This window comes from Paraburkholderia sp. MM5477-R1, from assembly GCF_050436385.1.
GTDB classification, from domain to species: domain Bacteria; phylum Pseudomonadota; class Gammaproteobacteria; order Burkholderiales; family Burkholderiaceae; genus Paraburkholderia; species Paraburkholderia tuberum.
Map to the genome: position 1 here is coordinate 230,687 of NZ_JBNDMC010000004.1, position 115,343 is coordinate 346,029.

The window sequence follows — 115,343 nt, forward strand, 5'->3', positions numbered from 1 at the left end:
ACTCAACTGTGAGAGGTGCATTATGAAATCACCGTCGGCACGCCCAGCTTTCTGGTACCACCCTTGGCTTTCGGTATCTCAACCTGCTTCACCGGTGGCGGGAAATACGAGCCCGACGACATCCGGTTCCACAACTTGTACAGATTGCCCGACAGGTGCTGCTCGAACATGGCGATCGTTTCATCGTCCACGCCTGCAGCACCCCGGTTGGCCCTCACCAGCTGATACGCTTCCCACACCGTGCGCTTCGCAATGCAATACGGTTTCGTTGAGGTCATGTCACTCATCCCCACCATGCAGGTTGGTGACCTTCGTCAACCGGATAACGCCACCCCTTCGCTCCACCCTCATTACAAGGGCTTCAGCACTACTACGGGCAGCTCCGCCCCTCGTTGCGGCATCGGTATTCTTCCTTATGGTGTCTGCCATTTCCGAGTAGACGAGGAGGTTACCCCCCCTCGTCCCTCACAGACCCGGACGAGCCCAATTAAGGCATCCGGTTCTTCATTGCACAGGTTCGCTCACGGCGTAGCAGGCCGATGCCTGATGCGAGGTTTCGGCAGCGGGAAGATCACAAGAATCTGATTGAAGGCAGCCCAGGTGAGGGAGCGTTCTCGCGAACGCCGCTTCAGCCACTTGTGCCACCGTCGCCTGGCCTCGAAGACCATACAGCCAAGACGACGGCTATTGCCAGCGATACCAAAGTACGCGAAGTGCCCCCTGAGCATCCGGCTCAGCCGTTGGTGCTGGTCTCGCACGCACCAGTGCCGCATACGGCGGCACTGCTCATTGATTGCCTGGAGCGCCCGCGCAAATCGGTCTTTCGCCGTCAGTTGTTGCACAACGGTCTTGCCCCATCGCGAGCGCGCCCAGATATGGGTGAACCCAAGAAAGTTGAAGACTGTTGCGAGCGGTTTGCCACCTTCTTCTGTCTGCTGACGTGTGGGCCGGTGACGGAAATCCACCATACGGGTTTTATCCGGGTGCAGTTGCAGCCCGTACTTGCCCAGTCGTTTCCCGAGCACCGTCAGCACACGGTCTGCGTCGTCCTTGTAGGCGAACAGCATGACAAAGTCATCGCAATAGCGAACCAGCGTGCTCGGACCGCGCAAGCGCGGTTGCACCTGCTCGGCGAACCACACATCCAGCACATGGTGAAGGTAAACATTACTGAGGATCGGCGAAAGCACCCCACCCTGGGGTGTACCGGCGTCGGGGTAAAGCAGATTCCCCTCTTCCAGTACGCCAGCTTTCAGCCACTTGTCGATCATCCTTCTGACGACGCCATCCGTGACTCGTTTGGCGAGGATTGACCGCAGTTCGGCGAACGGAATGCTGTCGAAGTATTTACGAATATCAACGTCCCGCACCCATCGCCCCCCATGTTTCATGATCCCGTTACGCACCGCCTGTATCGCCTGATGCGCATTGCGTCCAGGCCGAAATCCGTATGAGCAGTCCATGAAGTCCCGCTCGTAGATCGGCTCTAGCAGCATCGAAATGGCTCTTTGCGCTACCTTGTCCTCGAAGCAGGGTATGCCGAGACCGCGTTGCCCGCCATCGCTTTTGGCGATGTAGTGCCTTCGGACTGGCGGCGCCTGGTAGCGACCAGACTTGATGCGGTCGATCAGGCCCAGCAGATTCTGCTCCAGGTTAGTCGCATAATCTTCCGCGGTCTGACCGTCCACACCGACTGCACCGTCTTTACGCGTACATGCATACGCGTAATACAGCCAATCATAATCGAGATGCTGATTCAGGGAGGTGAATGCCATGGCCGGGTTCATCCTTGCCAATTCGGCTATTCGCTCCTGTTTCGTTGACACGCTTTCAGGTTTCAAGGCACCTCCGTGTTTCTCACGAGCGATTCTGTTGCAACGACACCTCGCTTCCCTCGACTGGGTCCACCCGAGCGGTGTTCCCCAGCGTCGACAGTACTATCAAGGCGCTAAGACTTCCTGCGCCGAACACGAAGTTGCTTATGGATTCGCTTCTTCGCCCCAGTCCTTCTCTCCTCGTTCGCTCCCATGCGGTGGAGACTTCCGCTTGGGCCTGGCCCGTTTATCGCCTGTTGCCTTCGGCATCTTGAACTGGTCGTACGCAGGATCTCCCAGGTTCCTGGGGAATCCATCCTATGCCTTTGCCCCGCTCTCAGATCCCGGCCGGCCCGACTGACCTCACCGTAACGGTCAGCACAGTAATGCCCCCGCTATAACAAAGGCGGAGACACCAGCAACAAAGGTATTTCGAGACTCAATCACGCGGCTTCAGCATCTGCTATCTACGCTTCACGAAGTACGTTACCGTACCCCATGCAAGATTTGCTTCCGGCTGGTGGCTAGCCTTTGCCGGGAGGGAGTCGAACCCTCTGGATTCCAATGAAAGGTTTCCGTTTTCACTTTCCCCTTTCCCAGGCTTCTCCTGGCGCAATGTCATTTCCCTTCACATTCAGGACAAGGTTCTCACGTTCCGTACCAAAGCCTGTGTTGAGCTCATGCCACCTTTACGCCGACTGCCATCAGGTCCGTAAGCAGGTCTCGTCCTGACTGATCCTGGAGCGACGAAGCGACTCCAGTTTTGACAGCGCTTTAACACCTTAACGACGCGTCATCGAACGGTTTGCTTTCGCTCATCTTCTCAACACGTACCTGCCACCCTGATGGATGACTTTTCCGCGGTCGCTCACCACCGCGCCTTTTGAACGCAGCAGCACCGGGCGGTTTGGAGCCTGCTCCTGCAAGCCGACTCCGGGAGGCCAACTCCCATCTTCAGTACAGCACCACAAGCTTTCGCTTGTGTTCGTGACACACCCTCATCCAGGTGCCACTTGTCGCCGCGACCCGGCGCTGTCGAACGGATACGCTTCGCGACCGCCAGACCGAACTTCGTCGCCCAGCACCGCACCGTTTCGTACGTAAGCTCGATTCCCCGTGCCGCCAGCAGCTCCTCAACCATGCGCAGGCGAGCGGGAACCGGTAGACCGCCACACCGCGTAGCTGATGATGTCCGGCGGAAATCGATAGCCCTTTGAACGAAATCGGCGCCTCGGCCGACGGCAAAACGGAGGCGGAAGCTTTCTTCATGCCCCATTATATTCGTCGACCCCCGCGCCAACTTGACAATACCATCGAGGCTGCTACGGCGGTGCCGATGTACGGCCGGAAATCGAGAGCACGGCTATGGTCTTCCCTATGCCGAGCAAGTTGCCTAGGTTCGTAGAGCGCCTTTCCCTAGTCGGTGAACGTTCAGTCGGCGCTGAGTAGAAAGCCACCCGCGCTTGGCGCTGCCCCCCGGAGGGTGATGCCCAATATTGGTGATTCCGTTATCTCGCAGATGACCAACACGCCAATTCATCAATATCGCTCGAGTATCTTCCATTGACTGGAGTTTCAAACATGTTGCCATTTCTTTCCCTTCACGCTCTTGCAGCCAAACGTGGTGACGGGCTGCGCCTCGAACTTCTCGCTTTGGTCCAAAAACATGCAGAGAACAGTCCGCCTTGTCTGCCGCCATCGAATTTGACCTAGCCGAGGAGCCAGTAACGAGCTCAAATGTGTCGCTTGTCAAAGGTGTCTATGATGCCTCTCAGCGTGGCGACATCGCCTCGATACTTGATGTCCTCGCCGACGCGGTCGAGTGGCGCACTGTAGCGCCCGCGTCGCTGCCGTACCCGAGGGAATGTCGCACGAAACAACAGGTAGCAGATTGCTTCAAAGCAATGGCAGAGAGCGACGATGTCACCGCGTTCGAGCCGCGTGAAATCATCGACGCGGGCGACCACGTCATCGCCCTTGGCTTTATGAGAGCAACGAGCGCAGTCTCTGATTTCTGAGCCGCTGAGGGGCCCAAATTCGTTTGCGTTTTAGTTCGAACCTTCTACTCTTCGATTGAAGCCCCGCCAATATCGAGGGAGGCTTCGCATTCCGCTGAATTGGTATGTCTTGCGTTTCGAGTCGGTGGGCCTGGCGCGTGTGGTCAGTGGTTCCGGCGCCGCGATGCACGTTTGCCTTACTGAACCGGTCGAAGAATAAAGGAGGAGCAAATGAAGGCAACAAGGAACACTGTCGTCGGACTGTTATCAGCTTTTGCGCTGGTATTCGGCAGCGGTACAGTCCGGGCGCAGGAGACTGGAGCGCCGAAAATGGAACAGAAAGTGTTTGTCGATAATGAAAGAGTGAAAGTAGCCGAGAACTCTTTCAAGCCCGGAGCGGAAAGTCCGAGCATTGCTCGCCCGTTTCGGGTCGTGCGCGCTATCAAGGGGGGCAAATTCCAGCGTATTTACGCCAACGGCAGAAAAGAGGATGGCCAGTACCAGACTGGCGATGTAAGGGCCCTTGATGCCAGCCCGGCATACACATTCAAGAATGTGGGAGACGGCGAGCTCGTGCTGTATGTCGTGTACATCAAAAAATGAGAATCCCGCTTTGGTCAGCCCGAGATGGGACGGCAGTTCAGTTGCCCCCGGTACGCTCCACGACTCCTTATGGCAGCACGTTCAGTACTCCAAATGGTGTGCTGGGCCACAATGCGGTGACTGTCCCGAAGGATGTGATAGGAAATAATTGAGTCTGTCGAGCGACAATTAAGTCTGTCGCGTTATGGGCCTGCTTACATTACTGGTTCCGATTTACGAGCGACTGGTCTTGCCGAAGTCATGTTTCGTCCGTCAGCGTGGGCACGCGGCTTGCGCGTTCCAGGAGCACCATTTTCGATGGAGGTGAATCATGGGCTCAATCAACCCGCAAGGTGCTGCCCGAGGCGGAGCGAATATCGTGGGCGATGGTGTTGGCGAAGGACCGGGACCAGACGTCATGGCTGCCGCGACGCTCGACGGGACCAAGGTGATGTCTTCAGACGGCGAACACGTGGGAAAGATTTCAGACATCATGCTTGATGTCCGCAACGGACGCATCGCCTATGCGGTGCTGTCTGAAGGCGGTTTTCTTGGGATGGGGTCCAACCTGCATGCCATCCCATGGAGTGCGCTGACCCTCGATACGGACCAGAAGTGTTTCTTCGTCGACATCACGGCACAGCGCCTCAAGGACGACCCGGGCTTCGACAAGGACCACTGGCCCGCCATGGCAGATGCGAAATGGGGAGAGTCAACGTACAGCTACTACAACCGGCAGCCGTACTGGTCAGCAAGACAGGAAATGATGGAAACTGACCCTAATGTCCGGCCGAGCGAGCATTGAACACTATCGGTAAGCGGTCCCCAGGGCGGAGGGCTTCTCTGCCGCTCCAGCGCCTATGCCACTATGGCTTGCTTCGGTGGTATAGGCGCATTGCTTTCTTTAACCACCAGACGCGCGCGAATAATCGCCACTGCAATCTGTATCGCGTTCGCCGCGAAGACGGCGAAAGCGCCATGGTGGGCGTACTGCCAGAACTCACGTCTAGTAGGTTTTTTCATTTCACTACTGGAGGCCGGCGAGTCCATCGCCCCTTTTTTCTGCATCTGCTTTTTCGACTTGCTGCCAGAGTGACCCATCGTGTTCGAGCCGGACGCGCCAGACATCGTGTCCGTCGCGCCACTCGCGTTCGGCGTGCCCATTCCGGTACCGCCCTGGCCGGCACTGCCCGCACCACCCTCACCGCCACCGCCGGCTCCCATCGCATAGGTAGCGCCCGACAAACCCAAAACCAGCATCGACAACATGACTCCTTTTTTGGCAACTCGCATGACCGTCTCCCTTGAATGCAAAGCGGCTTGTCGCAACCAGGCTGGTGCGACGCCGCCCCATTTCTTTCGCAGTCCCCGTGCCGCCTGAGGTCTCGCCCGTGTGGGCTCGTCAGCCCCGATTTATAACATTTCAATAACGACCCTACTGGGCAGAGGCTGCAGGACGTCAGTTCATCTGGAGCGACTGGCAACCGGCCTGGGCGACACATCTCGAGCGGAGACAGAATTGCGGAATACTCCTTGCTCGCCTCAGTCACCTCCAACGCAACCGGAGACCCCCATAGCCACCAGCCCGGAGGAACAGAAGCCCGCAGACGCGGCGCGATAGTGCCGGAGCCCATTATTGACACCTCGTCCGTGGCCGTATTAAAAGAGCCTTGCTTGATAGCGATTCATAGGGGGTGACTCGCGCACATACAACACTCGCCGGGAACGGGTAAGGTCGCAGCGTCGCCGCTACGGCCTCCCCCCAAGAACCGTAGGTTCAAGTTTCCATGCATACGACTCAAGCGTTCCAAAGCCACACGCCTGGCCGACAGGCATACGTCAACTGACGCCTGCGCATTGCCTTGCCAAGGGGCGCTCACGATGCGCTTGCATCCACTCGCATACCGTTCGACTGAAGCCGCCAACGGGCCCGGGACCCTCACGCCCAAACGCGGTGCCTGCGCCGCTCGTCGCGACGTTCCGATGTAATAGCGAGGTCGAAGGCACGAGAGTCAAACCGTTTGCAGCATTTACATGTCAACCAATACCTATTTTTTTGTGGCAGCTTTGGCTTGTTCAACGGCCTGTCTGGTCGCCCTGTTTGAGGCGGAAGCTGCTGCCGCACCGTTGTTTTCGGCAATTTCGCGTGCTTCTTCGGCGGCCTTCTTGCTGGTTTCAGTCGTTGCGCTCGTCGCCTCACTGGCCGCCGTAACAGCTGATTGCAACGCACTCACAGCGGCTTCGCTTCCCGCCGGTGCATTGTTTGCGACCGTGTCGACAAGCGCTTGGGTATTCCGCTGTTGCCGCTTGAATTGGGCCTCAGCGCTCTTGGCCAGGTCGGCTTGGGCGTTGAACATGATGTTGTACAAATGCCGCCAGTACGACTGTGCTTCTTCCATGACGGCTTGCGCCCGCTTTGCCTGCAATGCGAACAGCTCCTGCGGGTCTTTGGTTGACAACGCCGTGCTGATGATTGCCTGATTTTCGGAGAGCGTCGATTTAGCCGCCCGCAGGTTCAGCTCAGTCAGCTTTTCGATGCAGCCGAATGCCTGGGCCCACGCATCGGACAGGGTTTCGAAGCTGGCTCTCTGCGAAGCAACCGCCTGTTCGCCGGAAAGACTGCTCATTGCAACCTCCATGTGGGTAACGTGGCGCGTGGTCCGTGGAGCCACTTGAAGGAATCTGAACCACACGCCACAGGGCAGGAATCAGAGGTGTAGCAAGGCTTGGTCCCGGCAACGCGTGCAACGTCAGCTTGTGCTTTGCGTTGCATACAGCGGCGCGCCATACAAGGCCTCAGTCATGCACGACGATGCACGGCGAGACAGCTTCCCTGACTATCTGCGCAACAGTCGCGGCGCGAGCACCGTCGCGCCGTTCTCTGTGCGTGCGCCTTCGGGAATGGCCGTATCAATGCCCGTCTCATGGGAGGAACTGAAAAGCGTCGAGCCCGGCGCCCCCTGAACGATGAGAAAGGCGGTCGGCCGGCAGCGCACGCTGAACGCCGACCCGTGGGAAGGCTACTGGCGTACCAGGCAAAGTATCACTGCTGCGATACGCCGTGCCGTGGGCGTGAAGCGTTAGATGAGGCGGGGTTACGCCCGCCAGAGCTGACAGCGGAAGAAGACGAAACAACCTCGAAGCTTCTTCGCTCGCGATGGATAGGCTATCTGATGGCGTCGTCGGCGAAAGGCGGGTCGATGATTAGGCCGGTGGCATTTCCGCACGCAACGCGGCGCTCCGCCGTCGTTACCCATAGGACTTTGTTCACTGCATCTGCACCGCTATCTCCCGGCGCCCGGTCGCACGGGCGACCGTGAGCTTCGTTCCGGCACGCCGGGCATCACCGTAGAGATGGCGTGCTTGAATACAATCTGGCGACCAGTCGGGGGCACAAGGACGACGACTAACCGGTCGGACGTTTCAACCAGGCCGGTTAGCCTGATTCCGTTCACCATGTATATGCTCGAAAGCGTCTTTCCGCTCGCGAGTGCCTGCAGGAAGTCGTCCTGAACAGAGGCGTGATTCGACATACTCTTTCCCAGTGTAGGTGATGCGGATTCGCTATCGTAGCGTGCTCTAACGGCAGGATGGGTTAGCCGCCGAACAGATCTCGCCGGGTTCCCTGCGGGGTCGGCAACAGGCCAGTCAGCGGCCTCCTCGCGGCCACCTTCGCTCCTTCGGTTCGCCGTCAGCATGAACATGTTGCGGAGGCAACGAAAATTGATTGAAGTCTCCATGTGCCGATGCCCCTGGTTGTCGGCCGTCAATCCGCTGTGATAAAACCGGAATGGCTCGAGTCAGCCGTCCAGCTGACCGGCGTCCAACACAACACGTCTCTTTGGAAGATTCAGCAAAATGGCAACAGGTACAGTCAAGTGGTTCAACGACGCGAAGGGCTTCGGATTCATTACGCCAGATGATGGCGGAGAAGACCTGTTCGCACATTTCTCTGAAGTCCAGGGAAGCGGCTTCAAATCGCTGCAAGAGAGCCAGAAGGTGAGCTTCGAAGTGAAACAAGGCCCGAAGGGCAAGCAGGCATCGAACATTCAGCCGCTGTAGGCGCGGGTCCTCGAATGGTTTGAACCGGATGGCCCGCTCATGCGGGCCATCTGCTTTCACCAGCATCGCCGCTTCCGGCATCGATAACAGATACCGCAAGATGTCACCGCCATGACTCCCTGGCGCCTTTGCAACAGTGGTTTACGAGTAGCATGCGCGAAGTCGTGACGACAAGGCTCCAAGCGCTGGCGGCCAATATCCAGACGATATACCCGATTGCTTCTTGGGCCAGGGCCTATACGATTGTTGACACGTCAGCGCCCCCAATGCGTTGCGTGTGTGTTTCGGCCGCAGCGATGTCTGCGGCTTTTTTTGCGCATTGCGGTACATGGATCACCGGGCTCTTCCGGAGTTGTAGCCCGCTGTTGCCGGACTGGCGGCTTCATTTTCGTTAACCCGCACCGCTGGCCGGCCCATTGGCGCCGTCATTGGCGGCTGTCTTGCGGGAAAATACCTACTTAGCGCAAAGCGTGGCCTGTACTGACGACAGGCGTTTAGAACCACACTAGGCCGCCAGTGCAAAGGGCTTCCGGGTTGACAGACGTCCGCCGCCAAGGCTAATTTGTGACACTGCATGGATGAATAGTGCGTTGCAGTACAAGTCAGCGGAGAGTCCGGGTAGCCGCTTTCACCTCGCGCCGTGGAGTGCCGGGACCCTCCAAAGAACAGTTTGTTGCAGCACAGAAAGCACGTGCAGCAGCGCTTTACAGTCTTTTCGAAACCGGTTTCAAAGGTTTTGAAAAGCTGGTCCAACTGAATGTCGAAGCCACCAGGGCCAGTTTGGCCGAGAACCAGGCGGTTGCGACGGAGGCCGTTTCGGTTACGTCACCCGAGGCTTTCTTCACCTTGCAATCGCGTCAGACACAGGCATCGAACGAGAAGCTTCAGGCCTACTGGCGGCATGTGAACGAAATCATGTCCGAGGCGGGCAGCGAAATTCTCGCGACCAGCGAGAAGCAGATTGATGAGTACGTTCGGCAATCCCAGGCATTCTTCGAGAACCTCTTCAGGAACGCGCCGGCGGGCAGTGAAGCATTGGTATCGCTGTGGAAGACGGGCTTCGGCGCTGCGCGTGACGCCGGAAATGCGACCTACGAGAATGCGAAGTCGGCAGCCAGGCAGGCTGTCGAAGTCATCGACAAAGCGGACAAGACCGTCAGCGCGAAGGCGTAACAACCGGGTCCCTGAGTTGCGCGATTGGCGCCGCATAAGCAGTCGCGGACGCTCGTCTCGCGGTTCGTCCCGACACGGCAATCGATGGACCTCGGTGAGCTGGACAGGAGCCCCGGCAGCGCCACGTGCGAGTGGCTGTAGCGCTGCAGCCGGCCAATGTGAATACTCCTGCCGCATCGGCCAGCGGCGGTTTTGACCGTGGCGCGACAGTAGCCGGGCCCGGATGGACTGCGCTATCTGCGATGCGACGAACATGGTCGAATTTACGTGCGTTGGAGGCGAGCGCGTCCCGCCAGCTCGCAGCGACAACGGGCGCAGGACTGACTGAAGCCCGCTGCCACGCAGGTACACCGCCAGACTGAACTGCACGGCCCCGCAGGCGCGCTAGCGCTACATGCGGAGGGCGTCGTGCATCTCGACCACCGGAGCGTAAGTGCTAGCATAAGCATTCTGGGAGTTGCGCCCTCCGCAACCGGCGTACAAGCTCGATGCCGCAAACTTGCAGTATCGGAAGCCTCTTCTCTGCCGTGGTGCGGAGTCGCCGTTTCATGCTTCGTACTTGAACGACAAAGATACCCGCGCCCGGTATTCAACGACCTTGCCGCTATCGACCCTCATGTCGAGCTTGCAGACCTCGGCGAATCGCAAATCACGCAGCGAGTTCGCTGCAATTTCCACAGCATTTTTCGCCGCATCCTCCCAGGAGGTTGGGCTGGTGCCGATGATTTCCGTGACGCTGTAGACGCTGGATTCGGTGTCTTGCTTGGCCATGATTCTCGCTCCTCTGGGTTAGGAGGCATGTCTTCCGCACCTCAATGATTTCATCATAGGCCGTCCTGCGAGCCACGCGTCGCTTGAAGTGGCAACGCGCGCTGCCAGAGTCCCGCCAGGATGCGGGCCAATTTCCAAGGGGGAGCCATGTTCGATTGCACACCAAAACGTCGACACGCCTGGCGGCCGGGCGCTAACGTGCACGGACTTTCTCGAACGGTCGTTGCGGCGTCGTGCCCCTACAGCGGCGCACAAAGGAGGCAGCCACAGGGACCCAGTCGCGTTGCCGGTATCGCGGATACGGCATTGTGGTGCAGATAGCGGAAGTCCAAAGTCCATCGTTTAACGGAACAGAACGCCGTTTCTCACTGTCGTGGTCCATAGAAAAGGAGGGGTCGCCGGCGAGCAGCATCGCAATCTTCCCGGAGCCGGTGAAATCTATGTCTGCCAGTGAAGCGTTGCGCATGCGAGGGAGCGCGCAGACGTTCACCGATTCCACGTTAGCTTGTGCAGAAGCGGAGTAGATTGGGGGCACCACGCCGAGCCGTTGTTGTTCATAGAGCCGCTGCTGCACCGCATCGTTCCGCTATCGGAGCAGGCGGAATTCGGCGGCGTGCGGTGCGGGGCGGAACGCGCGAGTCAAGCGATAACTTTTAGCTGTTGGACAGCACGCGCGTGAACAGCATGGGGAGGCCTCACGCATCTCAACCGCTGCCCGTAGACGCCTGCAGGGTAGCCGCTGTGGTCAAGCTCGCGCTCAGGCAATCGCCTGTTCCTCGTAGAATAGGCTTTGCTGCACTTGAGGCATTATTTTACGAGGCAAGCATGGCCACGACCCGAAAGAGCAGAACAACCGCTCCGTAGCGAGATATTGAGCAGATTATGAATCGCCTTTGTCAACCGGCCTATAGGGGCGGGCTCAGCAACAATACGTCCCATAGCGGCCCGTCACTTCTGCGCCCGCGCGGTTGCGACAAGTACCCGGGCCGACATCAAGATGAGTTGACGCACACGGCTTATGACTGCGCCGATGTCGCGCGATTCAGCAGCGGCGCATTAGCGTTGGCCTGCCTCCCACTGCTGCAAGTCATGTCTGACATCCCGAGTCGAGTTCATTTCCGCAATTCGATGGTGTAAATCATCGTAAACCGGGCTGCCGACGGCACTGACCTGGCAATAGAGGGGCTCGAGCGAGAGTGATATCGCGAACACGGAAGCCTGGCGTCGGCCCTCAGCTCCCCAAAATTCAAGTCCCCCATCCTGTCTGACCACAATCACCTCATTGGCGCCGCCTTCCAGGTACGACGCGACCCTACAGCGCATCTCGCGCTGCCGGTCACTATCGAGCAGCACTTCTACGCAAAGGTCGGGTACAAACGGCACGGGGGTATCACCGTCAAGACCCTCCCATTTTTCGGGCGCCATCCATACCACGTCTGGGACCCTGATACCAAACGATGGCGTCACCACGGGCACTGCCATGGCGGCAAGGTGCCCCATCTGTTCGGCCAGCTGACAGTAAATGTCTGTGAAGGTCAGCTGGCGCCTCCCCGACGGGCAACCATTCGCCACCACCTCGCCGAACCCGTTTAACTCGTACCGGTCGCGCGCGGCATGTTGCGCCGTCGTGACAAGACGATGCCATGCGGCAAGCAATCCGTTGCGGTCCAGCAGGATGGGCGTGTCCATGGTTGTCTCGCAGGGCATTCTGCTAAAGCGTATACCCTCTCCCTGTGGTTTAACAACGTGTAACACTTCATTCGTACTGTGCAGTGCACAATTACAGCTCGGCCAGCAGCCGTTATCGAGTGCCGGCAGCCGACACAGGGGCTGTCAGTTCCCTTGCTCCTAGGGAGCCTTGCAGTCTGGTATTCAAGTAGCTTCTCAGGTTCGCTGTGCACTGCCGCAGGAGGAAACCGATGAGAGCCGGGTGGCGTCAACCGCGCCCGCACCTGCGCAGCGCTGAGGGCGGTCGCGACCCGGAATACAATGCGATTGGCAGCAACGAAGGCACCCCCGAGGCCGCCTTGCCACACGACGTCCAGCACCGCGAGTCATATGAGCCGTCAACGGAGATTCGTGTCCGTCGGAGGCCGAAGCGGGTGCTTAACTGAACTGGTGGGGACGCCCGCAAGTTTGCGGGGCCGGACAGCGCCTTGAGGCAGTCAGCTTAGGGTGAGTTCTGCCCGCTGAGGAGTTCCAATATGAAACTTGACGCCGCCACTTTCCGGCAACTGCGTCGCCTGGCTCCCGTCCTCGACGACATCCTTAACGCAGGCGAGGTCGAGTATGCAGACCAGGCTGTGAATCTCACTGCATTGGCAACCCTGTGCTCACAATTGTTCGACGCATACCGCCATCTGCATCCGAACGATACGGAGCAGGCATGCCTCGACGCCCTCGAGTCGCGGTAACACACTTCCTCTGGACTGGCTCGCGGCTTCAGGTATCGCCGGTACAATCAAAGAACCTATCGCTTTGACCCAGAACATGACCGCACCTCCATGCGTACAGGACGATTTTCTGCAGACGCTCGCAAAGGACAAGACCACCGTAAACGTGTTCCTCGTGAGCGGTATCAGACTGATTGGCCAACTGGCCGGCTTTGACCAGCTTGCAGTGCTGTTGGAGTCTGGCCCAGGCGTGCAACTTGTTTACAAACATGCCATTTCGACCGTGATGCCGGTCAATGGCAGGGGCCCGGCACGCGGTTCCGGCGCGGCGGTGAATCGGGACAAGCCGAACAACTTGTGAGTTCGGATCCGATGAGAACTGTCATGACATGCTGTGGTCTACGCTTGACCTGCGCATAGTCAGGCGACGTCCACGTCGGGAAGGTCAGACAGGCGCGCACAATCCGTACTCTTCGGAACGATAACTCCGGCGCGCCAAAGGGTCACGTAGCGTTCCAGTACGCCGAGCGACCTGGCCACCCGACTGGAAGTAACTTTTGCGCTTGATGGTCATGTCCAGCCGTGCAGCGAAGGCTCGCCTGGAACAATGGCGCCGCTAGCTGCGAAGTCGCATCACCGTTCCGTTGCCGTTATTCACGGACGCTATCCGTCTCCCGCGACCACAGAGGCACGCCAGCGTCATTCACTCGTTGAAGAGGTCGCGGCACGGGCCGCAATATCGAACGTCGAGCGATGACTCGTCCATGAAAACGAGTCGCTTTACAACTCCACAATCCTGGACTTTTTGAACGGCGTCCCGTTTCACGAAGACGCCTGGACGTTCGTCGGGTAGAACCAGCTGCATCAACGGTCCGTATGTTTGCATGGCGTTGAAAAAGCTGGGTTCCGCAGAGGGCTCCGTCACCCCCAGCCAGTAAACCAGGGCTGCGCCAGGATTTCGGGCGTCGCGTGCAAGAAAGCGCAACGTCTTGCGGGTACCCTGGTAGGACGAGGGTTCGATATGCGGCACATCGCACATGCCGGTCTCCGGTTGGTTGTCCGTCTGTTTTGCGAAATGGGCCGCATTACGGGCCCATTCATCGCGACGAGTGTCGGGCTTGTTACAGCGGCTTGATGTTGGCAGCCTGCTTGCCCTTCGGTCCCTGCTTCACTTCGAAGCTTACCTTCTGATTCTCCTGCAATGATTTGAAGCCGCTGCCCTGAACCTCAGAGAAATGGGCGAACAGGTCTTCTCCGCCGTCGTCCGGCGTGATAAAGCCGAAGCCCTTGGCGTCGTTAAACCATTTTACTGCCCCGGTTGCCATATTCATTCCACGAAAGTTTAATGCCGCATTTTCGTTTGCTGGATTTCACAGCGCAGCGAATCAGGAGGAAGAGGCTTACCACGCTGACACCGTTTCTGCGCGTCACATCGGTCGTTAATGTGACGCGACTGGTCCTGTATTGAGCCATCAATGTGCGTGCCGCAAAGCGGCTTGAATCTCGTCGTCACCTTGTCAAAAACGCAGGCCGGGACCTCTAGCGACCTGCGCGGACCACGCGTCCAAAGAGGCCTCAACCCATATGAAGCCCACCGTTGAGCGAAAAATCAGCACCGGTCGCAAAGCCGGATTCATCGCCGGCAAGCCACGAGACAATTGACGCAATTTCCGACGCCTCCCCAATACGGCGCACCGGAATGCCCTGAATGATTGCGTCCAGCACTTCGGGGCGCACCGCCCGAACCATGTCGGTTCCGATATAGCCTGGTGAGACCGTATTCACCGTGATGCCCTTTGTCGCTACCTCCTGCGCGAGCGACATCGTAAAGCCGTGAATGCCAGCCTTCGCTGTGGCGTAGTTCGTTTGGCCGAACTGTCCTTTCTGACCGTTCACGGATGAGATATTGATGATTCGCCCCCACTCCCTGCTGACCATCCCCTCGATGACCTGCTTGGTCACGTTGAAGAGGCTTGTCAAGTTCGTGTCAATGACATCGTTCCAGTTCTCCCTGGACATCTTGCGAAACGTCCCGTCCCGCGTAATGCCGGCGTTATTCACCAGCACGTCAATCTCACCGACCGCTTTCTTCACTTTCGCGAAAGCGGCCTCTGTCGACTCCCAGTCGCTGACATTGCCCTCTGAAGCCGTGAAGGAGAACCCAAGCTCAGCCTGCTCGGCCAACCACCGTTCCCGTCGCGGCGAGTTCGGTCCACATCCGGCCACGACAGTTAGCCCGTCCTTGTAAAGCCGCTGACATATCGCAGTACCAATTCCACCCATACCCCCGGTTACGTAAGCGATTCGCTTTGACATGCTCTGCCCTCAGTTGCTGTTACGGTTAGGGAATAGAATAGTTTTCCTCGTTAAGTCACTCGGGACACCGACGTGGCGGCTTCGGTATGACTGCTTTTCCAGTGCGAAGAGCGACGCTCCCGTGTCCAGCGGCATCGCGCCAGAGATTTTCACTCTTCTGCTCAGTCCGCCCTCTGCGTCCTGGCGTTCCGGGAGTGCAAGCTCTGGCCGCTTTCGGGGCCTGCGAGCAGAGATGGGGCCGCAGGGCGCAGTGGGTGGCGCCTCTGGCAAGCGGCCACGCTCGATGAAGTCGAGAAGCACCTTCACTGCTTCAGGCTTCCCACGCTTTCCCAACCTATCAAGAAGTGCGCGCGCGAACGGCTCCAGGTCGTCGCGTCCGCGAGATGCCTCAAACAGGAGAACGGTTTCCCTTATCGCTGCCGCCATGCTTTCCGCGCACAGCGTGCTCGAAATGAGCGAGGCAGTTCGCGCCAGGTCCCTCTGGTAATGCCCGAGGCACCGCGCCTTAGCGGATGCGAGGTTGTGTTTGCCAGCTTTCAAAGCGCTACCCGACTCAACGGTAAATCCTGGGCGGACTGCACTACCCGCAGGCGGCGTTCGTGCAGACGGGACGCCGAGCAGGAAGGGAGCAGCAAGAGGCATCCAGACCGACGGGAGGACTGCCTGACTTGCTGCGCGCGAGTATGCTCGCTAGACGACGTGAGTCTGCCCGGTGCAGAGCCAGTGAATATCCAGATTAAGAGCAGCGGCGAGACGCGTACAGGCGTTCAGCGGAGGCACTGTGATGCCGCTGCGCCAATACTGCACGTCGTCTTCACTCACGCCTAACCTCTTCGCTGCGTGGGCTGAGCTGATTCGGGCCCGTTTGAATGCCCTGTCAAGCCGTGCGGCCAACGCGCGCCTGAGGCGGTCGTCCTCGACGCTACGCTCGAGGTGGCCAATATTTTGTAGATGCCGATTCATCGCTCAGGTCTCTCAGCTTTATTCTTTTATAGATTTCAGCGCCGGTTTGTCCGCGGCGTCGAGTGACGTTACTGGTTCGTCATGACAACCTCGTGACTCAATGTGGCGCACCTACATCACCTTGTCAGTACTCCGAAATGCTGTCCCGTCTGGTAGCACAATGATTTACCGGAACAAACATCGGCGTCAAGCGAAAAACAGTTCCTGGAAAATCCGAACGCAACATCAAGCGGTGAGCCGGACTTTTCCGCTTACGAAACGTGGCGAACCGCCCTCACGATGGCAATCACCCGTCCGTTGAAGCTCGATGCCAGCACTGTCCCCCCCTTGCCCAAACAGGGCGCCGTTAAGGCGATGGGGCCGATGACGCTTTCACGCCGGGTGCGGACGCTGCGGTCTCGCCCTTTAGCTTCCTCGATGCCTCCACCATTGAAGCATGAAGCCGTGCACCAGCCTTCTGGCGAACCGGGTAGGTACCGCGTCGCGACCAGCAACTGAACGCGCGAGCGGAAACAACTCCGCACAACGTCGGAACGAGCATGACTGTACAAATTTTCTGCGGCGCTGCACAAGTCATCGTAAACACCGATATGTGGGAAGTCTGTACCGTTTGACTGCTGGGGTTTCTACTTAAATTCATCTTCGCCAATGCCAGTAAGGCTTTCGGCGTCGACCTCCTAGGTCGCGCCTGATGCGTGCCGAAAGGTCATTGACATTCGCCCGAGCCGCTCTAGAATGATTTTGCTGCATCGCATCAATTGCTCGACGTTGTGGCTTTTGGTGGCTGATAGCTCGCGATTCCGTGCATCGGAACCTTGGGACGCTGGTCCCGCATCCTCTATGGAGTTAATGATGAGCAGTATTCCCCCGGAACAAATCGTCGCTGCGCAGAAAGCTGGTGTTGACACAACATTTGGCATCCTGACCAAATCATTTGACGCCATCGAAAAGCTGGTCGGGTTGAACGTGCAAGCGGTCAAATCAGGCCTCGCCGAAAATCAGGAAATCCTGGTCAAGGCGTTTTCGGCCGGAGCGCCGCAGGAGTTTTTTGCTCAACAGGCAGGCCAGGCTCAACCCGCCATAGAAAAAGCACAGTCATACTGGCGCCACGTTTACGAAATTATCTCCAGCACTCAAGCCGAATTCGCCGCCGTCGCCGAAGCAAAAATCAAGCAGTTCCAGCACGATGCACAGGCATTTGTCGACAGCATCGCGAAGAACGCGCCGGCAGGAAGCGAAAACGCCGTGGCTGCGTGGAAGACCTTCATCACCACGGCAAGCGAGACGGCGAACACGACGTATGAAGCTGCGAGGAAGGCCGCAAAGCAGGCGGTAGAGACTGCGGAGAGCAATATCAGCGCGGCGGCGTCGACCACGGCAAAGCGGACTCGACAGCTTGCAGCACCGGTCGAAACCAGTGAGAAGTAATAGCGTTTTGTCGTAGCTCACTACTGTCAAATCGTTCAGGCGAGCACCCCGCCCGCCTTGTTTGCGGGGTGGCCGCCTGTGGCGGTGCGAGGCGCCCGGTGCGCCTCGCACGCGGTCGCGGAACTCGTCTCCTGCGCCAGAAATTTTCAAGCGCCGTTGCGCAGGTCGCCTGCCGTAGCTTCGTTTGATTTTGTCCGGCATCCATCACGCGAAGTGACCACTTTCTTCGAGGCCGCAGGCACATCGAGGTGAGTGCCACGGGGCAACGCCGAGCCGACGGTAACGAAACTGAAGGAGGAGCGGATGAACACGGCAGAAAGGTCCCTGCGTTCGCTGGTTGAAAAATGGCTGACGCCAACTGCGGCGACGCCGGTTCGGGTAATCCGATTCAGTCGCACAGGCGCCAGCCGCAGGCGTTACGCACGTGTCGAGGTACAGCGACCGGAAGGTTCGGTTGCGCTTTTTTTCTTCCGGCACGATGACGGCACATGGCACGTCTTCCCCGCCCGAGACCCGCGCGGCAGGCGTATGTGCTGGCGCTAGCGCCGTGTGATTGGGTCATCGCAGCAGTCTGTTTGCTGTATTGCTTGATTTCAAAATCCCGACCTATTTTTCGTATTTTTCATATCAGTAAAGTTGGGCGCGACCGTTTTTTCGGACACACGCGGGAAAGTAAAAGCAGGTAAATCAGAGCGCACGCAATGACCTTCACTGACAGAAACCCGACGGGCGTGAGTCCCTACACATTCCGTAATATCGACCCCGCGACTGACCATCTCGAGCAGGTGCTGGGTGCGGAAGGAGCGGAGTCTCTATTCACCAGAACTTACTGGCGCAGGCGCGTGCTTCAGGCACTTGCGACGCAGGGACTTTCACCGAACCAGCAACAACGACTGCAGAGACTGCTGGAAAGCATCGATGCATTCCCGCCTGAAATATCCGTCTCCAGTCCGGAACAGGCGATGAGTTAGGCAAACCCGCGGAGGGCTCGCACATTTAGGCGGAACTCGCCTCATCGATAGCCACTTCGGAGTTTCTATTGCACCACGCCATCGAAGTCGCGAGTTGGTTGCAGATGCAACTACAAGGGAAAAAAGTCTCGGGCTATCGTTCGGGACAGGCGCCGCTGCGAACCATCCCGACTGCACTGCGCCCGGTTACTCTATGGGCTGCGGTGACGCTTCCGCTTAACGATAGGGCTCGACAGCGGTCAACCCCGGGGGCCATCTGATTTATTATTGACCGGGTAAGCCAGCGGGTGCTTTCGGCGGCAACCCTGCGTTCGGTCAATAAGGAATCTATGCAACTATGGACGACACCTTCACCGCGGAAACGTGCGTTTCTTCAGACGGAAAAGTCGTTGCTTTCGTTGCATCTTTTCGCAACCAGTCGGTGCAATGCTCAATCACCCGCGACGCGCTCGAACGGCATTTCTGGTTACCGGCCGGTGCTAACGAGGCGCGCACATTGAAAGCATTTGCTGACGGACACCAGCGCATAACGGCAGCCGTCGAAAGAAGAATGCTCAAGAAGACCGGCGCCCCGATAGTATTGTCGGCAGCAGACTTTGCGGACCGATGACGCGGCTCCAGCGGCAACCATCTATGACGTCTCGCACCGATTAAATCCGACGCATCTTTTAGAGTCGACGCATTGCGTGCTTCCAATGCAGGCAGCCTCAGGGAAGCCACGCCAAACGCCAACCGAAGCGTCCGGACGGTGGTCGCGCCCGGTCCCCAGGAAACAACGACGATGAAAGAAAAAAAGGTCTCGGCGGAGGCACATGCCCTCGAGCGCGTGGTGACCGCCGCGCGAGAAGTACAAGCCGCGTCACTACGGCTGGAAGCGCACTACGCAGGAGACCCACATGAGCAACCATCGACCTTGGCATTGGCCAGATTCGCGGCGGCCATGCAGGAACTGATGGACGCGCGGGAAGCCTTCGATGCGCTGCTCGAGAAAACAGACCTGACCTCACCCTGACGGCAATCTCGCGAGTCAGCTTTGTGAGGCGGCAGTCGCTAGACATTAGCATTTTCCCGCACTCGCCCTGATGGAATGCCGCAGCCGCATTACCATCGACTGTTCACACCCATTAAGCTGGAGTTCCTGATGGCCCTTCCACCCTCTGTGCAAGACGGGTTTCTTCAGATGTTGTCCAGAGACAAGATGGCTCGCCTGTGCCCATTCGGACACGATGCCGCTGTCGAGATGGCGCGGAAATTATTGTGGTCCGGCCTGGGCGTTTCCGGGCAACAGAAATCCAATTCATTGACGGTCGGGATTGCCCGCGAACGTAACATTCCGAACATAACGAAGCGCTGCGACGTTTTAGACTGACACATCGCATATACCCGAGGCACGGCATGGAGTCCAAGCCAATCCATCACAAAGAACACGTCATCGTGCCTCTCGCCTCGATGTCGGTGCCAGGGTATGCGGCAAGCGCGTTTGTCACCAGCCCGACCGGAAAGCGCAGCGCATTCGGCATACTCGCCTATTTTGCCTCGGAGAAGGCCGCGCTAAAATTCGCCATCGCGTACGCCAAGGCTCGTATTGACGGGGAGGTGGTGCCGAAACCGTCGTTCACTCGGAACGAGCGACTCTAGAGACCGGCGAACGGACCCATAGTGACTATCTATGAATGCGCTAAGGAAACGCTGATTAATTGACCGGGCTGCCGAGCTTGCAGATGGGATGGCGCGGAATTTTTCTGGATGACGAAGTAAATGAGGATCGGTTTCGGTGAATTTGGCTCTGGAGCGAGCCTCACTTATCGCATCTTTCACACACTTGACGGATTGCCCCCATGAACCGGCTGCAATAGATTTCGCGCAATCACCAGGTTCGCCAAGGCGAACAGACTGAACAGTTGCGCCGTGTTCTTGGCCAGCCCCTTGTAGCGCACCTTGCGATGATGGAACAGGTTCTTGACAATATGAAACGGATGCTCGACCCGCGCGCGAATCTGCGCCTTGGTTCGCTCGACCGCAACCACCAGGTCCTTCAGCGGACCGTCCTGCATCGCCTTGATCTTTCCGCGCTTGGCCGCCACGCGCCACTTCACCGGCTTGCCCTTCATTTCGTCGCGTTTGTCCACGCCGATGTAGCCCGCGTCGCCGAACGCTTCTTGCTCATGTCCGTGCAGCAGGGCATGGGCCTGCGACACATCCGACACGTTGGCCGACGTGCCAACCACGGTATGCACCAGCCCCGAATCGGCGTCGACACCGATGTGGGCCTTCATCCCAAAGTGCCATTCGTTTCCCTTCTTCGTCTGATGCATCTCCGGGTCGCGGCTCTTCCCGGCGTTCCTGGTCGACGGTGGCGCTTCGATGATCGTCGCGTCGACCAGCGTACCTTCCTTCATCATCAGCCCGCGCTCGCACAGCGAGATGCCGATCTCGTCGAACAACTTGCGCGTCAGATCATGCTCGACCAGCAGGCGACGGAACTTCAGCAAGGTGGTCGCATCCGGCACATTCTCGACCGCCAGGTCGATACCGGCGAAGGCGCGCAGCGCGATGCTGTCATACAACGCATCTTCCAGACCTTCGTCCGACAGACCGTACCACTGTTGCAGAAAGTAGATGCGCAGCATACGCTCCAGGCCGATCGGCGGCCGACCTCGCCCGCCCTTCGGGTAGTGCGGCTCGATCGCCGCCAGCAAGCGCGGCCAAGGCACGACGCGCTCCATTTCGGCCAGAAAGCGCTGGCCTCTCGTCACACGTTTCTTGCCCGCACTTTCCGCTTCCGCAAAGCTGATCTGCCGCTTCATCGTCGATCGCCCGTCCCGTGAATTTCTTCTACAACGCCCTCGACCACATCTGCGATGACGGTCGCACCAAATAAATCAGTGTTTCCCTAATCGTCACGAGAGGTTGCTATGCGGCGTGCATATGATTATCGGGGCTTCGAGGCGACCATTGAAGTCGGGTCGGTGCCCACCGTTATCGTCGCGGGCTCGGTAGTCGCGTCGGGAGGTCTTGTGGTGAAGGTTGCTGTGCGACACCGGCTGTCCGGACGCGAGTTTCCCCCGGCGCAGCTCTCTGACGAAGGCGAACGGACTTTCGCCACCGAAGCTGAAGGCCTGATGGCGGGGTTTAGTGCCGCCCAACGGCTTATTGATGGCGCGCTTGCAGAACGATGATGCTCGAATGCTTCGCCGTGCGTCGCGAGTTTATAGCCATATGCGTAGCTGGTGATGATGTAGGTACGCGCGGAGCGGTTCAGTAGGCCCTTGTTCCGGTTGCGGTGTATATCGCGCCGCGATGGCAGCGCGATGTGCCACGGCAATCTCGTTGCCTATATCGCAGTCTCCGTGCGCTGAGGCGGGGAAGTCCGGGAAAGCATGTAGCCGCTTCCACGCACCGTTTCGATGATGCTTTCATAGCTGACTGGTTTCAGCGCCGAGCGAAGTCGTTTGATATGGACGTCGACCGTGCGCTCCTCAATAAACACATGGTTGCCCCAGACCTGGTCCAGAAGCAGGGTCCAGCTGTGGACGCGCTCCGGGTGCGCGAGAAAAAAATGCAGAAGATTGAACTACGTCGGGCCAAGACGCACTGGAAGCTGCACACCATCGTCTTCGACGTAGACGCGCCGGGTTGAAGGGTCGAGCGTCAGGCCATTTACCGTCACTGCGTGCTTGGCAAGCTCGGGGCGCACCGTCGCAGGACCGCTCCGATACGAGCCATCAGTTCCTTCGGGGAGAATGGCTTGGACGCAAAGCGCCCCGCGCTAATGCGGCGGGGTATTCCATTGGGACTGGCAGCGCGAGAAGCGTTCTCGTCTGACGCCGGGTCATTATCAATTTCTCTGTGAGATACCCGCTCGACCGCCGGCGTCGCCGCAGCAGACAGCAAAGCAATGCCTAGGCGGCCAGGAGAGCGCTCGCATCGCTGCTGCAGCGAGCATCTTCGATGACTTGCATGAGTGCTTCGAGGGAGAAGGGCTTTTGCAGACACACATCGAAGAGCCGGGCAAACTCTTCGTTGCTATCGCTGTCACCCGTCATGGAGGCAACAAAGGGCCGGGGGAAGACGGGCCTGTCCAGCAGCGACAGCGCGACGGCACTGCCGTTGATGTCGGGGAGGTTTTCGTCCAGGAAAACGAGTTCGAAAGCGCCGGCATGGAGCAGTTCCAGCGCAGTCTCCCCGTCGTGCGCCATCACGGCGCGGTGACCAATGCAGTCCAGCAGGAAGGCCAGACTGTCCGCGACGAACTCATTATCGTCGACGACGAGCACATTCATTCAATATCCTTATTACGCGAAGTTCGCGGCGTCGCCAAGAATCCTTCTTATGTAATAAAATATTATTAAATGGCGTTGCCTGTACGTTTAGTTTTACAGATTAATTCGTAAGTATATAACCACGGACCCGTTCAGCAGGCATTTAAATACATCCCTACGACGCGAAGCACAAGGTCGAGAATGCAACCAGGGACTAATGGAAGCAGCGGAGCCCCAAGTCTTCGCTTCAATCGCGCCGGACGTGCCGCCGCCTGGCCTCACTCTTATCGCGCGGGCCCCCGCCAGAATGCTGGAGTCAAATTTCGACGTCCGCGCTCTTCCGCTGGCAGATAGTTTGCTCATCTTCATACGTCAGTTGAATTGACAGTGGAGGTGTTGAAAAGACTCATCGACATGCAATGGAGGCTAAAACTGGTCACCGCACGGTCCGACGCTGCCGCGCGTTGGCGGGTTGCATCCAGTTCACCGACGGCCTCAGCTGTCGGGGAACTGTTGAACACGACGAGCGCATCCTCTGTTAGCGTTCAATGTGAATGCCCGTGACCGCCGCCACCGCCCCAGTAATGGCCGCCGCCCATACCACCCCCTGGGTATCCCTGCCCCACCCCAGCCGCCATGACCGCCCCAACCGCCGCGATATCCATGGCCCCAATAGCCGTGGTGGCCCCAGTAGCCGTGCCGGCCGCCGCCGTAACAGCATCCGCCCCAATAGCCGAAGCTCAGTGACACCGATGGTCCCCACCACGCGGGCCAGCCGTAGTACGGATACGCGACGGGGTAATACGCAGGCACGACGAAGACGGGCGCGGCTGGTGCAATATAAGTGTTCGTCGATGCAGTTACATCTGACGCGGCCGCACCGGTCGCGGCTGCGTCGGTCATCGAGAAAGGATATTGCTGCTGCGGCGCTGCCGCCGGCACTTCGCCGTACGGAACGTAGCCGTAGGGCACGTAGTAGTAGCAACCGGACAAAACTGCGGACATGACCACCACCGCAACGACGCCGCCCGCGCGCGACGTTGCATCCGGCGTTTTCATAACCAGCTCCGCGGTGCGACGCGACGTAACTTTCCCCGCGCCTTTAATACAGTTAGCTTACTCTGGCAAGCAGGATGCCTAGCGTCGCGGGTTCATGCGCATCTGGTTGCGGCCGCCGGGAATGGTCGCGAAACGTCGGCCATTCATCAGTAATTGTCGGGGCGGGGGCTCGCTTCGGAGAGTTACGACTGTAAAACGCTTTCGCTCACAGCGCGGAGTATGGCGCACGACACGGTCAACATAGTGGTCGCCGACTGGCGCATGCCGGTAATGTCGGGCAGCGAACTCTGTCATCGTCTGCGCACGCTGCCCGGACTAGCTGACGTTGCTTTCATACTGGTTCCCGGAGAGCGTGGCCCACCGGCCTTCGTCAGCTACGATGGGTTTCTTCGCAAGCCTGTAGATGGGCAGATGCTACTGGCCACAATGCAATGGATGCTGGCGGACAACGTCACGCACAGGGAAACGCAGCGCGGCAAAGCAACGTAGTCGAACGACCGCTGCTTGTGCCGACGGGCAACTCGAAACATGCCGACTGACGGCGCCCGGTGAGGGGTACGGACACAATTTTGTCAGCAAAAATTGCTGCTCGCCGTTTGCAAACCGCCCAAGCAGATGCGACATGCCGACAGGTCGCTGGGCCTCGGTCCGAGTCGAGGTCTACGTCCTGATGCATGCAATTCGCGGCGTCTATTTCGAACTCAAGCCGCCCGAGCGCCCAAACTATCGTAGTGACCTCCATTCCGCTCGCTCTTGAAGCCGGCGCGCTTCGCATGTCCAGAGGCTTCCCGAATCAGGCGTCCCCGAACCTTAAAGAATGAAAGGGGACCGGGCCAGCCCGACCAAGGACGTCGGCCCCCATCTCGGCGCGGGCGCCTGGTGCTTCCGTTGTTGGCTCGCGCGCCGTCAGTTTGTTTTTAGCTCCCCCCGAAAAAAACGTTGCATTGTGGGTCCACCCTGCAGGGCCTGCCATGTTTTACGCCGCTTTGTACCCTCGTATCGGGCATACCGCCATATGCCTCCATCCCCGCACTGGAGTCGGTGGCTTGAGTCGCGGCGTTTTCCTGTGGGGCGGGCTGAGGGGCTTGGGGTGCGCCTTGCGAATGCGCAAACCCGGCCATGACAAACAACCCGGCAGCAGAAGCGACCATCAGTGATGATTTCACGTTGGCTCCTTTAATCTACGTTGAGTTTTCCATGCATGAGATTCGCTATTCGCGTGCTCCAAACTCGAAATCGACACGGTATTTTCGGACATGCGAAGCCCGCTTCGGGTCTGCGCTAGCTGCCCTCATAGATATCGCAGGACAGGCCCACCGTGCACGGGGCACCGTTTCTGGCTTTGCCGCTGCCGCTGCTTCCGCCGGGCTGGGGTCCGTATCCGAGGTCAGGGGTGCGGTCCATAGTCGTGGCCGGCTGGGCAGTTGTCATGGGCTGCTGGGCAGACGACGGGTCAGTTGTGCCCGACGGTTGCATTTGCTGCGAGTGGGCGGCGCCGGTCGCAGTGAGCAGGGATACTGCACTGAATACAGCTAAAAGTGGACGGCGGCAACACCGACGACAAATGGCTGGAGCCTGACGTGATAGCCAAGGAGTACCTTCATATTCATCGGCAGCATCGAAGCGCATGGACGTGGGAGGTCGAGTTGCGACCTTGGGTTGAAAAGTTTTAACGCCTATATCGGCTGAAATACGAAGGAAAGCTCGTCTTTATAATATCGCTAATTGACTCGGGTAAGCAGGTCTATACCGCGCTGGTGATAGACGCAAGAATCGAAGAAGACGTTGTTAAGAAGATGGTCTTTGAGAAGCGGCTTTTTCAGCTTGTGGGTAAGCCCACGGAAGCGTCCCCATTCATACGGGACGGCGCCACCATGTGGAAAAGCGAAGTGCAGCGTCGAAAAATCCCGAAACAGGTCCGAAGTCAGGCACTACATCGGTCTCGACGAAACTACCTCAAGGCTCCACAAACGGTTCGCTGATGACAATGTCGTAATGCCATGCGCTTTCGTCAAGTCCGGACAGTTGCATGTCCGTCGCCAAATTGGGCACAAAGACCCGTGGGCTGCCTTGGATGCCCACCTTTACGAGATAACCACCGCCAAAGTTTCGGACAATTTGGACGTGCTCAATGAGGTTCGACAATTCGAAACCACCGTTCACGACGTCAATCTTCTTTTCCACCTGAATGCTTTGAGTCGCATAGCGCGGTGCCAGTCGTATCCAAGGTGGCCCTCGGCGTGCTTGCCGAGAGTGATAAACCATGTTCGCCTGGAGGTAGAAGTAGAACTGCGGTTCGTCCAGTTCATGTCCGAACGTCGCTGTCATTGCTCCTAGCCGCATGCCTACCTGCCGAGGATTGTCGAAGTAATTGTCTAGCCATGGCTCTGTCAGGTTGCTGCGGAAGACGGCGGTACAATGAAGTGATGAAGAAAACCAAATCGCTTTATCACGGTTACCGCTTCCCTGCCGTCGTCATCAGCTGCGCGGTTCGCTGGTATTTCCGGTTCAGCCTGAGCCTGCGCGACATTGAAGAGTTGTTGCTCGAGCGTGGTGTCGTGGTCACGTACGAAACGATCCGTTGCTGGTGCGACAAATTCGGCGCTGGATTCGCCCGTTGCGCCAAAGCGGCGCGGCGCAAGCCGGGCAGCACATGGCATCTGGACGAGATGTTCGTGACGCTGCGCGGCGAGCCGTACCTGTTGTGGCGAGCGGTAGACGAGCATGGTGTCGAACTCGACGTGCTGGTGCAAAAGCGGCGCGACAAGGCCGCGGCCAAGCGCTTCTTTCGGCGGGTGCTGCGATCCAATCCGGTGCCGCGCAAGATCGTTACCGACCAGTTGCGCAGTTATCCGGCGGCGAAGGCCGATATTCCTGAGCTCGCCCAAGTGAAGCACGTCTTCGTCAAATCGGCTGCGCGCGTGAACAACCGCGCCGAGAATAGTCACCAGCCAACCCGCAGGCGCGAACGCCAGATGTGCGGCTTTCGCGATGCCCGTCGCACGCAGGCGTTTCTCTCATGCTTCGGCCCGATCTGGCAGCACTTCGCGTTGCCCAGACATCGAATGAACGCGGCATGTCATCGCGCCATGTTGCAAGAACGGCTCGCTACATGGCATGACTGGACCGCCTCACTCGCAGCCAACCGGGCTATCTGATAAGGATAACTATTCTTGAGGCCGGCACGTAGCCTATGCTCCTCAACTTGACAGTGCCATCGCCCGGCGTGGCGAACCCCATGGCAGCGGTCTGGGTAAAGTCCGCTGGGTCGTCGAGCGAACCAACGCGTGGCTGCATGGATTTCGCCGCCTTCGTACGCGATATGAGCGTCGTGCCGACATCCATGAAGGGCTCCTTCAACTCGCCTGTTGCCTGATCTGCTGGCGAACGCTTCGGCGCTCGGACGACTCTTTTTGAAACACTCTCTTAGGACTTGCATCGGGGATTGGCGACATCGGGCACTCGACGGACGCTTTCGTCAATGGATACTGGCGACATTACGCAGGCGAGACTTTCCGTCCCTCGTGATGCGAACGCGCATTGTCCGAATGCATGTCCTCGCGAAATGCAAGGGGACGGGATCACGGCGTGAGTCGGCGAGCAGACTTTCCTGATCGATACCAGCGATGCGATTCAGCAAACTGGTTGCGTGCGCTTCCGTAGCGCTTCGGAGGTTGACAGGCTTATGCGTCGCCGGCGATGTGAGCGCGTATAATGCCTGGCAACCCGAATCATTTTAACCTGGAGAAATCCGGCCAGACTTTTGCGCGGCTGACTGCGCAAGTGGCCCCGTTTCCTGACCAACGACGGATCAACCGCCGGTGGAGTTTTGACGCTGAACGAGAGAGAGCCAGCGAATCGGTCTTCTATCGCGGGTCTGATAGCTGAAAGTTTTTTCCCGTGGTCTGCGGAAGGGAGACCATGCGCTGCTTCACAGGTGGAATAACCAGATCGCGGTTAAAAAATGCGGACTTGACGCAGTACGGCACTGTGGCCTGCCTCCGTTCATATGTCATCGGCCCATGGAGTCGTCGACGCGTCAGACGAAGCATCGCCTCCTCTATAATCGGAAAGTCAGCACACCAATCGCATGGAGCCCACTTTATGAGTCAACCCCGCGGACGATATGCGGGATCTCGGGACAGCGGCCAGCGCCAACCTCGTCACGTGAAGCAATCTCAGCCCACCCGGCAGAGACCACCGTACGTCAATGCACCTGCCCGGGACTCCGCCCAGACTGCCTCCATTTTCAAGACACGATCGTTCCAGTTTCTGGTCGATACGGTGGGCGCAGAGAATATCGCCCTGGGACTGGGATCGAACATGGCGCGGGTGGCCGAACTGACGAAGGGCGAGAGGTTCACGCCCGAGACCGCCTTTCACATGGAGACCACGCTTGGATTGCCTCACGGTTTCTTTGACCAGCCCAATCCTGCGCTCGCGGCCGAAACCATCACCCGCCTGAAATCACCGCTCGATTTCGTTCAAAACGACGACGAGCCGGAAGCAGTGTCGGAAACAACCATGCCGCCTTCAGCTCTGAACGGCGGCCAGCAACCATCTCCTGAAGATAGTCAGTCTGAGGAAGCGCAAATGCCGAAAAAAGCAGCGGTCGGGCAGCCCAAGGCCATCAGGAATACCCGCAGCCACCCGGCCGAACCGCCTGTCCCTCCAGCGCCGCGAAAGGGTTCGCCTTCGAAACACAGGACATCTGTCGAGACAATCCAACAGCGACCACTGGCATTAGACGACGGTGGCGACGTAGAAAAGATTCGACGCGCAAACCTCCACGTTCTCACGGGTCGCAAGGGATCGAAAGCAAGACTGGGTGTAGTCATGGCGATGAGCGGATCCAATATGGCCCATCGGCTGTATGGCAAGAAACGGCTGGACAGTATCGAAGCAAACCGTTTCACTGACCGACTTGCTTTGCCAGCTGGCTGGCTGGATACGCCGCGCACCGAAGCCGACATTCCGGAGTCGGTGTCGCGCTTGCTCACGCCTGCTTCTCGCGGTCGTGCATCCGTTGAACAGAGCGGGCCGCTCGCGGCCGCAACGAAGGAAGGCGTCCCAGGAAAGGCCGCCGGGGCAAAGGTGAATACGGGGCGCGCCCGGGCGGGCGTCGTCCGGACCGATCCAGAAAGCCCCTCATCTGTTACGGCGGATGTCGCGGGAGAGAAAGAGACCATCGTCGACAGCCAGCAGGATCACGTTGCTGATGCTCCCGACGAGCCTGCCGGTCGCGTATCTGATGAAAGTGACGGGGAATTAGCAGCAGGCACGTCGGCAACCCCTGAGCCGCTCCCAGACGCTGCAACACCGCAGCGATCCCCCGAGTCGCTGCGCCCTTCCGTGACAAGCCTCGACAATCTTCACGGTATCGCGCCGATCGCGGAAGCCTTGCTCAAGACCTTGGCAGGTAAGGCGCGCACGGGTCGACTGGACGAACAGAAGGCGCTGGAGCTTTTGCAGCAGGCAGTCCTCATCTGAGTCGGTGGTAGCGTGTAATGACCCGTTCTGCATTGATGGATGAAGCGCATCGGGGTAGCCTAACCCCGGTGCACGAAGAATCGCTTCGTTCCTGATCGGCGGTGGCCCGTGGGTCAACGGTCGAGAAATTGCCGTAGCTTGTCGGCACGACCCGGGTGCATCAGTTTTCGCATCGCCTTGCTTTCGATCTGTCGGATCCGTTCGCGCGTCAGGTCGAACTGTTGGCCCAGTTCCTCGAGCGTATAGTCCGATGCGGTATCGATCCCGAAACGCATCCGCAGCACCTTCGCCTCACGTGGTGACAGCGCATCGAGCGCCTCATCGATCGCGGCGCGCAGGTTCGCCTGCACGGCCGCGTCCGCGGGCGATGCCGCCATCGGATCTTCGATCATATCGCCCAGCGTCGCGTCGGCGTCCTCGCCCACCGGCGTCTCGAGCGATACGGATTGCCTCGCGACCTTCAACATGCTCCGAACCTTCTCTTCCGGCAGTTCCATGCGCTGCGCGAGCGCCGCAGGATGAGCCTCGCGTCCGGTCTGCTGAAGAATCTCGCGTGAAATCCGGTTGAGCTTGTTGATCGACTCGATCATATGCACTGGCACGCGAATCGTGCGTGCCTGATCTGCGAGCGAACGCGTGACGGCTTGCCGCACCCACCACGTTGCATAGGTCGAAAATTTCCAGCCACGTCGATACTCGAATTTGTCGACGGCTTTCATCAGGCCGATATTGCCTTCCTGGATCAGATCCAGAAAATGCATGCCGCGGTTGACGTACTTCTTCGCAATGGAGATCACAAGGCGCAGGTTGGCCTCGATCATCTCGCGCTTGGCCTGCCGCATTTTCGACTCGGCCGCCATCATCTGCCGGTTGATCTTCTTCAACTGTTGCAGCGGCAGTCCGGCGTTCGCTTCGATATCGACCAGCTTCTGCTGTTCGGCCTGAATCGCGGGCAGACTGCGTTCGAGCGCGGCGCCATACTCGCGCGACCCCGCGGCCGTGCGTTCGGTCCACCCCGGATCGGTTTCGTGCCCCGGAAACGACTCGACGAACCTCTCGCGCGGCATCCCGCACCGGTCGACGGCAATCTGTAAAATACGCCGTTCTGCAGCGCGCACCTGCGCGACCTGTTGCTGCACGTCGGTACACAGCCGGTCAATGGTTCGCGCCGTGAAACGGATGGGCGCCAGTTCGCGCTGCATCGCTTCGCGTGTCTGTGCGAAGGCCGTGCGACCGTTGCCTTGCGCGGCATCGGCACGCGCAAGCTGACCGAACAGTTCACGCACCCGCGCGAATATCGCGAGGCTGTCGGTCGTAAGCTGTTTCAGACGCGCTGCATTCGCCTTCGCGCGATCTTCGTCTCCAGTCTCGCTGTCTTCATCGCCATCATCGCCGTCTTCGTCGTCATCGACGGTGTCCGCGTCGATGTCGGTTGTGTCAGCAGAGTCCGGGACCGGACGTCCGGCGCCTGCGGAATCTTCATTGAGACCGTCGACCAGTTCGTCGATGCGCAGGTCACCGGCCTCGATCTGCTCCACGCTCGCAAGGATCGTGGAGACAGTCGCCGGGCAGGCTGCAATCGCCTGGATCATTTCATGAAGGCTGTCTTCGATGCGCTTCGCAATCTCAATCTCGCCCGCACGAGTCAGCAATCCGGTCGCGCCCATTTCACGCATGTACATTCGCACGGGATCGGTCGTACGTCCAAATTCGGAATCGACCGTCGAAAGCGCGACCTCCGCTTCCTCGTCGGCCTGGTCGTCCGACACCGCTGCCGGCGCGGCGCCATTCAATAACAGCGTCTCCGCGCTGGGCGACTGCTCGTAGACCGCGACGCCCATGTCATTGAACGTGCTGACAATGGTTTCGATGGCCGCGGTGTGCGCGAAATTGTCCGGCAAATGATCGTTGATTTCGGCATGCGTCAGATAGCCGCGCGTCTTCCCCAGCTGGATGAGTGCGCGCATCTGGCGCTGCCGCTCCTCGTCCTGCAACGCCGTGGACACTGCGTCCATCGGGAGCAGGGCTGCGGTAGCCTTGTCCTTCAATGTGCGGCGTCCCGCAGCCTTCGGTGCGGATGCAGCTGTGTCTAGCCTTGATTGTTCCCGATCAAAACGTGCCATACATTCTCCCTGGACAGATTTGCCCGGCGATAGCCTGACCGGCGGCTAGCCGCACCGCGGCGAGCGCGCGACGAGATTCACGGCTGCAGGCGGGCGTGAGTTGCAGATCGCAACGGGTAATGGACGCGGCCTGCTTGCATCAAGCGGACCGGTTGGAATAGCGCGAGAAAACAGCGCGTGGGAATCACACCGCAATTGTAACAGAAATTGCTGCACTGCACCAATGACGGATAGCCGTAACGGTCTTATTCCTCAGCAGGAGGGAGAGCGCTCGACGTGCGCAGCGGCAGGATCGCATATGCAGTGCTGTCAGAAGGTGGTTTTCTCGGCAGGATGGGTACGAACCTGCATGCGATACCCGTGGAACGCACTCACGCGATACGGACGCAAAGTATCTTCGCGTTAGCGTCGCTGCCCAGCGCATCAAGGAACGATCCGGGTTTTGACAGGGACCACTAGCCATCGATGGCAGACGCAACGTGGGGCACCACGGTTCACCAGTACTACGACCGCGACCCGTACTGGTCCGCAATGCGGAATGTAGACGATCGACCGCCGATGGACATCTGAAGATGATGTGTCGGGAACGACAGCCTGCAGGTGGACCAGGGTCCGGCAAGCTCATGCAGCATCGATTGCTATGACCGTACGGGTGGAAGGCTGATGGCGGCGCCACGGGGCATAGATACCCGCCGCCTCCAGGAATCCTGGCCGCCACTCGCGGATTCTGATCCGATGTGAATAACAGCCTGAAGCTCGGCTATCCTTACTCGATCTCTACAGCCCTTCCGTGACCGCCGGCAAAGTCTTCTACGACATTCCATCCGGATCCACGTCCGGAACAGGTGAGCTCGCAGTGCCGGCGAGGAATTGTCTGAGGCGGCGTTCTGCGCTGATTATCTTGTGCAGGGGTACGGTGGCGAGTTGCGCATCATGCAGCGCCAGCAGGCTCTCGAAAACGGGAACAGCATCTTCCGCGAGCACCCACCTGTTTGCAGCATGGGCCATTTTCAGCGCCGCTTCCACAGCATATTCCGCAGTCTTGAACCGTCCAACCGGTTCGCTTCCGTAACCGTCCTGCTGGAGAAACCATGCGAGGTACACGGTTCGCATCAGCTCGTTAAACAGATGCCCGTTGCCATGACCGTCGCGGCAGGCGACCAGGGCAAGATGGGAGGTCAATGATTGCTCCCGCACCGACGCGTGGTCCATCGGCAATAACATCGCTTTTGTGAGGGGCTTTCGTGGCCGGGAAGCACCTGACCCGCCTCGCCTGGAACTCATGTTGTCTGAAAATGTATGTGTGACAGTGCGACTATTTTAACGAGGTCTTCGCCGCGAATGGCGATTCTGGCGTCGCGAGCCCCTCCCCGTCCATCGTCTTTGTGCGACAGTCCGTGTTACTGGAGCAGACCTGATCCGGCGGACGACGCTGGCGTGGCGACGGGACAGAAGCGACGGCGCAGCAGCGCACGCCCGTGTAATCCAGCCGTGAGAAAATACGCGGACACCTCGAACGGGCTTCCCGTGGGCCTGCGTCGGCGGGCACACACGACGTGGCCCATGGCAGCGTCTTTGAATCGGAGAAAGGATGACCACAGTAGTCAGGTACGGCCTGTTGCTTCTGGCGATCGCTTTTCCCGCTTTTCCCACGTTTGCCGGCGCCCGCTACGTGGAAGTGTGGAATCCGCCTGAGGCACGAGTCGATACGCAGCGGGTACAACCGGCGCGCGAGGCACCGAAGCATCGGCGCACGAGTATGCGCACCGGGCGTACCCAGCTGCAGCACCGCATCGTTGCGGCAGCGCCCGGCCCAAAGGCATCGGTCGCCGCGGTCTGGCACCGTACGGGCGAGCCACGCTTTGACGACATTCCCCGTCAGATCACGCCTGAGGGCAATGTACTTCGCGTAGGTGGGCGTCGTGCAGAGGCCGAGGTCGAGGTCGAACGCTGATGCAAAGCGAGCAATATAAAGGCTACATGCTGTGGGGCCATGCCATTCTGCAGCAGAAGGAAATCCTGCACCCCGAACGCTACGCCGCAAGCGGCACCATCACGAAAAGACAACAAGGTCATTGAGGCGTCCGGTGTACTCGACGAATTTGTCACCGGGGAAAAGGCGGAGCTGACGGGTATTCAATGGGCACGGGCATGGGTGGACGGTTCGGATTGGTGCCTTGGTCGTCGTTTTTTCGGAACAGCGTTTACCCGTCGTCAATTTCGTCAATTAGGGCCCTCCGCCACAAACCGTCACATGCCCGGGCAACAGGCTGACGGTTCATTGTTCAGTAGACGGGCCGCTGTCGGGCATTTCGGGATCAGCAGGCGGTTCGGTGTCCTGCCCCCGGGTGGGTGGATCGCCACGGACCGGTAGTTGCGTATTCCGTACCGCGTTGCGTAACTCATCGCGCTCCCATGCGTCGCCCTCGCGCTGTGCCGTCCGGCGTTCGAGTGCTTCGGCATCGAGCTCGGCAAGCCGGACCTGGCGGATGCTCTCCAGCTCAGGCTGCTCGAATACGATACGCATGCGGGTGTCAGCTGCCACGCGCGCCGCGGCGGCCTGGAATGCTTCGGGGCCGGAGAGCGACAATGTCGAACCGAACTTCTGTTGCGCGAAACGCAGCGCCAGCTTGATCGCTTCGGGCTCGCTGTCCCACAACCGCAGCGTGCGGCCTTCATCGACGAGGAATGCCACACCGTCCTTGCGGTAGTCGACCTCGCCGCTGGCTTGTACCTCGTACGTGATCGATGGCCCGCGATAGATGATCTCATTGTGACCAGGCCCGACCGGTTGCTTCGCGCCATCAGATGGCCGATTGATGTTCACAGCGCGCTCGTCGTCGGCGCGCTTCGCACTCAGACGGAGCTCCTGCATGCGTCGCAACTCGCGCAATGCCCGCTCGTCACCACTCTGCGCACGCTCCTGCAGGAAGTCGCGATACTGGTCCGTGATTGGCCGGCGTCCTGCGCCCTTGAGCGCTTCACGCTCCCTCACGATCCGGTCACGCAGCGCGGCCTCGACCTCGAGTCGCGCCGCACGCGCGGCCGACAGTTGCTCGCGCCGCTCCATGGCAGAAAGATCCGTACGATCCGCAACGGTGCCACGTGCGCGGTAGAAGGCGGCCTTGATCGTGCCGCGCCGGTCCTTCTCGTGCCGCGTCTGTTCATCCCACGCGCGGCGCAGCCCGTCGCGATAGGCCGCGCGCCATTGCTGGAACTCGGCCCACAGGTCCCGTTCGGGTGTGTGGCGCGGCGAATGGACAGCGCTAAGTCCGACCTGCGCCCGGTACGTCTCGCGAAGCAGCTGCGCGGCTTCCGTCCACGGCAGATTCATTTCCTTGGTCAGAAAATCGGATACGTTCAGGTTGCGCGAGCCCGCCCTGATCCGGTCACCGCCATCCGCACCCTTGCCGATGCTGTACTTCCCGACAATCAGCCCGTGTGAATACGCGAGTGCGGCAAGCAGGCGGCTGGCATCGAGTGTCGCGCGGATCTCTGCGAACTCCGTCCGCTCCCGTGAGCGACCGACACTGCGTGACTCGGCAAAATCACGCGCGAACTGGTCCCGAACCGTATCCGCTTCCCGGCCGGTTGCCGCCCGCGCGCGCGAATTGAACGGGTCTGTCAGAGTCTCTTCGCCGGCGTCGGACGATGCGAAAGGAAGCGATCGGATCGCATCGAGCGACTGCACGTCTGCCAGGCTGCGGATTTCATCTCGCGGACCGAAATCCGCTGGCAGCCGGCCACCGCGCAATGCCGGATTCAGACCAAATGGTTCGCTCGTTTGTGCCGGGCCGCCAAACGGTCCGCCGGCGCGCGTGAACTTGTCGGCCGCTGTCGCCGCAAGCCGTGCCCGCCCCGGACTGTCCGCTGCGTCCCATGAAGCGTACATGCGTGCCGCAATCGCATCGAGCAGAGGGTTACTGACGGGATCTAGCTGTTCTCTTCCCGCTCGCTCGCGATCGCCAGTCCATCGCAGTTGGTCAATTCGGTCGGCTTGGTCGTTTCCCAGCTCCAGTAGTGCATCAGCCGGCAGAAGCATTTGACGTCGCGCGGCGTCGCCATCCACACCGCGGCCGGGCACACCTCGCACACGGTGTGGGGATCGGGACGACGGGCTGGATCGATCGAAACGAGTGTCAAGGTCGTGATCCGCTCCCTGTCTCCACTTTCGCCACCGGCCCCGGCGTTCGTGTTGCGCGAGCGGCGGCTCGAGCCACCGCTGTCGTTGCCACTCTCGCCAATCTCGCCAGTCTCCTGGTCCACCACTGCTTCGTCGTGTTCGCTCATCAAGTCCTCCTGCTGCGTCATAGAACCGCTGTTCGCGGTGGTCGAGAATGCGTCGCTGCTCAGTCGGCGACGCGGCCTGATAGGTCTTGTAGAAGCTGCTACCGCTATTGAGATACTTGATCTCTCTCGCGCGCATATCGTTCCACTCGAAAAGCGCATCGAGATAATGCCGGGGTGTCGCACGCGGGATGGCCGTCTCGATGTACTCTGCATGGACGTTCCGATCAAGCGATTCACGCTTGCCGTCGGCATCGAGTTCGATGAATTCGCGCGAGAACACGAATTCCTTCAGGTTCACACCCTTCGTCGCGCCTGCTGGCTTGACGTTTTCATATTCGCCGTCACGGCCAGCGTTGCGTGTGCGGGTCTCGCCGAATTCGGCAATCAGCACCCTGAAGTCCTCATAACGGGTGACGTCGCGTGAAATCAGTGCCTCGAGGATCGCGGCCTTCAGCTCGCGGTTCATCGGCTCAAACACGTCACCCTTGTACCGGCTGATCATTTCCGACGCATCGGTGAACTGCACGCGCCGGTTGTCTTTCGGACTCGCCAGCCCGTATTTGGCGTTGATGTGCTCCTGGAACGCTTCGAGGAACCGGTGATGCCGATCGACCTTGCCAAACGGCTCCAGCCTCCGTCCCGTGCGGAGGTTCACCTCGGGGATCACCACGTGAAGATGGACTTTACGCTCGACAAGCTCGCCACTACGCCGGTCAGCATAGCTCTTGAGCCGGGGGACATGCGCCTCAGCATAGAAGTTGTATTCGTCGGGCCGGTAGGCAGCAAACGCGAACGCCTCAAACTCACGCACGATCTCCGCGAGCACCTCGCGCGAGACCTCGTCCTCCTTGAACGACAGCGTGACGTTGATGTAGCGCTCCGCTTGCGTGTCCATCGATTGGATGATGTCGTTGGTCAACGCCAGATCCCCGGCCAGAATCACCCGTTCATCCATCTCGTCGCGCTCGAACTCACGGTCCTGCTTCTGGCCCTGCTCCAGATAGGCCTTGATGCCGTCGTGATAGCCGCGTACCCGGATTAGCATCGATCATCGTCCCTGGTGAACGATCCGCCTGCGGGCCGAACAGGGCGATGGAGCAACACCGAATGCGTGATGGGTGACATATACGCCATCGTCATCCTGCCCGACATTCCGGTTCGGCACCTGCATGACGAGCGTTGCCTGATATGGATGATCGATTCCCATGTGCGTTGTATCCAGTCAGTCCACTTTCCCGAGCGTGCTTTTCAGATAGCGCGAGATCATCTGCAGTTGCGTGAGCAGTTGCTCGTAGGTCGCCTCCGACAGATCACCGTTCAGGTGTTCCGAATTCGCGCGATGGGCAATCTGGTTCAGGTTGTTGCTGGTCTTGTTGAAGATGTACAGGAGCCGCTTGCGGTCCGGGCTGGCGACCGGCCGGGCGATCACCTGGGTCCGGTTCGTCAGCACGGCCTGCCTGAAAAATTCAGACTGCGTCAGCCCGCTTCGGTTCACCTTTTCAAGATAGACCGCGCGATCCGCATCCGACAACCGGAACGCGACCGGTTTTCCAAGCCCTGCCCCATCGTTGCTTTTCTTGCGCGGCATGGTCAAAGCTCCGCGGGATGCGTCCAGTCTGCCGACTGACCTGGCAGATCGAACCGTGTCGCGTCGCCGTCGATCGGATGTGCGCGGAACTCATACGCCGGCCAATGCATCTCGCATTCGCGCAAGGCACACATCGCCTGGTCGCCCGTCATGGGAGACGTATAACCCCCCCATGGGAGATACCGCCACCGCCTGTTGTGCTCAGGCGCGCGTGGCTTCATCACAAGCTGGATCACCCATTCGCTGGTCGGAATCATCACACGCGCCTCCTATTCGTATTGCATACCAGGCAGTGCTTAGTGTCGACGACGGACTCGTCGGCGCGATGGACGCGGCGCAGTGGCCCGCGGCGGGGTTTCAAAGGGGCTCGCCCCTTTGGCACGAGATATTTTACGGAGCGCGTAGCGATGCGTAAACATATCCGACGTGCCTCGCCTCGCAAATCTATAGCAAACACTGTAGCACCCATATAGCAGGTTTCAATCATTAATTTGCATAACTAAAGCTTTATTGAAGCTTTATTCACCACGCATTTTTGACTATTTAGCACTTTTATAGCACTATCAAACGGCGTTGACTCTTCGCAGACCTCGCCATGCCGCTCACTGACCTCACCACCGTCGCCGAAGACCTGCGCGATGCGCCCGCCACCAGCACCACCCGCTCTGAAACCGCGCAGCTTGCCGATCTGATCGAACAGATCGATGCGGCCATGGCGCGCGGAGTGTCCAGGCGCGAACTCCACGCCCGTTTGCAAAAGCGCGGCCTCACCATGAGTCTCGCGGTTTTCGACAACGCCCTGCATCGCATCCGCAAACGCATGGGCCGACGCGCACCCAACCGCACACGCACGCCCATAAGCCATCCTGCATCGCCCGCACTCATCCCTGCACCCGCCGCCCCTGTCAGGCAGATAGCACCCGCGTCGCACGCGTACACGCCTTCCGCTTCCTCACCTCGCGCGGGCATCAGGACGCTCGACGAACTCGCTGCCGAAAACCCGCACCTCTCGCGCATGCAGTTGATCAAACTCGAAGCGCAGCAATACGACCCGCCGCTGCTTTCCAGCACTGGACTCGATGAAATAGCACGCAAATACGGCAGCCCGCCCAGACGCTGAGGCGTGCCGCACCGTCGATTGCGCCCGGTCGGGCGCGCGGCGCGCGCAACACCCACATTTGTGCACGCGGGCCAACCAGCGTTGCAGAGGAGCCTGGTCGACCTGGCGTGCGGTCGCGGCTCATCTTTTCTCCCCTTCCATAGCAAAAAGCCGCCGGGGTGAAGGACCCCAACGGCTTCTACTGGCTCATCTCTCCGTCGTTCACGCGTCTACCGCGTCCTCCTCCGCCTCATCGGTGCCACTATCGGCGTCGACCTCGTCACCGGGATCTTCGTCTTCACCGTCGTCATAACCGTAGATTCGATGTTCCGGCACCTCGCGGTTACGCAGCACTTCGGGCAGCCAACCCGACTCCGACAGCCGAAGCTGCGCAACCGCTGCAGCGCCGCCCTTCTTCATGCCGCGTAGCTCCGCTGCAGCTTCCGGTGACAGGGCATCGCTGATCACCTCTTCGATGCGCGCCTTCGGTACGTGATCGAAGTAGCTGGCACGCGTAGGCTTCCAGTAATACGCCATGTTCGTTTCCAGCACATTTGTAACCTCGTTGATGGCGTGGGCACTGTCCGTCCCGCTGATACCGTCGAGCGTCGCCGCTACGCAGAATGCAAACAGCCGGGAGATGACGTCCGCCTCCTGCTGCAGCAGCCACGCCAGTAACCCATCGCGACGCTTCGGCAGCACCCCCGCCCATTTCGCACGTTCGCCCTCGAGCATCTTCCAGGCGACGCTCTCTGCCATGTCGTCGGCGTTCGACACCAGCGCATCTCGTGACGTGTGCGCGTCGATCCGGATCGCGTGCTCCGAAAATTGTCGCGAATAGACTTCCCCGAACACGACTGGAACCATGCGAGTCATCAGCGCAGCCATCGCCACGCTGGGCCGCGTCATCAGTTCCGCCTGCACCGCAGCCGTCCGGTGCGCCGTGAGCCGCTTGCACAGCTTTTCGCCGTGCAGCGGCTTTGGCTTCGCCGCCGCACTACGGCTCGCCGATGCGCCATCGGTCCGCGAGTCACCGTCGGACTGCCTTCTCGCATCGTCGTGGCGCACAAGTCCGCGCTCGACGCATACCTGCCCGTCCTCATCAAGATAGACGAGAACGCCCGCGCGCTTCATGTCGTCCGCGTCGAACGCTTCGAACCGCACCGCGTATTGGTCCACGGCGTATGAGGCCGCTGTCACTGCCGCGTCAAGCCGGTCATACCGGTCTTCGTCTTCTTCACGATCCTCATCGTAGTACGCGTCAAGTTCGGCTTGCGCCGTGTCGCGCACGCTCACCAGCGCGTCAAGCTCCGCTTGCTCCTCCGTGGTCGGCTTGCGCATGGTCGAGTGCACCCGGCCATACTGCATGATCTCCATCATGTCGCCGCGCGTCCTCGTTTCTACGAATTGCCAGCCCTCTTTCGCAATGGTTTGGGATAGCTCGACGAGCCGATCCGTCGCGAGCCGATGCAGCAGTTCAGAATCCTCGATATAGCCTGCATTCTGGTCGTCACTGAACAGATCTCGTCGAACGTGGCCACCCGCCGCCTCATAGGCGTCCAGTCCGACGAACTTCGCCAGGGCGCTCTCGCGCGCGTCGATTTCCGCCTTCGTGAGCGCCGCGCGCAACTCTGACGGCCGGCGCTGCCAGGCGTTGGGCGCCTCGTTCCACACACGTTCCTGCGTCGCGTGATCGTCGGCCAGCGCCAACGCTTTGGCCTGCTCGTAATCGAGACTGTCATCTCGCAGCATCTCCAGCATGGCGGGCGACAGGTTGGCAATCTTGAGCGCACGCCGCACGACCATCTCGGACACCTTGAAAACCGCTGCCACGTGGGTCACGCTTTTACCCTCATCGACCAGCAGACGGAAAGCGACCGCTTCATCTGCGACGTGCATGTCCTCTCTTTCCCTGTTCTCGATCAGCGATGCGGCAACGGCTTCGCCTTCGCTCACAACCAGCACCGGCACCTGGTAATCCTTCGTAATACGGCCCTGGGAAAACAGCAGATCGAGCGCGGCGAGCCGCCGCTGCCCCGCGCAAACGCCAAGTTTCGGCATTTTCCCGCGCCCTTTGATCTCGTGCACAACGAGGTTTATCTGCATGAGGCCATTTTTCCGCGTTTGTTTCGGCCAGGCCTTCAATGCCGGTTGGCGCTTTCTTGCGTACGTTCAGCGGCGATCGGCAAAGTCGGCCGTACGAAACGTACTCGATGCTGCTGGATACGCTGAGGCTGGCTGCTGTCATCAGATTGCTCCGGTTCGGCCATCGCTTCATTGCGAGGCACAGGTTAATTTTATAGGCCTTTTAGTCCTTATAGACGCGTATTAATATTTAATATCGTAATAGCAATTCAGTATACATTTTCAAACGATAAAGGCTAAGTATTCTTTGATATAAGGGGCTATTAGTCCTAAACTAATGACGTGCCTCGCAATGAAGCGATGGCCGAACCGGAGTTTTCCGATGACCACTGAAATCCAAAACCGTATTACTTCCTCGATCATCCCCGATGAACTGCGCCTCAACGTGCTGCCGCGCTATCTCGGTCGCCACTACCTCACCGGCGAAGGGATGGTGTACGACTGGGCCGCGCGCCTGTGCAGCAGCTACGACGGTGGCTCGTGGCATTACTTCACGCTGTCCAACGGTGGCTTCTACATGGGTCCGGCCAACATGGGCCGTGTACATGTGCGCTGGCATCTGAACGGCTACAACGACATGATGGGCGCGGATGCCTTCGGCATCACCGTGACGCTCTTCGCTCTGTGTCACCTCGCGGAAAAGACGCAGGACGACACCATCATCGAACGTTTCCACCAGTTGCGTGAGTTCGCCACGCAACACGTAGAAGCCGCCAACATCCTGCGCGCCATCGACTAACTAACCGGCCCCGGCCTGCCGGCCGGGTCTGCTCCTTGATTGGGGAACAGCATGAACACTCTTGCAAGCCGCTTTGCCAGCAACGCCGTTGTCCTTCGCTCGGACAATCCGCTGACGAACAACGAAATCGCGGAAGTTGCGCCGTCCATCCTTGCGCAATCCGCGCACGAAAGCCGCTCGGCACGATACAGCTATATCCCGACTGTTGATATGCTCGACGCCCTGCGCAAGGAAGGTTTCCAGCCCTTCATGGTCTGCCAGACCCGCGTGCGCAAGGAGGGCATGCGTGACTACACGAAACATATGCTCCGCCTGCGCCAAGCCGACCAGATCACCGGTCGCGAGGCCAATGAGGTCATCCTCCTGAATAGCCACAATGGCGCGTCGAGCTACCAGATGATCGCCGGAATGTTCCGCTGGGCGTGCCAGAACGGCATCGTGTGCGGCAACGTGCTGAACGATATCCGTATCCCGCATAAGGGTAACGTGATCGGTGAAGTGATCGAAGGCGCATTCAAAGTGCTGAAGAGCTTCGAAGCAACGACAGAGCAGCGCGAAGGCATGGCGGCGACCGTGCTCGATGAGGGCGAACAGGTTGCCTTTGCCCGCGCGGCGCTCACGTTGCGCTATGAGGAGGACAAGCCTGCGCCGGTTACGGAACGTCAGCTTCTCGCGCCGCGCCGAGTGGAAGATCGCGCGCCCGATCTCTGGGCCACCTTCAACCGTGTCCAGGAAAACATGATTCGTGGCGGGCTGCAGGGTCGAAATGCGAGCGGCCGCGCCACCACGACCCGTGCCGTTACAGGTATCGACCAGAACATCCGCCTGAATCGGGCCCTGTGGGTATTGGCTGACGAACTGCGCCGCCTGCGCGGCTAACCGGATCGCCCCGGCCTTACGGTCGGGGCGTGTCCAGAAAGGGGAATTCACATGGATCCGCTCAATACCCGTCCTACGTGGCTGGCCGCCCTGCTGCCGCTCTTGGCTGTCTGGCAGTACGGAGACCGGGGCATGGTTCGTGGCGAACTGTACCGCATGGCCCTGTCGGCTGACGCGGCGGCACAATCCGCTGACGCACTCCAGCGCATTGCCCGCATGCTCAACCGCGATGGCAATCCGGTAGAGATGCACTGCGAGGAGTTGCGCGCCATCGCCCTCGCCGCGCTAGCTGGCTTCGAACGCGTTCCGCCTTGTGCGCCCGTTGCAATGCTCATGGAGCACAACGGAATCCTGCATTAAATTTCGTCATCCTGATTAATCGTCAATGCCCGCGTGGAGGTCACGCGGGCCTGTGAGGTACTCATCACTGACGTTTTGCCATTGTCGAAATCGAGCGGGCCATTAACTACTGGTGTACCCAGGAACCGGCTGGTCCGGACGGTGCGTTGTGTGCAAGAGCGTGTGCGCTCGCTGCCGTGTACGACCCGATGATCTATGAGCGCGCCACGTCCGTAGCGGTGGCACGTCTCACCTCTGAACAGGTTGCCGCGGTGCGCATCGCACTGGATCTCCGACACCCGCAACGTCCGCCGCCTTGATAGCTACGCGGCGGCTTTACGGCGCATACTGACTGCCGCGCCCCGCCGCCCCTCCCCCTGCAAGCTAGGAGGCTGGATAATCACGGGAGCATCGCGCGCGCCGCGCGCCCGGATCGAGGCGCACGGGGTCCCCCATGGCCGCATCGCCGGACATGGGGAGAGCGCCGGCGCGCCGCGTCAGCGGCGGGACGATCCGGTACGGGCCCAGGCAGACCACCGGCCGGGGTCGTCAAGCGCCCGCGGGGCGCGTGAATCCCCCGCGGCGTGAGCCGTGGGGGCTGGATAATTACGGGAGCACAGCGCGCCGCGTCTGCGGCGCGACGATCCGGTACGGCCCAAGCCGGGCACCGGCCTGGGCCGTCAAGCGTCCGGAGGGCGCTTGTATCGCCCGCGGCGTAAGCCGTAGGGACTGGATCTTCACGAAACACATGGAAAAATAAACGGTTCGAGGTAAGGATGAGCTATCACATCGAAATCCGGGCCACCTGCCTGCGATCGGCGGAGGACGGCTGGGAGCAGCCGAGCGGAGCCGAGATTCAGGAGGTTATCCGACGCACCGGCTTGCCGGGACGCGCGGTTGCGCGCTATCTCGGCATGTCGGAATATGGCGGTCGGCAGGTGCGCCGCTGGATCAGCGAAGACGCCGCAATCCCTTACTCGGCCTGGGCCTTGTTATGCGACCGGGCCGGGCTCGGGTGTATCTGGCGCCCAGCAGCAGACCGAGCCGGGCCGGATTCACTCCCATAACGGTGCACCTTGTGCCCGCACCGACTCGAGGGGATGTTTTATAAATACAGTTGGCGATCGGGAATCGGAAAACTGGCAGGTGATGCCCGAGCTCGTAAACACCCGCCGCGCAGTCGGCGGACTGCAAGGACTCCCCTGATATTGAGGAATGACGAGATGCTGTAGCCGGAAGCTCGGCGACGAAATTGGCTCTCCCCACACGGCCGCGGCACCCTGCTAATACTACAACATCGTTGCATTCAGCCCGAGACGCGTCCAAAGACAACGTCGTCAATGATGCCGGGCTCGACGAGTATGGCTACTGTGACGACTACATGTTGGCCGTCGGTCGGCGGCTGTTTCCCGATGTGCCGGGCCAGTCCGAAGGATCCGGCTTCCGGACCGCCTACGACATCGTGTGCAGAGCACTCGATGAGTGGAGAGCCGGTCTTGTGATGCCATTCAATCAGGTCTCCCACGCACCCGACCTATAACTCGGCATTACGGACGAATTGTTGTGCATTGTGAATGCCAATCATGAAACGATATCGAACGGCAGACCGATACGCTCGCTACCGATCAGCCGGTCGGTCTCCAAATCAAAAAGCAAAGCGCGGAGGTGCATCCTCGACGCGACCATCTTCGGCGGCTGCACGAGACGCATGGTGGTGAAACGGTCTGGATTAACGCAATGACCGTGAATGCGAGCTAGGGGGAGATGCTTGAGCAGGTCTGCGAGGTGCGGAGCCGAGTGCTCGCGTTCCGTTTAAGCCTTGGTGGCGGCTTTCGCTTTGGTGCGCAGAAACACGAACGAGTAGAGCGCAAAGGATAGGTCCTTATGCGCCAGCACTTCCGACTCATGAATCGTCAACGGGTTGAGCTTCACCCGCTTGATGGCCAGCTTACCGGCCGCGGAGGCGATAAAGGCACGCATGAAGTCCTTTTGCGCCTTGCCGTCCGCCTTGTGATACGCCTCACGACCGAGGTCGGCATTCTCGACGGTCTGTGTTTTGCTGCGCTCCTCTGCCGCTGCGGCGCTGGCGGCGACGGCCGCTATCGCCAGTTGCTTCGCGCTGGACTCCGCGCTCTCCTGCTCCTGCTGCTGTTGCTGTACCGTTAGCATTTTGCGGTCAGCGTCCGATAGCTTGTAGCCATCGGTGATAGCTTTTAGCAGGTAGGCGCCCGGACTCTTCTTGACTTGGCCGGAGTCGACCTTGGCGCGCGTGTATTCGATTGCCTGGAGAATACGCTCATCCGACCACGCAGCGCGGTTTTGCGAGATGGTGTTGAACTGCTTTTCGGTGAAGCCGAATTCGTTCTTCAGCGTCGTGTATATCTCTTGCGCGCCAAGCAGGCTAGCTCGAATAGCTCCAGCGGTTTCTTTGCGCGTCAACCTGAAACGAATCCGGTCAATCTTTTTCGACTTCGGGCTCACGGTGCGAGTCTCGTAGCTAAGGTCGATGTCGGAGACTGCGTTAATCTGCTTAACCGCCTTGTCGAGGTTGTCGCGTTTGAAGTACTTGAATTCGGTTGCAGTCGACGCAGCCTTCCCGGGCCAGCCACGTACCACATCGACTTCGAACCACTCAGTTATGCCTTCTGCCACGTAACCGATGACGTGGTCGTAAATGGCTCGAGCATAGGTAAGCGTGAAGGCAGAGGTGATTCGCAGGCTCAGCCAGTGCGACTTCACCGGGTCCTTGATGTGCGGAATGAGCGGCTCAGGAACCGCAAAAGTGATGCGCCCTTTGTCGATACCGACGATACCGATGAGCTGTACGGACACCCACTTTTCGTCCTCCGCGGACGTGCTGCCAGGGGGCGAGGCCGAAACCTGAATCAAGGCTTTTTGAGCCTCGGACACGACTGTTCGCAGGTGCTTGTAGTTGTAGCTGTCATAACGCATGAGCCATCGGAAGTAGCTCAGCTCGACGTCATAGATCTTCGGGGTGGTCGGCTCCTGCGCCACGATGAAGTGCGCTGCGTCCAGGAGTCGCCTGGCCGTAATACCCACATCGGTGATGTCTATAAAAACGTTGTTACGCTGATAGCCAATCTCCTTCGTCGATTCGTTGATCGGTGTATCAGTGGTGAGCATCTCCTCGAACAGCTCGAACGACAGCTGGCGCGAGGTTGCGCGTGTCGTGATGTTGTTTGCCATCGAGGATCCTGCCCCTAGTTGCCGGTCGCGGAGACTCTATCACGTGTAGGTGAGATGTCAAAACAAAAAGACTCACCATGAAATCGGGCATTTCAACAATTCTAATCACCCACCATTGGCACGTGTGTGTTCAACAAATCTACTCACCTTCCCGCTTTTTGGGGCCGGGCGTCATGATGGACGGTGGTATGTTTTTCAAAGTCTTTTAAAAGCGAAAACCAACCAACTAACAACAGAGAAACCACGATCCCCGTAAAAACAATGGGTTAGTCCCGTGTGGGTGAGCATTTTTGTGCTAGAAGTGAGGACTTTTGTAGGCAGAAGGTGAGTAGAAATCCTTGACTAGCGTGAGAGGTTTACCAGCGTCAGGTGAGTGATTCTGTTGGCGCGAAGTGACGGTGAGAATTTTTGTTGAATATCGCTTCCCATCCCGGCGACCCCTACCTGGCGGGGCTTACCGGCCAAAATAGCTCGAAATGGGTGAGTGGTTTTGTTGAAGGATGGTGAGTGCTTTTGTGGCACCACGCAGCTGGCGTGCTCGATTTATCAGCATGAACGGCACCAAGGTCCACCGGACGGCCGTTTGCAGCCAGCGCATCTGTGGATAAGACGATAACCGGTTGATGATGGTGAGTATTTTTGTAGGCAAGTGCACTTGTCCTTGCAGTGAAAACCAGCATAACGCTTGCGTTGTGGGCCGTCGGAAGACTCCGACCGGGGAGCGATGAACTCTCTTGGGGCAAAAATATGCCCCGCATTTCGCGGCAATGCGATGTGCCCGCAATGGGATGGTGAGAGGAATTGTTGAAAGAAGCAGGACGGGCACGTCAACGGGCAGATTTCAACAATTCTTCTCACCCACCTTCACAACCCTGCTTCAACGTATTTCAACAATTTCTCTCACCATTAGGTTTCGGAATGCTTTCGCACGAGCAGCCAGTTCTGGCTTTTCTGTCGTGCCGTTCGATCGTTTTTCGTTGTTTTTCAGCGGATTAGGGGGAGAGTTTAAGAAACTAGCTTATGCGACAGCGATTTTTTCAAAGTTTTCGAGTATTCTACGCTTCGTCACGATTTCCGGTGAAAGTGTAAAAACCATGTCTAAAGTCGAATTTCCCGCTATCACACGCAAGGTTCCTCTAGCGAAAATCGCAAAATTTGCAAAAAAACTGGACGGGCTGACGGCCGAGCTGCGCGAGCAGATTCTCACGCCGAGGCCGCGAAAGTCACCACCGAACTTTACGACTGCCGAAGTAGCAGACCTGTGCGGGCTGGACCGGACCAAGCTTCACTACCAAGCGACGCGGGAAGGAAGCACGTTGCCGCCGGGCGTTGCACACGGCACGGGCCGCAGCCGCCTGTTTACCTTGACCGAGGCGCGCACCTACGTACAACAGTTGTCGGAAATCTATCAGTCGCCGCTCGTGACCGGTCGCGAAGCAGATGGCAAGATTGTTCTAGTCGCGAACTTCAAGGGTGGGTCAACGAAGACTACGACGACGATGTGTATCTCGCAAGGGTTGTCGTTGCGCGGACGGAAAGTGCTCGTGGTTGACCTGGACCCGCAGGCCTCCCTGTCCGAACTCTGCGGACTTTATGCCGAAAACGAGGTCGACGAGGATTCGACCGTTCTCCCTTTTATTTATAACGAGGAGATGGAAGGCGGACTGGAATCTGCTATCAAGGAAACTTATTGGGACGGCTTGGATGTGATTCCCGCACATCCGTCGCTGTTCAGTGCGGAGTTCTTCATCCCCTCGATGCTGAAGACTCGCCCGAGCTATCAGTTTTGGGCAATCCTGCGGAAAGGCTTGGAGCCGCTGCGCAAGAAGTACGACTACATCATTCTGGACACAGCTCCCTCCCTCTCCTACCTCACATTGAACGCATTGATGGCGGCTGATTCGATGGTGATGCCCTTGGTGCCGGAGAGCCTAGACTTCATCAGCTCGGTATCGTTTTGGGGGCTGTTTTCGGATATTGCCGCGAACTTCATGGAGAAGGAGTCAGACAAGGTCTACGATTTCATCTCCGTGATTCTGTCGAAGGTGGATACAAGCCCGACGTCGTCAGCACCCATCGTTCGCTCTTGGACGCAACGCGCCTACGAAGACTGGTTGACCACGACCGAGATTCCGGCGAGTTCGGTGATGAGCAACGGCGCGCTTGCGCTCTCGACAGTGTTCGACCTCAGCAAATCCGACGGGGTCTCAAAGACGGTGCAGCGTGTACGGCAACCACTGGTTGAATACTGCAAGTGGATTGACAACATGTACGTCGACGAATGGAGTCTCGCACAATGAGCAGCATTCGTGATCGTATGGCTCTACAAACCGCCAACCTCCGGAAGACGTCCTCAATTTCTGACGAGGAGATGGACGCGACCAAGCCCGTGCTCGAGAAGCCGAAGACAGGGCCTGGGATGGCAGGGGCCTTGGCAGCCGCACAACTTAAAATTCAAGAGTTGGAAGCGAGTGGCGGCCAAGCAATGATTCCGGTTGCGGAGGTTGTGCCGAATCCATGGCAGCCGCGGCGGATTTTTGTCGAGGCCGAGCTTTCAGATCTTGCAGAGTCTATTCGCGAAAAGGGGTTGGTTCAGCCGGTGGCGGTGCGGCGCGTTGAGTCCGGCTACCAACTGGTCGCTGGTGAGCGGCGATTGCGCGCGCACAAAATCTTGGGCATGGAGCAAATCAAGGCCGTCATAGTCGAGTGCTCCGATGAGGATATGGTTGTTCTCGCGTTGGTAGAGAACATCGGGCGGTCCAACCTGACCGACTATGAAATAGCGACTTCGCTTCGTCGTGCGGAAGCAGAGTTTCCGAATCGAAAGCGGCTCGCTGAGTCACTCGGTATGTCTCGCACTGGGCTGTATCAATTTTTGGCGTTCGAGAAGCTGCCTGATTTCATCAAGGAGCAATTGGACTTGCAGCCCGCGTTGCTTGGGTGCAACGCCGCAGAAGAGATTGTGTCGGCTATCAAAAAGCATGGCGCTGCCGGTTTGGCTGCGGCAAAGGAATTATGGTCGGACGTTCTCAAAGGAGAAATTCTCCAGGGCCGATATGCTGCCGCAATCGTAGCGCAGGCCACCCGTCAGGCTTCACGAACGGAGGCCCGCGAGCGGAGCATCGCGAAGTTCTTTTCGGGCAAGGAACAGGCCGGTAGCATTACCAAGGACGTGAACTCGTTCACCGTCAAAATCAAGACCGGGTCGCTTAGCGAAGCTCAAGAGACTCGAATCCGGCAACTTATCAGTGAGCTGTACAGGGAAGAACCAAGCACGCAGCAGTAATCGAACTCACCGAAGATAAGCCCGCAGACTGCGGGCTTTTTTTGGTTCATTGCCAAATGCGGGTTGCCCGCAGATCAACGCTAGACTGTCAGTAATGCGGACACTCAGAAATAGTCCGGACCTCCCAATAACGCCACACCTTGGGCGACGTCGCGCGGTGTCAGTAGTACCGACACTCCGGACCTTCGTTACGTTGCGACCCGCATGGCACGCCTCGTGTGAGGCGTCGAAGTGTCAGTATTACTGACACGCGGAACCTCCTGATATCGGCGGCACGGCCGATGCTCGCCAAGGTGTCAGTAGTACCGACACTCTGGAGACCTATGCCCTTGACGTCTGCAGGTCAGGCGTCGCCTGAAAGAGAAGAGCCTGAACAAGGCCTGACTGTTTGGGAAGAGACATGCCGCCTAATGGACGATGCGACGGGAGAGCCTGCGAAGCAACTCGAACGCCAGTGTCCATGGTTTCCAGTAATCCCGCCAACCCGACTTGGGACCGCGCCTGAGGTCGGGCGCTGGAAGCACCGGAGGCCCACCCGCTGGTGCAGTGCCGCACGTTACGGGCTGGCATAGTGCGAACTGCCGCTGCCCTCGCCGGCACGCATCTGCCCGGAGCTCGGCGGGGCGGCGGGGTATGTGGCGTGGCGTGTCCGTGATCCGCCCATGCAACGCGGCGGCAGCTAGCCTGCTGTCGTGAAAACCTGGCCGGAGAAGGCGAGGTGCGGCATTTACCGTGCGTGGTGCGAGGGTGCTGTCCGCCGTTAGCCCCTTACTTGGGCGGGGCGGTTGCGCGCAGCCGGCGGTCTGGCCCGTCGAGATGCGCCGGGCGTAACACGTACGTTTCCCTCGGCGAGCATTTCGCAGACTTAGTCGATACGCAGGTGCGCGTGCTGCGGAAGCGCTGAAGGTCGACAAGGCGTCAGGAGATCCGGCGCCGTTCCATAGAGAGGCGTTCCTCGCGCGCAAGCGTGCCACGCATGGCGACCCGGATGGCCGCTATAGGGTGCGACAGCTGACCGAGTCCGATCTCGAAGGGTTTTTGCGTTACACGGCCACACGTTGGTGTCCCGGGCAGACCGACCGCGATCACAGCCACTTGGACGCCACTAGAACATGGCGGGCTCGCATATCGAGAGAGCCGGCCGCATCTGACTGGTGCGCGGCGGATTTTCCGTGCTTGAGCGTGAGACGGAAACCACGCTGGACGTGATCTAGGTCGTGCAACAGCGCATAGAGGTCCGGGCATCACCTCTGATTTGAATCAAGGCGGACGCGGCGCGGGGCAGGGCAGAATCGTCCTTCTGAATGCAGCGGACATTACCACGGAGAAACCTGAAAAAGCGATTCGCGCTTCCGTGTCGATCGCCGTGCTTGGCAACGATCGCCTCATCGCGGCCGTGGTCGCGATGCCCGATGCGACGACAGAGCACGACTGCACCACCACGGGCGGATCCTGTTCCTTGGGGCGCGGCCCACGGCCGACGCCGTGGCGCTCCTCGAGCGGCTGCTACCCCCCGTCTGGTGCATCGACACCCGGGGCTGATGCGAGCGGCTTCATTTACAACATTCGGATATCGGCGATCTGATGGAGCGCCCGGTGGCGGGCACGACACGCGAGCTGCAGCAGCTCGAGATCGGGTGGTGCGTTGTCTGCGGCGTGCGGGTGCGAGCATCGTGGTGGCCCGGAGGTGATCACTCGGCGTGAAGAAGGACATATGATCCTCAAGTCGATTTTCCCGCCAGACCGGCAGCACGGGGTGGGTCGGTCGGTCGGAAGGATCTTTGGGTGACAACTGATGATGCTTGATGCTTGATGCTTGATGCGATATGGGCTATCCTGACGGGGTGTGAAACAACTGGATGCCTATGGAGGTCCCCATGCGAACCACCCTCGATATCGACGACGACGTGCTCGCCCTCGCGCGCGTGCGCGCCGACCGCGAGCACGTGTCGATCGGCCGCATCATCTCGCAACTCGCGCGCGCAGCGCTGCAGCGTCCCGCAGTCGCTCCGGCCACGCGCAACGGCTTGCCGGTGCTGCCAAACGCGCGCACCGCGCGGACGGTCACGCCCGAACTCGTCAACCAGCTGCTCGACGAGGCGCCCTGATGACGTATCTGCTTGACGTCAATGTACTGATTGCGCTGCTCGACGCCGGTCATGTACAGCACGAGGCCGCGCACGAATGGTTCGGCCGGGCAGGGCACGCCGCTTGGGCAACCTGCCCGCTGACTGAAAACGGCGTGCTTCGCATCATCGGCAATCCGCGCTACCCGAATACGCTGGAGACGCCTGCCGCGGTCGCGCCGCTTGTCGCGCAGCTGCGCGCACATCCTGGCCATACATTCTGGTCTGACGACCTGAGCCTGCTCGATCCGGAGCACGTTGACGTCAGCCGCGTCCTAGCGACCGACCAGGTGACCGACACGTACCTGCTTGCCCTCGCGCGGCGCCACGGCGGAACGCTGACCACCTTCGACCGCCGGCTGGTCGTCGATGCGGTGCCGGATGGTGCGCGCCACCTCGAAGTCATTAGTTGATGCTGGTGCCGCGCTCCTGGGACTCGCTCTTCGCGGGACTTTCGAACCCCAATCGCGATTCGGGCCTAAGACAGCTAGGGAACATTAGGGCGATAATGTGGCCCACTTTGCCGCGCCCGTGAAACATTCCGGGGTAGATGTCTTTCGCCCGTAATGTGTTGTCGGGTAAGGCTTGCGCCGATGTTTGCATCGAATGTTTCACGGGCGTGGGCCGTCTGCGTGTTTCCGGACGGCGTCTTTGCCTTGGTCGGCCGCCAATCTCACAGCTCGGATTTGCGAAAGGCAAACGTGTAGTGAAAAACACGTAATATGTAACGCCAAGCTAAGTGCGGTTTCCGCTCCGCTAAAAAATTATCTCGATTTCCAGACGCGACGATTCACTCTGCCGGGAAGAGGGGCTTTCCGTATGCGAGAGAGATGACTTGGAGTGCGCCGCCCGCCACATCCGTTATCCACGCACTGTTATGGACACGCAGAGCTCGCGCTGAGTTGTTGAGTGACCCGTCTGCCGATCTCGGGCGATGCGAACGCGGTGACGATTCCGCCCGGCCGGGCCGCGGCAACTGATCACGCCGCCGAACTTCGCGACTACGAAAGCAAATATCGCAGGGAGGGAAACCAGCGGGACTGTGACGAACGGCCTCAAAGCAGCTGCTACCGAGAGTGACACGGGATCAAACGCCGCGAAACGAGTGTGGCGAATGTGGGTGCAGCTGAGCGCTAAGGGCCGACGCCTGCATCGTTCGTGGGTACCGGTGGTGCCGCCCGGAGAAACGTTCGGCGCAGGCCCCGCGGAAATCACACGGACGGAGATTCGTGACACGACATTGGGGTTTTAACCTGTAAGCCACGAGTCATAAACCCGATCCCGCGCCTTTCCCAAAAACGTTCGACCTGCAAACTGACCTCGCAGCCCGTTACTTGGTATCGTTGCCTGCCGCCGTCCGTCTCCGGCATCGGCAACGTACGTGTGCATGTCCAGTACTGCTCGAATGAGGATGCCTGCTTCGCCGCCGGGCGCATGTCGGAGTGCCCGCTTCAGGCGTCGGTCAACCACGGCGCGTAGACCTCGTTTGGGTACCGACACGCATCGATAACTTCAAGGCGTGCAATTAATCTTGCTTTGCATGCGTGCACATGATGGCCGGGCACGGCGTAGTGCCACGGTCGCGCTACATCGACGGCATCGGATTCGTGTGGCGCGAACGAGGACCGCCCTCAGGATCGCCCTGTCGCATATGTCAATTTTCGAGTCAGGGCTCCACAAATTTGCCAGAATAGCCACGTCGACAAATTCTCGATGGGAAGGGCGGCGCCCATGTATCGATTTGAAGAGTACGACCTCATCATCGACGCACGCTGCGAGAGGGAATTTGCAGAGGATCACATCCCTGGCGCAATCAACCTCCCGGTCGTCAACAATGACGAATACGCAGAGGTGGGAACCTTGCATCGCACCGACAAGATGCGCGCATACCTGATTGGCGTGTCCTATTCGCTGAGGAATATCTCGCGCCATCTGGACACAGTGATCGTGGCCCGTCCTCGCCGCAACAGGATTCTCGTATATTGCTTTCGAGGGGGCAAACGCAGCCGCCTATGGTTCGATGCACTTGACACAGTTGGCTACAAAGTAGAGCGGTTGCCGGGTGGATGGAAGGGTTACCGCCGCTGGGTCAACGAACAACTGGAAACCCGCCCGCGAGAGTTTTCGTACCTCGTTCTTTCTGGACCGACCGGCTGCGGCAAAACGCGTTTGCTCGAGCAGCTTTCGGTCGAGGGGGCGCAAGTGCTCGATCTTGAGGCGATCGCTGCGCATCGCGGTTCTGTCATCGGAGCAATCCCGGGCGTTCCACAGCCGACCCAGAAATATTTTGACAGCCTGCTTCTCCAGAAGCTCTCGACCTTCTCGCCAACGCGCCCGGTGTGGGTTGAGGCAGAAAGCAAAAAGATTGGCAATGTCCAACTTCCGCTCGCGCTGTTCGAAACAATGCATTCAACCGGGACGCTCTTGCAGGTCAGCGCGCCGATGACTGAGCGAGTCCGACTCTGGCGGGAAGATTACGCGCACTTTGAAAGCGATCCCGATTCCTTAGTTGAGCGGCTGACACACCTGCGAAGCCTCGTAGGCGGGAAAGAACTCGAGCTATGGCGTGAGCTGGCTGCGTCGCGAAGGATTCCAGAATTGTTCGAACGCCTAATGATTTCGCACTACGATCCGAGCTACGCGCGTTCCACAAAACGAGGCTATCAATCATTCGCCGAGTCACCTTGCATCGAGCTAGTGGATCTGCGGCCTGCTAGCCTTAACCAAATTGCTCGGAGCCTCATCAGCCGCTTTGGCTGATATGCAAAAGACATCGACTCTCACTCGATCGTCTAGTATTCCGTTCCATTGTTAACTGGGCTATGTGCGCGTAGCATGACGGCATCACCGGAACGGGAGATGCCGACATGTCGATGGGACGACCGAAGGCGCAACTGGTATTGAGTGAAGAGGAGCGTTCGCAACTGACTTCGATAGCGCGTTCGCGCTCGATTTCGGCGGCGCTGGTGACACGTGCGCGCATCGTGCTGGCAACCGCTGCCGGGGAGCCCAACAGCGCAATTGCCCAGCGCCTGCAACTCACGCGTGCCACGGTGGGCAAGTGGCGTATGCGGTTTCTGGAGCATCGCATCAACGGGCTGTATGACGAAGTACGTCCCGGCAAACCACGCACGATTGACGACGAGCGGCTGGCCCAACTGATTCACAAGACCCTGCACACCAAGCCTACGGATGGCTCCACGCACTGGAGCGTGCGCTCGATCGCCGCCGAAACAGCCATCTCGCCGACGAGTGTGCACCGTTACTTCAAGCTGCTGGGCCTGCAACCGCATCGCACTGAAAGCTTCAAGCTCTCGACCGATCAATTCTTCATCGAGAAGTTGCGCGATGTGGTCGGCCTGTATCTCAGCCCACCGGAGAATGCGTTGGTCCTGTGCGTGGACGAGAAGAGCCAATGCCAGGCGCTCGAACGCACGCAACCCATGTTGCCGATGGGTTTCGGCTACGTCGAAGGTGTCACGCACGATTACGTTCGTCACGGCACCACCACGCTGTTCGCCGCGCTGAACGTGCTCAATGGCGCGGTACTCGCCACCTGCAAGCCGCGTCACGGGCATCAGGAATTCCTGTCGTTCCTGCGCGAAATCGACAAGGCAGTGCCGGCTGACCTCGACGTGCACTGCATCGTCGACAACTATGGCAGTCACAAGCATCCCAAGGTCAAGGCGTGGCTGGCAGCCCGTCCCCGCTGGCACATGCATTTCATTCCCACCTACAGTTCGTGGCTTAATCAGGTCGAACGCTTCTTCGCGCTGATCACCGACAAGGCCATCCGGCGCGGTTCGTTCGGTTCGGTCAGGCAACTGATCAGACGCATCGATCAATTCGTGTCCCACTACAACGAAAATTGCAAACCATTCACGTGGACCGCCTCCGCTGATTCCATCCTCGCCAAGCTACAAAGACTTTGTTCGCGAATCAGCGGAACGGGATACTAGTCACGTCCCGCAATTCTTGCCACCACAACGTGCATATCAAGATCACGAACCAGAGCCAATTGCCGAACATATGCATATCGGTTCGCATTAGTGTTTCTGGATGTAACAGCGGTGGCACGCTCCGAAGTTGGAGCATTAACTTTATACAAATTCTTTTGATCCAGACAGGACAGATTGTCGGATCGGGAGCACTGGGGCATTTCCATCACAATCGAGGACCGCATCATCCCGCTCCTAGACAAGCTGGCTCGGCTTTGCTCATCAGGGACTGCATCGCTGCGTGGTGTGCTCCGGAGAGCGGTCGATCCGCTATCCTCGGGCATTTAAGCGTCGCTGCTTGATGTCCATATCCTCTCGGGTTGGGAATTATGAGCGAGTGCATCAACATCGTGTGTCCGGCTTGTGGAGCGTCATTCGGTGACGACTGCTGGGAGGTCTTGCTGGAGAACGAGGTTCATCAACTGACATGTCAGATATGTCAAACAGTCTTTTTCACTAGGCTGTTCGAGTGTGAAGCCTGCGTGGCCGACAACGTAGTTTCCGCAAGGTCCCCACGAGACTGTCTCGATCGCACTTGTAGAAAGTGTGGTCATCATCCCGACGGGACTGGAGAGGACTATGAAGAATCTTATCTTTGAACGCCATGTCGGAGCGTCCTCTGAACGGGTCGGCCTACGGCTATACCGAGTGACAACCGGGTTTATTGCCGAGCGGTTTCTTGTCCAGGGAAACCAAACGGTTGCCGTACAGGTACTCCCGATGTCAGTACGTGCCGATTTTGAGGGCTTTGCATTGGCGGATCCGCATTACTCGACAATGCGAGCCATATATGGGGAGGTGCGGAGACTGGTGTGGGGCCGCCACGTTGATGAGGCGCGTTGAGCAAGGTAGGACCCATGGATCTGAGTGTTGATGACCTGTTGAACTCCACGGATGAGCTGGAGCTGATCTCGCTTGTCAGGCGCGCGGTTCAAGCTCACGGAGCAGAGTGGTTTGTGTTTGCCTCTTTGCACCCGTCCGATTGTTCAGATAGTCGATCGACCTACCGGTTCTTGATCGGCTGCCGTCCAGAGTGGTGCCAGCTATATAACGCAAATCGGTGGTATCTAACCGATCCATGCCTCGAGTATGCACGTTCCAATACGGCGCCTGTGTTAGGTTCAGCGTTGCCTATCCGAACCGCGGGACAGAAACGTATGCTGGAGGTAGCCGCGGAGTACGGATTCCGAAGCGGCTATTTGATTCCAGCTCATACGAGCGAGAACGGTCGCATCGGAATTCTATATCTCGGGTCCGATCGGCCGCCGGAAGAAGCGGAACCGCAATTCCACGAGGCCCGCCCCTTTTTTCGTGCTCTGGCGTTGGAGCTTCTCGAGTGGTCCTCCGGTGCTTTGAGGGAAGAGGCCTTGCAGACGACAGGTCTTACGCAAGACGAGGTGCAGCTCTTGGGCCTGGTAAAGACAGGCTTTACGGCGGCCGAAATCGCAACCGAACTACGGGTTTCATCGATGACGGTCTATCGCCAGTTTCAGAGGATCAACGAGAAGCTCGGCGTTGGTCGCATTACCAGAGCCGTGAAATTTGCCGAAGAGCATGGCCTCCTGGCGTGAAAATCAACGATGGTACTGGCTTTCGGCGATGATGCCGGCTGCTGCAATTTTGGCGTTTCTTTGGGACTGTCCGTGGAAGTTTCTGCTCTGCCTGATTACTACAATCCTGCTAGGTGACTTGCTCCTCGGTGAACATGTTGAAGCCGACGGCGAGCAGCACTGTGTCACAGTGATCAGCGCTGCTGTTCCCGTCGTCTTCATTTGCCTGTGGTTGTTCGCAATTCTCACGACGGTGATCCGCTTGCGATGGGTAGCTGTGCCTGAATACGCGGGGCTCACTGCCGCATGTGGTGTCTTGAGTGCGTTTGCAATGGCGCACATCCATGAGATTTTGCATCGCGGTGGTTATCGGCTCAGAGTGGCATCTGATATCGCGCTGACGCTGGCTGGCTATCCACACTACCGGATCGTTCACGACCTGCATCACTCGCACGTAGGAGATGCCCGCTACGGCTCCACTGCTCGCCTTGGTCTTTCGCTATGGCGACATGTTGGCAACTCCCTTCGTCTTTCGTTACTCGCTGCATTCACTCACGATCGGCTCCGAATGGCGAAAGGTCGAAAGAGCAGACTCATACGGCCGGCCGCAGCTTGCATTGCGACCGTCGGGGTGTTTGGGTGCCTTGGTGGTTCCCGCGGCATTCTGTTCTATCTCGGGCAGAGCACTATCTCTATGTTCATCGTCGAGGCGATCGGCTATATCCAGCACTACGGTCTGATTGGTACCGCCCGCAATCGAGAAGACGCGCTAGCGTGGAACGTGCGTTCCTGGTTGTCGAATCGGCTTTTCGTGAACAATGGGCTCCACACCCATCACCATCTCGACCAGACACGCTCGTACGGGCGACTCAGGTTGGTCGGCAAGGCGATGCCAGCCGGCTATCTGCAAATGTTCATCCTCGCCCTCGTCCCACCGCTCTGGTTTTTGGTTATGAATCGCCATGTGGAATTGCTCAGCCGCCCCCATAGCATGGGCGAAGATGAAAATCAAGAATAAACGTGGATCTTGAAGTTATCAGCATGTTTCGACCAAAGTGTCAGTGTAGTGTCGATTCAGTGTTGCCATTGGCGGACGGCGTGACGCATTGGAAGAGAGGGAAAGGGGGAATGAATGACATCGAGCGCTAGTGCGGGCATTACGGAACCGCGCACGCGTGGCCCATTTACGGTCTTCCTGGCGGGCAGCTTGTCAGCGTGGCGCGTGAAATCTGCCTGCATGGTGACCGCGCACAAGCGGTCAATTTTGCACGCATGCTCAGGTAGTGGCTCGCGAGCGCTGGTGTAACGGTCGCGCCTGTTCGCCAAATCGTCGCACAGCAGCTGATCGCAGGTTGACGGGCAAAAGAGCAATGCCTATAATCAAAATACGATTTTTGATTTTTGATGTTCATGAATCAAAAAGTGATTCATGATGCTTGATGAATCCTCTCGCTTGCTGCAAAAAGCCTCTTTCGGTGCAAAGAAAGGGCGATATGGGTATTACGCAAGCGGAATTGGCAAAAGGACTGGTCCCCCGGCCTCGCGTGGCGATCTTCATGGGGCCGCTGGGCTCGTGGCAGATCGAATTGACGGCGGATGCAAAAGTCCTGACGGTTGAGACGCAGCGGGGGCATCCAAAGACGTGGCGCGTTCTGGACGACGCGATCGCCTTTGCGTGCGAACACTGCAAGGACGCGGAAGAGATCCGGATCCGCTTCAAGGATATGGAGTTTGTAGCAGGCAACATCCGATGATCGACCAGTGACGGTGCTACCAACACCGTCACTGGCCTAACCATTGATTACCGTGCGAGGGAAATAATGGCTAGCCTCATTATAGCCGCGGCGATCGTGGCCGCGCGCGCTCACTGGATCGAGTACGCCCATGGTTGATTTCAACCAGTTAGCTCAACAGTGCGCGCCATCCGTGCATCCCGTCACGATGCAAGCCGTCGCTCGCACCGAATCCGGCTTCAACCCCTATGCAATCGGCGTAGTTGGCGGCCGCCTGGCGCGACAACCCCGCGACTCCGAAGAGGCGGTTGCCACGGCTCGCGCGCTCGATGCACGTGGAATCAATTTCAGCGTCGGGTTAGGGCAGGTGAACCGGTTCAATCTCGCCCGGTACGGCCTTACGTACGAAACCGCTTTCGACCCATGCGCCAATCTTTGTGCAGGCAGTGCGATCCTGTACGCCTGCTATCAGCGGGCAAGTGCCGCGTATGGTCAGGGCCAACGCGCCTTGCGGGCGGCAATCGGTTGCTATTACAGCGGCGATTTCGTTGGCGGCGAACGGGCTCAATCCAATGGATCCAGCTACGTACAGCGTGTCGTTGCCAATGCACGTAGCACGGCGGCACCTGTCGACATGGTTCCCGCGATACCCGTCATCATGGACCGGCCAGCTGGCACGACGACGCAGGTTGGTGCAGGAGAGCGTAAGTCGAGCCCCACGAGCCACGCCGTTCGAGAGCCGCGCCAGGATGCGCCACATCCGTCATGGGATGCCTTTGGCGACTTCGGCTGCGACTGCGACTCATGCAGATGACTTGACCGGCCGCACCGCGGCTCTTGTTCGAAAAGGAGAGGTCATATGTTTCGGAAAATGAAATTCCATCCAATAAGGTTAGTACAACTGAAAGACGATGCGAAACGCATGGCTGGCGCTGCCGGGTCAACGGTGCTTGGCGCCGCACTGATTGCGCCTGGACTTGCCCTGGCCGGAGGTGGCCTTGATTCAGCGACAGAGGGTGCGAATACGTTCAAGATCTGGCTGTATTCGTTTCTCGGTGTCTGTGCTTCCTGCGTGCTGCTATGGAAAGGGGCGGAGTGCTGGGCAGACCGTTCTCACTGGAGCGAGTTCGTTACGCTCGGCGGCAAGGTCGCGGTGGTCGGTGCTGTGGTCGGCGTGCTCGCTCCGTACCTGTGGAACCTCTTCACCTGAGCACGCGCCATGACAGACGAGAAAGCCCGCTATCCCGGTTTCAATGGTCTTGGACGTACTGCGGCCATCTGGGGCGTGCCTTACATGGCGATGCTGGTCATAGTCGTCGCCTCGATGTTCACGGGTGTGCTCGTAGCCTTCTTCGTTGGCCCGGGCGGCCTGCTGTTCGTCTTTCTCGGCTTTCCGGTCCTGCTGTGGTTCAAGCACATATGTGAAACCGATGATCAGGGACTGTGGATCATGTGGCTGCAGTTCCGCTGCCGCTTCTATTTCTGGCAGTTGCGCATCCGCGCACGGGTAAATGCCGGACGGGCGGCACCAAGCTTCGGCAACACGTCGACGCTTGCGCCATTGCGCTACGGCCGGCAGCGTCGTGTCTTCCGCGATTTTCTCCAACCATTGTCCAAGGGCGAGCGCCGGCTGCGTGAGCTCGAACGGGAGCCGTGATGGGCAGCAGACCAACCATCTCAAGCGAGATCCTCGGCGCAATCGGCGCCGTCGAAGACTGGATGCCAAAGTTCAGGCACCCGGTCACAAGGCACGTACAGCACATCGATGGAAACCGTTTCATGGTGACGCTTGCACTGAGTGGCGTGCCGTTCGAGGTATTCGAAAACATCGTGCTTGAGCGCAAGTTCGACCGCGACACCGAGACCCTGAGCAAACTGGGTCGCGACCTTGGCGGACGCCTTGCCTACCACGGTGTTTTCATGCGACGGCGGGTGAATGTCAGTCGCGAGTACCGTTTCGACAGCCCCTTCATGAACTGGTTTTCGACGCAGTATGGCGGGCAGTTCAGGGGCGGCCGGTTCTTCGAAAGCCGCTATTACTTTTCGATCATCCTGAAGTACGAAGATTTCGAGGACGGACTGAAGGAAATCGCGTCACTCGCCGGGCAGGCGCTGCAACAGCTTGCGGACTATGAGGCCGAACTGCTCGAAGTGTACGAGCGCACGCATATGAACGGCTCGAAGATGCTGTTCTCGTCGCTTTATGGATTCATCAGCTATCTCGTGAACGGTGTGACGGTCGATCTGCCTGTCGCTGCGGAGCCCGGTGTCGACGTCATCCCGTCCAGCTACCTTCGCTTCGGCTACGACACGCACGCGATCGACGGGCCGGGTGTGCCGGACCACCGGAGATTCTTCACCTGCCGCGATCTGCGCAGTTTCCCGGACAAGCCGGGCTTTGGTCAGCTTGATCCACTGCTTTCGTTACCAGTCGAATTCACAGTGGTACATTCATTCAACTGCATGACGGGTTTCGAGTCGAACCGCACGATCGACTCGGCGATCAACAAACTGGAGTCCGCCGCCGACAAGGCGAAGCACCAGGTCAGGGAACTGCGCGATGCGCAGGGTTACGTCAACACGGGTGAGCTGTCGTTCGGCGAGTACCATGGTGCGGCCGTGATCTATGGCGCAAGTACACTGGAGGCGCTGGAAAACGGGATCCTGTTCGCATCGCGCTCACTGAACGAATGCGGTGTCGAGTGGGCGCTTGCGACCGGTTCGGCGCCCTTCACGTATTTTTCGCAGATACCCGGTGCGAGGGTCAAGCCACGGCCGAAGATCCAGTCTTCGCGCAACTTCGCGTCAATGTTCACCTGTCACGACTATTCGGCCGGCAAGGCCGAGGGCAATCCGATTGGCGACGGCTCAGCTGTCATTCCGTTCCGTTCGGCGTCGGGAATCTATCACTTCAGCCCGCATGCAACCCGGCAGGGTGACGTCAACGTGGCGGAGAAGCTGGCCGCGCACCTGAAACTGCAAGGCACAACGGGTGCCGGCAAGTCGACAGTCGCGACCGCGGTCACTGGCATGCTGTCCCGGTTCGGGCAGCTGCTCTTCGTACTGGACAAGGGCCGAGGCTGGGAAGTGTTCATCCGCGCAATGCGCGGTGCCTACGTCCATCTCGAAAAAGGCAAGCCGACTGGCTGGGCGCCGTTCGAGCTGGTCGACACCGCCGAGAATCGCGAGTTCCTGTACGGGTTGGTCGAACTTTGCGCGCGCAGGAACGGCGTCGATCACCAGGGCAAGGGCATCAAGATCGACCTGAGCGCCGCGGAGAAGATCCAGTGCCGCAACGCTGTCGATGCAGTGATGGCCATCGAGGACGTTCGCCTGCGGCGATTCAGCCTGCTGCTCGACAGCATTCCGGATGAGGGCGACGACAGCTTGCGCCAGCGGCTGTCGCTGTGGTGCAAATCGGAGAACGGCCGCTTCTGGTGGGTGTTCGACAACCCGCCGAACCTGTCGCTGAACATGACGCAACAGCGCTGGATCGGTTTCGACGTCGAGGCATTCCTTGTCGAGAACTACGAACCCTCGGAGCCGGCGTTCGCCTGGCTTTTCCACCTCAAGAGGATGATGCGACGAGAGGGCAGGCTCATGCAGACCGTGATGGAAGAGTACTGGTTGCCCATCCGCTTCCGCACGATCCGCGAACAGATCGAGGAGACGCTCGCAAGCGGCCGGAAGGAGGGTGAGTTCATCATGTTGATTACCCAGCAGCCCGAGCAGGGCCAGAAGGCTGCCGACCTGTACCCGGCGCTGCGCAGCCTCGTCGCTACGAATCTCTATCTGGCCGATCCGGCGGCGGAAGAAGAGGCGTACGTGCGTGATGGCATGACGCGCAAGGAATTCAGCGAGTTCAAAAAGCTCACGCCGTCGTCGCGCCGGTTTCTCATCAAGCAGGGTAACCAGTCTGCGTTCGCGAGCTTTGACATCAGCGGCATGGAAGACGCGATCGCCGTGTTCTCGGGTGACCGCGAGAACGTCTTGATCTGCGACACCGTGCGCGCGGAGCTGGGGGACGATCCAGACGTGTGGTTACCGGTCTACCTGGAACGCGTCTTCGAACGCAAGCTGAGTACGCGCCTGGCGGCAAAGCATGGTGCCGATGAGCGACTGTGGACCAGCGAGCTGCAGCGCGGTCTTGAGCGCAAGCGGGCCGAGCTCGCCCGCATCTATTCGTCGGCACGCGCGGTCGACGCCGGTAACGAAGCTGTCACTGCCTGATGGGGGAATCGTGAACGTCAACGATGAGGAACGCCCTGCACGCCTGCTGCGGGGCGCTCGTGTGGCCGTCACCGCGCTCTGCCTGGGTGCAACGGCCATCGCGCGCGCGCAGGGCGTACCAACCATCTCGCCTGCCGAGCTTGCCCAGCAGATGGAGCAGGTCCAGCAGCTGATGCAACAGATCGAGAACCAGGAGGCACAGTACCGGGCACTTACCGGTAACAGCGGCCTGGGCACGATCATGAACGACGCGTCCCTGCGCAACTATCTGCCAGAACAATGGCAGGACATATACGACCAGGCGAAGAGTGGCAGCCTGTCGGGCATCAGCTCGACGATGCGCTCGATCGAACAGCAGGAAGGCATGACGGACGCCGCGACGCCGGGGCAACAACGCTATTACGACGTGCTCTCGGCTAACAAGGCGATGAACGAGCAGGCATACAGCGTGACGATGGCGCGGCTCAATAACATCCAGTCGCTGATGCAGCAGTCGAACCTCACTCAGGATCCGGCTGAGAAGGCGGACCTGCAGAACCGGATGGCTGCTGAGGAGGCGATGGTTACCAATGAGCAGACGCGTCTGCAGCTCACTACCCAACTGCAGCAGGCGGAGCTAAAGCTTGCGAAGGACCAGCAGGAGCGGGAATTCAAAAACCAGTTTCTCGGAGGCTCAAATGGTCAATAAGGCATTGCTTGGTACGGTCGTCAGTCTGCTGGTCGTCATTGCCGGCTATCTTGGCTATCTGGCATGGGACCGCCATCAGCACAACGTGCAGGAGGAGATCGCACACAGGCAGGATCTGGAGTTCAGGGCACATCTACTTGGTACGACGCCCGAAAAGCTCGAGCAGGAGGAAACGCCCGAACAGCGCGAGCAGGACAAGGAAGCCGAACAGGTGGTGAAAAAAGCAATGCAGTAATTGAAACGATTTCAGGAGTCGGAGATGTCATTTGCGCCTATCACGACGACGATTTTCTCAAGAATGACGTCCGACTTCGATGCGAACGTCATCACGACCATCAGCACGGGTTCCGAAAGCATCATCGGACTGATTTCGCCATTGATGATGGCGTGCTTCAGCATCTACGTGCTTTTGGTCCTGTGGTCGTACTGGCAAGGGCACAACGACGAACCCATTAACGACTTCCTGATGCGTATGGCGGCCTGGGCGTTCATTCTGACCTGCGGCATGAACATTCAGTTCTATACCGAATACATCGTGCCAGCTGTGAACGGGTTCGGCGAGCAGCTCTCCGGTGCGATTACAGGGCAGAGCAATCCGGTTTCGGGTCTCGACAATTTGTTGAGCGCCTACATCAACGCCTGTGGACAGATCTACGATCACGCACACAACTTCGAAATCATCGGCGCGGTTTGGGTGATTTCAGTGATGCTTATCTTTGCCACTCCCTTCATGGGGTTGGCCGTGGCCTACATCATCCTCGCCAAATTTGCGCTCGGGCTGCTGCTCGCACTCGGACCGCTGTTCATTTCAATGGCGCTGTTTCCGCCCGTGCGGCAGTTCTTCTGGAACTGGGCAGGACAGTGCTTCAATTACGTGCTGCTCGTGGCTCTGTTCGCAGGCGCAGGCGCGATAGAGGTCAATTTCGCACAATCGATCGCTCCGAGCGGAACCGCCTTCCCGTCGATGCGGCAGGTGGTAGAGATCAACGTGATGGGCGTGGTGTTCTTCATTGTCGCCCTGAATCTTCCGGGCCTCGCCTCGGCGCTGGCAAGTGGCGTGGGCATTTCGACGATGACGGGCAAGCTGGGCGGTCTGGGTCGTGCGCTGGCCGCTGCGTCGAAAGCGGGTAGTGCAGGCAAGTACAGGACGGGTGGCTCCGTTTCGCAAACGTAGGAGGATCCATGCCTCACTTCTTTGCGAGGCTGATCCGCTGGTGGTTGCTCGCCGTCTGCTGGGTCACGTGTGCCGGCTTCGTGGGGGCGTTGCTTAACGATGTCGGTGCGTTCATCTATCACCGGTTGCATCGATGACCAATGAATGGAGGGCATCTGGCATGAAAACCCTGTTCTGCGCATGCCTGCTCGCATTTGTCCTGCCGGCGTGCAGCTCTGCGCCGAAACCAGCGGAGCCGACGGGCCAATGGGTGCCAGTCAACCCGCCGCTGGCCCAGCAGTCCGGCCGCACGGAACCGAAGTGAGGACCAGGATGGTATCAGCAATCAGACAATGGTTCGCGGCTGGCGCGGGCTCGCGCAATCGCGCACGGACGTCGACCGCATCCGCCGCGCGCGGGGAGGCAGCAGCGAATGCCGTTGACAGGTCACAGCGCGACGCACTCAGCTGGTATCTGGACCAGGCGCGGGAGTTCGAAAAGTCGAAGGTTGAGGCGGCCGAAGAGAAGGCGAGGATCGCTGACCGCCGATCGGTTCTCTCGGGCGGCATCGCACTCGCGGCTGTTTTTGGCACGGCAGCTTTAGGACTCCTGAAAAGACCGAATCCACCTGCGATTCTGCGTGTGAATGACACGACCGGAAAGGTCGATGTGCTGCCCACGACTGCGAATGGCCACGTCAGCTTCACTGAAAAAACCGACCGCGCGGACCTGCGCCGCTACGTCGAGATGCGCGAGAGCTACGACTGGGAGACGATCTCCGACATGCACAGCGCTGTGATGTTCATGAGCGAAGATCGCGAAAAGGACGCTTATGACGCGCTTGTCCGTGGCCCGGCCGGCCCGCTAAAGCTGCTCAAGGACCAGGCGCGCGTCATCGCCCGGGTCGGCTCGATTACTTTTGTCGGTTCGACCGCGCAGGTGTTTTTTTCACGGCAGCTGATCCCCCTGAATGCGGCGGCAAAGCGCCCGGACCCGAACTATTGGATCGCGACAGTGGCCTTCACCCGAGTCGATGTGCCGGAGAAACAGGATCAGCAGGACATTGATCCGGACGGATTCAGGTGCACCAGTTACGAGGTGACACGCGACTATACCCGCGCGCCGGCGGATGTGTCGCCCGATGCCGTACCGACGGGTTCGAGACCGGGCGGGAGCGCGTCGTGAGTTGTCCTGGACTGCGTTCGCCGATAGGTGCCGTGGCGATTATCGCCGCTTGTGCGCTTGCGGCCGGCCGCGTCCGTGCGCTCGAAATCCCGCGCAGCTGTGGCGCTGACCCGCACATCCAGTGTGCGACGTATAGCCCTGATCAGGCCTACCGCGTGGCGACGATGCCGGGCCGTGTGGTGATGATCCAGTTCGAGCCCGGTGAGCACATCCTGAAGGACGGCGGTGGCATTGGCGACGCGCGCGCCTGGCACGTTTCAGTCAACGACAGCGGAGCGTTGCTGAAGCCCGGTGCGCTCCAACCCGAAACCAACCTCGTGCTCGTGACCAACCGGCGGACATATTCGTTGTCGCTTGTCGACGTATCGCGGTTGCAGCCCGCGACGTGGATCCTGCGCTTCGAGTATCCGGACACGAAGGCGAAGGCCGCGGCCGAACAGCTACGGCGCCGCGAGGCGGTCAGCTCAGCGCTGGCGGGCCAGCAGGACGCGCCCGCGGTCCCGGCAGCAATCGCAGCGCCAGGCGCGGCGACGTCCCCAGGTCCGCCTGGGTCAGCCACGCCCGCAGCGAACTTGCAGTACATGATGCGCGGCGATCGCGCGCTTGCGCCCACCGCCTTGTGGGACGACGGACGTTTCACCTACTTCAAGTACGCAACCGCGCGCGACCTGCCGACGATCTTCACGAAGCTCCCGGATGGCAGCGAGGCGACAGCGAATTTCCATGTGGAAGGCGACACCGTCGTCGTCCACGAGGTCTCAGGCGGGTTTGTCATCCGCTACGGGCAGTCGGTGCTGGGGATCCGCAACGACGGCTACTCGCCCGACGGCCACTACAACCGCACCGCCTCGTCGTTGCCCGGCACGGCGCGCATTGAGCGCGCGCACGTCGGCAGCGATCGGCCGGAAAACTGACGGGAGAGCCGAAGCGTATGAGCGAACGCAACGAAATCGGTAGTGCTGGGCCTGCTGACGTCGGACCTCAGCCGTCGCTGGACCTGCCGGGGCGCCGCCGCACACGTGCGGGAAGGCTTAAGCTCGTGCTGGTCGCGTTGATCGTGATCGCGCTGGGCGCTTCGAGCGTCACGATCTACCTGCAGCGGCTCTTCCAGCAGCATCAGGACGCGAAGCTGGCGGCGCTCAACAAGCCAAAAGATAGCGGCGCGAACGAGACGGGTGCCGACCTCGAGACCCAGAAGGAGCGCATCAAACGCGCCGAAGCCGAGCAGGCGCGCGCCGCATCGGACGCGGCCGCCGCTGCGGCAAGACAGCAGCTTGCGACGCCGGCCGGCGCAGCGTCGCGCCCCATCGGCGAAGGGAGCACTGCGATCGCGAGTAACCGGCCACGGTCGCTGACACCCGCTGAGCGGCGTCTCTCAGGCAGCGTGCTCGTGATGTCTGGCGACAGCAGGACCTCCGATGCTCCCGAGGAATCCGCTGTCGCGTCCAGTGACGCTGGCGGCGGCACTGCAGACACCACCGGCAACGGCCCGGGTGGCGATGGTCTGGCCGGCATGGCGAAGTCCATGGGGCTCACGGCGCTGCGGGGCGGCCCATCTGGAGCCGCCGGTTCATCTGGCACAGGGCTGGCGGAAAGCCATGATGCCGGCAACAGCAAGGGATCGGCTTTCGACCAGTCGCTGCAGCCCTCGAAGCTGCAACCGATGCGCGCCTCGTTCCGGCCCAACCGGCACTACACGATTGCCCGGAACACCATGATCCGTTGCGGGCAGGCCACCGCAATCCGTACCGACCGCCCGGGATTGGTTGGCTGTCCGATCGCGGATGACGTCTGGTCGGACGATGGCACGACGTTGCTTATCCGCAAGGGCGCGTTGGCCAAGGGCGAGCAGCGCGACGCGGTGATGCACGGGCAGGGCGTGATCGGTGCGATCTGGGACGAGATTGACGATGGTGACGTGCGCATACCCCTGAACTCACCGGCGACCGATCCGCTCGGCGCTGCGGGCATTCCCGCCTACATTGATCAGCACTTCTGGACCCGCTTCGGTGGCGCACTGATGGTGAGCCTCATTGGCGACTTCGGGCAGGCCCTCGCCAACAAGGCCACCGGCTCGGGCCAGACGATCACTTTCACGAACAGCTCGAATGCGACACAGGATGTGGCCGCAGAGACGCTGCGCAACTCGATCAACATCCCGCCGACCGCATATTCGAACCAGGGCTCCGTGATCAGCATCTTCGTTGCCCGCGATGTCGATCTGAGTAGCGTGTATGAAAACGTCGGCAGCGACGGCAGTGAAATTGCGCCGTCGGACCGGCAATGACAACAGCGAGGACATGACGATGCGACTGCAGATCCCGTTTCCCGACACCTTTCTGCTCCATGGTATCGAACGTGATGCCTTCGAGGCCAGGCTGCGCGACGCGCTGCATTGCGTCCTCGACGGGAGCCGCGCGTGGCAGCTGGCCGAACAGATCGATGTCCGCCGGCCGTTCGAGCCGTCTGATGTCCTGCCGCTGCGCCGGATCGGCGACGAGCACGTCTTCGAGCAATGCATGACGCTCGACGGTTGCCGGTTCGACGACATGTCGATGGCGCTGCGCCCCGTGGTCACGCATGCTGTCGGCGCGCGCCTCGGCATTGAGCTGGCCGAGCCCGGCATTGTGGCGGACAGCGTTGGTCAGCAAAAGGGTGCAACTAACTGTCCTGGACCGAGCATCCCTCCGACACCGCGTCAGCGCAGGACAGGTGTGCTTGTCCTTGCTATCGCAGCAGGCACAGCAGTGGGACTTCTGGCGACAGCGACAACGACGTGGAAGGTTGCCTGGCCGGCGGCGGCTACCGCAGGGATGGTCACGACGGTGATCTCCACGTCTCCCGCGCAAACGTTGCGCAATCTGGCGAGCAGCGTGCCTGACGGCGGGCGACTGTACCGGGTCTCGGTTCAAGTCGAGCCGCAGGGCACAGATGCGGGATCGCACTGACGGGCTCGGTGCGGCTATTGCCAGCTCGCCCCAGACATATCTGGAAGGAGTGCATATGAATTCAGCGGTTATCGATGTCATCGAAAAGGGGACCATCGCGCGCAGCTTCCTCCGGCAGATGGGTATCGCCAGTTTCTTTGACAGCAGCCTGACCGAGGTGGCCATAAACCGGCCCGGAGAGATATGGACACAGGGTTCGGCCGCCTGGCGGCAGCACGAGGCGCCCGCCTGCACGCTTGACGCCTGTTTCAAGCTCGCCAATGCCCTGACGGTGATGAAGGGGGGCAAGTTCTCGACGAAGGAACCGATCCACCCGGTGGTCCTTCCCGATGGCCAGCGCGGTCACGTGCTGATGCAGCCGGCGTGCGAGCAGGACACCATTTCGATCACCATCCGGATTCCTTCAAACCAGCGGTTCTCGGTCCACGAATACGAGCGCAACGGCTGGTTCGCGGACTACCGGGACGTGTCACCGCGCCGGGAAGTGCCGGCATCGCTCGACCTGCCGCCGTACGAGCAGAAAATGCTCGAGGCGAAGAGTCAGCGCAACGTCACCCGACTCCTTGAGCTCGCCGTCGCGAACCGCCTGAACATCGTGCTCGCTGGCGGCACGGGCTCCGGCAAGACGACGCTCAACAAGGCGCTGTCCGATCTCGTGCCGTCCGATGAGAGGATCGGCACGATCGAGGATACGCCGGAACTGTCGTTGCCGAAGCATCCGAACCGCGTGCATATGTTTTTCAGCGATACGCTGCCGGCAAAGGAACTGGTGCGCTCGACGCTTCGCATGAAGTTCGACCGCGTGTTTCTTGCCGAGCTGCGTGGCGACGAAACCTGGGACTACATGACGCTGCTCAATACGGGTACGCCCGGTGGTATTACGACCGTTCACTGCAACGACGCCAGGTCGGCGCACTCCCGTATCGCGACGCTGGTCAAGCAGAGCGTGGTAGGTCAGACGCTCGACTGGCAATTCATCATGGATCAGGTCCGCGTAACCGTCGATCTCGTACTTTTCATGCGCGACAAGCGTCTATCGGAGATCTGGTACGACCCGGTGGGCAAATGGCAGCTGCTGGGAGGCATCGCATGAAAGGGCGCGCTGCATCCCCATCCCAGGCCGCCGGTCGCCTCAGGAGATGGGACGGTGACAATCATGAAGCGATAGCGCACTGAAGGACGAACCATGCCGAAAATTTTCCGCATTCTCATTCCGTGTCTGGTCGTGCTGGTGATCGTGGCCGCCGCAGTGACGCTTGGTCAGTATCTCGGCGGGCTGCTGTTCGCGAAGATGCAGAAGCTGCCGCAGGACGCGGTTGGCGTCTTTACGCTGTACGACTACTGGCAGGCCTGGGGCGACGTCCCGGCGGTCAGGCGGGCCCTGTCCGTCTGCACGCTGCTGTCAGCCGTCATTGGCTGTATGCCCGTGGTCGTAATCACGATGGCGCTGGTGAAATCGTGCGGGCATATCGCGCAGTTTGGCAATGCGCGCTTCGCCAAGAGGCGGGACATCGTGAAGGCTGGGCTGCTGGAGAAGTGATCATGCAGCCAGATTCAACTCTCACTGTACCGGCAGGGCCAGGAAAGACTTTTTTGCCGGCGCTGCGTCACCTGTCTGCACCTGCGGGACCCGTAGTTATCCTCACATGATCCAGGAGGAAAGCACCTTGTCCTACATGTATCCACCGTTCATCGTCGGCAAGTACAAGGGCGAGTACCTAAAGTATCGCGGCCAGGACTTCCTGATGCTCGCCGCCGGCACGCGCTCGGGCAAGGGTGTCTCGATGGTGATCCCGAATCTTCTCACCTATCCGGATTCGGTCGTCGTCGAGGACATCAAGGAAGAGAACTTCATGTACACGTCCGGTTACCGCAGGAAGTGCGGTCATGCGGTCTACCTGTGGTCGCCGTTTTCGGAAAACGGCCGGTCGCACGCGTACAACCCGCTCGAATACATCGCCGGGCGGCCCGCGTATACGCGCGTAGGTGACGTGATGACGATTGGCGAGCATCTGTATCCGTCGAACGTCGACGCGCGCCTGAGGTACTGGAACGACAACGCCCGCAACCTGTTCGTCGGGATCGTCCTGTACCTTCTCGAAACGCCCTCGCTGCCGTGCACGTTCGGCGAAGTGTTGCGGCAGGCCTCGGGCAGGGGGCGTGCGATCCGCGAGCACGTCTCGTCGATCGTCAGTACGCGCTCGAACACTACCGGCACGCTGCCTGTCCTCAGCTTCGAGTGTCTGGATGCGCTCAACCGCTTTCTATCGCAGTCGAAGGAAGCGTTCGCCAATATCGTGTCGACGATGACGGCGCCGCTCAACGTGTTCAGTAATCCGGTCGTCGATGCAGCGACGAGCCGATCGGATTTTCATCTGGGCGACGTACGAAAGAAACGTATGTCCGTCTACGTCGGTATCAAGCCGGGCGACCTGAAGGCGGGCGCGTTGCTCGTCAACCTCTTCTTCTCGCAGCTGATCGATCTGAACACGCGTGAGCAGCCCGCCGAGAATCCGGATCTGAAATACCAGTGCGCATTGCTGATGGATGAGTTTGCGGCGCCCGGCAGGATCGACATCATCGATACGGCCAACGCGTTCATCGCCGGGTTCAACCTGCGGCTCGTGCTGATTTTCCACGGGATGTCGCAACTCGAGGACCCGAAGCTGTACGGCAGGCACGGTGCGGAAACGCTTGCGATCAACTGCAAGATGCGCAGCCTCTTTGCGCCGCGCACGCTCAAGGACTCGGAAGAATATTCGAAGATGCTGGGCACGTTCACGCATCTGTCGCGTTCTCGCAGCCGCAGTCGCGGTCGCAGCGCGTCGACAAGCACGAACGAGACGGAGCACGGCCGGCCGCTCATGCTGCCGCAGGAACTGCGGGCCCTGTCCAGCCGCAAGCAGATCATCACGATCGACGGCTGCGAACCTATCCTGTGCGAAAAGGCGTACTTCTACGAAGATGCCGAGCTCGTCGACCGCCTGGTTCAGCAGAGCCCCCATCTGCGAGGGGTAATGGCCGGTCTCGAAAAGACCAACCGTCGCCGCGCGTGGTTCGGGTTCGGACCGAAGTTCCCCAACGAAGATCAAATGAAGCACGCCGCATTCGTTGCCCGCGAACTCAGTGCGCCAGTGCCGCGGATCGACGTCGAGCACTGGTGGCACTCACAGAACGCCGTGCGTCGCGCGCAGACGGAGCCTGCAGCGGGCGCAGCGCAGGCCGCCAGCGTGCGCGATGTCCGTGAGCACGAAATTGGCGTGCTCACCGCCGTGCATTTCGCCAACCGCGGCACTATCCGCGCCTCGCTGTTCCGGCTGATGCCGTACCTGGGTGAGGTGCTCCCGGATGCGGTCGTGTCCGCACATGCGGCCGCAGCAGCTCAGCCTGGTTCCCAAGCAGCCGCGCAAGCTGATCCCCTGCCTGAACAAGGAGTCGTCGCATGAACGAGATCGAATTCCCGGCCGACCAGATTGACCATCGCGAGCGCGGCGCGGCCAACGCCGACGACGCTTCGGCCATCCGGGCGCGGACCACGCCGCCGGCGAACGAACCGGAAGGGAAGGCCGGTCCGCGCCATCCGGAAATGCCCCTGGACGGCGCAACGGAAGAGCGCCTGAAGAAGATCCGGGCCGCAGATCGCGAGCGGACCCGGCAGCGGCTCGCACCGGATGTGTCGCGCGATGAGCAGGCCGCCGAAGGGGTGAAAGCAGCTAAAGGTACCGGCCGGCTGATCGGCAGGAAAGACGGGGAGGCACAGAACAGCATCCGTCCAAAGCCGATCTTCGAGAAAACCGGGTACGACGTGCCGAAGTCAGTCAGCAACCAGTATGTTGCGCAAGACGGGAAATTCCTGGACCGCAAGAGCGAGACGGTGCACTTCGAGGACACCGGCCGCACTCTCGCGACGGCCAGCGAGGACCGCAGCGTGGTCGCGCACATGGTGGAAGTTGCAAAGGCGAAGAACTGGAGCGAGTTGCAGCTCACGGGCACCGAGGAATTTCGGCGGCAGGCATGGATCACAGCAGAACTCGCCAGCGTACCAACGCGCGGCTTCGAGCCGAAGCAGGTGGATCGCGCGATATTGACAGCTGCGCGCGAGGCCATGCGCATCGGCGCGGGCGAGCAAGCTGGCGATGCGCATGATGCGCGCACCAACACCGTTGAGAGCGCAGCAGCCCAAGAGTCCGACGTCACGGAGCCCGAAAAGCCCGCGCGGCGCGCACGGGCCAGCGCAGGCGCAGGCCGCATCGCTGACACGCCGGCCGGGCAACGAGCGCACCAGTCCGGCCGCGCGGGGCCTGCAACTCCGTCGCCGTCGCCGTCTCCACCACTAGAGCAGCCAGTAGCCGGTGTGACTGCGGGCGTGCTGATCGCGCACGGGGCGGCACCGTTCAACCACGACGCCAAACAGAATCCAAGCTATTACGCGACCGTGCGCACCGTCAATGGCGAGCGCACGGTATGGGGCCTGGATCTCGAACGCGCCATCAGTGAGGCTGGCCTGCAGGTCGGCCAGCACATCGAACTCGAAAAAGGCGGCAGCAGGACTGTGACGTCCCGGCAGCGGCAGTTCGATGCACAGGGCAATGAGCGCGCGCCAAAGACCGTTACGAGCCGCCGTAACGAATGGCGGGCTTCCTCGCCGGACATGCCGGGCCCGGCTACGCACGGGCAGCGTGAGGCCCTCGCCCGCGCGCGTCGGGAAGTCGACGAGCGTCGGCAGATAAGCGAAGCGCGCGAGCGCTTCCTGAGCGGTAACTGGCAGTACTCGAAGGAACAGCGCGCCGCGCTCGACGCGGCGCGCGAGCGCATCAAGGAGCAGGCCGCACGAGAGGTTCTGCGCGAGGAGATGAAGGATTTGCCCGAGCAGCAGCAGGAGAGGCTGATCGCGGAGTTCGAGAGCGCAGTGGCCGCGGCGCGAGCAGCGAACCGGCCGCTCGATGTGCCGATGCCGCAGGTCAGCGAGGCAACGATCGAGTCCCTACGTGAACAGATCGAGCGCGAACAGCGCGGCCTCTCGCAGTCTGTGCAGCAACCGGCCCAAGGGACCACCGGGCACCCAACACAGGAGGCGGGTCATGAAGTCCCGCCCTTTGAACTCGAACCGTAGCTGAACGCGGCTGGCGTGGCCGCGGTGATGCGGCTACATCCATCAACCGGTAAGGAACATTGCACCATGAAGATTGCCGTTATCAATTTCTCGGGCAACGTTGGCAAGAGCACCGTCGCGCACCATCTGCTCGCACCGCGTCTGCCGGGCGCTGAAGTGATCCCGATCGAATCGATCAATTCGGATGACCGCGAAAAGGAAGGCGCGTTGCGCGGGTCGCAGTTCGATGAGCTGCAGGATCAGCTGATGACGCTGGAAAACGCCGTCGTCGATGTGGGCGCGTCGAATGTCGAAGACTTTGTAGGTCTGATGCGAAGCTATGACGGATCGCATGAAGACTTTGATCTCTTCATCGTGCCGGCTGTATCGACCGCCAAGCAGCAGGTGGACACGATCGCAACGCTGCGTTCGCTTTCTGAGCTGGGCGTGCGCGCCACAAGGATCCGGCTGGTCATGAATATGGTCGATCGCAAACAGGACGTCAACCGCGGCTTCGCGAAGCTGTTCGAGTTTCACTCGCGCAGTGACGCTTTCTCGATGCATCGTGATGCAATTATCTACGAGAACCCGATCTTCGAAAAGATCAAGGGTTTCGACAGGTCGATCGTCGAAATCCGCGATGACCCGCGCGACTATGTCGCGCTGAACGCCGAGGCAATGGAAAACGGGGCATCGGAAGCCGAAAAAGCACACATCCGACAGATGGTCGCACTCAAACGTCTTGCGATTCGGGTGACTACGGAACTGGATGATGTGTTCAAGGTCCTGGTGCGCTGATGGGCGCGTCGGAGGACTCGATCCGCGAGGAATTGATCGGCGAAGTGCTCGGCCAGCTGTCGCATCTGCGTCGTGACGTGAAAGAGCTGACCCAGTTGCTCCAGGCGAGCGGCAAACAGTTCAAGGATGACGGCGAACTGACGCTGCTGCGCTTCACTTCGCGCTACGAGCAATTCCTCAAGGACTTTAACGCAGCGACCACTGGCGTGCTCGCCGAGGCAGGTCATTTTGCTGAGGCGCGCGACCAGCTCGTCGGTGAGCTTGCATTGCGCGAATACGACGCGGCGAGTGCTCGCGTGCGGGGACAGTTGCGCGATGTGCTGCGCGAAGGTGGTCACCGCTGCGGTTTTGGCCGCCTCGAGCTTGCAGCATGGGTCGTCAGTGCAGCGCTTGGTTCGGCCGCACTCTCGGTCGGCGCGGTCGTGGTGCTGCATATGATAGGCGCATAGGAGTCGTTCCATGCAATTCCAGACATCTTTTGTGGTCGCAGCGGTATGCACGGCGCTCGCGGGTGTCACGCCGGCGCGGGCCGACGATGACAACCAGAACGCATGCGGGACAGTGCTCTGCCTTGCCGGACTGATGCAGGGCGGCAATGGCGGTCGGGACTGCAGCCAGTACGAGGCAAACTACTTTTCCATCGTGCGTTATCACCATGGCCATTTCGATCTGGGCGGCACGTCGAGCGCGCGCGGCGATTACCTCAACCAGTGCCGTTCGGTTGGAAGCGATCAGAAGAGCGCGGTGAATTCCAGGTACGGCGGCGTCGAGAATGGCCCGTGAATCGCTTCTCTCAGGGCGCGGCGAATTTCCTGGCCTGCGGCAGCCGGGCTTTTCATCTTCCGGCGGCGATCGCGCGCAACGGCGGCGGGACTGCGGCGACGTCAGGGCACTGCCAGCGCTGTTCCAGTTGAATCTGATGCATCTCGCTGCGGTTTTGTCGCGGTAAGGGCAAGACGCGGACGAACGGTGGTATAAGTAGGACTGCTTATGCTGCCAGTGAGTAAAACTGCTCGGCACGAGTGTATCCGATGCCACTGTCTTCCATTTGGCCCTTGGCGATCATGTGCATGAGTTCGATGCCGCTCAACAGGATGCGGGCACAACGAAAATTCTTGAAGCCGAGCATGGGCCGCGTGCGTCGCTTGATCGCCCGATGATCTTGTTCGACGACGTTGTTCAGATACTTGTTCTGGCGAATCTTGATCGGTGTTTCCCGCTCCGCGTTGAGGGCATCCAGCGCGGCCAGGTTCGCACCGCTTTTATCGATTGTCACCGTCTCGGGCTCGCCATTTTGGTCGATTGACTTTTCGAAGTAGCGCCGCGCCGCGGCCTTGTCACGATGGGCGCGCAGCAGAAAATCCACCGTGTTGCCCTCCTTGTCGACTGCGCGATACAAATACTTCCACTGGCCTCGGACCTTGATATAGGTTTCATCCATTCGCCAGCTCCGACCGACGGCTCGCTTTTGGCGGCGAAACGCCTTCTCCAGAACCGGCAACACCTTGATGGCCCAGCGATGTACGGTTGAATGGTCGACCGAAATTCCGCGCTCGGCCATCATCTCTTCCAGATGTCGAAGGCTCAGCGGATACGCCACATACCAGCGCACACACGTCAGGATCACATCGAGCGGATAGTGCAAGCGCTTGAGCACCCGTGCCAAGGCTGGATTCAGAGTCGTCATCAAGCGTCCGATCGTTCGCATTGTCAGGGCACATGATACCCAACGCTTACTGCGACAAAACCGTAGCGAGCACGGTTGCGACAAGCCACATGAACGCTGCAAGCAAGGGTCCAAACGACCTCGACATCCAGTACCTCCGCATATCTTCCTCCGACCATTAAATTTATAACAGAGCGCGTGATTGATGTTGTACAGTGATATTAATGGTACGCGTTCCGATAGTCGAAACGCAACAGGAAAGCGATGTGAGAGGTTTCGCGTGACCGATGCCGCGAGCGGTACCAGCCTTGTCGTGTCGCCGGGTGTTAGAGACATCTCCCGGAATGGGGGCCGATATACGCGTCCTCGAGACCGGTGAGTGCTGAGTAAGGCAACGGATATGGAAATTCGGCAGCTTCGTTATTTTGTGCAGGTGGTGCAGAGCGGCAGCATGGGACGTGCTGCCATCGAGCTCGATCTCGTCACATCTGCACTAAGCCAACAGATCAGCCGTCTGGAAAGCGAGCTATCGGTGCGACTCCTGACGCGCACCAAGAACGGCGTGCAACCTACAAATGCAGGCCTGACTTTCTGGCACAAGGCACAGCTGATCCTGCGGATCACCGACGATGCGGCTAAAGCGGCGAAGCTGGGCCGTTTGTCGGGGGACGCGTCGGTCGGACTCGCGCCGACTACTTCGGGCGTGCTCGCGTTGCCTTTTCTTCGGGAGATGAAATATCGATATCCTGACGTTGGGGTTCGCATCGTCGAGAGTCTGTCGGGCAATCTCGAATCGTTGCTCGCTTCTCGACAGATCGACGTAGCCATTATCTTCGGAGGAACCCGGGCGAAGCGGGTGCAGACCGCTCCGCTGCTCTCTGAGCGCTTGTATGTGATCTCCGCTGATGAACTGCCAGCCCCTGCAGACCCCGCCGGATATGACATCTCCGAGCTTGGGCAATTTCCCTTGATTCTCCCGAGCAGTCCGCACGGACTCCGATCTCTTGTGGATGGCGCATTCTCAAGAGCTGGCACCGCCATGAACGTCACTGCAGAAATCGACGGACTTGCCACCCTCATGGAGGCGGTCAGCAATGGAATGGGCGTGACAATTCAGCCAGCCGCGGCCCTGGAGCGGTGCAAGGGATCCAGACTGTACACAGTACCAATACTCGCGATGACGCTTAGCCGTGTGAATCTGATCGCGTCTCTCGCAGATGAAGAGTTGACTCCATCCGGTCTCGGGGCTCGTCTTGTTTTGCGCGAGGTGGCTTTGAGGCAGGTTCACGAAGGACGGTGGCTCGGAGTCACGGCGTCGGTCCAATGAGAGTGCTCGTTCACTGATAAAAGGTCTTTTGGCGAGCTCTTCCCGATGAAGGAACATGCCACGCGGCACGCGAAATGATTCGCAAAAAGTTCGGAGAATTTACGTGAAAGAGACCATGCGCTCGGTGCAACGCATTCTGGCAGTGTTTGAAAGTTTCAGCATTGACAGAACAAGTCTCATGCTTCAGGAGATAGCGGACCGCATTTCGCTTCCAAAATCAACCGCGTTCCGTATCGTTCAGAGTCTCGAAAAAGCGGGGTATCTCGTGCGCCTCGAGGACCAGCAGTATTGCCTGTCGTTCCAGCTTACCCGTTTGGCGGGGCACGTCCGCAGTACGCTGGGGATCCGGGAAATATCGCGGCCGGTCCTGCTGCAGCTTGCCGATCGCACACGCGAAACGGCCTCTTTGCATACGCTCTCAGGTAGCCACCGAATCTGTATCGACGCGGTGGCAACAGTTGCTGCGCCTCTCCGAATGGTTGCGCAACCGGGTGAGCAGGTACCGATGGTGGCGGGAGCGGGATCGAAGGTTCTGATGGCATTCATGCCGCCAGAGAAACTGTCGGCGATGGTGGTCGAGGTGGCCCGATTGACAAAAAGAGCCAGGGCCGAGATTGAGAAGGAGCTGCAGCAGATCCGCGATCAGGGATTTGCCGTGTCCCACGGGGAGCGTCTGCTCGGCATTTCAGCAATTTCTGCCCCAATTCGCGATGCGGAGGATCAGGTCAGATACTGCATTTCCGTTGGCGCGCCTACCGTTCGGATGCGGATCAACGAGCATGAAATTGTACGAAGCATCCTGATTGCCGCGGCCGATATCTCGCGCCAGTTCGGCGCCGCAACGGTGGACATGCAGGACGAGATCCGGTTTCTGGCGAAAGACACGGGAACGATCACGCATCGGATCAGCGACTGAACCATGCCGATGGATTTGGGTTTAGGTTCCGAACAACGGAATCAATGCTGATGAGCAAAACGCGTGATAACATCGATCACGTTGGTATGCGTGCGAGAAGGTGTACTCACGGTGATTCGGCGAACGTCGACACGCGTTGTAGGGAATTCGCTAACGGGCATCGCACGCTCAGAACTGGATTTTTGCTGATAGGAGACCGGCGATGTCGGAGGGAACTTTGGTTGAATATAAGGTCGTTGATGGCGTAGCGGTGATAACGCTTAATAATCCGCCAGTAAATGCGCTGGCGCCCGGCATGCGGGAAGACCTGATCCACTCTCTTGAACGTGCGAACGCTGACAACTCGGTGAAGGGCATTGTTGTGACCGGAGGCGGCGCCAATTTCGTGGCAGGAGCCGATATCCGGCAATTTGGAAGAGAGCGCAAGGTTTCTTCGTCAGTCAGCACTGCCGCACTTGACGCCAGTCACAAACCCGTCGTGGCTGCAATCCGCGGTTACGCACTCGGCGCAGGGCTCGAGCACGCACTCGCATGCCATTACCGATTCGCTACTCCGGACGCAAAGCTCGGCCTGCCCGAAGTGAAAATCGGCGTCATCCCTGCCGGAGGAGGAACGCAACGCCTCACCCGGCTGGTAGGGCCGCAAGCGGCCATCGATATCATTGTCAGTGGTCGCCACGTTTCGGCGAAGAATGCTCTGGAGATGGGATTGATCGACCGGATCGTCGCCGACGATCGTCTCCTCGCCGACGCCAGGCATTTTGTGGAAACCTTCCCAGAAGGTCAGGGCGTACGCCGCGTTCGCGACATGAACGAGCGGATCGAGCATGCGAAAGCCCATCCGCACGAGTGGACCGTGAAGCGCGATGAAGCTGCAGCGAAGGCTCGGTTCGTGAAGGCACCGCGCAGCGCGTTGGCCTGTATCGAGATGGCGGTGAGCGGCTCGTTCGAGGAAGGCCTTGCGCTCGAGCAGACGCTATTCTCCGCGCTCGAAGCTTCAGACGAGGCAAAGGCGCTCCGGTACGCATTTTTTTCGGAACGCGAGGCAGCCAAGATTCCCGGCAAGCCGGAAGACTACAAGCCCGCAGCGGTTCGCAGTGCTGCCGTGATCGGGGCAGGAACGATGGGTGGAGGGATTGCCATCTGTTTCGCCGACGCTCGTGTTCCAGTGAAGGTGCTCGACGCGAGTCAGGAGTCACTCGATCGTGGGATGCAGAAGATCAGGGACACTTATGCGACGAGGGTTCGCCGAGGTAGTCTGACGCAAGGCGAGATGGACGAAAGCCTCGCCTACATCGAGCCTGTGATGGACTATGAACAGATCGGTGAAGCAGATGTCGTGATTGAAGCGGTTTTCGAACGTATCGATCTGAAGCGGGAAGTTTTCGGAAAAATCGATCGAGTGATGAAGGAGGGCGCGCTGCTGCTGACGAACTCGTCGGCCATCGACATCGATACGATGGCCAACGTCACACGCCGGCCAGCCGATGTGGCGGGAGCACACTTCTTCGCTCCAGCGAATGTCATGAAACTGTGCGAAGTGGTGAGAGGGACCAGTAGCTCTGTCGAGACCATACTGCGTACCGCCAAGCTCGGACGCGACCTGAAGAAGGTGAGTGTCGTCGCGGGATCGTGCGACGGCTTTGCCGCGAACCGCAGTCGTGCGCCATTGGTTACCGAGGCGATGCTGTTGCTGGAAGAAGGTGCTCGTCCGGATCAGATCGATCGTGTCATGAAGGCATTCGGCTATCCGATGGGGCCGTTCGCGGTCAGCGATCTGTCGGGTCTCGATGTCAGCTACGACACCCGGAAACGTCGGGCCGCGGCGGATCCGACCTATCGCAAACTGCATGTGCCTGACAGGATGGTCGAGCTTGGCCGTAAAGGGCAGAAAAATGGTACTGGATGGTACCGATACAACCCTGACGACCGGAAGCCGATCGTAGATCCCGAAGTTGACGCGATCATTGCAAGCGTCGCGCGCGAACTCGGTGTCGAGCAGCGGCAATTCTCGGACGCAGAAATCCTGCAGCGCCTGCTCTTCGCGTCCGTCAACGAGGTCTGCAAGATTCTCGAGGATGGAAAAGCGTACCGCGCAAGCGACGTAGATGTAATGTGGTTGCATGGGTTCGCCTTCCCCCGCCATCGCGGCGGGCTGATGTATTGGGCGGACACGATCGGCGCGAGCACGGTTGGCCAGCAGGTCGAGGCGTGGCACGGACAGTTCGGCAAGCGCTGGAAGCCCGGTCGCCTGTTGCTGGAAGCGGCAGCTGCGGGGTCGCAACTGCGCGACCTGCGAGCCCCGGGAATCTGACATTTACTCGCCAAATGACCTTCGATTTCTGAGTCCACGGGATCGAAGGTTCCTTTCGCGCCACCCCCTGTTTCCTTGCTATCCATGGCGCGTGTTTCTGCGCGCGGGGTGTGAGCCACTTGCGTTTTTGATGCCGCGCTGAACGTCATGGCCTGGTATGCGTTCAAGCGCGAGAGGGAGCCGGCGGATTTCCTGGTGGTGCCGGGTAAAGCAGACCACGCGTCTGGAACGATCTTCGGGTTGTCCGTCATCCAGAACGGGAAACCCCCCGGGGACAGCTTTCGTGTCGCAAGGGGGCAGCTTCGGGTCGACTGTTGTGTCAGGTGTTGTTTTCTTCGCGCGGATACTGCAGGACCAGCGCCTCGAGTCCCTTGTCGCCGGAACGGATCGTGAACTTTTCTTCGGTTGGCTCGACCACGACCATGGACCAGAGCGGCAACTCTTCGTCGTTGTGCAGGAGGCTGCCGTTGCCGACGAATACGTAATAGCCGGCTGCGGCCTTCGGGTCGGGGCCTTCGACGCTCTGGCCGGCACCAAGTCGCACGATCTGTGCGTGCATGCCGTCCGAGTCATCCTTCAGAAGCGTTTCCCAAACCGGCTCGGCCCGTTCCCTCAGCACCGGCTCGATTGAGAAGCGCACGCGCTCCGATGTCAGATGACGGCGCTTGCTCGGCTTCAGCCGGTCCCGGTAACCTTCCTTGTTCAGATACACCGGTTCCGAATTGCCGGTGTACATCCGCATTGCAACAAATGACAGTCCTTGGGGACCTGCGACGATGGGGCCGTAAGCCGTGTGGTGGTCCTTGAACTGCACGGTCAGCGGCTCGAGCGGCTGCTGCTTGTTTCCGAGAGTCCCTGACCCGGCGATGAACATCTGGAACATCGTCACGCCGTGGAAATGCGGGACCACCGACTCGTGCGGTTGCAATTCCGACATGGTTGCCTGTGGCCCCGAGCCCGTGGCGTTCGAGCTGCGAGGACCAAAAAACACCGTTCCCCAATGCTGGTTTCCGGTGCCCGGTGAAACTACGACGTCTCTCTTGGAAAGAGCGTCGGCGCCGCTTCGTGTGTAGATCATTCAAAGTCTCCTTGAATCTGCCATCGATCCGCAGATCGCTCTGCGATGCGTGTTGCGTTCGCCGGCATGTGGCAAACCACGAATGGATCGTAGCACGAGTTTTACGTATTAGCACTGATTCCGACCAGTGAAACCTGAAGTAACATTCCGGTCTCTCGGGAGATCCTTGCTCATACGCTTTCGAGTTTCATTCATCGAAACCAATTCCATTTATCGTTGACGTCGGCGCTCGTGAGGTCTACAGTCAGGATCATTGGATCGCTCAAAGAGACCATGGAGCGGCCGCGAAGAGATCGCTCTTACCCAGAGCAGGCATTTAGGGGCAACCAGATGGAGACGGATCAGACGATGAATGATTTCAAATATCTGCTCGAACCGCGGTCAATCGCGGTCGTCGGGGTTTCGGAAGAAGCGGGCCGGCCGGGTTCGCAAGCTGTTCGTGCGCTTGTCAAGAATGGATACCAGGGACAAATCTATCCGGTCAATCCGAAGTATGCGGAGTTTGACGGTCTCAAGTGCTATGGCGCGGTGAGCGACATCGACGCACCGATCGACCTCGTGGTGATCGGTGTGCCGGCCAAAGGCGTTATTCCGGTCCTCAAGACGTGTGCCGAAAAATCCGTCCCTTACGTCGTGGTTCTGAGCGGGGGCTTTCGCGAGAGCGGCCCCGAAGGTGTCGAGCGCGAGCGTGAGATGCTGCAGATTGCGATCGATGCTGGAATTCGTATCATCGGCCCGAACTGTCTGGGCTTTGCGAACATTCATTCGCAGGTTTTCGCTGCGTTTGGGAGTATCACCCGGGAGCCAAAGCTGAAGAAGGGCGGAGTGTCGCTCGTGACCCAGAGTGGTGGCTTCGGATACAGTCTCGCGCTCGCATGCGCTGAGGCGGACATCGGCTTTCGCCATGTGATCGCCACCGGCAACGAGACGGACGTGGACACCGTACAGCTGATCGATGCACTGCTAAACGATCAGGAGACCCAGATCATCCTTGCGTACATCGAAGGTACGAAGGACGGCCGGTCGCTGCTTGACGTAGGCAGACGCGCACTGGCGGCCGGCAAACCGGTCCTGCTCTGGAAGGGTGGGGTGACCGAAGAGGGCGCTCGGGCAGCCGCTTCGCATACGGCAAGTATGACCGGCAGCTACGATTTCTATCGCGCGCTTTTCAAGCAGACCGGTATCGTCGAAGTCAGGGAAATCCACGAGGCCGTTGATTTTCTGAAGGCTTTCACGGGCAAGAAGTATCCGGCCGGTGGCGGGATGGCGGTCATGGGCGTCTCCGGTGGCTCGGCGATTGTCTTCGCTGATGCTGGTGAACCCGAGGGGCTGCACCTCGCGAATCTTGCAGCAAACACTGAAAAGCTGCTTGCGGAAGTGGTGCCGAATATTGGAGCGGTGCATAACCCGATCGACCTGACGGCTGGCTATTTTTCCGCAAGCAATCGTGACAAGCTGCGCACCGCGATCGAGGTAACACTTGCTGACCCTGGAGTCGACGCTCTTTGCGTGAATCTGGCTACGACGGGCGGTGCCGGGAGTACGGCTGCGGCCGAAGTGATCGCTGAGGTCGCAAAGGGTTCGGCCAAGCCTGTCTGTGTATTCTCGTCCACGCCCCGCGACCAGATCGCCGATGCCAGCCGGTTGCTGGACGCTGCAGCCGTGCCTCTCTTCCCATCGCCTTCACGCGCTGCGAAGGCGTTGGCAATGCTTGTGCGCTATGGCAGCGCGCGCAACCAGGCGGCCACTGCCGGAAGTGAGCTCCGCGAGGCCGTCCCGTCACCGGAGGCCGCCCTTTCAGGCACGGGCGGCAAACTGTCCGAAGCGCAGTCGAAGGACATCCTGTCGCGCGCCGGTATTCCTGTTACTCGCGATGTGCTGTTGACCGATCTCGGTGGCAGCTTGCCGGACCAGTTGTCCTGGCCGGTCGTTGTCAAGATCGTATCGCCCGATATCGCTCATAAGACCGAGATTGGAGGCGTCAAGGTCGGAATCCGCGACGAGATTGAACTTGAGTCGGCTATCGCCGAGGTTCGCGCAAACGCGCAATCGCACGCCCCCGACGCGCGAATTGAAGGCGTCATGGTTTCCCAGATGGTCAAGGACGGGTTCGAGCTGATCGCGGGTGTCGTGAACGACGAAGTGTTCGGCCCGGTCGTGGTGGTTGGGGCTGGCGGGATTTACGCCGAGCTGATGCGCGACTCGTCCTGCCGTCTCGCACCCTTCGATGAAGCGGTCGCCCGACAGATGCTGGACGAGCTGCGATGCCGTCCGATTCTGGACGGAGCCCGAGGTAAGCCGGCGCTCGACGTCGAAGCCACCTCGAAGGCGCTGGCAGCGCTTTCACGGTTCGCGTGGGAGCACCGCGATTCCGTGTCTGAAATCGACGTCAACCCGCTTTTCGTTCTGCCTGACGGAGTTCTGGCTGCCGACGCGCTGATCGTGCCTGCGCAGGCTGCCGCGTGGGTGGGCCATTGATTGGACGGCCAAAGTGGAGCTACCTGAAGACATTGCCATGAATGACGAAACAGTTCACGCAGAACGCCACACGGTCACGTTTCTGCCCCTTGATCGCGAGCTCGAGGTACGTCGTGGAGAGAAGATTCTCGCAGCGGCGCTCGCAGCAAATTTTCCTCTTCCTTATAGCTGCCAGAAAGGCGTTTGCGGCTCCTGCAAGGCCAAGGTGAAGGTCGGGGTTTGCGACCAGGGGGATACGCAGTTTGCGGGCCTTTCTGCTTCGGAGGCAGAGCAGGGTTATGTGCTGCTCTGCCAGTCGACACCGGCATCGGATGTGACGGTTGAATGCCGCACGGTCCCGTCGGTTGAGGGCTATCCAGTCAGGAAAGCGCCATGCCGCGTATCTGCGCTCGAGCGTCTGGCCGACGATGTCATGCGTATCCGGCTCAAACTGCCTGCCAACCCGCAGTTCAGGTTTCTGCCTGGCCAGTATATTGACGTAACGATTCCTGGTGGAGTCAGGCGCAGTCTGTCGATAGCCAACTCGCCGGAGGACGAAGGCTTCATCGAGTTGCATCTCCGTAATTACGGCGGCCCGTTCAGTACCTTCGTGTTCGGCAGTTTGAAGGAGAACGATCTCCTTCGTCTGGAGGGGCCGTATGGCTCGTTCTTCGTGCGGGACGATTCCAGCAAGCCAATGATTCTGCTGGCGAGCGGCACCGGGTTCGCTCCGATCAAGTCGATTGCCGAGCACGAACTGCTCAAGCGCAGCGGGCGGCAGATGACTCTGTACTGGGGCGGCCGACGCCCGCACGACCTCTATCTGGATTCACTCGCACGGTCATGGACCGAGCAAGGAATTAACTTTGTTCCGGTGATTTCCGATGCAGTGAAACACGACGGCTGGAAAGGGCGTTCGGGGTTTGTTCACGAAGCAGTGATGGAGGACTGCGCGGACCTCTCGTCGTATCAGATCTACGCGTGCGGTGCGCCAGTCGTTGTTCTCTCGGCAAAGAGGGACTTCACCGAGCGGTGCGGTCTTCCTGAAGACGAATTCTTCGCCGACATTTTCGTCTCTGGTGCAGCCCCGTCTGCATGACAGCGCTAAACAATAAAGGAGTCGGTATGTCGCTAGATGGGCTGAAGATCGTGAAGTGCGGTTCGCAACTGTGGATCGAGATCGACCGGGTAGAGAAGGCAAATGCAATGACAGTTGCCATGATGGAAGGGATTACATCCGCGATCGTCCAGGCCGGCGCTGACGAAACGACGCACGCGGTCGTGCTGTCGGCGAAAGGCGAGAAGCATTTTTGCGCGGGAGTGGATGTACGCGAGCAATCGCCAGATGGCGATGCCGCCCGCCAGCGGGAAAGACGCTCTCACGCCCTCGCGGCACTCCAGGATTCCGTAATGGTTGCGCCGGTGCCAGTCATCGTTGCGCTCAATGGTCTTGCCGTCGGTGCCGGCGCCATGCTCGCGCTGATGGCTGATGGGTGTGTTGCCGTTGAAGGATCGGCGCTTTCCCTTCCGGAAATTGATATCGGAATCCCGACTTTTTCGGGCGCCAACGTTCTCAATGTGATCGGCGGACGCGCGCTTGCAGCCGATCTGATCCAGACGGGACGACGGCTTCCTGCTGTTGACGCGCTGAATCGTGGATTGATCAGTGCGGTGGTCTTGAGAGGTGAACTTGAACTCTCGGCGAAGAAGGCGGGAGAGGCACTGGGATCCAAGAATCGCCAGGCATTTGTCGACAACAAGAGCTGGATCAATCGAGGCCTGCGCGCAGCGCTTGAAGAGGCGCGAGAAGAACACGCGCGCCATCGGGCCAGGACGCAGGGCGTCGGCAAGCATTGAAACTGGCTACAGGCGGTGCCTGATCACGAATTGAAACGGAGACGGACGTGGCAGATCTTGAAATCAGCAGGGTTGGTCGTGTGGTGGTTGCCAAGCTTAATCGACCGGAAAGGAAGAATGCGCTAAGCGAGGAGATGCTTGAACTGCTACGCGACGAGCTGAAGAAGGCAAACGACGATGAGGATGTGGGCAGTTTCGTTCTCACGGGGGCAGGGGACGCGTTCTGTTCGGGCGGCGATCTTGGGCGCCGTGCGGCCGAAGGCGGCGATCCCACGCCGCTTGAGCGCAAACACCGCCTTCAGCGCGTAACCCACAAGGTTGCTCTCGCGGTCGAGGAATTCGAGAAGCCGTTGATCGCAGCTGTTAACGGCGCGGCCGTCGGCGCGGGCATGGACCTTTCGCTCATGTGCGATATCCGCTTCGCCGCGCAATCGGCGCGGTTCGCCGAAGCTTATATCCGGGTCGGTCTGATTCCGGGCAACGGCGGCTGCTATTTCCTGCCAAGGCTGGTCGGGCCGGCCAAGGCGCTGGAACTGCTGTGGACCGGCGACTTCGTCACCGCAGAAGAGGCGCTCAGGCTAGGCATGGTCAATCGGGTGACTTCGGACGAAAGTCTGCAGGAGGAAACGCTCGCATTTGCTTCCCGTCTGGCCGAGGGACCGCCCGTTCAGACACGCGACATCAAGAAGCTGATGTATCAGTCGATGCGAACTGATCTGCGCACCAGCCTTGAGACGACCTCGGCGCTCATGGCCGTGGTCCAGTCGACGACCGACTACCAGGAAGCGATCACCGCATACAAGGAAAAGCGCAAAGCGGACTTCAAGGGGCGGTAAAGCGCTGTCCGCCCCTCTTCGGCTGGCCACGGCATGGGCTTCCCAGTCGGGCCGATAGCAGACCTCGATCAGATCAGAGAGGACCAGACCATGCAACAGATCGTGCGCTCGTTGAGATGGAACATCGACAAGTGGTTCGGACCGGCGTGCCGCGATCGAATCATTGTGACGAGGACCCCTGATGCCAGATGGGGCGCGAGGTGCGTTTGTGTGCGGGAAAAAGATTCGGACAGTGATATATCGCTGTTCCTGTTTCGGCACACAGACGGCTCCTGGAGTGTTTTCCCTCCTGCGCAGCGCGGGCCGTCATTCACACTGGGATTGCTGGTAGCGAGCGTCCCATGCGGGACTGATCTACGAACCCCGGATATGAGTCTTCAAATAAATTGAAGACGTGTTGTCTGAAGGCTAGTGGCGATCGCCGTGACGCCCCCGTAGCATGGCCTATCAGTATAGGACAATTAACATGGTAGACGTTCTTGTAATCGGAGGAGGCAACGCCGCACTGTGTGCCGCAATAGTGGCGCGGGAGGCGGGTGCCAGTGTACTTCTGCTTGAGGCCGCTCCCCGGGAGTGGCGAGGCGGGAATTCGCAGCATACGCGCAACCTGCGCTGTATGCACGATGCTCCCCAGGATGTACTCGTTGAAGCCTATCGAGAAGAAGAGTTCTGGCAAGACCTTCTTAAGGTAACGGGCGGAAATACGAACGAGGAGCTCGCACGTATTGCGATTCGCGCTTCGTCGCGTTGCCGCGACTGGATGAGAAAACACGGTGTACACTTCCAGCCCCCCCTTTCCGGCGCGCTGCACGTCGCCCGGACCAATGCGTTCTTCATGGGCGGCGGGAAGGCGCTTGTCAATGCCTATTACCGTAGTGCCGAAGTGATCGGTGTCACTGTCCGGTACAACGCGCCTGTCGACTCGATTGAGCTTGATGGCACCCGGTTTGTCGCCGCAAAGATCGGCAACGAACGCATCGAGGCGAAGAGCTGCGTGCTTGCGGCGGGAGGCTTTGAATCGAATCGGGAATGGCTTCGCGAAGCGTGGGGACAAGTGGACGGCGTCTGGATTGCAGACAACTTTCTGATCCGCGGTACACGGTTCAATCAGGGCACGCTTCTAAAATTCATGATCGACGCCGGTGCGGACGCTATCGGCGATCCCTCCCAGTCGCACTGCGTGGCAATCGACGCACGCGCGCCGCTTTATGACGGCGGAATCTGCACCCGCGTCGACTGTGTTTCGCTGGGAGTCGTCCTCAATCGCGACGGAAAACGGTTCTACGACGAGGGTGAGGACTTCTGGCCGAAGCGTTACGCAATCTGGGGGCGCCTCGTTGCGCAGCAACCAGGGCAGATTGCCTATTCGATCATCGACTCGAAAGCGATCGGCCGGTTCATGCCTCCCGTATTTCCGGGGACGAAGGCTAACTCGCTGCGCGAGTTGGCATCGGCCCTCGGTTTCGACGAGGACGAGTTCCTGGAGGCGATTCAGACGTACAACCGGTCGTGCCGGCCTGGTACCTTCAACCATGCAGTGCTTGACGACTGCCATACCGAAGGGTTGACGCCGCCGAAGACGCACTGGGCCCAGACATTGGACCGGGCGCCTTTTTACGCTTATGCATTGCGTCCCGGCATCACGTTCACATATCTCGGCCTGAAGGTGGATTCGAACGCTGCCGTGCATTTCGGCGGCGAGCCGTCTCGAAACCTGTTCGTTGCGGGAGAGATGATGGCAGGAAACATTCTCGGCAAGGGGTACACCGCCGGAGTGGGTATGTCGATCGGAACGGCGTTCGGGCGGATCGCTGGTACTCAGGCCGCGGCAGCGGCAAAGCACTATAGGGAAGCCATCCATCATGCAGTCGCTTGAAATATTGACCCGCGAGGCTTCAGCGCTCGCGGCGAACGAAGTCGTATGCCGGACTGACATGACCCAGACGGAGGGGGAGGTCAGCCGCATCATGCAGATCTGCAACGCCTGTCGATACTGCGAAGGGTTTTGCGCGGTATTCCCGGCAATGACACGACGGCTCGAGTTTGGACGGGCGGACGTGCACTTTCTCGCGAACCTGTGCCACAACTGCGGCGCATGCCTGCACGCGTGCCAGTATGCGCCGCCGCATGAGTTCGCGGTCAACGTACCGCAAGCGATGGCGAAAGTGCGGGTGAACACCTACACGGAATATGCGTGGCCCGCTTCGTTCGGCGCGCTGTACCGGAAAAACGGGACGACAGTGGCTTTGGCGCTGGCCGGCGGCCTCGCGCTGTTTCTCGCACTGGCTTCCATGGCAGGCAGACCGCCACCCCCCAGCGCGAACTTCTACAGCGTATTCCCACACAATCATCTCGTTCTCATCTTTGGGACAGTCTTCCTCCTCGCCCTCATCTCGCTCTCGATCGGCGTGCGGCGTTTCTGGAAGAACGAGAGCCCTGGTGAGCTGTCGGTTGATGCCACTGCAGAAGCAGCGGGATCTGTGTTGACGCTCAAGTATCTGGGCGGCGGTCATGGCGAAGGGTGTAACAACGACAGTGACAGTTACTCCCTTGCGCGTAGACGTTTTCATCATTTTACGTTCTACGGTTTCATGCTCTGTTTTGCATCGACCTGTGTCGCCACGCTCTACCACTATCTCTTTGCGCTGGAAGCGCCGTACGGGTTGACCAGCCTGCCCGTGTTTCTGGGATCGCTCGGGGGAATGAGTCTTGTCGTGGGATGCAGCGGCCTGTTCATCCTCAATCTCAAGCGACACCCGCTACATGGGGATGCCGCGCAAAAGGGAATGGACCGCGGATTTATCGCCCTGCTGTGGCTGGCCGGGCTCACGGGGCTGGTACTTCTGGGTGCGAGGGAAACGGGAGCGATGCCGATCCTGCTCGCCGTGCATCTGGGCGTGGTGCTGGCTCTTTTTCTGACGCTGCCCTACGGCAAGTTTGCGCATGGTATCTATCGAACCGCCGCCTTGCTGAAATGGTCGATCGAGAAACGGAAGCCGTCTTCGTTGATGGTCGAGGAGTAGTCACCAGGAGGACAAGCCAATGCGCACCCCCGGGCGTTCAATCCAGGGCGGCCGCGCGAGATGCTGCCATCGGCGGACGTTGGACACCATCACCAAATTCCATAGTTGTCCACGCCGTCGGAATCGCAGTGACGTGATCGGAGCGGATTCGCTCCCATCGGAGAGAACTGAGTGTTGTTGACGTTCATAGGAGGAGACACCATGAACAGAACATTGCTGCACAAGGACCTGATCGGCGGTGCACTGCTGATCGCTGTCGGGATCGGCGTGCTAACGCATTCCGTTGCCTATCACATTGGCACGCTGGTGCAGATGGGCCCGGGTTTTTTCCCGTTCTTTCTGGGCCTCATCCTGGCCCTGGTCGGTTGTGGGATCGCCGTGCAAGGCTATCTCTCGGTACACGCCGACGGCGTGTCCGGCAAGACCGCCCCAAAAAAGAAGCTGCGTCCGGAATGGAAGGCGTGGCTACTGATCTGCCTGGGCATGGTTGCGTTTGTCGTCCTGACGAAATACCTCGGACTCGTGGCGGGCACATTTGCGGTGGTTTTTATTTCGGCGCTTGGCGATCGGGATAACAACATCAAGTCTGCGGCTTTGCTGGCATTGGCGATGGTTGCAATCGCCGTGGTCGTTTTCTGGTGGGCGCTGCAGATCCAGTTGCCGCTGTTCAAGTGGGGTGCCGTATGATCGCGCAAACGCTGCATGATCTCATGTATGGTTTTAGCATCGCGGCGATGCCTCAGAACCTCCTCTGGTCTTTTGTCGGTGTGCTGGTCGGCAATCTGATCGGCGTGCTGCCGGGCATGGGGGCACTCTCGGCGATCGCGATGCTGCTGCCACTGACCTATTCGATGCACGCGGTCCCGGCGCTTCTGATGCTGGCCGGTATCTTCTATGGTTCGCAGTACGGCGGTGCGCTGGGTGCGATCCTGCTGAACCTGCCATCGCATCCACCTCATGCCGTCACCTGTATCGATGGGTATCCAATGACGAAGCAGGGGCGTGGGGGGGCCGCGCTGGGTATCACGATGGTGTCATCCTTTTTTGCCGCGTCGGTCGGCATTATCGTGATGATTTTTCTATCGCCCTTGCTTGTCAAGATCGCTTTCGATTTCGGGCCGACCGAGATCGTTTCGATCATGCTGCTCGGCCTGATCGCCGGGGCGACGATGTCCCGGGGATCACGGCTGAAAGGCGTTGCGATGACGGTATTCGGGTTGCTACTCGGCATTATCGGCACAGACGTCAACAGCGGCTTGGAGCGTTTCACCTTTGGCTTCGCGGAACTCTCGGACAAGGTCGAACTCGTTGCGCTATCGATGGGTCTGTTCGGCGTTGCGGACTTCCTGATCAACGTCAACCGGATCAGTTTCGTGGGGACGCAGACAAAGGTTCGCCTGCGTGACATGCGGCCAACGCGTGGAGAGCTGAAACAGGCGTTTTGGCCGATGGTTCGGGGCACGTTCGTTGGAACTCTTTTTGGCGCTATGCCGGGCACAGGACCGACCATCACCACTTTCCTTGCATACGCTCTCGAGAAGAAGATCTCAAAACGACCGGATCGCTTTGGCCAGGGTGCCATTGAAGGTGTGGCCAGTCCAGAGGCGTCCGCTCACGCGAAAACTCAAGTTGATTTCATCCCGACCTTGACGCTCGGAATTCCGGGTGACGCCGTGATGGCTCTGCTACTCGGTGCCTTGCTGATTCAGGGATTCCAGCCCGGTCCCCAACTGATCACGCAGCACGCCGATCTCTTCTGGGGCCTCATCGCAAGCTTCTGGATCGGCAATGTGCTCCTGCTCCTGCTGAATGTGCCGCTGATTGGAGTATGGGTAAAGCTGCTGCAGGTGCCTTACCGCCTGATGTATCCGTCGGCGCTCTTCTTTATTGCCGTTGGAGTTTTCAGTACTAACAACAGCTTGTTCGAGGTTGGTGAGGTACTCGTGTTTGGGTTGATCGGGGCGGTTCTGCTGGCACTGGATTTCCCCGTGGCGACCATTCTTCTCGGGTACGTTCTCGGACCTATGGTGGAGGAGAATTTCCGCCGGGCACTGTTGCTGTCGCGAGGCGACCTCGCGATTTTCGTGCAACGGCCAATCAGTGCAGCGTTCGTGGCGATCTGTCTGTTGCTGGTTGTCGGGCAATGCTTCTTTGCCTGGCGTGAGTACAAGCGCAAGCGCTCGACAGGCGGGGCGCCGGAGGCGGCCGTGCCACCTATGTCTCACGGGCCGCTCGCCGAAGAGTGACCGCAAAGCCTCGCGTGACGCGAAGCTTGTCATTCCCGGCGCAGGTCCGGCTCTCAATGCAGACCCCGTGGTTTGCAACCAGGTTAGCGGCGGGAAGCTCGGCTTCGGATCAGATGCCGGCTGTCCCGGTGGCCTGAATGTTGCGAAGGTTGGCTTGACACGACCGCGACTGATGTACCATACGTTGTCCTGGACCTCGTATGGAATGTCGCGAAATGATGCGCTCGGTTGAACGTATTCTGGCTGTTTTCGAAAGTTTTAGCGTTGAGAGGAGCAGCCTGTCTCTCCAGGAAATCTCGGAACGCATCGATCTGCCGAAGTCCACCACTTTCCGGATTGTGCAAAGTCTGGAGCGAGCTGGCTATCTGGTTCGGCTGGAGGATCAGCAGTATTGCCTGTCATTCCGGTTCACAAGGCTCGCCGGCCTCGTGCGCGGGACCTTGGGTATCCGCGAAATTGCCCGTCCATTCATGACGGAGCTTGCGGAGACCACGAAGGAAACTGTCTCGCTCCATACGGTCAACGGCGGCAATCGCGTCTGCATCGAATCCATATCGACAGTCACAGCGCCTCTTAGGGCGGTGGTCCAAGCTGGCGAGCAGATTCCGCTTCAGGCCGGCTCCGGCTCCAAGGTCTTGATGGCGTATATGTCGAAAGCGGATCTGACGCCGCTGCTACCGGCGGCTACGAAAGCCACCAAGCAGAGCAAGGCGGCTTTCCTCGACGATCTCGAGCGCATTCGTGAGAATGGTTACGCCGTCTCGCACGGTGAGCGACTGATGGGCATCTCGGCCATCTCGGCGCCGATCGTGGGCGTTGACGAGCAGGTCCATTATTGCCTGTCCGTTGGCGCTCCCACTGTACGCATGCAGATGAATGAGAAGAACTTCATCAAGCTGGTCGTCGAGGCAGCTTTGAATATCTCGCGTCAGTTCGGGGGACACGCCGAGTAGAACAGGCAGGTAGGCGGTAGAAGGGGCGCTCAGAACAGCGATCCCAGCATTCCGCCCTCAACCGGGATGGTCGCTCCGGTGATGAATCCAGCCTGTTCCGACGCCAGGAAGGTCACCACACCCGCAAGCTCGCCCTGCGTGCCCATCCGCCCAAGAGGCGTCAACCGCTTGCGCGCCTCGGCCTGCGCAGCGGTATAGGCTGCCGATCCAGCGCGATGTGGCGTCTCGATCAATGCGGGTGCGACGCAGTTGACCGTGACGCCGCTCAAGCCGACTTCATTCGCGAGATGTTTCATATACGCGGTCACCCCGGCGCGGAAGACCGTCGACAGACTGTGGTGAGCCATCGGTGCCTTCACCGAAGCCGATGTGATGGCAATAACCCGGCCCCATCCGCGTGCAGTGATGAGTGGCATGGCTTGGCTCATCACCTGCAACACACCGGCGAGCTGGTTCTGATAGGCCTCGTCCCAGCGCGCCATGTCGACCTCTTCGGTCGTCGCGCGAATAGGATTGGGCGGACGAGCCGTGTTGAGCACGACGATGTCCAGTCCGCCAAACTCCGCTTTTATCGATTCGACCAGCGTCGTGACGTCGCTGCTCACGCGCATGTCTCCCGCCTTCGCTAGCGCCCGCACACCATGTTGCTGGATGATCTCGCTCGCGACCGTGGTCAGTTTGTCTTGTGATCTCGCGAAAAGCACCACATTTGCGCCCTCCGAGGCAAGCGCGTGTGCAATGTTACGCCCCATACCGCCGCTCGACGCAGTTACCAGCGCGGTCTTCCCTCTAATGCCCAAATCCATGATGAATTGCCTTAACTTTGATAATTGAACGGTTCGATGCGTCGGCTGACTTACGACGCGGTGACTACCACCTCATCGTTCTCGATGTCGAACTTGTGAGGCATGTCTTCCGACGCCCATTTCATATATTCGACAACTTCCTCGAACCGCGGATCACCGGCGCGAAGCACCTCGGGGCGATAGCGGCTATCGAACTTGACGGGAAGGAATGAGACCTTTGCCACGCCCTGGGGGGATACATAGGCTTTCGCCAGCAGGGCGAGGGTGCAGTCTTTGCCATAAGGCATCAACGGATATGCCGGATCGAGGTCCATGAAGTTGCGCACAGCCCCTTGCGCCCATGCCGGTTCATTCGTCCATGCGGGTGCAGCAAAAGATTTGGTCATCGCAAAAACGCCCAGGCTGTAGAAGATGACCTTCCCCTTGTACACCTCGATCGCCTTGGGGATATGCGGCGCATGTCCGACGACCAGATCGGCACCCGCGTCAATGGCTGCGTGAGCGACGGCAACCTGATAGTCGGAAACGATTCTCGGAAGACGAATCGCCCCGGCGTGATAGGCGAGTACGACTACGTCGACCTTCTTGCGCAGATCTGTGATGTCCTCCGTGAGCCGGGCAAGATCCTGCGGAATCGGTGAGGTCCATACCCGAACTGGCTGATGCGGCCCGCGCGTCTCATAGCTCGTCTTAACACGGATGTTGACGACCCCCGGCTTTCCTTTACCGGCGTCGGTCCCGGCGGTTGCGACCGACGTGTAGCCGAGATAACCGACGCGGACGCCTGCTTTTTCAACGATTGCAGGCTGACGGGCTTCATCCAGGTCGCGCCCGGCACCGGTAACCTGCAGGCCTTTTTCGAGAAACAGCTTCCGCGTGTCGAGCATCGCTTCCGGGCCGGCATCGAGACTGTGGTTATTTGCCATCGTCACGGCGTCGAACAGCCCTCCCGTAAAAAGCGTCGACATCTCAACCGGCTGACAGACCTGCGGCGCATGATCCGACTTTACTCCCCTGTCGGAGTAGGTACGCATGCAGTTCACGAAGCGGAAATCGGCGTCGCGCAGGTAAGGCGCTACCAGGTGTGTGTAGCTCTCGACAGGAAAACCCTGCTGTGGCCCATGGGTGGGACCGCAATCACCGCCAATAAGAATCGATGCAAGCTTTGTCATTCCGCCTCCTCGTGTTTTGCCGGCCGTTCGGACCAAAACGGGGCACTGTTAAAAGGCTAGCGTAACTAGCCATCCTTGGAAACCTGTCAGGATCGCGTCGCAGTTCTCGGACCTGTGGTTCCATTCATCGAAACGCGTATTGATTATAGGAACCCTATGATAGCATTTGATGACCGGGCGATGTACGCGGAAACGGTTTGAAAGGTTTCCCCGCGTCTGCTCGCGTTGATGTGACGTGGAATACAAAGGAGACGCTTGTGACTGAGACTGATGGCTGGACCGCGAGCGCCCGGCTCGCTGGCAAGGTGGCGGTTGTGGTCGGGGCAGGGCAGAGCCCGGGCGAAGGTGTGGGTAACGGACGGGCAGTGGCAATGCGTTTTGCGAGGGAAGAAGCGCGCGTTCTGGCCGTCGACAGGTCGCTGGAATCAGCGGAGGCGACCGCGCAAATCATAAGAGGCGAGGGTTTCGAGGCTTATGCGGTGGCTGCAGACGTCGCGCACGAGGACCAACTCGCCAGCGCCATTCAAAATGCCAGACAAAAGTGGGGGTCGGTCGACATATTGCACAACAATGTAGGCGTCAGTCTCGGTGGCGGCGATGCAGACCTGATGGACCTCACCGAAGAACGGTTCGACAACATTTGCCGGATCAATCTGCGCGGAACCGTGTTTGCGTGCAAGCATGCGGTGGCGATCATGCGTGAACAGCGTTCCGGGGTGATTGTCAATGTCTCGTCGGCTGCGGGGCCGGGAAAGTATCCCTATGTGGCCTACAAGGCGACGAAAGCGGGCGTTATTGCGTTCACTGAGCAACTCGCGCTGCAGAACGCACCGCATGGGATCCGTGCCAACTGCATCTTGCCAGGGCTGATCGCCACTCCGATGGCGGTGGATACGCGAGCTCGTGAGTGGAACCAGAGCAGGGAACAGGTTCTCGCGGAACGGGATGCCAAAGTACCCCTTGGTCGGCAAGGCACCGCGTGGGACGTAGCCAACGCCGCCTTGTATCTGGCATCCGACGAGGCGTCGTTCGTCACGGGCGTGTCTTTGCTTGTTGACGGTGGTCGGATTCTGAACCGGATCTGATGGAAGCGGAAGACAGCGAAAATGCTGTCTTCCGCTTCGAGCATCAGCGGACCGCAACGATACCCATCCAGTACTGCATCTGGCCTTCCTGTGTTTCCACCGGATACTGACGGACATACTCGAGCGATCCGTCTTCGCGCACGCGGAATACAGTGAGAGCCGCGGGAATCGTCCTGATCTTGCCGTCGACGCTCACCGCAAGCGGTTTGATGCTCGCTGTCACCAGCAGTCTGCCGGTAGGATCACATGCAAAGGTCCGCACGTGGATGCTTTGCGTGTGAGCATGCTGCACGAGCGTTGGCTCGCCCGTCAGGGAGTTAATCTCGAAGACGGCGATGCTGTTCTCACCGCCAGCAAAAATTTTCTGTCCGTCGGACTCTTCAGCCCGGTCGGCGCGATTTGCGACGTACACGTAACGGCCCGAAGGGTGGACATGAATGGGACCGCCGAGCTGCCGTGTGTCAACGCGCTCGGGTGCTTCGAGAAGGCTACAGCGGTACGCCGGTTCACTCTCAACTGCGTTCTCGGTAACCCGGAACATATAGAGCTGATTGGTGCGCTCGTCTGACACATACATCCATGGACATGTCGGATGAAAGTCGACGTGTCGTGGGCCAAAACCGTAGCCTTGATCTGGTGCGACGACTTCGCCCGGCGAGAGGTTCCCTGAGGAAAATGGGAACAGTCTCAACGCACCAGGATCTTCCGCCTTGTCTGATCGTGCGTGGTTCCCCCGGTCCACGATCAACGCTGCTCGTGCCGACGGCAGCAGGCGTACTTGATGAGGGTAGGCGCCGCAGTCAAGGCAATCATTCTGGTGGATAGGGTCGCCAATCGTGCCGTCTTCGAGAATGGGATGGACGGTCAGACCGCTGCGCGGAAAGTTGTGCGCGCTCAGAAGGTATTTCCCGCTAGGATCAACGCAGGTGTGAACCGCCCGGCGATCGAGCTCTCGCGAAGGACCGTGGGCCGTCAGTGCGCCGTCATGGCCCATTCTGAAAGCGCTCACGTGATTGAAACTCGAGAGCACCCGCGGTCCGGCGGCGCTGGTCGCAACATAGAGATATGGATCGTGCGGATGGGGCCAGGCATACTGGACTTTTGCAAGGATCCGGATGCTTTCCCGCCGGGTCAGGGTTGCGGCCGCCACGTCGACGTCGTAACGCGTCACGATGTCGTCGACGGCACTGAATAGTGAAATCAGGCTCATTGCTAGAGGCTCCAGATTGCGGAGGATCGGGTGGGGTCGCCCCTCCTACCGGAGGATGCTCGACAGGCCGCCCGATCAGGAGATCAGGCGGGCGTGAACACCGGGATGGCGATGCCACCCGCGGACCTTTTGAACACCACCTGAACCCGCTGCCCGATTTTGATCGAGTCATAGTCGGTGTCGACGATGTTTGTGAGCATCGTGGGACCCTCGTCGAGCTTCACATAGGCGATGCAATAAGGTGCGCCGGCGCCTCGACGGGTGACGCTGTAAGTGTAGATTTCGCCGGTGCCGGCGGCGTCCTTCCACGACAGATCGGTGCTCCAGCAGAAGGGGCAGAGGGACCGAGGGTAGTGATGGGCTCGACCGCAGCTTGAGCAGACCTTCAGCAGCAACTTACCTTGATCGGCCGCTTCGAAATAAGGTTCGTCACCAGGATTGATAGCGGGATCCGTGATCTCGCGTTCCGCGACGGTTGAAGTCATGTGAGTTACTCCCTTTCCAAAATCACTGTTGCGCCCCCGTGGCGATTCCCGATAGCGCCGCCTATGCCGGTTGCAAGGGCAAGCGTGCAGTTCGGAACCTGTACCGACAGGTGAGCTTCGGTCCGCAACTGTCGTACGGCCTCAATGATCTTCGTCATCCCGCCACGATTCGATGGGTGGTTGTTGCAGAGGCCACCACCATCGGTGTTGAAGGGGAGTCTTCCCGTACCGGAGATCAGGTTGCCGTCGGCCACAAACCGGCCGCCTTCTCCCTTCGGGCAGAAACCGAGGTCCTCGAGTTGCAAAATTACCGTGATGGTGAAACTGTCGTAGATAGATGCGTACTGGATGTCTGCCGGCGTTACTCCGGCCTCATCGAAAGCCCGCGGCCCGGTCCGCGCGGCGGTCGTGTAGGTCAGGTCGACGTCCCCACCCGTCAGGTGTTTTGTCGACTCTCCGCATCCCAGCACGCGAACACGCGGACGCGAAAGCGACCTGGCGATTTCCGGTCGCGCAATAACGATCGCACCCCCGCCATCGCTCACAACGCATGAGTCAAGCCGGTGCAGCGGATCTGAAATCATCGGCGAGGCCAGAACGTCCTCGACGGATACAACGGAGCGCAGCATTGCGTGTTCGTTGTATTGCGCATGATGGGATGCCGCGACCTTGACCCACGCCAGTTGCTCGTTTGTGGTCCCGAATTCGTACATATGGCGCTTCGCCGCCATCGCGTACAAGTTTAATGGGACCGGACTGTACGGGATTTCGAAAGGGGCGTCGGGGAGGTTGGTTCCCCGGTTGCGGACCTGCGTTCCGGCACTCCCCTCGGAATTTGGCCGCCCCGCGAGCGTAACGAGCGCGACGTTGCATTTGCCGGCCGCGATTGCTTGCGCAGCATGTGCGACGTGAATCAGGTAGGAACAGCCTCCCATGTCTGTCGAATCGATGTGGCGCAGCCTGGTCAGATTTAGATAGTCTGAGAGCGACCACGGGTTTGCCCCAGGTGCGTCACCTGCGCAGAAAAATCCGTCGATGTCGTCGCGCGCGAGTCCGGCGTCCTCGATCGCGCCCTTCGCAACCTCAGCGTGGAGCTGGGCGACCGAATGATGGGGCGCCTTGCGTAACGGGTGTTCGTAGGCACCGACAATATAAGCCTTGCCTCTGATGGTCATACGTAAGTCTCCTGTCTTGATGAAGGAATCCGCAGCGTCCAAACCGGCTGTCACGAGGGATGCGCGGGAGGGTTCTGATGACTGTCCTTCTGCTCTCGCCAGTTTCACTGAGCGGAATCAATGCTATCAGTCAGAACCATGATACCATCGGTTCATGCTCGGAAGCGTTCCACGAAATCACGGGAAATCACGGAATCACGGAATCAGGCTTTCGCGCAACGAGGAGGCGGGCGCAGATGCGGTTGACCTGAATGTTCGTAGGGACACTGGCGTCGTTGCCTGAGCGGGATGCGTTGATCAGGGACACCTGGTCGTCTGGCATTCGCAGATGGGATCGTCAGCGCGTGGGCGCTGTCCTGGAGAGGAAAATGAGCGAAGAGGTGAGGGAAGTGACTACGGAAAATGCTGCGGTGCAGCCGCAGGCGGAGTTCAGGATCTGGCAATGCGCGTTGTGCGGCTTTATCTACGATGAGGCGGAGGGGCTTCCATCGGAGGGCATCGCGCCGGGCACCCGGTGGGAGGACGTGCCGGCCAATTGGGTTTGCCCCGAGTGTTCGGTAGGCAAGGCCGACTTCGACATGGTGGAGGTATAAAGTATGACGGATGCGGATGAAGGGCCCGTGGTGTTGTCGCCGGTGTAGCTTGCGATACGATACTCTCGTCACTTCCGGTCCCACACCGACACCCGCGCGCACCAACCGTCGTGCCGAGCAACTAAATGAAGGCTTCTGGTCCGTCGAGGCAGAAGCTGACCAGTCCCAGAAAAGACAATTCAGCCGCGCAAGACGGTTGAAGGAGACACCATGAGCCAGTCAGTGCAGCCGCCTCTTGAAGATTGGGGTGATAGCGTAGCAGGCAGGTCTGGCGCGACCGATCAGCAGATACAGCACACGTATCGCAAGGTTGCGCTCCGACTCGTGCCGTTTCTTTTCCTGTGTTGGGTGGTGAATTACCTTGACAGGGTGAACCTTGGTTTTGCCAAGATGTCACTGTCCCAGGATCTCGCGCTTTCTGACGCGGCCTACGGGTTGGGGGTCGGGCTGTTTTCGATTGGCTACGTTCTTTTCGAGGTACCCAGTAACCTGTTGCTGGAACGAATCGGGGCTCGGCTGACCATGACTCGCATCATGGTGCTGTGGGGCGCGGTAACGTGCTCGATGATGTTCATCCACACGACCACCCAGTTTTACCTCGCGCGCATTCTTCTCGGTGCGGCAGAAGCAGGCTTTTACCCAGGGCTTCTTCTATACCTTACCTACTGGTTTCCGTCCGCTCGACGTGCACGCATCACATCGCGCTTTTTGCTTTCGATCGCCGTCTCCGGAATCGTGGGCGGTCCCATCGCGGGGTGGATCCTTCACAGTTTCAACAATGTGGCAGGGTTGCGTGACTGGCAGTGGCTATTCCTGCTTGAAGGGCTGCCAGCGATCCTGCTAGGTGTTATCGCATACTTCTATCTCGACGACCGCCCCAAGGACGCTAAATGGCTCACCGACGCCGAGAAGCAGATCCTGACCGACAATATCCAGGCTGACAGGAAGTTCAAAGGTTCAACTGGCCATCAGGGACTGCTCGCGGTTCTCCGGGATCCACGGGTCTATGTCGTCGTACTCGCTTCTCTGGTTACACCGATGCTTGGCATCGTGATGAACTATTGGATACCGACGATCATCCACCGTGCAGGGGTGAAAGATATTCTCCACGTCGCGATGCTCTCAGCGATACCTTCGATTTTTGGTGCCATCGGAATGATCCTGATTGCGCGGCATTCCGACAAGCACGTAGAGAGGCGCTGGCATTACTTTTTCTCGATTTCCATTGGAGCAGTCGGACTTGTGCTGCTGCCTCAGGTAGGCAGCAACCCGGTGCTCACGATCGGATGCCTGTCGCTGCTCGGCATCGCATATTACGCAGGCAGCACGATGTTCTGGACGATTCCACCGGCGTATTTTTCGGCCGGGTCGGTTGCGGCGGGTATCGCGCTGATGAGCAGTCTCGGGCAGGCGGGTTCACTGCTGACGCCAACCTGGCTTGGATGGCTCATGACGAATACCCACAGTATTGCGATCGGCTTGTACACCATTGCAGCAATCGCGCTCGCTGGAGGTCTGATCATTCTGGTCGGTGTGCCGGCCGCCGCGCTGCGAGAGCGCCAGGACTCGTCCCTGTAATCGTCATCTGGCTTCGGTCATAAATTAATAACGGTAGATGTGCATGGACACGGTAGAGCTGAAAGCAAAATTCGATCTCGATACTTCGATCGGCTTCATTGGACTCGGCGCCATGGGCGCACCGATGGCACGCCATCTTGCCCGCCAGGGCTACAAGCTGTTCGTCAACGACTTCAACCGTGCGGCGGTCGACTCGGTCGTGGCGTGCGGTGCACAGGCGATGGCCTCGGCCCGGGATGTAGCGGATCAATGCAGTATTGTTCTCCTGTGTTTGCCATCGCTTCCGGCGATTCGCGATGTCATCTTTGGCGAAGCGGGGGTTGCTGAAGGTTCTGCAGTTCGCGTCGTGGTCGATTTTTCGACGACGGGTGCGAACTTCGCGCGGGAAGTGGCGGAGGCGCTCTCAGCCCGTGACATTGCGCTGCTCGATTCTCCGATTACCGGAAATGTCACGACCGCGGGCAATGGCACATTGGGAATCATGTGCTCGGGGCCACGGGCGGCCTACGATTGCGTTGCCGCAGTCATGGCGACGCTCGCCAGCGCCACGGTGCTCTATCTTGGAGAGGAATCGGGTAAGGCGCAGACGCTGAAATTACTGAACAACCTCCTGTCTGCGACCGGCATGGCGTCGACATGCGAAGCGTTCATTCTGGGTGTCAAGGGCGGACTTGCGCCGCGGCGGATGCTTGAGATTATCAATTCGGGAGACGCGAGCACGAGTGCCTCCCGGAACAAGTTTGGGCGTTCAGTGTTGCCGCGCCGCTTCGATTTTGGTGCCCGGATGGCGATCACGGCGAAGGACATCAGCCTGTCTGTCGAAGACGCCCAAGCTCGCGGCGTTCCAATGTGGGTGGCCCAGGCAGCCCAGCAGATCTGGAAATTCGCGTCTACCCAAGGCGGGTACGACCGGGACGGTACCTCCCTGATAACCTACCTTGAACCATGGGCTGGCATTGAAGTAATCAGTACTGTTGAAGAGCCGTCATGTCGGCTTTCGTGTCCTGAACCCGCGCATCGACCGCTGGTGCTGATCTGCAGTCAGGCGTCGGTGCGCGGGTTGACGGATCGGCTGGTCGCGTCGGGCTTCGTTTGTCAGCAAAATGAGGACGACTCGCACCTGACCCGTCTGGGGGCGCCACATTCGTCACACGTCACCGTGACACTCCTTGGTGTAACGGACAGGGAATCAGAAAGCGCGATTGCCGGTCGCGCGCGAAAAACTGCCTGTGACGGAGCAGTAGTTGTGAACATGTGTGCGATGGCAGTAAGTAAAGCGGCCGGGATAAAGGCGCTTCTGGGTTCAAAGCTCCCTTATTGCGACGTGCTTCACGCCGGAACGCATCGCGAGGTCGTGGCGGGTGATGGTGTGATGATCGTCGGTGGTGAAGCAGTAGCCATTCAGGCAGCAGGCCATGCCATCGCAACGCTATGTCGCGACGCCTTCGACATCGGGTCGACCGTCGGCGCCGCACATTTAATGCTGCACATCCATACGACGCTGTTCGCAACTTTGCTGGCGGTAACCAGCGAAGCGTATGTCGCCGGAGCCAAAGCAGGACTCACTCCCGAGCAGATGGCAAAGATCATGGGAATCGAGACAGGTCGCAATGCGGCGAGTTCACGCATTCTGCCCGGCGAGGTGGCGACACGCAACTTCAACTACGGCTTCAGTTTGGCCGAGGTATCCGCCCGACTCACCACAGCAACCGACGAGGCGCGCCAGCTCGGCGTGACCACCTGGATCTTCGACAAGGTACGAGGTATCTATGGTCTCGTCCAGGCATCTACGCGGCCGACTGACGACGTCACGACTATCGCGCTGCAGTATGAGCGGTGGGCCGGAGTCGAAGTCAGGAATGCCGGATCGGACACCGGACGGCGTGCGTAGCGGAGCGCACTATGGCATGTGCGCATGATTTTCATCGTCAGTGGAATTCATTGAAAAGGTCGGATCGGCATGGACAGGAATGAAGTGGCGCACTCCCGCGGGACTGCGAGTGTGGCGTTCAAGGGAACTACCCATCGTCAGATCGTCGAGTTGGCGAAATGGACCGACCTGCTGAGTGAGGAGGCCCTCGAACCGGATCTTCCAATCATCGATCCCCATCATCATGTCTGGGATGACGAACGCGGACGGTACATGACGTCCGAACTGATGCATGACCTTTCCAGCGGTCACCGTATTGAATCGACGGTGTTCGTGCAGTTCAAGTCCGGATATCGGAAAGAGGGCCCCCCGTCGATGCAGCCCGTCGGCGAGGTTGAGTTCGCGCGTTCGTTCGCGGACGCCTGCGAGATTCAGAACCCGGGCGGGCCGCGAGTGTGCGAAGGGATCATTGCGCACGCAGATCTGACTCTCGGGGACGACGTGCAGCCTGTGCTCGATGCAATGGCGGAGGCCGGAGGCAAACGGCTCAAGGGAATTCGGCACAGCGCTACCTGGGACAGTGGCAGCGCTGGATACGGGCGGACCTTCGCAAGACCACATCTTCTTTCCGACGCGACCTTCAGACGAGGATTCGCCAGACTCATTCCACTCGGCCTCACATTCGATGCATGGCTCTTCTATCCGCAATTGCCTGACCTCGTTTCCCTTCTGCATGATTATCCCCACGCTTCTGTCGTCGTTGATCACGCGGGAGGCGTCCTTGGCGTAGAACCGCACACCGACCGTGCAGCTGTCTTCGGCGCCTGGCGAGAAAATATGAAGCGGGTCGCGGGCTACCCGAATGTGATGGTCAAGATTGGCGGCCTGGGGATGCTTTACGCAGGGTGGGATTTCCATCTTCGCGACAGGCCGCCGTCGTCCAACGATCTGGCGGTCTGCTGGAGGCCATACGTAGAGACGTGCATAGAACTGTTTGGCCCCGAACGGTGCATGTTTGAAAGCAACTTCCCAGTCGATAAACAGAGTTGTGGTTATGGCGTTCTCTGGAATGCGTTCAAGCGGATCACCGAGCGCTTCTCCCCGTCAGAAAAGCTTGCGCTCTATAGCGGCACGGCTGCGCAGGCCTACAGAATGCAACGGCCGATTGGCCTGACACCGTCGTAAGCGCGAACTTATGCAGTGCCCCCTGGTCGTGGCCAGACGCAAACGTCGGGTCACAGCGGGGTTGGGGGCGCCTTTCCCCTTTTTTCATCAGTATGGGCGACGGCCAGATTTTCAGGCGCATCGGTAGTTCGAGAGCGCGGCCCTTTCGCTGCTGTGATCCACTCAGATAGCAAATTTGCATCACTGCAGCTGGTGACTTGGTGTTTCTCTGATCGGAACTGGTTTCTTTTTTTGTTGACTTGAATCCTTTGGCGGTCGTAAAGTGATTTGAACGGCTCTGTACGAGCCAGCCTGGAGCGCAACCCGACAAGCGGTCGCGCGAGAGAGGTTTGGCAAGCGGGCCCGCAGGAAAAAATCAACAGGAGACGGATTTGTCCTATCGCACTGAAACAGTAGCGCAGCGCTACGGTCGGTTCATCGCGAATGCGAGTCTGGCGAGCTTCCCGAGCGACGTTCTGGAATACGGAAAGATGCTGGTAGCCAGTACTTTGGCGAGCGCAGCATTGGGATCGACCCTGCAATCCAGCAAACTGATCAGAAAACTTGAAAATGAACGTGGTGGTTTCCCGGTCAGTACGGTTTGGTTTGGGGGCTGGGACAGATTGCCCGCGGTAGCTACGGCACGTCTGAACGGCCTCATGAGCGATGCGGCCGCATCCGACGACAGTGACCTGCGTAATATCGTTCACAGCGGCACGCAAGCCTGCGCAGCCGCGATCGCCGTTGGGGAAGCTTGCAATGCAAGCGGAGCTCAGGTTCTTGAAGCCGTCATCGCGGGTTACGAAGTTGCGGGAAACATAAACACGGCGATGATTGGTGGCTTGCAACGCAAGGGCTTTCACGGTTGTGTGGTCGCGACGTTCGCTGCGACGGCAGCTGCGGCGCGTCTTCTTAAGCTTCATCCTGATCAGGCGGCACATGCGCTGGTGCTCGCAGCGACGTCGTTAGGAGGCCTGCACGCTGTTGCTGCAACGAGCCTTGCGCGTGAGTATCACGCAGGGAATGCAGCGATGATGGGCGTGAACGCGGCCGAAGCGGCAAAACATGGATACACCGCAGATCTGGCCGGGTTTGAAATGCCACGAGGCTTTTTCGATACGCTCGGCACAAGCAATCAGGCAAAGAGTGCTGTCGAGCAACTCGGCACGAAGTGGAGCCTTCAGACAGAGTTAGGCATCAAGCTGGTTCCTGGTGGCTCTCCATTTCATGCTGTAGCGGAAGCCGCAGCCATCGCGGCAACGGAGGGCGATCTTGATGTAGCTGACATCAAGGAAATCGAATTCACGCTCCCCGACTATCCGTTCCCTGGGCCGAAGCATCCGACCGACCTCATCGGCATCGCCCACAGTCCGTTCTACTTCGCCGCCGCTGGAGCCGCGGACCGCGAGTATGGCTGGCAGCATGCTCTTCCTGAAAAGATCGCCGATCCGCGCATTCGTTCCCTCTTCGATCGTGTTACCCGGCTCGATTATGACGTTCCGAACAAAGCGGATTTCAAAAGCGGCGCGATCGTGCGGATAACGACTGTTGGTGGTGCGGTTCACGAGACATCTGTGCTTGCACCCAAAGGTGCGGCGGTGCGGGGAATCCGCTGGGTCGAACTCAGGCAGAAATATGAGGCCCTGATGCCATACGGTGGGGTGGGCGCCAGGCGCGTAGCCGCCAGTTTCGCCCAGATACAGGACATGAATGCTCTCTCGAGCATCCGCGATCTGATCGACACGATAAAAGCAGATATGCCGTCGTGAGAGGAGACTTGCGCTGTGCTGGCGCAATTGATTTAACTGTCGCGCAACGCAGGCTTCATGCTCTGCAGTCGCGCGAAAATGAAGCGAGGAGACACAAGTGAAGACGTTGAAAAAATTTGCAATCGGAATGCTGATCGCTGCTGCCAGTGGATATTCAGGCATTGCTTCGTCGGCCGACTACCCGTCCCGAACGATAAGGATTATCGTGCCCGTATCGGCCGGTGGATGGGGTGACGTGACCACCCGGGTCGTTGCACAAAGGCTCGGCGAGGTGCTTGGCCAATCGGTACTCGTAGACAACCGGACCGGGGCGGGTGGCCTGGTGGGGATTCGATACACGAAGGAGCAACCGGCTGACGGGTACACCCTGATGTCCACAGGTAGCACAATTTCCATCCAGGAAGCGCTCAACAAGGAGCCAGGCTTTGACGCTCTGAAGGATTTCACTTTGGTTGGGACCTTCGCACGGTCACCAGCCCTCATCGTCGCAGGAGCAAAGTCGAGTTACAAAAGCCTCAGCGATCTGATCGCAGATGCGAAAGCGCATCCGGGACAGATCACTTACGGATCAGCTGGGATCGGTACGACGACGCATATCGCTGCGGCAATGATGCTTAAGCAGGCGAAACTCCAGATGCAGCATGTGCCCTTCAAGGGCAATGGTGCTGCGATGCCCGATGTGATTGCGGGCCGGGTGAGCTTCATGATCGACGCATACGGCAGTAGCGCGGCCGGCCTGCATGGTGGGCTTCTTAAGGCACTCGCGGTCACCAGCGACTCGCGCCTGCCCGTACTTGCCGACGTTCCCACGGCTGCGCAGCAAGGGCTGCCGGGTTTCACCTATTACTACTGGCTCGGACTGTTCGCGCCGGCCGGAACGCCGAAGGATGTTGTCAAAAAGCTAAACGACGCCATGGCAAAGGTGCTAAGTGATCCGGCGTTGAAGGCAAAGTTGGAAGCGCAAGGCACGGAGCCGTTTTACAAGACCACTGCGGATTCGGGCACGTTCCTGAACAAGGATCTGACCGACAATCAGGACATGATCAAGGCGATGGGAATTCCTAAGCAATAGTCGCGGACACCTAAGGAGCAATAATGCGATCGGTCGTCTGCGTGGGGGAACCATCAGCCAGGTGGCGAGCTGCATTGATTGAACTGGATGCCTTGGAGTGGGTGAGCGCAGGCGAAAAACACAGCGCCGAATTGTGGAGCGGCGATCACATGTGCATCCTGATCGCCTCCGACGTCAGTCCAAATCTCAGGAAACGGCTCATCACCGGCTTTGCGCCCGATTCGAACGTCATACTCGTGACGCTCGCCGACGAAGATTGGCGTGAGGGAGACGCGTGCTTCGATACGACGGTGCATGTACCGGCCGTATCGGCCGCCTTGTCGCTTGGCGAGACGGACGCAGGCAGGGTGTTCCTGTCCGGCGACCCCGGAGCAGGTGAAGAGGTTGCGTCGATCTTCGCGCGAACGTCGCTGGACGCTCTGTATTGCGGATCACGATTAGCTGCCGCTCAATTGATCTCGTCTATACAGCATGCCATCTGCACACTCAGCCGGATGGTAATCATTGAAGCTGCTGGTCTCGGTGTGCGTTCAGGCTTACCCGTTGACCGGGTTGCATCAGTGGTTGCCCACAGTAGCGGCCGCAGCCGGCAGGCCGAGCTATTTTTCCATCGCCTTCTCGATGCAACAGGCGCTGACGCCGGGAAGCCGGGCTCAGCCTTGAAGATGCTCGGATACCTCGTCGGTGTCGCAATGCCGCTGGGCCTGCCGCTGCCCCTGACTGCGGCTGCAACGGCGCTGTTGAGCCTGGAGACGGGTGAAGGCGATGACGCCCGGCGGGTTGCTGGCGACCCGTTTTCTAACTATGAGCGGCTCGTCGGGTTTCGACGAAGTGACGTGACCACCAGCAAGGCAGAGGAATATACCGGAGGCGATGAGGCCGCACCGCCGGTGATTGGCTACGTTGGTCTGGGGGCGATGGGTAGCGCTCTAGCCGGGCAGGCCTTACGGGTGGTTCGAGAACTTCATGTTTTCGATCCTGATCCTGTGAAGGTCGAACGCCTCACGCGCGAAGGTGCGCGCGCGGCTCCGGATGTCGCCTCGCTTGCTGCTGTATGCGATGTGATTTTTCTTTGCGTTCCCAGTGCGAAGGAGGTTGAACAGGTCCTCTTTGGTACTCGTGGGATGTATGCATCCCTGAGTCGCGGAACGATAGTGATCGATCAGACGACGTGCAGCCCGGCCGATGCAATTCGCTTTAGCGAACGGCTCGCGATTGCCGGAGTGGCGATGATCGACGCTCCTGTGACGGGGGGGCCGGAAGGAGCCCGGAATGGTCGCCTCGTTACGATGTGCGGCGCCGAGAAGGAGGCCTTTTCCCGCGCGAGTCCAATACTGAAGGCGATGGGCGGCGAGGTCTTGTATTTCGGCGAGCCTGGCTCCGGGCAGGCCGTCAAGCTTGTAAAAAACGCGCTCGGTGTGGGCAACCGGCTGGTCATCTACGAGATGCTGTCAATTGCAGCGGCGTTCGGCATTCGGATTGACACTTTGCACGCGGCGTTGTCGTCTGGGGTGAGCGCCTCGGGAGCGCTTGACCGAATCCTGCGCTCTATCGTGACCGGTGATCCTACGGCCGACGCCACACTGATGACCGTGCTGAAAGATCAACAGCTGATCGGTCGCATGGGCCGCGCTACGGGAGCTCCTCTGCCTATGCTCAACGTGGCGAGAACGGTCCTGGAAGCAGGATCAAGAATTTTGGGACCGGGGGCGCAGGTCGATGAGCTTGGCCGCCTCTACGGGATTGAATCTTTTCAAGGGATTGAGAAATCATGAAGAAGCTTGACCGGTTTTACATCGACGGAAAATGGACGGAGCCAGTGGGCAAGGGCCTCTTTGAACTGATCAACCCGGCGACCGAAGAAGCCTATGGGCACGTCACGCTCGGAAGCGCTGAGGACGTTGAAAGGGCCGTTGAAGCGGCGCGACGAGCATTCGCATCCTTCTCGCAGTCGAAGAAGGAATGGCGTATGGAACTCTTGAGCAGTATCGTTGATTCGCTGTTACATCGGCAGTCGGATCTGATGGATGCGGTCACCGAAGAGATGGGTGCCCCGAGCAATTTGAAAGGGCAGACGGGGACAGCCGTTCAGGCCTTCCGTCAGGCAATCGTCACGCTGCGGGAATACTCGTTTGAACACATGCTCGGCGACAACGTGGTTCGTCGGGAGCCGATCGGTGTGTGCGGCCTGATCTCTGCCTGGAATTGGCCTTTGCAGTTGTTGTGTCAGAAGCTGGCATCTGCATTTGCCGCAGGTTGCACCGTCGTTGCGAAACCAAGCGAGTTCACTCCGCTCAGTGCGGTCGTTCTCGCGGAGGCGCTCGATGCCGCGGGCGTACCGCCGGGCGTGTTTAATCTGATGAACGGAGACGGTCCGACCGTCGGCGAAGCCATCTCGCGTCACCCCGGCATCGATATGGTTTCATTTACGGGAAGCACCCGTGCTGGCGTGATGGTGGCTCAGGCCGCGGCTGGCACCGTGAAGCGCGTGTGTCAGGAACTGGGCGGCAAGTCCGCGAACATCATTCTGCCCGATGCGGATCTCGCCGCTGCTGCTCGGTTCAACGTCTCTCGCGGCTTCTCGAACACGGGCCAGTCGTGCCATTCTCCGACGCGCATGCTCGTGTCGGAAGGCCAGGCAGATGAACTGATCGAACTGATCCGGAAGGAAGCGCAGTCGGTGAAAGTAGGCGACCCGAAGAACCCGGAAACCACCATTGGACCGGTCGTCAACCGAGCGCAGTTTGAGCGGGTCCAGCATTTCATCGAACTGGGTATTCAGGAGGGCGCGAACGTCGTCACGGGCGGCCCAGGTCGCCCGGAAGGCATCAAAAAAGGGTTCTTTATTCGGCCAACCGTGTTCTCGGGTGTTACTCGAGACATGACGGTTGCTCAGGAGGAAATTTTTGGGCCCGTACTTTCCGTCATCACATACCGCGACATCGACGATGCCATCGAGATTGCCAACGGAACTCGCTATGGTCTAGGGGGGTATCTCTTCTCCTCGAACGTGGAGAATGCCCGTCGTGTCGCCGAGCGCATGCAGGCTGGCCGAATTTTCCTCAACGGCGCGCCATCGAACAACGTTGCGCCGATGGGAGGATATAAACAGTCGGGTAACGGGCGGGAGATGGGGGTCTTCGGTTTGGAGGAGTATCTGGAAGTCAAGGCGATGCTTGGTTTCGTGAGCGCTGCAGCCTAAAACTGCGAACCGCGCCGGGCGTTTGTACGACACGATCTGGCGCGGTATCAGGTGATCACGCCAGCAGGCTGACGAGGCGAATATAGATCCAGGGGTTTACCGGCGCGCATGCGCCGGCTTTTTTCGGGTTCTGACGAGGAGAGTCACCTCGTTGTCTGTCAAAGCGGTATCAGGCTGCTCGTGCAGGTGCGCGCGCCATCGCTACCGGTCGAGGCGTATCAGATGACGCCTGTGCCCTGGAAAGTCTTTGACCTCAGTCTAGCTGGAGACGATAGACGCGCGCGGCGGTGCCCGAGAACAAATGCGTGCGCTCGGTGTCCGACAGATCCGCGGCGATCTTCTTGTACGCGTTCCACAGAATACCGTAGCTGCACATCGCCTTGTCGACGGGGAAGTTGCTTTCGAACATACATCGCTGCGGCCCAAACAGGTCGACACACAATCGCATGTAAGGCTTCCACGCCGCGACAAGGTCGTCAGAGGAAGGTGGGACCGTACGTTCGTTGAAGCCGAAACCCGCGTATCGCATGGCGAGGCCGCCAAGCTTCATCACGGTGTTCGGGATAGCAGCAAGTTCCTCAATGCGCGAGCACCACTCTGCGAACACCTCGTCACGCAACCCTTTGTACGGGCCGATACCCAGCGGCCCGCCGGTGTGGTTGATCACGACGGTGAGATCTGCATGTTCCCGGCAAATTTGTGCGACATCGCCCAGTTGCGTGAAAAAGGCCCACACGTCCAGCGTCATGCCCATCTTCTGGATGCGTGAGATCGCCGCTCGCGTCGGTGTGGCCGTCAATACCCCTCGCGGGGCGCCGGATGGCAGAACCTCCCGGCTCTTATGCCAGACGACCATCGGTCTGATGCCACGAAACAATCCCCTGCCAGCCTCGAGGTGTGCCTCCAGCACCGGTTGCACGTCGTGACCAAGCAGCAGATCCACAGTTCCCACAATTCCCGCGCATAGCTGGAGAGACGGGTTAGCCGCAGCGCTTTGCTCCGCCACCTGTCGAACGAACTCCGTCTCGCCGACCGGCCTGAACGCTTCGGGGCCGTGCTCGCGATACATGCTTCTGCATTGCACGTGTACGGTCGACAAAACCTTATGACCTGTCGAGAAATCCGATACGGCCTCGGATGAGAGGTATCGGTCGCCAGGATGGTCCCAGCAATGGTGGTGCGGATCCACGATCGGCAGTTCGGGGTCGACAATCTTCTCCGAATGCAGGGCGAGCCAGTCGGCTCTGACGGTAGGGTGTGCCTTGAGTACGGCGTGTATGGAATCGTCGGACATACGTGAGACGCATGAAGTAGGAAACGGAGAGGGCGACCGTGTCGGCACGGTCGCCCCGAGAGCGGGCTCAACCAGTCATCTCTGTATGTCTTGGCCCGCGCGCGCTCTGATAGCTTACGGAGTTGTCTGGATCTGCTGGTTTTTGGAATGCTGGGTGCCGGGCATCCCTACCAGAGAGTAGTGTGGCTTGCTCATCATGATCGCAATCAGGCTTACTACGCCGATGAGCATCGTGTAGCCAAAAAGACACGGATCCCGCCGTTCTGATACGCGATTAGCGCCGTAGCAACGATGGGTAGCGGGCCGCCGAAAATGGCGCCAGACATCTGGTACCCGGCCGAAATTCCGGTATACCGCACCGACGTGGGGAACATGTCAGAAAACAGCGACGCCTGAGAACTGTGGCATGCCGCATGACCGATACCGAGGACCCAGATGTATCCGGCAACCATGCCTGCATAGGAGTGAGCTTCCACCGCAAGACAGAACGGAATGGCCCCCGCCAGAAGGGCGAAGATGCCCCATACGAAGACCTTGCGGCGTCCGAGCTTGTCGGCGAGCAAACCGTAGACCGGGATCATCACCATCTCGACCGCAGCGCCGATTGAAACAGCTATGAGCATGTCAGCCTGACTGATTTTGAGCCGTGACACCGCATACGCGACCATCGCAACGGCACAGGTATAGAAGAACGTGTTCGGTGCAGCTTGCGCGAACAGAACGCCAAGCAGTTGCCGTGGATATTCCCGAAGTACGGTCATCACCGGCAATTTCTCGATGTTGCCTGAAGCTTTCGCCTTTACGAACGCGGGAGACTCCTCGACCCGGTGCCGGATGTAGATGCCGCTAACAGCATCGCAGCGCTCAGGATAAAGGGCACCCGCCAACCCCATGCCATCAGGGCGTGCTTGTCGAGCGTCGTCATCGCCAGAAACGTGAGATTGCCAAGCAGGAGGCCGAAGAACGCCGCACTCTGCGGGACGCTTCCAAAGAGGCCACGACGTTTCTCGTCAGCGTGTTCGACGACCGCCACGATCGCACCGCCATACTCCGCACCCGCGGATAGGCCCTGGACAATGCGCAGCAGCACGAGGAGCACGGCACCGATGTATCCCGCGCTTTCGTAGGTCGGCAATAATCCGATCAGGGTCGTCGCGGCGCCCATGATGACGAAGCTCCAGAGGAGCGTGGTCTTCCGCCCGATCTTGTCGCCCAGGTGTCCCGCGATCACTCCGCCGATGGGCCGCACCAGCCACGCCGTGGCGAACGTCATGAAACCAAAGATTGTCCCCATCGTGGGGTCGACAGCGGGAAAGAACAGTTCTTTCAGGAACAGCGCGGCAATCGTGCCGAAAATGAAAAAGTCATACCATTCGATTGTGGACCCAACAAAAGTGGACGCGATGATGAGTCGCTTTTGCCGGGCGGTTGATGCCGGGGTAGCCATCGTCTGTCTCCGTAATTTCGGTAGCTGATTTTTTGACGGTCGGGTGAGGCTCCACGACCGTTTGAGACGAATCTAATCCGGTTTGCCGTGTCAAGTCAACAAATCAGAATCGATTCCGATCCGTGAAACTTTGATGTCCACGTCTAGGATGCGCATAATGAGTGGACGGGACTCGCATACGGCTGTTGGCCATCCGCCGAGTCTTCACTGGTCAACCATAAGGGAAAACATGAAGGTTCTTCTTACTGGTGGCGCGGGATTTCTTGGCGCCTACGTCTTCGCCGAGCTCGAAAGAGCCGGTCATTCGGTCCACGCGTACGACCGTGCCGGTGTTACCCCCGATCTTGCAAGCGTCGCGATAAATCTCGCCAGCTCTTTGTCCATTGGTGAAATCGCGGACGCCGCTACGTTCGCCACGGTTTGCGCAGAAGTACGACCTGACGTGATTGTGCACGCGGCAGCGCGCGTCGGATTCGAACCGTCAATTGAGGATCCCGTCGGCTTCTATCAGACCAACGTCATGGGGTTCGTGAACGTCTGCGAAGTGGCGCGTGCGTCCGGGGTCCGCAAAGTCGTGTTGATATCCAGCAATACGGCGTGCCATGCCGGGGTGGGATCTGTGCAGATGGAGAACGATCCGGCTTTCTCGATCTTCAGGGCGAATCCGAGTGCTCACTACGGTACGAGCAAAATGATCACCGAAGCGATCGGGATGTCTTACGGTCAATTTCACGGGATCGACTTTCTTGCTTTGCGAGTAGCGGCCGTCTATGGCTTCGGCATGCGAACGCCGCTCTATATCAAGCCGATGGTTGAGAACTCGGTGGACGGGAAGAGGACGTTTTTCGAGACGGGAGGACACATGAAGCGGGATCTGACGCATGTTTTGGACGTCAGTCGCGCGGTTGTGAAAGCCGTCGAACTGGAGAAGTCACGCGCTGGCCAATCTCACGTTATCAATGTTGCCGCAGGTCACCTGGTGGCTCCGTCGGAGATAGCGCGCATCGTTCGCGATACCGTGCCTGGCGCCGATATTGAGATCGGAGATGCGTTGACAGATCTGGAGGAGGAAAACCTGAAGACGCGCGCGCCGCTCGACATCTCACTGGCTCGCGAAGTTCTCGGTTGGATACCTGATTTTCGCATCGCGGAGGGAGTCGCTGAATACGCGGACAGGTACCGGCAGTTTCGATCGTAAAATGCTTGCCGTTATTCACCATCAAAGTGGAGGCGGCCACGTGGATCGTGGCCGGCTTGATCGATTCGCCCGCAGCAGCGCGGGCGATAGACACCGTTCAGAACTTGTGGCGGATACCAAGTCGCACTGCGACCTGACGGTTCGACGTCGAAGGTGTTAGCTGGTTAATCGATGCAACAGCAGTCCGGCCAGTCGAGTCCGTTCCCCGTGCCTCCTGGAACGTCGCGACGGTGTACACATCTGTCCTTTTCGAGAGGAAGTAATCGAGGCCAGCGGAGCCTTGATTGTAGATGGCCGAACCGTGACCGGAGGCTCCGCCGTTGTGGGTATAGACGTAAGCCACCCCTGCAACGAGTGCCGGTGTAATCTGGTACTTGAAGTTGGCTTCCGCGATGTTGAACGTCGCGGTGCCGGCGATTCCACCCGCTGGCACCGGCCCGCTGGTTCTGTCGCCAAGGCTCATGAACTTCGTGTTCGAATAGGTGAACCCAAACGTTGCCGCCCCGAACGTGTAAGCGCCATCTGCGCCGATGACCTGCAGCGTGTGTGCGGATGCGTAGCCTGAAATGACCGGCGACGCGCCAAGGTTCGATCCAGGAACCCCACCCGTCGTGGCTGCCGGCGATCCGCCATTGCCATAAAACGAGACATTCGGATTGCGGACGTTCAGGTATCCAACGCCTGCCAGCAACGGGCCGTTCGCGTAGTTGGCACCGAGCGACCAGATCTGGTTCCGGCTGACATTGCCTGCCACGCCACCTAACGAGTAGGCACCGCCGAAGGTGAATCCAGCGATTGTCTTATTCGTGTACTTTACCTGGTTGTTGACGCGGTTCGTATTGTTGAAGTTGTCGAGGTCGGACGGGTGGGCTGCCATGTAGCCGCCCCACTGATCACCGACCTCGAACTGCCCCAGGTTGTCGACGACCAGATCGTACTGCCGTCCGAGCGTTACGGTGCCGTAGGGACTGGTCAATCCGACATACGCCTGCCGACCGAAAAGCAGGCCACCCTGACCCATGCGACCGCTGTTGACATCAAAGCCGCTTTCGAGCGTGAAAATCGCAGCGAGA

General features: G+C 59.4%; 106 protein-coding genes and 7 pseudogenes (2 of these 113 running past the window's edge). 79 read left to right on the forward strand and 34 right to left on the reverse strand.

Annotated features, from left to right (window positions below; all coding sequences use genetic code 11):
• Positions 1-12 carry the 3' portion of a recombinase family protein gene (locus OKW35_RS11460; RefSeq protein ID WP_429551034.1) on the forward strand. The gene continues 2,061 nt to the left of window position 1, outside the view, so only the last 12 of its 2,073 coding nucleotides appear in the window; the start codon falls outside the window, past its left edge; it ends in the stop codon at positions 10-12.
• A gap of 8 nt (positions 13-20) precedes the next feature.
• Here OKW35_RS11460 and OKW35_RS11465 read toward each other — a convergent pair whose 3' ends face one another.
• The 3 genes and pseudogenes from OKW35_RS11465 to OKW35_RS11475 all read right to left on the reverse strand — a co-directional run.
• Positions 21-278, reverse strand: a complete 258-nt coding sequence (locus OKW35_RS11465; RefSeq protein WP_429552013.1) for a hypothetical protein — start codon at positions 276-278, stop codon at positions 21-23.
• A gap of 243 nt (positions 279-521) precedes the next feature.
• Positions 522-1,775 (reverse strand): group II intron reverse transcriptase/maturase, encoded by a 1,254-nt coding sequence (gene ltrA / locus OKW35_RS11470; protein ID WP_429552014.1) that lies wholly within the window; start codon positions 1,773-1,775, stop codon positions 522-524.
• Between the two features lie 1,030 nt (positions 1,776-2,805).
• A pseudogene (locus OKW35_RS11475) lies at positions 2,806-3,059 on the reverse strand (IS6 family transposase); the annotation flags it as partial.
• Positions 3,060-3,553: 494 nt separating this feature from the next.
• Here OKW35_RS11475 and OKW35_RS11480 point away from each other — a divergent pair.
• From OKW35_RS11480 to OKW35_RS11490, 3 genes are all read left to right on the forward strand, one after another.
• Positions 3,554-3,832, forward strand: coding sequence for a nuclear transport factor 2 family protein (locus OKW35_RS11480; RefSeq protein ID WP_429552015.1), 279 nt, complete (start codon positions 3,554-3,556; stop codon positions 3,830-3,832).
• Between the two features lie 210 nt (positions 3,833-4,042).
• Entirely contained in the window at positions 4,043-4,414 is a 372-nt protein-coding gene (locus OKW35_RS11485) for a hypothetical protein (protein WP_429552016.1), read from the forward strand.
• Between the two features lie 310 nt (positions 4,415-4,724).
• Positions 4,725-5,198: a PRC-barrel domain-containing protein gene (locus tag OKW35_RS11490; RefSeq protein ID WP_429552017.1), complete on the forward strand. Its 474-nt coding sequence runs from the start codon at positions 4,725-4,727 to the stop codon at positions 5,196-5,198.
• A gap of 53 nt (positions 5,199-5,251) precedes the next feature.
• On the opposite strand, the gene OKW35_RS11495 is transcribed toward OKW35_RS11490, so the two are convergent.
• Both OKW35_RS11495 and OKW35_RS11500 read right to left on the reverse strand, forming a co-directional pair.
• Positions 5,252-5,686 carry a hypothetical protein gene (locus OKW35_RS11495; protein WP_429552018.1) on the reverse strand — a complete coding sequence of 145 codons (435 nt, stop codon included), beginning with the start codon at positions 5,684-5,686 and terminating at the stop codon, positions 5,252-5,254.
• 755 nt (positions 5,687-6,441) lie between these two features.
• Positions 6,442-7,020 carry a phasin family protein gene (locus OKW35_RS11500; RefSeq protein WP_429552019.1) on the reverse strand — a complete coding sequence of 193 codons (579 nt, stop codon included), beginning with the start codon at positions 7,018-7,020 and terminating at the stop codon, positions 6,442-6,444.
• 175 nt (positions 7,021-7,195) lie between these two features.
• On the opposite strand from OKW35_RS11500, the gene OKW35_RS11505 reads away from it, so the two are divergent.
• Positions 7,196-7,357 carry a hypothetical protein gene (locus tag OKW35_RS11505; protein WP_429552020.1) on the forward strand — a complete coding sequence of 54 codons (162 nt, stop codon included), beginning with the start codon at positions 7,196-7,198 and terminating at the stop codon, positions 7,355-7,357.
• Positions 7,358-7,677: 320 nt separating this feature from the next.
• Here OKW35_RS11505 and OKW35_RS11510 read toward each other — a convergent pair whose 3' ends face one another.
• Positions 7,678-8,133, reverse strand: a complete 456-nt coding sequence (locus OKW35_RS11510; RefSeq protein WP_429552021.1) for an RNA chaperone Hfq — start codon at positions 8,131-8,133, stop codon at positions 7,678-7,680.
• A 118-nt stretch (positions 8,134-8,251) separates the two neighbouring features.
• On the opposite strand from OKW35_RS11510, the gene OKW35_RS11515 reads away from it, so the two are divergent.
• Together OKW35_RS11515 and phaP (OKW35_RS11520) are read left to right on the forward strand one after the other, a co-directional pair.
• Complete coding sequence (locus OKW35_RS11515; protein WP_429294749.1) at positions 8,252-8,455, forward strand: cold-shock protein; 204 nt, start codon at positions 8,252-8,254, stop codon at positions 8,453-8,455.
• A gap of 645 nt (positions 8,456-9,100) precedes the next feature.
• Positions 9,101-9,628: a TIGR01841 family phasin gene (phaP, locus tag OKW35_RS11520; protein WP_429552022.1), complete on the forward strand. Its 528-nt coding sequence runs from the start codon at positions 9,101-9,103 to the stop codon at positions 9,626-9,628.
• A gap of 546 nt (positions 9,629-10,174) precedes the next feature.
• On the opposite strand, the gene OKW35_RS11525 is transcribed toward phaP (OKW35_RS11520), so the two are convergent.
• Entirely contained in the window at positions 10,175-10,399 is a 225-nt protein-coding gene (locus OKW35_RS11525; protein ID WP_429552023.1) for a dodecin family protein, read from the reverse strand.
• Between the two features lie 1,056 nt (positions 10,400-11,455).
• Positions 11,456-12,088 carry a Uma2 family endonuclease gene (locus tag OKW35_RS11530; RefSeq protein WP_429552024.1) on the reverse strand — a complete coding sequence of 211 codons (633 nt, stop codon included), beginning with the start codon at positions 12,086-12,088 and terminating at the stop codon, positions 11,456-11,458.
• 515 nt (positions 12,089-12,603) lie between these two features.
• Between OKW35_RS11530 and OKW35_RS11535 the strand changes: the two genes are divergently transcribed.
• Both OKW35_RS11535 and hfq read left to right on the forward strand, forming a co-directional pair.
• Positions 12,604-12,813 carry a hypothetical protein gene (locus OKW35_RS11535; RefSeq protein ID WP_429552025.1) on the forward strand — a complete coding sequence of 70 codons (210 nt, stop codon included), beginning with the start codon at positions 12,604-12,606 and terminating at the stop codon, positions 12,811-12,813.
• 76 nt (positions 12,814-12,889) lie between these two features.
• Complete coding sequence (gene hfq / locus OKW35_RS11540) at positions 12,890-13,153, forward strand: RNA chaperone Hfq (protein WP_429552026.1); 264 nt, start codon at positions 12,890-12,892, stop codon at positions 13,151-13,153.
• A 342-nt stretch (positions 13,154-13,495) separates the two neighbouring features.
• On the opposite strand, the gene OKW35_RS11545 is transcribed toward hfq, so the two are convergent.
• The 3 genes from OKW35_RS11545 to OKW35_RS11555 form a co-directional block, all read right to left on the reverse strand.
• Complete coding sequence (locus OKW35_RS11545; protein WP_429552027.1) at positions 13,496-13,831, reverse strand: hypothetical protein; 336 nt, start codon at positions 13,829-13,831, stop codon at positions 13,496-13,498.
• 82 nt (positions 13,832-13,913) lie between these two features.
• Positions 13,914-14,117 (reverse strand): cold-shock protein, encoded by a 204-nt coding sequence (locus tag OKW35_RS11550; protein WP_090812647.1) that lies wholly within the window; start codon positions 14,115-14,117, stop codon positions 13,914-13,916.
• 250 nt (positions 14,118-14,367) lie between these two features.
• Entirely contained in the window at positions 14,368-15,108 is a 741-nt protein-coding gene (locus tag OKW35_RS11555) for a 3-ketoacyl-ACP reductase (protein ID WP_090812524.1), read from the reverse strand.
• Between the two features lie 1,815 nt (positions 15,109-16,923).
• On the opposite strand from OKW35_RS11555, the gene phaP (OKW35_RS11560) reads away from it, so the two are divergent.
• The 6 genes from phaP (OKW35_RS11560) to OKW35_RS11585 all read left to right on the forward strand — a co-directional run bounded on the left by phaP (OKW35_RS11560) (position 16,924) and on the right by OKW35_RS11585 (position 20,108).
• Positions 16,924-17,499: a TIGR01841 family phasin gene (gene phaP, locus OKW35_RS11560; RefSeq protein ID WP_429552143.1), complete on the forward strand. Its 576-nt coding sequence runs from the start codon at positions 16,924-16,926 to the stop codon at positions 17,497-17,499.
• Positions 17,500-18,200: 701 nt separating this feature from the next.
• Positions 18,201-18,470 carry a hypothetical protein gene (locus tag OKW35_RS11565; protein WP_090812527.1) on the forward strand — a complete coding sequence of 90 codons (270 nt, stop codon included), beginning with the start codon at positions 18,201-18,203 and terminating at the stop codon, positions 18,468-18,470.
• A 337-nt stretch (positions 18,471-18,807) separates the two neighbouring features.
• Positions 18,808-19,080, forward strand: coding sequence for a DUF1488 family protein (locus OKW35_RS11570; protein WP_429551213.1), 273 nt, complete (start codon positions 18,808-18,810; stop codon positions 19,078-19,080).
• Between the two features lie 171 nt (positions 19,081-19,251).
• Entirely contained in the window at positions 19,252-19,482 is a 231-nt protein-coding gene (locus tag OKW35_RS11575; protein WP_429552028.1) for a hypothetical protein, read from the forward strand.
• Positions 19,483-19,611: 129 nt separating this feature from the next.
• Entirely contained in the window at positions 19,612-19,839 is a 228-nt protein-coding gene (locus tag OKW35_RS11580) for a hypothetical protein (protein WP_429552029.1), read from the forward strand.
• 26 nt (positions 19,840-19,865) lie between these two features.
• Positions 19,866-20,108 (forward strand): hypothetical protein, encoded by a 243-nt coding sequence (locus OKW35_RS11585; RefSeq protein ID WP_429552030.1) that lies wholly within the window; start codon positions 19,866-19,868, stop codon positions 20,106-20,108.
• Between the two features lie 176 nt (positions 20,109-20,284).
• Here OKW35_RS11585 and OKW35_RS11590 read toward each other — a convergent pair whose 3' ends face one another.
• Positions 20,285-21,277: an IS5 family transposase gene (locus OKW35_RS11590; RefSeq protein WP_429552031.1), complete on the reverse strand. Its 993-nt coding sequence runs from the start codon at positions 21,275-21,277 to the stop codon at positions 20,285-20,287.
• Positions 21,278-21,385: 108 nt separating this feature from the next.
• Between OKW35_RS11590 and OKW35_RS11595 the strand changes: the two genes are divergently transcribed.
• Positions 21,386-21,649, forward strand: a complete 264-nt coding sequence (locus OKW35_RS11595) for a hypothetical protein (protein ID WP_429552032.1) — start codon at positions 21,386-21,388, stop codon at positions 21,647-21,649.
• Between the two features lie 155 nt (positions 21,650-21,804).
• Here the strand turns inward: OKW35_RS11595 and OKW35_RS11600 are convergent.
• The 3 genes and pseudogenes from OKW35_RS11600 to OKW35_RS11610 form a co-directional block, all read right to left on the reverse strand.
• A pseudogene (locus tag OKW35_RS11600) lies at positions 21,805-22,238 on the reverse strand (winged helix-turn-helix domain-containing protein); the annotation flags it as partial.
• A 134-nt stretch (positions 22,239-22,372) separates the two neighbouring features.
• Entirely contained in the window at positions 22,373-22,753 is a 381-nt protein-coding gene (locus OKW35_RS11605) for a response regulator (protein ID WP_429552033.1), read from the reverse strand.
• Positions 22,754-23,277: 524 nt separating this feature from the next.
• A pseudogene (locus OKW35_RS11610) lies at positions 23,278-23,791 on the reverse strand (hypothetical protein).
• 219 nt (positions 23,792-24,010) lie between these two features.
• Between OKW35_RS11610 and OKW35_RS11615 the strand changes: the two are divergent.
• A complete protein-coding gene (locus tag OKW35_RS11615) occupies positions 24,011-24,280 on the forward strand; it encodes a response regulator (protein ID WP_429552034.1) in 270 nt (89 codons plus the stop codon).
• Between the two features lie 1,238 nt (positions 24,281-25,518).
• Here OKW35_RS11615 and OKW35_RS11620 read toward each other — a convergent pair.
• Together OKW35_RS11620 and OKW35_RS11625 are read right to left on the reverse strand one after the other, a co-directional pair.
• A pseudogene (locus OKW35_RS11620) lies at positions 25,519-25,722 on the reverse strand (amidohydrolase family protein); the annotation flags it as partial.
• A gap of 25 nt (positions 25,723-25,747) precedes the next feature.
• Positions 25,748-26,119, reverse strand: coding sequence for a hypothetical protein (locus OKW35_RS11625; protein WP_429552035.1), 372 nt, complete (start codon positions 26,117-26,119; stop codon positions 25,748-25,750).
• Positions 26,120-26,217: 98 nt separating this feature from the next.
• Here OKW35_RS11625 and OKW35_RS11630 point away from each other — a divergent pair, with 98 nt between their 5' ends.
• The 3 genes and pseudogenes from OKW35_RS11630 (at position 26,218) to OKW35_RS11640 (ending at position 29,281) form a co-directional block, all read left to right on the forward strand.
• The gene (locus OKW35_RS11630; RefSeq protein ID WP_429552036.1) at positions 26,218-26,949 is read left to right on the forward strand and encodes an IS6 family transposase; all 732 of its coding nucleotides are present in this window, start codon (positions 26,218-26,220) and stop codon (positions 26,947-26,949) included.
• Positions 26,950-27,007: 58 nt separating this feature from the next.
• Positions 27,008-27,208 (forward strand): annotated as a pseudogene (locus tag OKW35_RS11635) (transposase); the annotation flags it as partial.
• Between the two features lie 687 nt (positions 27,209-27,895).
• Entirely contained in the window at positions 27,896-29,281 is a 1,386-nt protein-coding gene (locus OKW35_RS11640; RefSeq protein ID WP_429552037.1) for a hypothetical protein, read from the forward strand.
• A gap of 113 nt (positions 29,282-29,394) precedes the next feature.
• On the opposite strand, the gene rpoD is transcribed toward OKW35_RS11640, so the two are convergent.
• Positions 29,395-31,404 (reverse strand): RNA polymerase sigma factor RpoD, encoded by a 2,010-nt coding sequence (rpoD, locus tag OKW35_RS11645; protein ID WP_429552038.1) that lies wholly within the window; start codon positions 31,402-31,404, stop codon positions 29,395-29,397.
• Positions 31,405-31,674: 270 nt separating this feature from the next.
• On the opposite strand from rpoD, the pseudogene OKW35_RS11650 reads away from it, so the two are divergent.
• A pseudogene (locus OKW35_RS11650) lies at positions 31,675-31,974 on the forward strand (PRC-barrel domain-containing protein); the annotation flags it as partial.
• Between the two features lie 240 nt (positions 31,975-32,214).
• Here OKW35_RS11650 and OKW35_RS11655 read toward each other — a convergent pair.
• The gene (locus OKW35_RS11655) at positions 32,215-32,586 is read right to left on the reverse strand and encodes a hypothetical protein (RefSeq protein ID WP_429552039.1); all 372 of its coding nucleotides are present in this window, start codon (positions 32,584-32,586) and stop codon (positions 32,215-32,217) included.
• A 409-nt stretch (positions 32,587-32,995) separates the two neighbouring features.
• Here OKW35_RS11655 and OKW35_RS11660 point away from each other — a divergent pair, with 409 nt between their 5' ends.
• Positions 32,996-33,358 carry a hypothetical protein gene (locus tag OKW35_RS11660; protein ID WP_429552040.1) on the forward strand — a complete coding sequence of 121 codons (363 nt, stop codon included), beginning with the start codon at positions 32,996-32,998 and terminating at the stop codon, positions 33,356-33,358.
• Positions 33,358-33,565, forward strand: a pseudogene (locus OKW35_RS11665) (hypothetical protein); the annotation flags it as partial. The gene OKW35_RS11660 and the pseudogene OKW35_RS11665, both read left to right, overlap by 1 nt.
• Before the next feature lie 117 nt (positions 33,566-33,682).
• On the opposite strand, the gene OKW35_RS11670 reads toward OKW35_RS11665, so the two are convergent.
• Both OKW35_RS11670 and OKW35_RS11675 read right to left on the reverse strand, forming a co-directional pair.
• Positions 33,683-36,739, reverse strand: a complete 3,057-nt coding sequence (locus OKW35_RS11670) for an LPD7 domain-containing protein (RefSeq protein ID WP_429552041.1) — start codon at positions 36,737-36,739, stop codon at positions 33,683-33,685.
• Between the two features lie 177 nt (positions 36,740-36,916).
• The gene (locus tag OKW35_RS11675) at positions 36,917-37,282 is read right to left on the reverse strand and encodes a plasmid mobilization protein (protein WP_429552042.1); all 366 of its coding nucleotides are present in this window, start codon (positions 37,280-37,282) and stop codon (positions 36,917-36,919) included.
• Between the two features lie 595 nt (positions 37,283-37,877).
• On the opposite strand from OKW35_RS11675, the gene OKW35_RS11680 reads away from it, so the two are divergent.
• Entirely contained in the window at positions 37,878-38,402 is a 525-nt protein-coding gene (locus OKW35_RS11680; protein WP_429552043.1) for a hypothetical protein, read from the forward strand.
• Between the two features lie 201 nt (positions 38,403-38,603).
• Here the strand turns inward: OKW35_RS11680 and OKW35_RS11685 are convergent, their stop codons facing one another.
• Positions 38,604-40,442 carry a ParB/RepB/Spo0J family partition protein gene (locus tag OKW35_RS11685; protein ID WP_429552044.1) on the reverse strand — a complete coding sequence of 613 codons (1,839 nt, stop codon included), beginning with the start codon at positions 40,440-40,442 and terminating at the stop codon, positions 38,604-38,606.
• A gap of 406 nt (positions 40,443-40,848) precedes the next feature.
• Here OKW35_RS11685 and OKW35_RS11690 point away from each other — a divergent pair, with 406 nt between their 5' ends.
• The 5 genes from OKW35_RS11690 to OKW35_RS11710 all read left to right on the forward strand — a co-directional run bounded on the left by OKW35_RS11690 (position 40,849) and on the right by OKW35_RS11710 (position 43,550).
• Positions 40,849-41,265 carry an antirestriction protein gene (locus OKW35_RS11690; RefSeq protein WP_187638529.1) on the forward strand — a complete coding sequence of 139 codons (417 nt, stop codon included), beginning with the start codon at positions 40,849-40,851 and terminating at the stop codon, positions 41,263-41,265.
• A 51-nt stretch (positions 41,266-41,316) separates the two neighbouring features.
• Positions 41,317-42,144, forward strand: a complete 828-nt coding sequence (locus OKW35_RS11695; protein WP_429552045.1) for a DUF932 domain-containing protein — start codon at positions 41,317-41,319, stop codon at positions 42,142-42,144.
• Between the two features lie 51 nt (positions 42,145-42,195).
• On the forward strand, positions 42,196-42,504 hold the full coding sequence (locus OKW35_RS11700; protein ID WP_187638531.1) for a hypothetical protein: 309 nt from the start codon (positions 42,196-42,198) through the stop codon (positions 42,502-42,504).
• 80 nt (positions 42,505-42,584) lie between these two features.
• On the forward strand, positions 42,585-42,803 hold the full coding sequence (locus tag OKW35_RS11705; RefSeq protein ID WP_429552144.1) for a DUF3717 domain-containing protein: 219 nt from the start codon (positions 42,585-42,587) through the stop codon (positions 42,801-42,803).
• 456 nt (positions 42,804-43,259) lie between these two features.
• Complete coding sequence (locus tag OKW35_RS11710; protein WP_187638532.1) at positions 43,260-43,550, forward strand: XRE family transcriptional regulator; 291 nt, start codon at positions 43,260-43,262, stop codon at positions 43,548-43,550.
• 745 nt (positions 43,551-44,295) lie between these two features.
• Here the strand turns inward: OKW35_RS11710 and OKW35_RS11715 are convergent.
• The gene (locus OKW35_RS11715; protein ID WP_429552046.1) at positions 44,296-45,690 is read right to left on the reverse strand and encodes a replication initiation protein; all 1,395 of its coding nucleotides are present in this window, start codon (positions 45,688-45,690) and stop codon (positions 44,296-44,298) included.
• A 1,094-nt stretch (positions 45,691-46,784) separates the two neighbouring features.
• Here OKW35_RS11715 and OKW35_RS11720 point away from each other — a divergent pair.
• The 28 genes from OKW35_RS11720 (at position 46,785) to OKW35_RS11855 (ending at position 75,260) form a co-directional block, all read left to right on the forward strand.
• Entirely contained in the window at positions 46,785-47,990 is a 1,206-nt protein-coding gene (locus OKW35_RS11720) for a ParA family protein (RefSeq protein ID WP_429552145.1), read from the forward strand.
• A complete protein-coding gene (locus OKW35_RS11725; RefSeq protein WP_429552047.1) occupies positions 47,987-48,976 on the forward strand; it encodes a ParB/RepB/Spo0J family partition protein in 990 nt (329 codons plus the stop codon). The genes OKW35_RS11720 and OKW35_RS11725 overlap by 4 nt, the downstream gene beginning before the upstream one ends.
• Before the next feature lie 1,877 nt (positions 48,977-50,853).
• Entirely contained in the window at positions 50,854-51,084 is a 231-nt protein-coding gene (locus OKW35_RS11730) for a CopG family transcriptional regulator (protein WP_429552048.1), read from the forward strand.
• The gene (locus OKW35_RS11735; RefSeq protein ID WP_094779160.1) at positions 51,084-51,515 is read left to right on the forward strand and encodes a TA system VapC family ribonuclease toxin; all 432 of its coding nucleotides are present in this window, start codon (positions 51,084-51,086) and stop codon (positions 51,513-51,515) included. Before OKW35_RS11730 ends, OKW35_RS11735 begins: the two co-directional genes overlap by 1 nt.
• A gap of 1,318 nt (positions 51,516-52,833) precedes the next feature.
• The gene (gene mnmH / locus OKW35_RS11740; protein ID WP_429552049.1) at positions 52,834-53,862 is read left to right on the forward strand and encodes a tRNA 2-selenouridine(34) synthase MnmH; all 1,029 of its coding nucleotides are present in this window, start codon (positions 52,834-52,836) and stop codon (positions 53,860-53,862) included.
• Between the two features lie 107 nt (positions 53,863-53,969).
• The gene (locus OKW35_RS11745) at positions 53,970-55,061 is read left to right on the forward strand and encodes an IS630 family transposase (protein WP_429552050.1); all 1,092 of its coding nucleotides are present in this window, start codon (positions 53,970-53,972) and stop codon (positions 55,059-55,061) included.
• Positions 55,062-55,957: 896 nt separating this feature from the next.
• A complete protein-coding gene (locus tag OKW35_RS11750) occupies positions 55,958-56,671 on the forward strand; it encodes a helix-turn-helix transcriptional regulator (RefSeq protein WP_429552051.1) in 714 nt (237 codons plus the stop codon).
• Positions 56,655-57,668, forward strand: a complete 1,014-nt coding sequence (locus tag OKW35_RS11755) for a fatty acid desaturase (RefSeq protein ID WP_429552052.1) — start codon at positions 56,655-56,657, stop codon at positions 57,666-57,668. The genes OKW35_RS11750 and OKW35_RS11755 overlap by 17 nt, the downstream gene beginning before the upstream one ends.
• A gap of 421 nt (positions 57,669-58,089) precedes the next feature.
• On the forward strand, positions 58,090-58,404 hold the full coding sequence (locus tag OKW35_RS11760) for a hypothetical protein (protein WP_143325754.1): 315 nt from the start codon (positions 58,090-58,092) through the stop codon (positions 58,402-58,404).
• Between the two features lie 130 nt (positions 58,405-58,534).
• Positions 58,535-59,197 carry a lytic transglycosylase domain-containing protein gene (locus OKW35_RS11765; RefSeq protein WP_429552053.1) on the forward strand — a complete coding sequence of 221 codons (663 nt, stop codon included), beginning with the start codon at positions 58,535-58,537 and terminating at the stop codon, positions 59,195-59,197.
• 45 nt (positions 59,198-59,242) lie between these two features.
• A complete protein-coding gene (locus OKW35_RS11770) occupies positions 59,243-59,593 on the forward strand; it encodes a hypothetical protein (protein WP_187638540.1) in 351 nt (116 codons plus the stop codon).
• A 9-nt stretch (positions 59,594-59,602) separates the two neighbouring features.
• The gene (locus tag OKW35_RS11775) at positions 59,603-60,040 is read left to right on the forward strand and encodes a VirB3 family type IV secretion system protein (protein WP_429552054.1); all 438 of its coding nucleotides are present in this window, start codon (positions 59,603-59,605) and stop codon (positions 60,038-60,040) included.
• Positions 60,040-62,613: a VirB4 family type IV secretion system protein gene (locus OKW35_RS11780; protein ID WP_429552055.1), complete on the forward strand. Its 2,574-nt coding sequence runs from the start codon at positions 60,040-60,042 to the stop codon at positions 62,611-62,613. The genes OKW35_RS11775 and OKW35_RS11780 overlap by 1 nt, the downstream gene beginning before the upstream one ends.
• Positions 62,614-62,623: 10 nt before the next feature.
• Entirely contained in the window at positions 62,624-63,301 is a 678-nt protein-coding gene (locus OKW35_RS11785; RefSeq protein WP_429552056.1) for a type IV secretion system protein, read from the forward strand.
• Positions 63,291-63,536 (forward strand): hypothetical protein, encoded by a 246-nt coding sequence (locus OKW35_RS11790; protein ID WP_187638544.1) that lies wholly within the window; start codon positions 63,291-63,293, stop codon positions 63,534-63,536. The genes OKW35_RS11785 and OKW35_RS11790 overlap by 11 nt, the downstream gene beginning before the upstream one ends.
• Before the next feature lie 24 nt (positions 63,537-63,560).
• Positions 63,561-64,475, forward strand: a complete 915-nt coding sequence (locus OKW35_RS11795) for a type IV secretion system protein (protein WP_429552146.1) — start codon at positions 63,561-63,563, stop codon at positions 64,473-64,475.
• Positions 64,476-64,483: 8 nt separating this feature from the next.
• A complete protein-coding gene (locus OKW35_RS11800; protein WP_429552057.1) occupies positions 64,484-64,612 on the forward strand; it encodes a hypothetical protein in 129 nt (42 codons plus the stop codon).
• Positions 64,613-64,619: 7 nt separating this feature from the next.
• Positions 64,620-65,639, forward strand: a complete 1,020-nt coding sequence (locus OKW35_RS11805; protein WP_429552058.1) for a type IV secretion system protein — start codon at positions 64,620-64,622, stop codon at positions 65,637-65,639.
• Between the two features lie 32 nt (positions 65,640-65,671).
• The gene (locus tag OKW35_RS11810) at positions 65,672-66,553 is read left to right on the forward strand and encodes a TrbG/VirB9 family P-type conjugative transfer protein (protein WP_312892973.1); all 882 of its coding nucleotides are present in this window, start codon (positions 65,672-65,674) and stop codon (positions 66,551-66,553) included.
• Between the two features lie 17 nt (positions 66,554-66,570).
• Entirely contained in the window at positions 66,571-67,926 is a 1,356-nt protein-coding gene (locus OKW35_RS11815; RefSeq protein ID WP_429552059.1) for a TrbI/VirB10 family protein, read from the forward strand.
• Positions 67,874-68,587 (forward strand): hypothetical protein, encoded by a 714-nt coding sequence (locus tag OKW35_RS11820; protein ID WP_429552060.1) that lies wholly within the window; start codon positions 67,874-67,876, stop codon positions 68,585-68,587. The genes OKW35_RS11815 and OKW35_RS11820 overlap by 53 nt, the downstream gene beginning before the upstream one ends.
• A 55-nt stretch (positions 68,588-68,642) precedes the next feature.
• Entirely contained in the window at positions 68,643-69,680 is a 1,038-nt protein-coding gene (virB11, locus tag OKW35_RS11825) for a P-type DNA transfer ATPase VirB11 (RefSeq protein ID WP_429552061.1), read from the forward strand.
• A gap of 93 nt (positions 69,681-69,773) precedes the next feature.
• A complete protein-coding gene (locus tag OKW35_RS11830; RefSeq protein ID WP_429552062.1) occupies positions 69,774-70,127 on the forward strand; it encodes a hypothetical protein in 354 nt (117 codons plus the stop codon).
• A 136-nt stretch (positions 70,128-70,263) separates the two neighbouring features.
• Positions 70,264-72,033 carry a type IV secretory system conjugative DNA transfer family protein gene (locus OKW35_RS11835; protein ID WP_429552147.1) on the forward strand — a complete coding sequence of 590 codons (1,770 nt, stop codon included), beginning with the start codon at positions 70,264-70,266 and terminating at the stop codon, positions 72,031-72,033.
• A complete protein-coding gene (locus tag OKW35_RS11840; protein WP_429552063.1) occupies positions 72,030-73,700 on the forward strand; it encodes an LPD7 domain-containing protein in 1,671 nt (556 codons plus the stop codon). The genes OKW35_RS11835 and OKW35_RS11840 overlap by 4 nt, the downstream gene beginning before the upstream one ends.
• A gap of 66 nt (positions 73,701-73,766) precedes the next feature.
• Entirely contained in the window at positions 73,767-74,477 is a 711-nt protein-coding gene (stbB, locus tag OKW35_RS11845; protein WP_429552148.1) for a StbB family protein, read from the forward strand.
• The gene (locus OKW35_RS11850; protein ID WP_187638552.1) at positions 74,477-74,926 is read left to right on the forward strand and encodes a hypothetical protein; all 450 of its coding nucleotides are present in this window, start codon (positions 74,477-74,479) and stop codon (positions 74,924-74,926) included. Before stbB ends, OKW35_RS11850 begins: the two co-directional genes overlap by 1 nt.
• Before the next feature lie 10 nt (positions 74,927-74,936).
• The gene (locus OKW35_RS11855; RefSeq protein WP_187638553.1) at positions 74,937-75,260 is read left to right on the forward strand and encodes a killer protein; all 324 of its coding nucleotides are present in this window, start codon (positions 74,937-74,939) and stop codon (positions 75,258-75,260) included.
• A gap of 205 nt (positions 75,261-75,465) precedes the next feature.
• On the opposite strand, the gene OKW35_RS11860 is transcribed toward OKW35_RS11855, so the two are convergent.
• Entirely contained in the window at positions 75,466-76,164 is a 699-nt protein-coding gene (locus tag OKW35_RS11860; RefSeq protein ID WP_429552064.1) for an IS6 family transposase, read from the reverse strand.
• A 379-nt stretch (positions 76,165-76,543) separates the two neighbouring features.
• Between OKW35_RS11860 and OKW35_RS11865 the strand changes: the two genes are divergently transcribed.
• The 3 genes from OKW35_RS11865 to OKW35_RS11875 all read left to right on the forward strand — a co-directional run bounded on the left by OKW35_RS11865 (position 76,544) and on the right by OKW35_RS11875 (position 80,700).
• Positions 76,544-77,470: a LysR family transcriptional regulator gene (locus OKW35_RS11865; RefSeq protein ID WP_429552065.1), complete on the forward strand. Its 927-nt coding sequence runs from the start codon at positions 76,544-76,546 to the stop codon at positions 77,468-77,470.
• 103 nt (positions 77,471-77,573) lie between these two features.
• Positions 77,574-78,386: an IclR family transcriptional regulator gene (locus OKW35_RS11870; protein ID WP_429552066.1), complete on the forward strand. Its 813-nt coding sequence runs from the start codon at positions 77,574-77,576 to the stop codon at positions 78,384-78,386.
• A gap of 202 nt (positions 78,387-78,588) precedes the next feature.
• Positions 78,589-80,700 carry a 3-hydroxyacyl-CoA dehydrogenase NAD-binding domain-containing protein gene (locus OKW35_RS11875; RefSeq protein WP_429552067.1) on the forward strand — a complete coding sequence of 704 codons (2,112 nt, stop codon included), beginning with the start codon at positions 78,589-78,591 and terminating at the stop codon, positions 80,698-80,700.
• Positions 80,701-81,019: 319 nt separating this feature from the next.
• On the opposite strand, the gene OKW35_RS11880 is transcribed toward OKW35_RS11875, so the two are convergent.
• Positions 81,020-81,778 (reverse strand): hypothetical protein, encoded by a 759-nt coding sequence (locus OKW35_RS11880; RefSeq protein ID WP_429552068.1) that lies wholly within the window; start codon positions 81,776-81,778, stop codon positions 81,020-81,022.
• A gap of 348 nt (positions 81,779-82,126) precedes the next feature.
• Here OKW35_RS11880 and OKW35_RS11885 point away from each other — a divergent pair, with 348 nt between their 5' ends.
• The 9 genes from OKW35_RS11885 (at position 82,127) to OKW35_RS11925 (ending at position 93,150) form a co-directional block, all read left to right on the forward strand.
• Positions 82,127-84,256: an acetate--CoA ligase family protein gene (locus OKW35_RS11885; RefSeq protein WP_429552069.1), complete on the forward strand. Its 2,130-nt coding sequence runs from the start codon at positions 82,127-82,129 to the stop codon at positions 84,254-84,256.
• A 37-nt stretch (positions 84,257-84,293) separates the two neighbouring features.
• Positions 84,294-85,334 (forward strand): CDP-6-deoxy-delta-3,4-glucoseen reductase, encoded by a 1,041-nt coding sequence (locus tag OKW35_RS11890; RefSeq protein ID WP_429552070.1) that lies wholly within the window; start codon positions 84,294-84,296, stop codon positions 85,332-85,334.
• A 26-nt stretch (positions 85,335-85,360) separates the two neighbouring features.
• Positions 85,361-86,092: an enoyl-CoA hydratase/isomerase family protein gene (locus tag OKW35_RS11895; protein ID WP_429552071.1), complete on the forward strand. Its 732-nt coding sequence runs from the start codon at positions 85,361-85,363 to the stop codon at positions 86,090-86,092.
• A 47-nt stretch (positions 86,093-86,139) separates the two neighbouring features.
• Complete coding sequence (locus OKW35_RS11900) at positions 86,140-86,928, forward strand: enoyl-CoA hydratase/isomerase family protein (RefSeq protein WP_429552072.1); 789 nt, start codon at positions 86,140-86,142, stop codon at positions 86,926-86,928.
• 466 nt (positions 86,929-87,394) lie between these two features.
• On the forward strand, positions 87,395-88,804 hold the full coding sequence (tcuA, locus tag OKW35_RS11905) for an FAD-dependent tricarballylate dehydrogenase TcuA (protein WP_429552073.1): 1,410 nt from the start codon (positions 87,395-87,397) through the stop codon (positions 88,802-88,804).
• Complete coding sequence (gene tcuB / locus OKW35_RS11910) at positions 88,791-89,951, forward strand: tricarballylate utilization 4Fe-4S protein TcuB (RefSeq protein WP_429552074.1); 1,161 nt, start codon at positions 88,791-88,793, stop codon at positions 89,949-89,951. The genes tcuA and tcuB overlap by 14 nt, the downstream gene beginning before the upstream one ends.
• Positions 89,952-90,152: 201 nt before the next feature.
• Complete coding sequence (locus OKW35_RS11915; protein WP_429552075.1) at positions 90,153-90,638, forward strand: tripartite tricarboxylate transporter TctB family protein; 486 nt, start codon at positions 90,153-90,155, stop codon at positions 90,636-90,638.
• Positions 90,635-92,197, forward strand: coding sequence for a tripartite tricarboxylate transporter permease (locus OKW35_RS11920; protein WP_429552076.1), 1,563 nt, complete (start codon positions 90,635-90,637; stop codon positions 92,195-92,197). The genes OKW35_RS11915 and OKW35_RS11920 overlap by 4 nt, the downstream gene beginning before the upstream one ends.
• A gap of 215 nt (positions 92,198-92,412) precedes the next feature.
• Positions 92,413-93,150, forward strand: a complete 738-nt coding sequence (locus OKW35_RS11925) for an IclR family transcriptional regulator (protein ID WP_429552077.1) — start codon at positions 92,413-92,415, stop codon at positions 93,148-93,150.
• A 29-nt stretch (positions 93,151-93,179) separates the two neighbouring features.
• Here OKW35_RS11925 and OKW35_RS11930 read toward each other — a convergent pair whose 3' ends face one another.
• The gene (locus OKW35_RS11930; protein WP_429552078.1) at positions 93,180-93,956 is read right to left on the reverse strand and encodes an SDR family oxidoreductase; all 777 of its coding nucleotides are present in this window, start codon (positions 93,954-93,956) and stop codon (positions 93,180-93,182) included.
• A 50-nt stretch (positions 93,957-94,006) separates the two neighbouring features.
• Positions 94,007-95,128, reverse strand: coding sequence for a CapA family protein (locus OKW35_RS11935; protein WP_429552079.1), 1,122 nt, complete (start codon positions 95,126-95,128; stop codon positions 94,007-94,009).
• 257 nt (positions 95,129-95,385) lie between these two features.
• Here OKW35_RS11935 and OKW35_RS11940 point away from each other — a divergent pair, with 257 nt between their 5' ends.
• Complete coding sequence (locus tag OKW35_RS11940; RefSeq protein WP_429552080.1) at positions 95,386-96,213, forward strand: SDR family NAD(P)-dependent oxidoreductase; 828 nt, start codon at positions 95,386-95,388, stop codon at positions 96,211-96,213.
• Positions 96,214-96,256: 43 nt separating this feature from the next.
• Here the strand turns inward: OKW35_RS11940 and OKW35_RS11945 are convergent, their stop codons facing one another.
• From OKW35_RS11945 to OKW35_RS11955, 3 genes are all read right to left on the reverse strand, one after another.
• A complete protein-coding gene (locus tag OKW35_RS11945) occupies positions 96,257-97,423 on the reverse strand; it encodes a lactonase family protein (protein ID WP_429552081.1) in 1,167 nt (388 codons plus the stop codon).
• An 83-nt stretch (positions 97,424-97,506) separates the two neighbouring features.
• Entirely contained in the window at positions 97,507-97,908 is a 402-nt protein-coding gene (locus OKW35_RS11950) for a Zn-ribbon domain-containing OB-fold protein (protein WP_429552082.1), read from the reverse strand.
• A 5-nt stretch (positions 97,909-97,913) separates the two neighbouring features.
• Complete coding sequence (locus OKW35_RS11955; protein ID WP_429552083.1) at positions 97,914-99,083, reverse strand: thiolase domain-containing protein; 1,170 nt, start codon at positions 99,081-99,083, stop codon at positions 97,914-97,916.
• 368 nt (positions 99,084-99,451) lie between these two features.
• On the opposite strand from OKW35_RS11955, the gene OKW35_RS11960 reads away from it, so the two are divergent.
• The 8 genes from OKW35_RS11960 to OKW35_RS11995 all read left to right on the forward strand — a co-directional run bounded on the left by OKW35_RS11960 (position 99,452) and on the right by OKW35_RS11995 (position 110,331).
• Positions 99,452-99,676, forward strand: coding sequence for a rubredoxin (locus tag OKW35_RS11960; protein WP_429552084.1), 225 nt, complete (start codon positions 99,452-99,454; stop codon positions 99,674-99,676).
• A 210-nt stretch (positions 99,677-99,886) separates the two neighbouring features.
• Positions 99,887-101,254, forward strand: coding sequence for an MFS transporter (locus OKW35_RS11965; protein WP_429552085.1), 1,368 nt, complete (start codon positions 99,887-99,889; stop codon positions 101,252-101,254).
• Positions 101,255-101,297: 43 nt separating this feature from the next.
• Entirely contained in the window at positions 101,298-103,145 is a 1,848-nt protein-coding gene (locus tag OKW35_RS11970) for an NAD-binding protein (RefSeq protein WP_429552086.1), read from the forward strand.
• 69 nt (positions 103,146-103,214) lie between these two features.
• On the forward strand, positions 103,215-104,309 hold the full coding sequence (locus OKW35_RS11975; RefSeq protein WP_429552087.1) for an amidohydrolase family protein: 1,095 nt from the start codon (positions 103,215-103,217) through the stop codon (positions 104,307-104,309).
• A 371-nt stretch (positions 104,310-104,680) separates the two neighbouring features.
• Positions 104,681-106,057 (forward strand): MmgE/PrpD family protein, encoded by a 1,377-nt coding sequence (locus tag OKW35_RS11980; protein WP_429552088.1) that lies wholly within the window; start codon positions 104,681-104,683, stop codon positions 106,055-106,057.
• A gap of 97 nt (positions 106,058-106,154) precedes the next feature.
• A complete protein-coding gene (locus tag OKW35_RS11985; RefSeq protein WP_429552089.1) occupies positions 106,155-107,129 on the forward strand; it encodes a Bug family tripartite tricarboxylate transporter substrate binding protein in 975 nt (324 codons plus the stop codon).
• Positions 107,130-107,203: 74 nt separating this feature from the next.
• Positions 107,204-108,904, forward strand: coding sequence for an NAD(P)-binding domain-containing protein (locus OKW35_RS11990; protein ID WP_429552090.1), 1,701 nt, complete (start codon positions 107,204-107,206; stop codon positions 108,902-108,904).
• Positions 108,901-110,331: an aldehyde dehydrogenase family protein gene (locus OKW35_RS11995; protein ID WP_429552091.1), complete on the forward strand. Its 1,431-nt coding sequence runs from the start codon at positions 108,901-108,903 to the stop codon at positions 110,329-110,331. Before OKW35_RS11990 ends, OKW35_RS11995 begins: the two co-directional genes overlap by 4 nt.
• Before the next feature lie 253 nt (positions 110,332-110,584).
• Here OKW35_RS11995 and OKW35_RS12000 read toward each other — a convergent pair whose 3' ends face one another.
• From OKW35_RS12000 to OKW35_RS12010, 3 genes are all read right to left on the reverse strand, one after another.
• The gene (locus OKW35_RS12000; RefSeq protein ID WP_429552092.1) at positions 110,585-111,625 is read right to left on the reverse strand and encodes an amidohydrolase family protein; all 1,041 of its coding nucleotides are present in this window, start codon (positions 111,623-111,625) and stop codon (positions 110,585-110,587) included.
• 215 nt (positions 111,626-111,840) lie between these two features.
• Entirely contained in the window at positions 111,841-112,386 is a 546-nt protein-coding gene (locus OKW35_RS12005) for an MFS transporter (RefSeq protein ID WP_429552149.1), read from the reverse strand.
• A gap of 38 nt (positions 112,387-112,424) precedes the next feature.
• Positions 112,425-113,072 carry an MFS transporter gene (locus OKW35_RS12010; RefSeq protein WP_429552093.1) on the reverse strand — a complete coding sequence of 216 codons (648 nt, stop codon included), beginning with the start codon at positions 113,070-113,072 and terminating at the stop codon, positions 112,425-112,427.
• Positions 113,073-113,301: 229 nt separating this feature from the next.
• On the opposite strand from OKW35_RS12010, the gene OKW35_RS12015 reads away from it, so the two are divergent.
• Positions 113,302-114,270, forward strand: a complete 969-nt coding sequence (locus OKW35_RS12015; RefSeq protein ID WP_429552094.1) for an NAD-dependent epimerase/dehydratase family protein — start codon at positions 113,302-113,304, stop codon at positions 114,268-114,270.
• 97 nt (positions 114,271-114,367) lie between these two features.
• On the opposite strand, the gene OKW35_RS12020 is transcribed toward OKW35_RS12015, so the two are convergent.
• On the reverse strand, positions 114,368-115,343 hold the 3' portion of the coding sequence (locus tag OKW35_RS12020; RefSeq protein WP_429552095.1) for a porin. The gene runs 206 nt beyond the window's last position; 976 of the gene's 1,182 nt are visible here — the last part of the coding sequence; the start codon falls outside the window, past its right edge; it ends in the stop codon at positions 114,368-114,370.

Coding starts and splice junctions, on each gene's coding strand:
- OKW35_RS11465 (WP_429552013.1), bottom strand. CDS start 278: ATGACCTCAACGAAACCGTATTGCATTGCGAAGCGCACGGTGTGGGAA.
- ltrA (WP_429552014.1), bottom strand. CDS start 1,775: ATGGCATTCACCTCCCTGAATCAGCATCTCGATTATGATTGGCTGTAT.
- OKW35_RS11485 (WP_429552016.1), top strand. CDS start 4,043: ATGAAGGCAACAAGGAACACTGTCGTCGGACTGTTATCAGCTTTTGCG.
- OKW35_RS11490 (WP_429552017.1), top strand. CDS start 4,725: ATGGGCTCAATCAACCCGCAAGGTGCTGCCCGAGGCGGAGCGAATATC.
- OKW35_RS11495 (WP_429552018.1), bottom strand. CDS start 5,686: ATGCGAGTTGCCAAAAAAGGAGTCATGTTGTCGATGCTGGTTTTGGGT.
- OKW35_RS11500 (WP_429552019.1), bottom strand. CDS start 7,020: ATGAGCAGTCTTTCCGGCGAACAGGCGGTTGCTTCGCAGAGAGCCAGC.
- OKW35_RS11505 (WP_429552020.1), top strand. CDS start 7,196: ATGCACGACGATGCACGGCGAGACAGCTTCCCTGACTATCTGCGCAAC.
- OKW35_RS11510 (WP_429552021.1), bottom strand. CDS start 8,133: ATGGAGACTTCAATCAATTTTCGTTGCCTCCGCAACATGTTCATGCTG.
- OKW35_RS11515 (WP_429294749.1), top strand. CDS start 8,252: ATGGCAACAGGTACAGTCAAGTGGTTCAACGACGCGAAGGGCTTCGGA.
- OKW35_RS11525 (WP_429552023.1), bottom strand. CDS start 10,399: ATGGCCAAGCAAGACACCGAATCCAGCGTCTACAGCGTCACGGAAATC.
- OKW35_RS11530 (WP_429552024.1), bottom strand. CDS start 12,088: ATGGACACGCCCATCCTGCTGGACCGCAACGGATTGCTTGCCGCATGG.
- OKW35_RS11535 (WP_429552025.1), top strand. CDS start 12,604: ATGAAACTTGACGCCGCCACTTTCCGGCAACTGCGTCGCCTGGCTCCC.
- hfq (WP_429552026.1), top strand. CDS start 12,890: ATGACCGCACCTCCATGCGTACAGGACGATTTTCTGCAGACGCTCGCA.
- OKW35_RS11545 (WP_429552027.1), bottom strand. CDS start 13,831: ATGTGCGATGTGCCGCATATCGAACCCTCGTCCTACCAGGGTACCCGC.
- OKW35_RS11550 (WP_090812647.1), bottom strand. CDS start 14,117: ATGGCAACCGGGGCAGTAAAATGGTTTAACGACGCCAAGGGCTTCGGC.
- OKW35_RS11555 (WP_090812524.1), bottom strand. CDS start 15,108: ATGTCAAAGCGAATCGCTTACGTAACCGGGGGTATGGGTGGAATTGGT.
- phaP (WP_429552143.1), top strand. CDS start 16,924: ATGAGCAGTATTCCCCCGGAACAAATCGTCGCTGCGCAGAAAGCTGGT.
- OKW35_RS11565 (WP_090812527.1), top strand. CDS start 18,201: ATGACCTTCACTGACAGAAACCCGACGGGCGTGAGTCCCTACACATTC.
- OKW35_RS11570 (WP_429551213.1), top strand. CDS start 18,808: ATGGACGACACCTTCACCGCGGAAACGTGCGTTTCTTCAGACGGAAAA.
- OKW35_RS11575 (WP_429552028.1), top strand. CDS start 19,252: ATGAAAGAAAAAAAGGTCTCGGCGGAGGCACATGCCCTCGAGCGCGTG.
- OKW35_RS11580 (WP_429552029.1), top strand. CDS start 19,612: ATGGCCCTTCCACCCTCTGTGCAAGACGGGTTTCTTCAGATGTTGTCC.
- OKW35_RS11585 (WP_429552030.1), top strand. CDS start 19,866: ATGGAGTCCAAGCCAATCCATCACAAAGAACACGTCATCGTGCCTCTC.
- OKW35_RS11590 (WP_429552031.1), bottom strand. CDS start 21,277: ATGAAGCGGCAGATCAGCTTTGCGGAAGCGGAAAGTGCGGGCAAGAAA.
- OKW35_RS11595 (WP_429552032.1), top strand. CDS start 21,386: ATGCGGCGTGCATATGATTATCGGGGCTTCGAGGCGACCATTGAAGTC.
- OKW35_RS11605 (WP_429552033.1), bottom strand. CDS start 22,753: ATGAATGTGCTCGTCGTCGACGATAATGAGTTCGTCGCGGACAGTCTG.
- OKW35_RS11615 (WP_429552034.1), top strand. CDS start 24,011: ATGGCGCACGACACGGTCAACATAGTGGTCGCCGACTGGCGCATGCCG.
- OKW35_RS11625 (WP_429552035.1), bottom strand. CDS start 26,119: ATGACAGCGACGTTCGGACATGAACTGGACGAACCGCAGTTCTACTTC.
- OKW35_RS11630 (WP_429552036.1), top strand. CDS start 26,218: ATGAAGAAAACCAAATCGCTTTATCACGGTTACCGCTTCCCTGCCGTC.
- OKW35_RS11640 (WP_429552037.1), top strand. CDS start 27,896: ATGAGTCAACCCCGCGGACGATATGCGGGATCTCGGGACAGCGGCCAG.
- rpoD (WP_429552038.1), bottom strand. CDS start 31,404: ATGGCACGTTTTGATCGGGAACAATCAAGGCTAGACACAGCTGCATCC.
- OKW35_RS11660 (WP_429552040.1), top strand. CDS start 32,996: ATGACCACAGTAGTCAGGTACGGCCTGTTGCTTCTGGCGATCGCTTTT.
- OKW35_RS11670 (WP_429552041.1), bottom strand. CDS start 36,739: ATGCTAATCCGGGTACGCGGCTATCACGACGGCATCAAGGCCTATCTG.
- OKW35_RS11675 (WP_429552042.1), bottom strand. CDS start 37,282: ATGCCGCGCAAGAAAAGCAACGATGGGGCAGGGCTTGGAAAACCGGTC.
- OKW35_RS11680 (WP_429552043.1), top strand. CDS start 37,878: ATGCCGCTCACTGACCTCACCACCGTCGCCGAAGACCTGCGCGATGCG.
- OKW35_RS11685 (WP_429552044.1), bottom strand. CDS start 40,442: ATGCCGAAACTTGGCGTTTGCGCGGGGCAGCGGCGGCTCGCCGCGCTC.
- OKW35_RS11690 (WP_187638529.1), top strand. CDS start 40,849: ATGACCACTGAAATCCAAAACCGTATTACTTCCTCGATCATCCCCGAT.
- OKW35_RS11695 (WP_429552045.1), top strand. CDS start 41,317: ATGAACACTCTTGCAAGCCGCTTTGCCAGCAACGCCGTTGTCCTTCGC.
- OKW35_RS11700 (WP_187638531.1), top strand. CDS start 42,196: ATGGATCCGCTCAATACCCGTCCTACGTGGCTGGCCGCCCTGCTGCCG.
- OKW35_RS11710 (WP_187638532.1), top strand. CDS start 43,260: ATGAGCTATCACATCGAAATCCGGGCCACCTGCCTGCGATCGGCGGAG.
- OKW35_RS11715 (WP_429552046.1), bottom strand. CDS start 45,690: ATGGCAAACAACATCACGACACGCGCAACCTCGCGCCAGCTGTCGTTC.
- OKW35_RS11720 (WP_429552145.1), top strand. CDS start 46,785: ATGTCTAAAGTCGAATTTCCCGCTATCACACGCAAGGTTCCTCTAGCG.
- OKW35_RS11725 (WP_429552047.1), top strand. CDS start 47,987: ATGAGCAGCATTCGTGATCGTATGGCTCTACAAACCGCCAACCTCCGG.
- OKW35_RS11730 (WP_429552048.1), top strand. CDS start 50,854: ATGCGAACCACCCTCGATATCGACGACGACGTGCTCGCCCTCGCGCGC.
- OKW35_RS11735 (WP_094779160.1), top strand. CDS start 51,084: ATGACGTATCTGCTTGACGTCAATGTACTGATTGCGCTGCTCGACGCC.
- mnmH (WP_429552049.1), top strand. CDS start 52,834: ATGTATCGATTTGAAGAGTACGACCTCATCATCGACGCACGCTGCGAG.
- OKW35_RS11745 (WP_429552050.1), top strand. CDS start 53,970: ATGTCGATGGGACGACCGAAGGCGCAACTGGTATTGAGTGAAGAGGAG.
- OKW35_RS11750 (WP_429552051.1), top strand. CDS start 55,958: ATGGATCTGAGTGTTGATGACCTGTTGAACTCCACGGATGAGCTGGAG.
- OKW35_RS11755 (WP_429552052.1), top strand. CDS start 56,655: ATGGCCTCCTGGCGTGAAAATCAACGATGGTACTGGCTTTCGGCGATG.
- OKW35_RS11760 (WP_143325754.1), top strand. CDS start 58,090: ATGAATCCTCTCGCTTGCTGCAAAAAGCCTCTTTCGGTGCAAAGAAAG.
- OKW35_RS11765 (WP_429552053.1), top strand. CDS start 58,535: ATGGTTGATTTCAACCAGTTAGCTCAACAGTGCGCGCCATCCGTGCAT.
- OKW35_RS11770 (WP_187638540.1), top strand. CDS start 59,243: ATGTTTCGGAAAATGAAATTCCATCCAATAAGGTTAGTACAACTGAAA.
- OKW35_RS11775 (WP_429552054.1), top strand. CDS start 59,603: ATGACAGACGAGAAAGCCCGCTATCCCGGTTTCAATGGTCTTGGACGT.
- OKW35_RS11780 (WP_429552055.1), top strand. CDS start 60,040: ATGGGCAGCAGACCAACCATCTCAAGCGAGATCCTCGGCGCAATCGGC.
- OKW35_RS11790 (WP_187638544.1), top strand. CDS start 63,291: ATGGTCAATAAGGCATTGCTTGGTACGGTCGTCAGTCTGCTGGTCGTC.
- OKW35_RS11795 (WP_429552146.1), top strand. CDS start 63,561: ATGTCATTTGCGCCTATCACGACGACGATTTTCTCAAGAATGACGTCC.
- OKW35_RS11800 (WP_429552057.1), top strand. CDS start 64,484: ATGCCTCACTTCTTTGCGAGGCTGATCCGCTGGTGGTTGCTCGCCGTC.
- OKW35_RS11805 (WP_429552058.1), top strand. CDS start 64,620: ATGGAGGGCATCTGGCATGAAAACCCTGTTCTGCGCATGCCTGCTCGC.
- OKW35_RS11815 (WP_429552059.1), top strand. CDS start 66,571: ATGAGCGAACGCAACGAAATCGGTAGTGCTGGGCCTGCTGACGTCGGA.
- OKW35_RS11820 (WP_429552060.1), top strand. CDS start 67,874: ATGAAAACGTCGGCAGCGACGGCAGTGAAATTGCGCCGTCGGACCGGC.
- virB11 (WP_429552061.1), top strand. CDS start 68,643: ATGAATTCAGCGGTTATCGATGTCATCGAAAAGGGGACCATCGCGCGC.
- OKW35_RS11830 (WP_429552062.1), top strand. CDS start 69,774: ATGCCGAAAATTTTCCGCATTCTCATTCCGTGTCTGGTCGTGCTGGTG.
- OKW35_RS11835 (WP_429552147.1), top strand. CDS start 70,264: ATGTATCCACCGTTCATCGTCGGCAAGTACAAGGGCGAGTACCTAAAG.
- OKW35_RS11840 (WP_429552063.1), top strand. CDS start 72,030: ATGAACGAGATCGAATTCCCGGCCGACCAGATTGACCATCGCGAGCGC.
- stbB (WP_429552148.1), top strand. CDS start 73,767: ATGAAGATTGCCGTTATCAATTTCTCGGGCAACGTTGGCAAGAGCACC.
- OKW35_RS11850 (WP_187638552.1), top strand. CDS start 74,477: ATGGGCGCGTCGGAGGACTCGATCCGCGAGGAATTGATCGGCGAAGTG.
- OKW35_RS11855 (WP_187638553.1), top strand. CDS start 74,937: ATGCAATTCCAGACATCTTTTGTGGTCGCAGCGGTATGCACGGCGCTC.
- OKW35_RS11860 (WP_429552064.1), bottom strand. CDS start 76,164: ATGACGACTCTGAATCCAGCCTTGGCACGGGTGCTCAAGCGCTTGCAC.
- OKW35_RS11865 (WP_429552065.1), top strand. CDS start 76,544: ATGGAAATTCGGCAGCTTCGTTATTTTGTGCAGGTGGTGCAGAGCGGC.
- OKW35_RS11875 (WP_429552067.1), top strand. CDS start 78,589: ATGTCGGAGGGAACTTTGGTTGAATATAAGGTCGTTGATGGCGTAGCG.
- OKW35_RS11880 (WP_429552068.1), bottom strand. CDS start 81,778: ATGATCTACACACGAAGCGGCGCCGACGCTCTTTCCAAGAGAGACGTC.
- OKW35_RS11885 (WP_429552069.1), top strand. CDS start 82,127: ATGAATGATTTCAAATATCTGCTCGAACCGCGGTCAATCGCGGTCGTC.
- OKW35_RS11890 (WP_429552070.1), top strand. CDS start 84,294: ATGAATGACGAAACAGTTCACGCAGAACGCCACACGGTCACGTTTCTG.
- OKW35_RS11895 (WP_429552071.1), top strand. CDS start 85,361: ATGTCGCTAGATGGGCTGAAGATCGTGAAGTGCGGTTCGCAACTGTGG.
- tcuA (WP_429552073.1), top strand. CDS start 87,395: ATGGTAGACGTTCTTGTAATCGGAGGAGGCAACGCCGCACTGTGTGCC.
- tcuB (WP_429552074.1), top strand. CDS start 88,791: ATGCAGTCGCTTGAAATATTGACCCGCGAGGCTTCAGCGCTCGCGGCG.
- OKW35_RS11915 (WP_429552075.1), top strand. CDS start 90,153: ATGAACAGAACATTGCTGCACAAGGACCTGATCGGCGGTGCACTGCTG.
- OKW35_RS11920 (WP_429552076.1), top strand. CDS start 90,635: ATGATCGCGCAAACGCTGCATGATCTCATGTATGGTTTTAGCATCGCG.
- OKW35_RS11925 (WP_429552077.1), top strand. CDS start 92,413: ATGATGCGCTCGGTTGAACGTATTCTGGCTGTTTTCGAAAGTTTTAGC.
- OKW35_RS11930 (WP_429552078.1), bottom strand. CDS start 93,956: ATGGATTTGGGCATTAGAGGGAAGACCGCGCTGGTAACTGCGTCGAGC.
- OKW35_RS11935 (WP_429552079.1), bottom strand. CDS start 95,128: ATGACAAAGCTTGCATCGATTCTTATTGGCGGTGATTGCGGTCCCACC.
- OKW35_RS11945 (WP_429552081.1), bottom strand. CDS start 97,423: ATGAGCCTGATTTCACTATTCAGTGCCGTCGACGACATCGTGACGCGT.
- OKW35_RS11950 (WP_429552082.1), bottom strand. CDS start 97,908: ATGACTTCAACCGTCGCGGAACGCGAGATCACGGATCCCGCTATCAAT.
- OKW35_RS11955 (WP_429552083.1), bottom strand. CDS start 99,083: ATGACCATCAGAGGCAAGGCTTATATTGTCGGTGCCTACGAACACCCG.
- OKW35_RS11960 (WP_429552084.1), top strand. CDS start 99,452: ATGAGCGAAGAGGTGAGGGAAGTGACTACGGAAAATGCTGCGGTGCAG.
- OKW35_RS11965 (WP_429552085.1), top strand. CDS start 99,887: ATGAGCCAGTCAGTGCAGCCGCCTCTTGAAGATTGGGGTGATAGCGTA.
- OKW35_RS11970 (WP_429552086.1), top strand. CDS start 101,298: ATGGACACGGTAGAGCTGAAAGCAAAATTCGATCTCGATACTTCGATC.
- OKW35_RS11975 (WP_429552087.1), top strand. CDS start 103,215: ATGGACAGGAATGAAGTGGCGCACTCCCGCGGGACTGCGAGTGTGGCG.
- OKW35_RS11995 (WP_429552091.1), top strand. CDS start 108,901: ATGAAGAAGCTTGACCGGTTTTACATCGACGGAAAATGGACGGAGCCA.
- OKW35_RS12000 (WP_429552092.1), bottom strand. CDS start 111,625: ATGTCCGACGATTCCATACACGCCGTACTCAAGGCACACCCTACCGTC.
- OKW35_RS12005 (WP_429552149.1), bottom strand. CDS start 112,386: ATGACCGTACTTCGGGAATATCCACGGCAACTGCTTGGCGTTCTGTTC.
- OKW35_RS12010 (WP_429552093.1), bottom strand. CDS start 113,072: ATGGCTACCCCGGCATCAACCGCCCGGCAAAAGCGACTCATCATCGCG.
- OKW35_RS12015 (WP_429552094.1), top strand. CDS start 113,302: ATGAAGGTTCTTCTTACTGGTGGCGCGGGATTTCTTGGCGCCTACGTC.